Annotated in this window: 96 protein-coding genes, 1 tRNA gene and 5 pseudogenes (1 of these 102 only partly in view); 46 read left to right on the top strand and 56 right to left on the bottom strand. The window is 69.6% G+C overall.

Annotated elements, in window-relative coordinates:
* The first annotated feature begins 84 nt into the window (after positions 1-84).
* Entirely contained in the window at positions 85-3,483 is a 3,399-nt protein-coding gene (locus tag AC0VY3_RS03840) for a S41 family peptidase (RefSeq protein ID WP_475548933.1), read from the top strand.
* Between the two features lie 163 nt (positions 3,484-3,646).
* On the opposite strand, the gene AC0VY3_RS03835 is transcribed toward AC0VY3_RS03840, so the two are convergent.
* From AC0VY3_RS03835 to AC0VY3_RS03820, 4 genes are all read right to left on the bottom strand, one after another.
* Complete coding sequence (locus AC0VY3_RS03835) at positions 3,647-3,841, bottom strand: hypothetical protein (protein WP_103511322.1); 195 nt, start codon at positions 3,839-3,841, stop codon at positions 3,647-3,649.
* 110 nt (positions 3,842-3,951) lie between these two features.
* Positions 3,952-4,845: an SDR family oxidoreductase gene (locus AC0VY3_RS03830; RefSeq protein ID WP_103511321.1), complete on the bottom strand. Its 894-nt coding sequence runs from the start codon at positions 4,843-4,845 to the stop codon at positions 3,952-3,954.
* Positions 4,842-5,795 (bottom strand): alpha/beta fold hydrolase, encoded by a 954-nt coding sequence (locus AC0VY3_RS03825; RefSeq protein WP_103511320.1) that lies wholly within the window; start codon positions 5,793-5,795, stop codon positions 4,842-4,844. The genes AC0VY3_RS03830 and AC0VY3_RS03825 overlap by 4 nt, the downstream gene beginning before the upstream one ends.
* Positions 5,792-7,393: a flavin-containing monooxygenase gene (locus AC0VY3_RS03820; protein WP_103511319.1), complete on the bottom strand. Its 1,602-nt coding sequence runs from the start codon at positions 7,391-7,393 to the stop codon at positions 5,792-5,794. The genes AC0VY3_RS03825 and AC0VY3_RS03820 overlap by 4 nt, the downstream gene beginning before the upstream one ends.
* A 168-nt stretch (positions 7,394-7,561) precedes the next feature.
* Between AC0VY3_RS03820 and AC0VY3_RS03815 the strand changes: the two genes are divergently transcribed.
* Positions 7,562-8,203, top strand: a complete 642-nt coding sequence (locus tag AC0VY3_RS03815) for a MerR family transcriptional regulator (protein ID WP_030078478.1) — start codon at positions 7,562-7,564, stop codon at positions 8,201-8,203.
* Positions 8,204-8,257: 54 nt separating this feature from the next.
* On the opposite strand, the gene AC0VY3_RS03810 is transcribed toward AC0VY3_RS03815, so the two are convergent.
* Positions 8,258-9,073 (bottom strand): exodeoxyribonuclease III, encoded by an 816-nt coding sequence (locus AC0VY3_RS03810; RefSeq protein WP_475548932.1) that lies wholly within the window; start codon positions 9,071-9,073, stop codon positions 8,258-8,260.
* Between the two features lie 50 nt (positions 9,074-9,123).
* On the opposite strand from AC0VY3_RS03810, the gene AC0VY3_RS03805 reads away from it, so the two are divergent.
* Positions 9,124-9,618, top strand: coding sequence for a GNAT family N-acetyltransferase (locus AC0VY3_RS03805; protein WP_103511317.1), 495 nt, complete (start codon positions 9,124-9,126; stop codon positions 9,616-9,618).
* Positions 9,619-9,679: 61 nt separating this feature from the next.
* Here the strand turns inward: AC0VY3_RS03805 and AC0VY3_RS03800 are convergent, their stop codons facing one another.
* From AC0VY3_RS03800 to AC0VY3_RS03790, 3 genes are all read right to left on the bottom strand, one after another.
* A complete protein-coding gene (locus tag AC0VY3_RS03800; RefSeq protein WP_475548931.1) occupies positions 9,680-10,465 on the bottom strand; it encodes an SAM-dependent methyltransferase in 786 nt (261 codons plus the stop codon).
* A 103-nt stretch (positions 10,466-10,568) separates the two neighbouring features.
* Positions 10,569-11,051, bottom strand: coding sequence for a GNAT family N-acetyltransferase (locus tag AC0VY3_RS03795; protein WP_475548930.1), 483 nt, complete (start codon positions 11,049-11,051; stop codon positions 10,569-10,571).
* A gap of 45 nt (positions 11,052-11,096) precedes the next feature.
* Entirely contained in the window at positions 11,097-12,644 is a 1,548-nt protein-coding gene (locus AC0VY3_RS03790) for a sigma-70 family RNA polymerase sigma factor (protein WP_475548929.1), read from the bottom strand.
* 138 nt (positions 12,645-12,782) lie between these two features.
* On the opposite strand from AC0VY3_RS03790, the gene AC0VY3_RS03785 reads away from it, so the two are divergent.
* A complete protein-coding gene (locus AC0VY3_RS03785; protein WP_475548928.1) occupies positions 12,783-13,901 on the top strand; it encodes a helix-turn-helix domain-containing protein in 1,119 nt (372 codons plus the stop codon).
* 58 nt (positions 13,902-13,959) lie between these two features.
* On the opposite strand, the gene AC0VY3_RS03780 is transcribed toward AC0VY3_RS03785, so the two are convergent.
* The 4 genes from AC0VY3_RS03780 to AC0VY3_RS03765 form a co-directional block, all read right to left on the bottom strand.
* Complete coding sequence (locus tag AC0VY3_RS03780) at positions 13,960-15,180, bottom strand: S1 family peptidase (protein ID WP_475548927.1); 1,221 nt, start codon at positions 15,178-15,180, stop codon at positions 13,960-13,962.
* Positions 15,181-15,765: 585 nt separating this feature from the next.
* Positions 15,766-17,004 (bottom strand): ornithine--oxo-acid transaminase, encoded by a 1,239-nt coding sequence (gene rocD, locus AC0VY3_RS03775; RefSeq protein WP_475548926.1) that lies wholly within the window; start codon positions 17,002-17,004, stop codon positions 15,766-15,768.
* Positions 17,004-17,804, bottom strand: a complete 801-nt coding sequence (gene ddaH / locus AC0VY3_RS03770) for a dimethylargininase (RefSeq protein WP_475551633.1) — start codon at positions 17,802-17,804, stop codon at positions 17,004-17,006. The genes rocD and ddaH overlap by 1 nt, the downstream gene beginning before the upstream one ends.
* A 173-nt stretch (positions 17,805-17,977) precedes the next feature.
* A complete protein-coding gene (locus AC0VY3_RS03765; RefSeq protein WP_475548925.1) occupies positions 17,978-18,508 on the bottom strand; it encodes an Lrp/AsnC family transcriptional regulator in 531 nt (176 codons plus the stop codon).
* 242 nt (positions 18,509-18,750) lie between these two features.
* Here AC0VY3_RS03765 and AC0VY3_RS03760 point away from each other — a divergent pair, with 242 nt between their 5' ends.
* Together AC0VY3_RS03760 and AC0VY3_RS03755 are read left to right on the top strand one after the other, a co-directional pair.
* Complete coding sequence (locus AC0VY3_RS03760) at positions 18,751-19,818, top strand: M23 family metallopeptidase (RefSeq protein WP_475548924.1); 1,068 nt, start codon at positions 18,751-18,753, stop codon at positions 19,816-19,818.
* Positions 19,819-19,850: 32 nt separating this feature from the next.
* Positions 19,851-20,273, top strand: a pseudogene (locus AC0VY3_RS03755) (SulP family inorganic anion transporter); the annotation flags it as partial.
* 70 nt (positions 20,274-20,343) lie between these two features.
* Here the strand turns inward: AC0VY3_RS03755 and trxB are convergent.
* On the bottom strand, positions 20,344-21,306 hold the full coding sequence (gene trxB, locus AC0VY3_RS03750) for a thioredoxin-disulfide reductase (protein WP_475548923.1): 963 nt from the start codon (positions 21,304-21,306) through the stop codon (positions 20,344-20,346).
* Entirely contained in the window at positions 21,303-21,725 is a 423-nt protein-coding gene (locus tag AC0VY3_RS03745; protein WP_103511306.1) for an arsenate reductase ArsC, read from the bottom strand. The genes trxB and AC0VY3_RS03745 overlap by 4 nt, the downstream gene beginning before the upstream one ends.
* Before the next feature lie 90 nt (positions 21,726-21,815).
* Between AC0VY3_RS03745 and AC0VY3_RS03740 the strand changes: the two genes are divergently transcribed.
* The 4 genes from AC0VY3_RS03740 to AC0VY3_RS03725 all read left to right on the top strand — a co-directional run bounded on the left by AC0VY3_RS03740 (position 21,816) and on the right by AC0VY3_RS03725 (position 25,704).
* On the top strand, positions 21,816-22,124 hold the full coding sequence (locus tag AC0VY3_RS03740) for an ArsR/SmtB family transcription factor (RefSeq protein ID WP_023416076.1): 309 nt from the start codon (positions 21,816-21,818) through the stop codon (positions 22,122-22,124).
* A complete protein-coding gene (gene arsB / locus AC0VY3_RS03735; RefSeq protein ID WP_475548922.1) occupies positions 22,121-23,209 on the top strand; it encodes an ACR3 family arsenite efflux transporter in 1,089 nt (362 codons plus the stop codon). Before AC0VY3_RS03740 ends, arsB begins: the two co-directional genes overlap by 4 nt.
* A 75-nt stretch (positions 23,210-23,284) precedes the next feature.
* Positions 23,285-24,346, top strand: coding sequence for an ArsO family NAD(P)H-dependent flavin-containing monooxygenase (locus AC0VY3_RS03730; RefSeq protein ID WP_475551632.1), 1,062 nt, complete (start codon positions 23,285-23,287; stop codon positions 24,344-24,346).
* An 80-nt stretch (positions 24,347-24,426) separates the two neighbouring features.
* The gene (locus tag AC0VY3_RS03725) at positions 24,427-25,704 is read left to right on the top strand and encodes an APC family permease (RefSeq protein ID WP_475548921.1); all 1,278 of its coding nucleotides are present in this window, start codon (positions 24,427-24,429) and stop codon (positions 25,702-25,704) included.
* 28 nt (positions 25,705-25,732) lie between these two features.
* Here AC0VY3_RS03725 and AC0VY3_RS03720 read toward each other — a convergent pair whose 3' ends face one another.
* A complete protein-coding gene (locus tag AC0VY3_RS03720) occupies positions 25,733-26,041 on the bottom strand; it encodes an Rv3488 family transcriptional regulator (protein ID WP_103511303.1) in 309 nt (102 codons plus the stop codon).
* A gap of 69 nt (positions 26,042-26,110) precedes the next feature.
* Here AC0VY3_RS03720 and AC0VY3_RS03715 point away from each other — a divergent pair, with 69 nt between their 5' ends.
* Complete coding sequence (locus tag AC0VY3_RS03715; RefSeq protein WP_475548920.1) at positions 26,111-26,446, top strand: ArsR/SmtB family transcription factor; 336 nt, start codon at positions 26,111-26,113, stop codon at positions 26,444-26,446.
* Positions 26,447-26,473: 27 nt separating this feature from the next.
* On the opposite strand, the gene AC0VY3_RS03710 is transcribed toward AC0VY3_RS03715, so the two are convergent.
* Positions 26,474-26,839, bottom strand: a complete 366-nt coding sequence (locus tag AC0VY3_RS03710) for an ArsR/SmtB family transcription factor (RefSeq protein WP_103511302.1) — start codon at positions 26,837-26,839, stop codon at positions 26,474-26,476.
* A gap of 145 nt (positions 26,840-26,984) precedes the next feature.
* Here AC0VY3_RS03710 and AC0VY3_RS03705 point away from each other — a divergent pair, with 145 nt between their 5' ends.
* Together AC0VY3_RS03705 and AC0VY3_RS03700 are read left to right on the top strand one after the other, a co-directional pair.
* Positions 26,985-28,337 carry an FAD-dependent oxidoreductase gene (locus tag AC0VY3_RS03705; RefSeq protein ID WP_475548919.1) on the top strand — a complete coding sequence of 451 codons (1,353 nt, stop codon included), beginning with the start codon at positions 26,985-26,987 and terminating at the stop codon, positions 28,335-28,337.
* A gap of 5 nt (positions 28,338-28,342) precedes the next feature.
* Entirely contained in the window at positions 28,343-29,575 is a 1,233-nt protein-coding gene (locus AC0VY3_RS03700) for an MFS transporter (protein ID WP_475548918.1), read from the top strand.
* A 35-nt stretch (positions 29,576-29,610) separates the two neighbouring features.
* Here the strand turns inward: AC0VY3_RS03700 and AC0VY3_RS03695 are convergent, their stop codons facing one another.
* From AC0VY3_RS03695 to AC0VY3_RS03685, 3 genes and pseudogenes are all read right to left on the bottom strand, one after another.
* The gene (locus tag AC0VY3_RS03695) at positions 29,611-30,549 is read right to left on the bottom strand and encodes a sigma-70 family RNA polymerase sigma factor (RefSeq protein ID WP_475548917.1); all 939 of its coding nucleotides are present in this window, start codon (positions 30,547-30,549) and stop codon (positions 29,611-29,613) included.
* A 28-nt stretch (positions 30,550-30,577) separates the two neighbouring features.
* Positions 30,578-31,480, bottom strand: a pseudogene (locus tag AC0VY3_RS03690) (NAD(P)/FAD-dependent oxidoreductase); the annotation flags it as partial.
* Between the two features lie 209 nt (positions 31,481-31,689).
* Entirely contained in the window at positions 31,690-32,073 is a 384-nt protein-coding gene (locus tag AC0VY3_RS03685) for an ArsR/SmtB family transcription factor (protein WP_103511358.1), read from the bottom strand.
* A 96-nt stretch (positions 32,074-32,169) separates the two neighbouring features.
* On the opposite strand from AC0VY3_RS03685, the gene AC0VY3_RS03680 reads away from it, so the two are divergent.
* Positions 32,170-34,149 (top strand): heavy metal translocating P-type ATPase, encoded by a 1,980-nt coding sequence (locus tag AC0VY3_RS03680; RefSeq protein ID WP_475548916.1) that lies wholly within the window; start codon positions 32,170-32,172, stop codon positions 34,147-34,149.
* 52 nt (positions 34,150-34,201) lie between these two features.
* Here the strand turns inward: AC0VY3_RS03680 and AC0VY3_RS03675 are convergent, their stop codons facing one another.
* On the bottom strand, positions 34,202-34,744 hold the full coding sequence (locus tag AC0VY3_RS03675) for a GbsR/MarR family transcriptional regulator (RefSeq protein WP_103511297.1): 543 nt from the start codon (positions 34,742-34,744) through the stop codon (positions 34,202-34,204).
* 122 nt (positions 34,745-34,866) lie between these two features.
* Here AC0VY3_RS03675 and AC0VY3_RS03670 point away from each other — a divergent pair, with 122 nt between their 5' ends.
* Both AC0VY3_RS03670 and AC0VY3_RS03665 read left to right on the top strand, forming a co-directional pair.
* Positions 34,867-35,856, top strand: coding sequence for an ABC transporter ATP-binding protein (locus tag AC0VY3_RS03670; protein WP_258047314.1), 990 nt, complete (start codon positions 34,867-34,869; stop codon positions 35,854-35,856).
* Positions 35,853-37,505 carry an ABC transporter permease gene (locus AC0VY3_RS03665; RefSeq protein ID WP_475548915.1) on the top strand — a complete coding sequence of 551 codons (1,653 nt, stop codon included), beginning with the start codon at positions 35,853-35,855 and terminating at the stop codon, positions 37,503-37,505. The genes AC0VY3_RS03670 and AC0VY3_RS03665 overlap by 4 nt, the downstream gene beginning before the upstream one ends.
* A gap of 151 nt (positions 37,506-37,656) precedes the next feature.
* Here AC0VY3_RS03665 and AC0VY3_RS03660 read toward each other — a convergent pair whose 3' ends face one another.
* The 5 genes from AC0VY3_RS03660 to AC0VY3_RS03640 all read right to left on the bottom strand — a co-directional run bounded on the left by AC0VY3_RS03660 (position 37,657) and on the right by AC0VY3_RS03640 (position 43,368).
* Positions 37,657-39,186, bottom strand: a complete 1,530-nt coding sequence (locus AC0VY3_RS03660) for an alanine/glycine:cation symporter family protein (RefSeq protein WP_103511295.1) — start codon at positions 39,184-39,186, stop codon at positions 37,657-37,659.
* 340 nt (positions 39,187-39,526) lie between these two features.
* Entirely contained in the window at positions 39,527-40,402 is an 876-nt protein-coding gene (locus tag AC0VY3_RS03655) for an alpha/beta fold hydrolase (protein ID WP_103511294.1), read from the bottom strand.
* 45 nt (positions 40,403-40,447) lie between these two features.
* Positions 40,448-41,485, bottom strand: a complete 1,038-nt coding sequence (locus tag AC0VY3_RS03650) for a PucR family transcriptional regulator (protein ID WP_103511293.1) — start codon at positions 41,483-41,485, stop codon at positions 40,448-40,450.
* A 74-nt stretch (positions 41,486-41,559) separates the two neighbouring features.
* Positions 41,560-41,895, bottom strand: a complete 336-nt coding sequence (locus tag AC0VY3_RS03645; RefSeq protein WP_374935516.1) for an STAS domain-containing protein — start codon at positions 41,893-41,895, stop codon at positions 41,560-41,562.
* Positions 41,896-42,465: 570 nt separating this feature from the next.
* Positions 42,466-43,368: a hypothetical protein gene (locus tag AC0VY3_RS03640; protein ID WP_475548914.1), complete on the bottom strand. Its 903-nt coding sequence runs from the start codon at positions 43,366-43,368 to the stop codon at positions 42,466-42,468.
* Between the two features lie 33 nt (positions 43,369-43,401).
* Between AC0VY3_RS03640 and AC0VY3_RS03635 the strand changes: the two genes are divergently transcribed.
* Together AC0VY3_RS03635 and AC0VY3_RS03630 are read left to right on the top strand one after the other, a co-directional pair.
* Positions 43,402-43,686 (top strand): hypothetical protein, encoded by a 285-nt coding sequence (locus AC0VY3_RS03635; RefSeq protein WP_475548913.1) that lies wholly within the window; start codon positions 43,402-43,404, stop codon positions 43,684-43,686.
* Positions 43,687-44,129: 443 nt separating this feature from the next.
* Complete coding sequence (locus tag AC0VY3_RS03630; protein ID WP_475548912.1) at positions 44,130-44,672, top strand: hypothetical protein; 543 nt, start codon at positions 44,130-44,132, stop codon at positions 44,670-44,672.
* 35 nt (positions 44,673-44,707) lie between these two features.
* On the opposite strand, the gene AC0VY3_RS03625 is transcribed toward AC0VY3_RS03630, so the two are convergent.
* The 7 genes from AC0VY3_RS03625 to galU form a co-directional block, all read right to left on the bottom strand.
* Positions 44,708-44,781 (bottom strand) — tRNA-Ala (locus AC0VY3_RS03625).
* A gap of 104 nt (positions 44,782-44,885) precedes the next feature.
* A complete protein-coding gene (locus AC0VY3_RS03620) occupies positions 44,886-46,112 on the bottom strand; it encodes a gephyrin-like molybdotransferase receptor GlpR (protein ID WP_181011015.1) in 1,227 nt (408 codons plus the stop codon).
* Between the two features lie 177 nt (positions 46,113-46,289).
* Positions 46,290-46,910 (bottom strand): GNAT family N-acetyltransferase, encoded by a 621-nt coding sequence (locus tag AC0VY3_RS03615; protein WP_103511289.1) that lies wholly within the window; start codon positions 46,908-46,910, stop codon positions 46,290-46,292.
* 17 nt (positions 46,911-46,927) lie between these two features.
* The gene (locus AC0VY3_RS03610; RefSeq protein ID WP_308462579.1) at positions 46,928-47,371 is read right to left on the bottom strand and encodes a MogA/MoaB family molybdenum cofactor biosynthesis protein; all 444 of its coding nucleotides are present in this window, start codon (positions 47,369-47,371) and stop codon (positions 46,928-46,930) included.
* A 212-nt stretch (positions 47,372-47,583) separates the two neighbouring features.
* A complete protein-coding gene (gene moaC / locus AC0VY3_RS03605) occupies positions 47,584-48,093 on the bottom strand; it encodes a cyclic pyranopterin monophosphate synthase MoaC (RefSeq protein WP_475548911.1) in 510 nt (169 codons plus the stop codon).
* A 99-nt stretch (positions 48,094-48,192) separates the two neighbouring features.
* Positions 48,193-49,503, bottom strand: a complete 1,311-nt coding sequence (glp, locus tag AC0VY3_RS03600; RefSeq protein ID WP_218526069.1) for a molybdotransferase-like divisome protein Glp — start codon at positions 49,501-49,503, stop codon at positions 48,193-48,195.
* Positions 49,504-49,507: 4 nt separating this feature from the next.
* The gene (gene galU / locus AC0VY3_RS03595; protein WP_103511285.1) at positions 49,508-50,410 is read right to left on the bottom strand and encodes a UTP--glucose-1-phosphate uridylyltransferase GalU; all 903 of its coding nucleotides are present in this window, start codon (positions 50,408-50,410) and stop codon (positions 49,508-49,510) included.
* Between the two features lie 93 nt (positions 50,411-50,503).
* Between galU and AC0VY3_RS03590 the strand changes: the two genes are divergently transcribed.
* The gene (locus tag AC0VY3_RS03590; RefSeq protein WP_103511284.1) at positions 50,504-51,109 is read left to right on the top strand and encodes a 5-formyltetrahydrofolate cyclo-ligase; all 606 of its coding nucleotides are present in this window, start codon (positions 50,504-50,506) and stop codon (positions 51,107-51,109) included.
* Between the two features lie 102 nt (positions 51,110-51,211).
* Here AC0VY3_RS03590 and AC0VY3_RS03585 read toward each other — a convergent pair whose 3' ends face one another.
* Positions 51,212-53,956, bottom strand: coding sequence for a penicillin acylase family protein (locus AC0VY3_RS03585; protein ID WP_103511283.1), 2,745 nt, complete (start codon positions 53,954-53,956; stop codon positions 51,212-51,214).
* A 277-nt stretch (positions 53,957-54,233) separates the two neighbouring features.
* Between AC0VY3_RS03585 and AC0VY3_RS03580 the strand changes: the two genes are divergently transcribed.
* The 6 genes from AC0VY3_RS03580 to AC0VY3_RS03555 all read left to right on the top strand — a co-directional run bounded on the left by AC0VY3_RS03580 (position 54,234) and on the right by AC0VY3_RS03555 (position 60,236).
* Positions 54,234-55,811, top strand: a complete 1,578-nt coding sequence (locus tag AC0VY3_RS03580) for a potassium/proton antiporter (RefSeq protein ID WP_374935514.1) — start codon at positions 54,234-54,236, stop codon at positions 55,809-55,811.
* Between the two features lie 300 nt (positions 55,812-56,111).
* Entirely contained in the window at positions 56,112-57,392 is a 1,281-nt protein-coding gene (locus AC0VY3_RS03575) for an MFS transporter (RefSeq protein WP_103511281.1), read from the top strand.
* Between the two features lie 66 nt (positions 57,393-57,458).
* Positions 57,459-57,809: an FmdB family zinc ribbon protein gene (locus AC0VY3_RS03570; RefSeq protein ID WP_030078544.1), complete on the top strand. Its 351-nt coding sequence runs from the start codon at positions 57,459-57,461 to the stop codon at positions 57,807-57,809.
* A 101-nt stretch (positions 57,810-57,910) separates the two neighbouring features.
* Positions 57,911-58,795 carry an S-methyl-5'-thioadenosine phosphorylase gene (locus tag AC0VY3_RS03565; protein WP_475548910.1) on the top strand — a complete coding sequence of 295 codons (885 nt, stop codon included), beginning with the start codon at positions 57,911-57,913 and terminating at the stop codon, positions 58,793-58,795.
* Positions 58,796-58,995: 200 nt separating this feature from the next.
* Positions 58,996-59,589, top strand: coding sequence for a hypothetical protein (locus AC0VY3_RS03560; RefSeq protein WP_475548909.1), 594 nt, complete (start codon positions 58,996-58,998; stop codon positions 59,587-59,589).
* Positions 59,590-59,702: 113 nt separating this feature from the next.
* The gene (locus tag AC0VY3_RS03555; protein WP_103508172.1) at positions 59,703-60,236 is read left to right on the top strand and encodes a large conductance mechanosensitive channel protein MscL; all 534 of its coding nucleotides are present in this window, start codon (positions 59,703-59,705) and stop codon (positions 60,234-60,236) included.
* Positions 60,237-60,252: 16 nt separating this feature from the next.
* On the opposite strand, the gene AC0VY3_RS03550 is transcribed toward AC0VY3_RS03555, so the two are convergent.
* From AC0VY3_RS03550 to AC0VY3_RS03540, 3 genes are all read right to left on the bottom strand, one after another.
* Positions 60,253-60,471, bottom strand: a complete 219-nt coding sequence (locus AC0VY3_RS03550; RefSeq protein WP_103508173.1) for a hypothetical protein — start codon at positions 60,469-60,471, stop codon at positions 60,253-60,255.
* A gap of 61 nt (positions 60,472-60,532) precedes the next feature.
* Entirely contained in the window at positions 60,533-60,928 is a 396-nt protein-coding gene (locus AC0VY3_RS03545) for a hypothetical protein (RefSeq protein WP_103508174.1), read from the bottom strand.
* 158 nt (positions 60,929-61,086) lie between these two features.
* Positions 61,087-62,028 (bottom strand): MFS transporter, encoded by a 942-nt coding sequence (locus AC0VY3_RS03540; RefSeq protein WP_475551631.1) that lies wholly within the window; start codon positions 62,026-62,028, stop codon positions 61,087-61,089.
* A 385-nt stretch (positions 62,029-62,413) separates the two neighbouring features.
* On the opposite strand from AC0VY3_RS03540, the gene AC0VY3_RS03535 reads away from it, so the two are divergent.
* Together AC0VY3_RS03535 and AC0VY3_RS03530 are read left to right on the top strand one after the other, a co-directional pair.
* Positions 62,414-63,496, top strand: coding sequence for a P1 family peptidase (locus AC0VY3_RS03535; RefSeq protein WP_475548908.1), 1,083 nt, complete (start codon positions 62,414-62,416; stop codon positions 63,494-63,496).
* Between the two features lie 231 nt (positions 63,497-63,727).
* Positions 63,728-64,483, top strand: a complete 756-nt coding sequence (locus AC0VY3_RS03530) for a DUF6227 family protein (protein ID WP_103508190.1) — start codon at positions 63,728-63,730, stop codon at positions 64,481-64,483.
* A gap of 64 nt (positions 64,484-64,547) precedes the next feature.
* Here the strand turns inward: AC0VY3_RS03530 and AC0VY3_RS03525 are convergent, their stop codons facing one another.
* Positions 64,548-66,089, bottom strand: a complete 1,542-nt coding sequence (locus AC0VY3_RS03525) for an MFS transporter (protein ID WP_103508193.1) — start codon at positions 66,087-66,089, stop codon at positions 64,548-64,550.
* A gap of 61 nt (positions 66,090-66,150) precedes the next feature.
* Here AC0VY3_RS03525 and AC0VY3_RS03520 point away from each other — a divergent pair, with 61 nt between their 5' ends.
* A complete protein-coding gene (locus AC0VY3_RS03520; protein ID WP_475548907.1) occupies positions 66,151-67,200 on the top strand; it encodes a helix-turn-helix transcriptional regulator in 1,050 nt (349 codons plus the stop codon).
* Positions 67,201-67,311: 111 nt separating this feature from the next.
* On the opposite strand, the gene AC0VY3_RS03515 is transcribed toward AC0VY3_RS03520, so the two are convergent.
* The gene (locus AC0VY3_RS03515) at positions 67,312-68,313 is read right to left on the bottom strand and encodes a sigma-70 family RNA polymerase sigma factor (RefSeq protein WP_103508188.1); all 1,002 of its coding nucleotides are present in this window, start codon (positions 68,311-68,313) and stop codon (positions 67,312-67,314) included.
* A 560-nt stretch (positions 68,314-68,873) separates the two neighbouring features.
* Between AC0VY3_RS03515 and AC0VY3_RS03510 the strand changes: the two genes are divergently transcribed.
* Complete coding sequence (locus AC0VY3_RS03510) at positions 68,874-69,899, top strand: questin oxidase family protein (protein ID WP_475548906.1); 1,026 nt, start codon at positions 68,874-68,876, stop codon at positions 69,897-69,899.
* Positions 69,900-69,935: 36 nt separating this feature from the next.
* Here the strand turns inward: AC0VY3_RS03510 and AC0VY3_RS03505 are convergent, their stop codons facing one another.
* On the bottom strand, positions 69,936-70,718 hold the full coding sequence (locus AC0VY3_RS03505) for a dioxygenase family protein (RefSeq protein ID WP_103508191.1): 783 nt from the start codon (positions 70,716-70,718) through the stop codon (positions 69,936-69,938).
* A gap of 265 nt (positions 70,719-70,983) precedes the next feature.
* Here AC0VY3_RS03505 and AC0VY3_RS03500 point away from each other — a divergent pair, with 265 nt between their 5' ends.
* On the top strand, positions 70,984-71,496 hold the full coding sequence (locus AC0VY3_RS03500; protein WP_103508187.1) for a MarR family winged helix-turn-helix transcriptional regulator: 513 nt from the start codon (positions 70,984-70,986) through the stop codon (positions 71,494-71,496).
* A gap of 79 nt (positions 71,497-71,575) precedes the next feature.
* On the opposite strand, the gene AC0VY3_RS03495 is transcribed toward AC0VY3_RS03500, so the two are convergent.
* Together AC0VY3_RS03495 and AC0VY3_RS03490 are read right to left on the bottom strand one after the other, a co-directional pair.
* The gene (locus tag AC0VY3_RS03495) at positions 71,576-73,120 is read right to left on the bottom strand and encodes an MFS transporter (protein ID WP_242742560.1); all 1,545 of its coding nucleotides are present in this window, start codon (positions 73,118-73,120) and stop codon (positions 71,576-71,578) included.
* Positions 73,121-73,288: 168 nt separating this feature from the next.
* Positions 73,289-73,948, bottom strand: coding sequence for a TetR/AcrR family transcriptional regulator (locus AC0VY3_RS03490; RefSeq protein ID WP_103508185.1), 660 nt, complete (start codon positions 73,946-73,948; stop codon positions 73,289-73,291).
* Positions 73,949-74,213: 265 nt separating this feature from the next.
* On the opposite strand from AC0VY3_RS03490, the gene AC0VY3_RS03485 reads away from it, so the two are divergent.
* The gene (locus AC0VY3_RS03485) at positions 74,214-75,491 is read left to right on the top strand and encodes a M6 family metalloprotease domain-containing protein (protein WP_475548905.1); all 1,278 of its coding nucleotides are present in this window, start codon (positions 74,214-74,216) and stop codon (positions 75,489-75,491) included.
* On the opposite strand, the gene AC0VY3_RS03480 is transcribed toward AC0VY3_RS03485, so the two are convergent.
* Together AC0VY3_RS03480 and AC0VY3_RS03475 are read right to left on the bottom strand one after the other, a co-directional pair.
* Entirely contained in the window at positions 75,478-77,226 is a 1,749-nt protein-coding gene (locus AC0VY3_RS03480) for a class I adenylate-forming enzyme family protein (RefSeq protein WP_475548904.1), read from the bottom strand. The genes AC0VY3_RS03485 and AC0VY3_RS03480 overlap by 14 nt on opposite strands.
* Positions 77,227-77,402: 176 nt before the next feature.
* Positions 77,403-77,504: pseudogene (locus AC0VY3_RS03475) on the bottom strand (short-chain dehydrogenase); the annotation flags it as partial.
* A 69-nt stretch (positions 77,505-77,573) separates the two neighbouring features.
* Between AC0VY3_RS03475 and AC0VY3_RS03470 the strand changes: the two are divergent.
* Together AC0VY3_RS03470 and AC0VY3_RS03465 are read left to right on the top strand one after the other, a co-directional pair.
* Positions 77,574-77,962, top strand: a pseudogene (locus AC0VY3_RS03470) (acyl-CoA-like ligand-binding transcription factor); the annotation flags it as partial.
* A gap of 956 nt (positions 77,963-78,918) precedes the next feature.
* Positions 78,919-79,041 (top strand): annotated as a pseudogene (locus AC0VY3_RS03465) (transposase); the annotation flags it as partial.
* Here the strand turns inward: AC0VY3_RS03465 and AC0VY3_RS03460 are convergent.
* Positions 79,035-79,841 carry a transposase gene (locus AC0VY3_RS03460; RefSeq protein ID WP_475548903.1) on the bottom strand — a complete coding sequence of 269 codons (807 nt, stop codon included), beginning with the start codon at positions 79,839-79,841 and terminating at the stop codon, positions 79,035-79,037. The pseudogene AC0VY3_RS03465 and the gene AC0VY3_RS03460 overlap by 7 nt on opposite strands.
* A 301-nt stretch (positions 79,842-80,142) precedes the next feature.
* Here AC0VY3_RS03460 and AC0VY3_RS03455 point away from each other — a divergent pair, with 301 nt between their 5' ends.
* Positions 80,143-80,778: a hypothetical protein gene (locus tag AC0VY3_RS03455; protein ID WP_475548902.1), complete on the top strand. Its 636-nt coding sequence runs from the start codon at positions 80,143-80,145 to the stop codon at positions 80,776-80,778.
* On the opposite strand, the gene AC0VY3_RS03450 is transcribed toward AC0VY3_RS03455, so the two are convergent.
* Both AC0VY3_RS03450 and AC0VY3_RS03445 read right to left on the bottom strand, forming a co-directional pair.
* Positions 80,751-81,206 (bottom strand): PH domain-containing protein, encoded by a 456-nt coding sequence (locus AC0VY3_RS03450; RefSeq protein ID WP_107471576.1) that lies wholly within the window; start codon positions 81,204-81,206, stop codon positions 80,751-80,753. The two genes, AC0VY3_RS03455 and AC0VY3_RS03450, sit on opposite strands and share 28 nt — an antisense overlap.
* Positions 81,207-81,239: 33 nt before the next feature.
* A complete protein-coding gene (locus AC0VY3_RS03445) occupies positions 81,240-87,557 on the bottom strand; it encodes an RHS repeat domain-containing protein (protein WP_475548901.1) in 6,318 nt (2,105 codons plus the stop codon).
* Between the two features lie 423 nt (positions 87,558-87,980).
* Between AC0VY3_RS03445 and AC0VY3_RS03440 the strand changes: the two genes are divergently transcribed.
* From AC0VY3_RS03440 to AC0VY3_RS03420, 5 genes are all read left to right on the top strand, one after another.
* Positions 87,981-91,064, top strand: coding sequence for an FG-GAP-like repeat-containing protein (locus AC0VY3_RS03440; protein WP_475548900.1), 3,084 nt, complete (start codon positions 87,981-87,983; stop codon positions 91,062-91,064).
* 121 nt (positions 91,065-91,185) lie between these two features.
* Positions 91,186-91,953 (top strand): transposase family protein, encoded by a 768-nt coding sequence (locus AC0VY3_RS03435; protein ID WP_475548899.1) that lies wholly within the window; start codon positions 91,186-91,188, stop codon positions 91,951-91,953.
* A 282-nt stretch (positions 91,954-92,235) separates the two neighbouring features.
* Positions 92,236-93,375, top strand: coding sequence for an ABC-three component system protein (locus AC0VY3_RS03430; protein WP_475548898.1), 1,140 nt, complete (start codon positions 92,236-92,238; stop codon positions 93,373-93,375).
* On the top strand, positions 93,372-93,848 hold the full coding sequence (locus AC0VY3_RS03425) for a three component ABC system middle component (protein WP_475548897.1): 477 nt from the start codon (positions 93,372-93,374) through the stop codon (positions 93,846-93,848). Before AC0VY3_RS03430 ends, AC0VY3_RS03425 begins: the two co-directional genes overlap by 4 nt.
* The gene (locus AC0VY3_RS03420; protein WP_475548896.1) at positions 93,845-95,791 is read left to right on the top strand and encodes a DUF3732 domain-containing protein; all 1,947 of its coding nucleotides are present in this window, start codon (positions 93,845-93,847) and stop codon (positions 95,789-95,791) included. Before AC0VY3_RS03425 ends, AC0VY3_RS03420 begins: the two co-directional genes overlap by 4 nt.
* Before the next feature lie 276 nt (positions 95,792-96,067).
* Here AC0VY3_RS03420 and AC0VY3_RS03415 read toward each other — a convergent pair whose 3' ends face one another.
* A complete protein-coding gene (locus tag AC0VY3_RS03415; protein ID WP_475551630.1) occupies positions 96,068-96,790 on the bottom strand; it encodes an HNH endonuclease family protein in 723 nt (240 codons plus the stop codon).
* Between the two features lie 643 nt (positions 96,791-97,433).
* On the opposite strand from AC0VY3_RS03415, the gene AC0VY3_RS03410 reads away from it, so the two are divergent.
* The 3 genes from AC0VY3_RS03410 (at position 97,434) to AC0VY3_RS03400 (ending at position 99,876) form a co-directional block, all read left to right on the top strand.
* Positions 97,434-97,898: a hypothetical protein gene (locus tag AC0VY3_RS03410; protein ID WP_475548895.1), complete on the top strand. Its 465-nt coding sequence runs from the start codon at positions 97,434-97,436 to the stop codon at positions 97,896-97,898.
* Positions 97,899-98,226: 328 nt separating this feature from the next.
* Positions 98,227-98,730: a hypothetical protein gene (locus tag AC0VY3_RS03405; protein WP_475548894.1), complete on the top strand. Its 504-nt coding sequence runs from the start codon at positions 98,227-98,229 to the stop codon at positions 98,728-98,730.
* Between the two features lie 30 nt (positions 98,731-98,760).
* Entirely contained in the window at positions 98,761-99,876 is a 1,116-nt protein-coding gene (locus AC0VY3_RS03400) for a helix-turn-helix domain-containing protein (protein ID WP_475548893.1), read from the top strand.
* A gap of 18 nt (positions 99,877-99,894) precedes the next feature.
* Here the strand turns inward: AC0VY3_RS03400 and AC0VY3_RS03395 are convergent, their stop codons facing one another.
* Entirely contained in the window at positions 99,895-100,374 is a 480-nt protein-coding gene (locus tag AC0VY3_RS03395) for an ATP-binding protein (RefSeq protein ID WP_475551629.1), read from the bottom strand.
* Between the two features lie 242 nt (positions 100,375-100,616).
* Here AC0VY3_RS03395 and AC0VY3_RS03390 point away from each other — a divergent pair, with 242 nt between their 5' ends.
* Together AC0VY3_RS03390 and AC0VY3_RS03385 are read left to right on the top strand one after the other, a co-directional pair.
* Positions 100,617-100,877 carry a DUF397 domain-containing protein gene (locus AC0VY3_RS03390; protein ID WP_366391201.1) on the top strand — a complete coding sequence of 87 codons (261 nt, stop codon included), beginning with the start codon at positions 100,617-100,619 and terminating at the stop codon, positions 100,875-100,877.
* An 89-nt stretch (positions 100,878-100,966) separates the two neighbouring features.
* A complete protein-coding gene (locus AC0VY3_RS03385) occupies positions 100,967-101,911 on the top strand; it encodes a helix-turn-helix domain-containing protein (protein WP_475548892.1) in 945 nt (314 codons plus the stop codon).
* On the opposite strand, the gene AC0VY3_RS03380 is transcribed toward AC0VY3_RS03385, so the two are convergent.
* From AC0VY3_RS03380 to AC0VY3_RS03360, 5 genes are all read right to left on the bottom strand, one after another.
* Positions 101,854-102,606, bottom strand: a complete 753-nt coding sequence (locus AC0VY3_RS03380) for an SAM-dependent methyltransferase (RefSeq protein ID WP_475548891.1) — start codon at positions 102,604-102,606, stop codon at positions 101,854-101,856. The two genes, AC0VY3_RS03385 and AC0VY3_RS03380, sit on opposite strands and share 58 nt — an antisense overlap.
* 262 nt (positions 102,607-102,868) lie before the next feature.
* Positions 102,869-103,249: a sigma factor-like helix-turn-helix DNA-binding protein gene (locus AC0VY3_RS03375; RefSeq protein ID WP_475548890.1), complete on the bottom strand. Its 381-nt coding sequence runs from the start codon at positions 103,247-103,249 to the stop codon at positions 102,869-102,871.
* 86 nt (positions 103,250-103,335) lie between these two features.
* Entirely contained in the window at positions 103,336-104,247 is a 912-nt protein-coding gene (locus AC0VY3_RS03370) for a helix-turn-helix domain-containing protein (RefSeq protein WP_475548889.1), read from the bottom strand.
* Between the two features lie 327 nt (positions 104,248-104,574).
* A complete protein-coding gene (locus tag AC0VY3_RS03365) occupies positions 104,575-104,748 on the bottom strand; it encodes a hypothetical protein (protein WP_475548888.1) in 174 nt (57 codons plus the stop codon).
* A 792-nt stretch (positions 104,749-105,540) separates the two neighbouring features.
* Positions 105,541-106,821, bottom strand: coding sequence for a hypothetical protein (locus tag AC0VY3_RS03360; RefSeq protein WP_475548887.1), 1,281 nt, complete (start codon positions 106,819-106,821; stop codon positions 105,541-105,543).
* 156 nt (positions 106,822-106,977) lie between these two features.
* Between AC0VY3_RS03360 and AC0VY3_RS03355 the strand changes: the two genes are divergently transcribed.
* Positions 106,978-107,871, top strand: coding sequence for a PIN domain-containing protein (locus AC0VY3_RS03355; protein WP_475548886.1), 894 nt, complete (start codon positions 106,978-106,980; stop codon positions 107,869-107,871).
* A gap of 259 nt (positions 107,872-108,130) precedes the next feature.
* Here AC0VY3_RS03355 and AC0VY3_RS03350 read toward each other — a convergent pair whose 3' ends face one another.
* The 3 genes from AC0VY3_RS03350 to AC0VY3_RS03340 all read right to left on the bottom strand — a co-directional run bounded on the left by AC0VY3_RS03350 (position 108,131) and on the right by AC0VY3_RS03340 (position 112,513).
* On the bottom strand, positions 108,131-110,062 hold the full coding sequence (locus tag AC0VY3_RS03350; protein ID WP_475548885.1) for a UvrD-helicase domain-containing protein: 1,932 nt from the start codon (positions 110,060-110,062) through the stop codon (positions 108,131-108,133).
* Positions 110,059-112,050, bottom strand: coding sequence for an ATP-dependent nuclease (locus AC0VY3_RS03345; protein ID WP_475548884.1), 1,992 nt, complete (start codon positions 112,048-112,050; stop codon positions 110,059-110,061). The genes AC0VY3_RS03350 and AC0VY3_RS03345 overlap by 4 nt, the downstream gene beginning before the upstream one ends.
* Before the next feature lie 244 nt (positions 112,051-112,294).
* The gene (locus AC0VY3_RS03340) at positions 112,295-112,513 is read right to left on the bottom strand and encodes a hypothetical protein (protein ID WP_475548883.1); all 219 of its coding nucleotides are present in this window, start codon (positions 112,511-112,513) and stop codon (positions 112,295-112,297) included.
* Between the two features lie 1,474 nt (positions 112,514-113,987).
* Here AC0VY3_RS03340 and AC0VY3_RS03335 point away from each other — a divergent pair.
* A protein-coding gene (locus AC0VY3_RS03335; protein WP_475548882.1) for a hypothetical protein crosses the window boundary here: on the top strand, positions 113,988-114,548 show its 5' portion. 111 nt of this gene lie beyond the right edge of the window; 561 of the gene's 672 nt are visible here — the first part of the coding sequence; it begins with the start codon at positions 113,988-113,990; its stop codon lies off the right edge, out of view.

Here is a 114,548-nt window from a genome sequence, read left to right as displayed (position 1 = left end):
CCACCGCTCAGCGAAACGAAATCGTTTCGCTTGTGTCGTGCGCCACAAGTTGCCCCGGACTCCGCGCACCGAAAACATTGGGGGGTGAGTGACGACGTCGCGTATCTCCGTTTCCCGCACCTCCACCAGGACTTGCTGTGCTTCGCGGCCGAGGACGACCTCTGGGTCGCACCCCTCGCCCCCGCCGGGCACCGCCCGGGACGGGCCTGGCGGGTGACCGTCGACCGGACCCGGGTCAGCCATCCGCGCTTCTCGCCCGACGGCACCTCCATCGCCTACACGACCTGGCGCACGCTGGACCCCGAGATCCACCTCGCCCCGGTGGACGGCGGGCCGGCCCGCCGGCTCACCCACTGGGGCTCGACCGACGCCCGGGTCTGCGGCTGGAGCCCCGATCCGGGCGAGGCCTGCCAGATCCTCGCCGTGTCCTCGCACAACCAGCCGTTCTCCTACTTCTCCTGGGCCTACAGCGTCCCCACCGACGGAAGCCCCGGCGGCCGGCTCCCCTGGGGCCCGGTCTCCGACATCGCGGTCGCCGACATCGACGGCGAGCGCCGCACCCTGCTCCTCACCGGCACGCCCCCGCACGAACCGGCCGCCTGGAAGCGCTACCGGGGCGGGGCCATGGGCCGCCTGTGGCTGCACGGCGAACGTCTGCTCCCGGACATCGACGGCCACCTCGCCAACCCGATGTTCGTCGGCCGCCGCATCGCGTTCCTCTCCGACCACGAGGGCGTCGGCAACCTCTACTCCTGCCTGATGGACGGCACCGACCTGCGCCGCCACACCGACCACGACGCGTTCTACGCCCGTAACGCCTCCAGCGACGGCCGCCGGGTGATCTACCAGTGCGCCGGCGACCTCTGGCTGGTCGAGGACCTGGAGGCGCCCGACGCCACCCCGCGCAAGCTGGAGGTACGCCTCGGAGGGCCGCGCACCGGCCGGCGCGTCCACCAAGTGCCCGCCGCCAGCAACGTCGACTCGCTCTCCGTCGACGAGACGGGCCGGGCCAGCGCCGTCACCGTACGCGGCAGCCTCTACTGGCTCACCCACCGCGACGGCCCCGCCCGCACCATCGCCGACACCCCGGGCGTACGGGTGCGGCTGCCGGAGATGCTCGGCAGCGGCGGACAGGTCGCGTACGTCACCGACGCCGACGGGCCGGACGCGGTCGAGATCGCCTATCTGCCGCGCGCCAGCGGCGACCGCCCGCCGCGCAGGCTGGCCACCGGGCAGCTGGGCCGGGTCCAGGAGATGATCTCCGACCCGGACGGCGAACGCCTCGCCATCGCATCGAACGACGGCCGCCTGCTGCTCCTGGACACGGCGGAGCCCGAGGCGGAGACGGCGGGGCCCCTGGAAACCGTGGAGAAGCCCCCCAGCGGCTCGACCCGGGCCGACCTCCACGCGGCCACGGGCGCGGCGACCCCGGACAGCGCGGCGCCGGTGGACGAGCACCCGGGCCTCACCGAGCTGATCCGCTCCGTCAACGGCCCGGTCCGCGACCTCGCCTTCTCCCCCGACGGCGACTGGCTGACCTGGTCGCACCCGGGCGTCGGCCGGGCGCTGCGGCAGATCAAGCTGGCCCGGATCTCCGGCCCCGGCGCCCCGGTGATCGTCGATGTCACCAACGGCCGCTTCGAGGACGAGAACCCGGTCTTCACGGAGGACGGCCGCTATCTGGCCTTCCTGTCCTGGCGCGGCTTCGACCCGGTGTACGACGTCCACACCGGCGACCTGTCCTTCCCGCTCGGCTGCCGCCCGTATCTGGTCCCGCTCTCCTCGGCGACGCCCTCGCCCTTCGCGCTCTCCCCCGACGGGCGCCCGGCGGCGGGGGGCCTGGACCCGATAGACGTTCCGGAAGCAGGAGCTACGGGCGAGGGCTCCACGGTCATGGTGGAGTTCGAGGGCCTGGAGAGCCGGGTGACGCCGTTCCCGGTCTCCGCCTCCAAGTACTCGGCGCTCGCCCCCGTGAGCGGCGGCGGCCTGGTCTGGCTGCGCTGGCCGATCTCGGGCGCACTGGGCGAGACCTTCGCGAACCCGGCCGACATGTCGGGGCGGCCCACCCTGGAGCACTTCAACATCGCGAAGGCCCGGAAGACCGAACTGGTCGACCACCTGGACTGGTTCGCGGTCAGCGGCGACGCGACCCGCCTCGTCGTGATGGACGACGGCGAACTGCGCGCCGTACCGGCGACCGAGCCGGGCGACACCGACTCCACGGTCTATCTGGACCTGCGCCGCATCCTGCACGAGGTCGACCCGGGGGCGGAGTGGCGGCAGGCGTACGGCGAGGCGGGCCGGATCATCCGCTCCTACTTCTGGGAGCCGGACATGTGCGGCATCGACTGGGACGGCGTCCTGGACCAGTACCGCCCGCTCGTCCAACGGGTCGCCTCACCCGACGAGTTCGCGGATCTGCTGCGCGAGGTGCTGGGCGAGCTGGGCACCTCGCACGCGTACGTCTCCCCCGCCCGCCGCAACGAGGGCCCGCCGCACTACCAGCGCGCGATCGGCCTGCTCGGCGCCAACCTGGTCTGCCGGGACGGCGCTTGGGTCGTCCAGCGCATCCTGCCCGGCGACTCCTCGGACTCCAAGGCCCGCTCCCCGCTGGCCGGCACGGGCATCCGCGAGGGCGCGGTCCTGACCCACGTCGACGGCCGCCCGGTGGACCCGGTGACGGGCCCGTACCCCTTGCTGACGGCGGCGGGCGGCACAACCGTCGAGCTGACCTTCTCCCCGGCGGGCGGCGGCCCCTCCCGCCGGGTGGCGATCATGCCCCTGATCGACGAACGCCCGCTCCGCTACCAGGACTGGGTGGCCAAACGCCGTGACGTCGTACGGGAGTTGAGCGGCGGCAAGTGCGGCTACCTGCACATCCCGGACATGGGCGGCTCCGGCTGGGCCCAGTTCAACCGCGACCTGCGCCTGGAGGTCTCCCGTCCGGCCCTGATCGTGGACGTCCGGGGCAACGCGGGCGGCCACATCAGCGAACTGGTCGTGGAGAAGCTCACCCGCACGATCCTCGGCTGGGACCTCACCCGCAACGCCCAGGCGGTGAGCTACGCCTCCAACGCGCCGCGCGGCCCGGTCGTCGCCCTGGCCGACGAGGCGACGTCCTCCGACGGCGACATGATCACCGCCGCGTTCCGGCTGCTGAAACTGGGCCCGGTGGTGGGCCAGCGCACCTGGGGCGGCGTGGTCGGCATGACCGGCCGCCACCGGCTGGGCGACGGCACGGTGATCACGGTCCCGATGAACGCGGCCTGGTTCGACACCTACGGCTGGTCGGTGGAGAACCACGGCGTCGAACCGGACGTGGAGGCCCTGCGCACCCCGCTGGACTGGGCGGAAGGCCGCTACGCGGTCCTGGACGACGCGGTCCGCCTGGCCCTGGACCTCCTGGCCGCCCACCCGGCGGCGACCCCACCGTCGTACGACACGGCCCCGGACCTGCGAAGGCCGCCACTGCCGCCGCGGTAGCCCCCGGGGCTCCGCCCCGGACCCCGCTCCTCAGGGCATCTTTCGGCCCCTCCGGCGCTTGAGGACAAAGAAGGAGGCGCCCCCGGTCACCCGGGTGCGCCTCCTGACGTAACGCGTACGCACGCGCGAACCGCAGCGCGTACGCGTCACACCTCAACGACCGTCAACGGTCAAAACGCTCGCGCGCCTGGTCCGCCGCGTCCTGGGCACGGTCCTTCATGCCCGAGGAGGAGTCCGACCGCTGGTCGCGGGCCTGCTCGCCGCGCTCCTTGGCCTGGTCCTTGCCCTCGCCGGCCTTCTGCTTGGCCTGGTCGGCGAGCTCCTGCGCCTTGTCCTTGAACTGGTCTGCGATACCCATGCTGTTCACTCCTGTGGGATGCGTGGGGTACGTATGGGATGGCCCCCTGCGGGGCCGTGCCCAGCGTTACACGACCCGACATCTCACGCATTTCGGACCGCTACCCATCGTCACCCACGGTCCGCGCGCTCCGCTCGTGCGTCCTGGTCCGCCGCTCCCCCGGCGCCCACCAAGCCCTTGGAGACCGTGTGGAGGCGCGGTTCGAAGCGCCGCATCTCGCGCTGTCCGCCGATCGCGATCACGGAGGGCAGATAGCCGCGGACCGACTGCATGCCGCGCAGCCACCACTGGGCGTACACATGCGGGGAGCGGCGCGCGATGCCGTCGACGATGCGGTCGACGGCCGGGCCGAGCGGGTACGTACGGTTCATCGGCCACGGCAGCCGCTGGCGCAGCTCACGCATCACGTCGTCCTGGTCCGCGCCGCGCACCATGTCGGTGTCGGTCCAGGAGAGATAGCCGACGCCGACCTTGACGCCCTTGTAGCCGACCTCGGCGCGCAGGCTGTGCGCGAAGGCCTCGACGCCCGACTTGGACGCGCAGTACGCGGTCATCATCGGGGCCGGGGTGATCGCGGCCAGCGACGCTATCTGGAGGAAGTAGCCGCGGCTCTCCATCAGCACCGGCAGGAAGGCCCGGCCGGTGACCGCGCCGCCGATGAGGTTGACCTCGATGACCCGCCGCCAGGCGTCCGGGTCGGAGTCGACGAACGGGCCGCCCGAGGCGACGCCCGCGTTGGCGACGACCACGTCGACCTTGCCGAAGCGTTCCTTCACCTCCTGTGCCACCTGGGACATCGCCGCGTGGTCGGTGACGTCGGCGAACCAGTGGTCGCTCTCGCCGTGCAGCCGCTCGGAGACCTGCTTCAGCTCGTCCGCCTCCAGGCCGACCAGGGCGAGCGTCGCTCCGCGCGCGGAGAGCTTGCGGGCCAGCAGCTCGCCCACGCCCCGGGCCGCGCCGGTGACGACGACGACCTGGCCCTCCAGATTCCGCCTGCTGCTCATGCGACATCCTCCCTCTCCGCCGTGGCGGCCGTGCCCGTGGCGGCCGCCCCCGTGGCGACGTACCGGGTGACCAGCTCCCTGATCTTCGCCGTGACGGCCTCCGGGGCCTCCACCGGCGTCATGTGACCCATGCCGGCCAGCTCGGTCAGGCCGAGGCCGACCGGCAGCGCGTCGGCGATGGTCCGGGCGTGGACCGGCGGGGTCAGCCGGTCGTCCGTCCCGGCGATCACCGCGGTCGGCACCCGCAGCTCGCGTACGCCCGCCGCGAGGTCCAGTTCGGCGAGCACATGACCCCACCCCACCCTCGCGCGGCGCGGGCAGGCGTGCACGATGCGGGCGCAGGCGTCGACCCGGTCCGGAGCCGAACCCCGGCCCATCGTCGCGTACTTGAGGATCTTCTTCGAGACCGGGGTGACCGGGCCGAGCGGTGCCTTCGCGCCCAGTACGGCGGTGGTGAGCCGGGTGCGCAGCGCGCCCGCGCGCAGCGGCAGGACGCGCGCCTCGGCGGTCAGCCGCGTACTGCCGGTGGAGCAGAGCAGAACGGCGGCGGCGTGCTCGCGCAGCCCGGGGCGGGCGGCGGCGGCCATCAGCGTCATCCCGCCCATGGAGTGCCCGGCGAGCACCGCCTTGCGGCCCGGGGCGAGCGTCCCGGCCAGGACCGCTTCGAGGTCGTCGGCCAGCGCGTTCGTGCTGTAGCCGCCGGGGCCCGGTTCGGGGGTGAGACCGTGGCCGCGCTGGTCGTAGGCGATGACCCGGTGGTCGGCGGCCAGTTCGCGTATCTGGGCGTCCCAGAAGCGGGTGTTGCAGGTCCAGCCGTGGGCCAGGACCACCGCCGGGGCGCCCTCGGGGCCGTGCAGTTCGACGTGTATCCGCGAGCCGTCGGCCGACTGTACGGTCAACTCGGCGGCGGGCACCGGAGGTACGGCGTCGCGGTGCAGGAGGCGGCTCATCGCGTGGCCTCCTCGGCGACGGGACCGGCTTCCGGCGCGGCGGCGGTCACGGCCTCGCGGTCGGTGCGGCCGGGCTGTTCGGGTACGCGCCCGGATCCGGCGGCCCGCTGTGCTCCGCCCGCCGTGCCGGCCCGGATGACGTCGTACTCCGCGAGGTCCACCGAACGCGTCTGCCGCCGGAACTCGCCCGTCGTGCCCGGCCACACCGTGGTGTTGCGGCCCGACTCGTCGAGGTACCAGCTGGTGCAGCCGCCGGTGTTCCACACCGTGCGCTTCATCCGCTGCTGGACCTTGTCGTTCCACGCGGTGACGGAGGCGGACCGGGCGCCGAGCGCGGCGCGGCCGCCGAGGACGTTCAACTGCCGCAGATAGTCGGCCATGTAGTTCAGCTGGGACTCGATCATCAGGATCATCGAGGAGTTCCCGAGGCCCGTGTTGGGGCCGATGATCGTCATCCAGTTGGGGAACCCGGCGGCGGTCGCGCCGCGCAGCGAGTTCATCCCGTCCTTCCAGGACTCGGCGAGCGTGATGCCCTCCTCGCCGACGACCCGCTCCGCGATCGGCATGTCCGTCACATGGAAGCCGGTGCCGAAGATGATCGCGTCGACCTCCGCCTCGGTGCCGTCGGCGGCGACCACCGTGGAGCCGCGTATCTCGCTGAGACCGGAGGCGACCACGTCCACGTTGGGCTGGGCGAGCGCCGGGTAGTACGTGCTGGAGAGCAGGATCCGCTTGCAGCCGATGCGGTAGTCCGGCGTCAGCTTGGCCCGCAGGGCCGGGTCCTTGATCGCCCGCGCCATGTTGGACTTGGCTATCTTCTCCACCAGGCCGAGCTGGTCGGGGTGCTTGGTGAAGGCGCTGACCTGCAGCTCCCGTATGCCCCACAGCAGTCCGCGGCGCGCGGTGCCGGTGACGGGGACCGCCCGGTGGAGGGCGCGCTCGGCCTTGCTGATGGTGCGGTCCATGCGCGGCATGACCCAGGGCGGGGTGCGCTGGAAGAGCGTGAGCTTCGCGGTCTTCGGCTGTATCGCCGGGACGATCTGGATGGCGGAGGCGCCCGTTCCGACCATCGCGACGCGCTTGCCGGCCAGGTCGTAGTCGTGGTCCCAGCGCGCGGAGTGGAAGACCTTGCCGGGGAAGGAGTCGAGCCCGGGCATGTCGGGCATCTTGGGGTCGGAGAGCGGCCCGGTGGCGGAGATGACGACATCCGCGTGGAGCGTGGCGCCGCCCGCGGACTCGATCACCCAGTACAGGTTCTCCTTGTCCCAGCTCATCAGCTTCACCTCGTGGTTCAGCCGGATGTGCGGGCGGAGCCCGAAGGTGTCGGCGACGCGCTCCAGGTAGGCGCGGATGTGCTCCTGCCCGGAGAAGGTGCGCGGCCAGTCGGGGTTGGGGGCGAAGGAGAAGGAGTAGAGGTGGGACGGTACGTCGCAGGCGCAGCCGGGATAGCTGTTGTCGCGCCAGGTGCCGCCCACCGAGTCGGCCCGCTCCAGGACGACGAAATCGGTGATGCCTTCGCGGCGCAGCCGGACGGCGGCCCCCAGGCCCCCGAATCCGGTTCCGATCACCGCCACACGTACATGCTCCTGCTGGGCCATGCTGCCGCCTCCCGCGGTACGTCACACGACTCTGCCAGCAATCACTGGCATTGTTCGGAGGGTAGAGCAGGACCGTACTGATGGGTAGGGGGCGGACCGAGGAAAGTTACCGGCGGTACAACATAGGGTGCCTCTGTGGCTGAAGGACGCGAGCACCGCGAATACCGCATGGAGGAGCTGGCCAAGGAGGCCGGCATCACCGTGCGGACCCTGCGTTTCTACCGGGAGCGCGGGCTGATCCCACCGCCTCGCCGCGAGGGCCGCATCGCCTGGTACGACGACCACCACCTGGCCCGGCTGCGGACCATCGCGGGCCTGCTGGAGCGCGGCCACACCCTCAACGGCATCGCCGACCTGGCCGCCACCTTCGAGAGCGGCCGCGATGTCGCCGAGGTGCTGGGCCTGGGCGAGCCGACCGAGGAGACCCCGGTCCGCCTGACCCCGGAACAGCTCGCGGACTACTTCGAGGGCGAGGTCACGCCGGAGAACCTCGCCACCGCGCTGGACCTGGGCTATCTCGCCACCGACGGCGACGAGATCGTGCACATCAGCCGTCGCCTCCTGGAGGTGTCGGCCGAGCTCGTACGGGAAGGGGTGCCGCTGTCCACGGTGCTCTCCTCGGGCCGCCGCGTCCGCGAGCACGCGGACGCGCTCGCCGAAATCTTCGTACGCGTACTGCATGCCCACGCCGCCGAGACCGAACCGGCCCAACTGCGGCCGCTGGCCCGTGCGGTGGTGGACGCGGAGCTGTCGATGGCCCTGGACCGGAGGCTGCGCCGCGAGGACGGCACACAGCCCCCGAAGGCGTAACAGCCCCCGTCCCGCAGGGCTATCGCCCGTCCCGCAGGGCCAGGGCGACGGGGTCTACCGCTCGTAGACGACCGTCACCGGTGCGTGGTCGCTCCAGCGCCCGCCGTGCGTGGCGGCCCGCTCGACCCAGGCCTTCACCGCGCGCCCGGCCAGCCCCGGGGTCGCCATCTGGTAGTCGATCCGCCAGCCGCTGTCGTTGTCGAAGGCCCGCCCGCGGTACGACCACCAGCTGTACGGCCCCTCGACGTCCGGGTGCAGCCGGCGCACGACGTCGACGTACGCGGCCTCCTCCAGGACGCGGGTGAGCCAGGCACGCTCCTCGGGGAGGAAGCCGGAGCTCTTGCGGTTGGCCTTCCAGTTCTTCAGGTCGGCCTCCTGGTGGGCGATGTTCCAGTCACCGCAGACCACGACCTCACGGCCCCCCGCCGCCGCCCGGCTCTTCAGACCCTGGAGGTAGGGCAGGAAGGCCGCCATGAAGCGCTCCTTCTCGTCCTGGCGCTCGGTGCCGACCTCGCCGGAGGGCAGATACAGGCTCGCGACGGTGACACCGGGGAGGTCGATCTCCGCATACCGGCCGCTCGTGTCGAACTCCTCGGCGCCGGGCGCCCCGAAGCCGCCGAAGCCGATCTGGACCCGCTCGGGGGCCTGCCGCGAGTAGAGCGAGACGCCGGCGCGACCCTTGGCAGCGGCGGGCGCGTGGACGGTGTGCCACCCTTCGGGGGTGCCCACCCCTTCGGGCAGCTGGGCGAGCTCGGCCCGCACTTCCTGGAGGCAGATCACATCGGCGTCGGTCTCCGCCAGCCACTCGACGAAGCCCTTCTTGGCGGCGGCGCGGAGCCCATTAACATTCACGGAGGTCACTGTGAGCATCCCGAAACAGTACCCACCCCACCCCTACGCATAGATGTACGATACATAGCATGCTTATTCATAATCGGCCTTTCGACCACCCCGACGCCGTCAAACTCAACGACCAGGTGCAGCTCGAATACGCCGAGCGCTACGGCGACGAGGGCGATGTCACACCGCTCGACCCGTCGATGTTCGTACCGCCGCACGGCCTGTATCTGCTCGCCTACGACGAGCAGGAACGCCCGGTGGCGACCGGCGGCTGGCGGACCCAGAACCGCAACGCCGACGGCTACGAGGACGGCGACGCCGAGATCAAGCGGATGTTCGTGATCCCCGAGGGCCGCGGCCGGGGCCTGGCCAGGCGGATGCTGGCCGCCCTGGAAAAGGACGCCCGGGCCGCGGGCCGGACCAGGATGGTCCTGGAGACCGGCGACCAGCAGCCCGAGGCCGTCGCGCTGTACACCTCGTGCGGCTACACCGTCTGCGATGTGAAGTTCGGCCACTACCGGGAGTACGACAGCAGCATCTGCATGGCCAAGCCGCTCCAGCAGCCCGGAGCGTGATCCTTCGCCCCGGGGATACCGAGCTCCGGGGCGGGGGCCGGCACACCTGCGCGACCCTCGGTCAGCGCACCCGTGCGACCCCCACGTAGAACCCACTGCGCTCCTGGGCGGGCGCGGGCTGCTCCTGGTACCACTCGGCGGCGGGCACCAGACCCGGTGCGACCAGCTCCAGCCCCTCGAAGAACGGCTCGACCTCCGCGCGGGTCCGCATCCGCAGGGCGATGGCCCCCTTCCGGTACGCCTTCTCCGTCTCCTCCCGCAGCTCCGGGTGCTGGTCGGCCGTGCCGTGCGACAGCACGAGGAAGCTGCCCGGGGCCAGCGCGCCGACGAGCGTCCGCGTGATGCCGTGCGGATCCTCCTCGTCCCGCAGGAAGTGCATCAGCGCGATCAGCGACAAGGCGATCGGCCGGTCGAAGTCCAGCGCCTTCCTCGCCTGTTCGAGGATCGCCTCCGGCTCGCGCACATCCGCGTGCAGATAGTCCGTCGCCCCCTCGGGGCTGCTGACCAGCAGCGCCTCCGCGTGCCGCAGGACGATGGGGTCGTTGTCCGCGTAGACGATCCGGGCCGTCGGAGTGATCCGCTGGACGATCTGGTGGAGATTGGGGGCGGTCGGTATCCCGGTGCCCACATCCAGGAACTGGTCCACCCCCTGCCGCGCCAGCCAGGCGGCGGACCGGTGCATGAAGGCCCGGTTCCGCGCGGCGTTGGCCCTCGCCTCGGCGGGCAGCTTCTCCCCGACCTCCTGGTCGACCGCGTAGTTGTCCTTGCCGCCGAGCAGCCAGTCGTAGACCCGCGCCGGATGGGGCTTGCTCGTGTCGATCGGGTCGCTCTGCGGGGCGGACGTCACAGAAGCCACTCCTCCGTACGGAACCGGGGCCGGGACCTCCGCCGGCACCCCGGAAAGCGTACGCCGCCCTACGGTCAAGTAACCACCCGGGCAGGGCCGTTGGTCACGTGCCCCCGCCGCCCAGCACCAGGAGGACGTGCTCGTTCTCCCCGTGCTTCACCGTGCCGGTCGCCACGAAGCCGCACTTCTCCAGCAGGCGCACCGATCCGGTGTTCCCGACAGCGGGGTCCGCGTACAACGGGCGGGCCGTCTCCCGCTCCAGGAACGCGGTCAGCGCCTCGGTGCCGATGCCCCGGCCCCAGTACGGACGGCCGAGCCAATAGCCGATGAAGCGCCGGTCCTCCTCCCACCAGGCCACGATGTTCCCTGCCGGCTCGCCGTCCACGACGACCGTCTGCACGAGGTTCGTGGGGTCGCCCAGCACCCGCGTCTTCCAGTGCGCCATGAACGCGTCCCGCTCCCGGGGAGGGAACCGCGATCTGCGGACCGCCTCCGGGTCGTGCTCGTACGCGAGAAACGCCTCCAGGTCCGCTTCCACGACGTCCCTGAGCCGCACACCGTTCGCCTTGTTCGCCCTGTTCCCCATGCCGACCGAGTCTGGCACCCGCCACTGACAGTCGGCCCCGGCCGCTCACCTCGGAGTGGCCAGCACCTGGGTCCAGTAGGGGCCGCGCGGGGAGTCGGCGATGCCCACACCCACGTGGACGAAGTCGCAGTTGAAGATGTCGTCGTCGCGGCCGGGGCTGTTGCGCCACTCCTCGACCACCGCCGCCGGATCGCTCATCCCGGTCGCGATGGTCTCGCCCACGGCCGACCAGTCGTAGCCCGTGGCGCCGACCCGGTCGCCCGCGCCCCGACCCGAGGAGTCGGTGTGGCCGAAGTAGTTCTGTGCGGCCATGTCCTCGGAGTGCCGCCGGGCGACCTCGGTCAGCCGGGGGTCGGTCTCCAGCTCCGGGCAGCCGTTCGCGGCGCGCAGGGTGTTGACCCGGGTGACCACACCGGTGTCCGGGCCGGGGCGCGACTTGCTGGGCGCGGGCGACGCGGAGGGTGAGGGGGTGGCGGGCGGCCGGGAGGCGGCAACGGTCCGGCTCGGCGACGGCGAAGGCGTCGGCGAGACCGTGGAGGGCGAGGGCAGCGGCTCGGCGGGGGCGTCCGCGGGCGGCGGGGGTGCGGGGCTGTGGATGACGCCGCCGCCCCGGGCTTCGGGCGGGGCGGGGGCGGAGGGCCAGATCAGTACGGCGAGGGCGGCCACGGCGGCCGCCCCGGCTATCAGCCCCGCCGCCTTCCCGACCGAGAACGCGGCCGACGCGGAAGGGGCGGTCGCGGAAGGGGCGGCGGCCGACGAGGTCATGGCGGACGCGGTGGCCGGCGCGGCGGACGAGGCCGAGGCCGAGGAGGCAAAGGCCGCCGCCGACTGCCCACTGTCGTAGAGCGGCACCACGAGGGCGAGCCCGGAAAGCAGGCCCTCCGGCGGAACCAGCTCCCTACTGCCGTCGGAGCAGGAGGCACAGCCGCGTACATGACGGGCGATCCGCTTGCGCCACAGCGGCGTCGGCGTACCGTCCCAGTCGCCCAGCAGGTCCTCCAGGGCCGGGCAGCGGGGGTCGGCGGCCACGGCCCGGACGACCGTGCGGCCGACGTCGAGCTGGTTCTTCACCCGCTGGACGCGTACGGCGGCGTGCTGCGGGGAAAGGCCGAGCGCCTCGGCGAGCTCGGACCGGGTGAGGTCACCGGTCGTCTCCAGCCACCACAGCGACAGCACATCGCGTTCGGCGTCGTCCAGCCAGCGGGTCGCCTCGGCCGTCTCGCGCCGCTGCCCGGAGAGTTCGAGGCGCAGGATCGTCAGGTCGACGAAGTCGGCGGCGGGGTCCGCGGGGTCGTTGGTCTCCTCCAGCGGGGCGGGACGGTGGCCGAGACCGGACCATCGGGTGCGGACCTGGTTCATGGCGATGGCGACGAGCCAGGAGCGGAAGCGGGCAGGGTCGCGCAGCGAGGGCAGTCCGGACAGCGCCCGGAGCATGGTCTCCTGCACGACGTCGTCCACGTCCGGATGGCCGTTGAGGGCGCGCCCGACGACGTTGTAGACCAGAGGAAGGTACTGGGCGGCCAGCCGTTCCCCGGCGGCCCGGTCGCCGTTCCTCGCCGCGATGACCAGAGCGGTGCTGTCCACGCCGTTCACGCCCTTCGTTCGGTTCGCCGCCGGATGTGGGACAGGTCACCCCTGAGGGATTTGTTATCCGCCACCCGTCCGGTGGTCCACCAGTATGCGGGGGCCTGTCGGCCGTCCCGCCGAGAGAGTGCCGGAAACGGGAGGGCCATGTCGAGCAGAACGGACACCGACGAGACGCGCGCAGCCGAAGCGCGGGGCACCGGTACGTGCCTCGGCGCGGCGCGGACCACCGAGGTGGATGTCACCGAGGCGCATGTCACCGCGGCACGGACGGGCGAGGCCATCACCACCTCGGCCCTGCACGCGGCGGCGACCGGCGCCGACACCTTCCCCGGCGTCCTGCGGGAGGCCCTGAACCGCCGCGGACTGTCCCTGGAGCGGGTGAGCGAGCGGCTCAGGGTGCGCGGCATCACCATCAGCCAGGCGACCCTCAGCAGCTGGCAGCGCGGCCGCAGCCAGCCCGAACGGGCCCGGTCCCTGCGGGCGGTCGAGGTGCTGGAGGAGATCCTGGAGCTGCCCGCCGGAGCCCTGCGCTCGCTGCTCGGACCGCGCCGCCCGCGCGGCCGGACCACCCCGCCCGACGCGGAGGGGGCGGCGCTGCAGATCCTCGGTGAGGACTCGGTGGTGGAGAAGGCGCTCGGCGCGCGCTTCCGTCACTTCAACCAGGAGACCAGCTCGCTGATGGTCCACGACATCGTCAGGGTCGGCGAGACCGGCACGCTGAGCGGGATCTCCACCACGAACGTGCTGCGGGCCAGCCGGGCGGGGGCGGACCGGGCGATCTTCGTGCTCAGCTTCGACGACGAGGCGGCCGAGCCCGTCGACATCAGGGTCACCTGCGGACGCCTCGTCGAAGCCACGTATCTGAAAGGGCTCACATCCCTGGTGCTGGAAATCCACTTCGGCCGGGAACTGGCCAAGCTGGACACGGCGGTGGTGAGTTACGCGGTCGATGTGAGCCCGTCCGACACTCCGGCCACCCACTACGAGCGCTGGTCGCGCACGAACCTCCACGAATACCTCCAGCAGGTCTTCTTCCATCCGGCCGCCCTGCCGACGGACTGCCACCGCTACGTCCGGGAGAAGGTCGGCGACCCGCCGCGCGGCCGGCGGCGTATCCCGCTGAGCGACGCGCACAACGTCCATGTGCTCACCTCCCGGTGCAAGCCCGGTGTCCACGGAGTGGCGTGGGACTACGGAAATGGAACGGGCGGAACGGAAACAGGCGGAACGGAAACAAGTGGAACGGGAGACCGCCCAGGATGAGTGGACGGTCTCCCGCGTCTGGGGGGGCCTTGAAGGGTCGGTCGGTGTCTGTCGTGGACTACTTGGTGTTGAGCGTCAGCCCGTAGTACGCGAGGGCGTCGTCGAGCGGCTGGAAGTAGGACGAGCCGGGCGAGTTGACCTGGCCGTTGCAGCGCTGGTTGCTGGGACCGCCGGACGTCATGCCCTGGGCCTGGTCACCGGAGATGTACGCGCCTCCGCTGTCCCCGCCCTGGGTGCAGACGCTGGAGCTGGCCAGGCCGGTCACGACGGTGTCCGGGCCGCCGTTCTGGTCGGTGTAGGTGACGCTGACGTTGTACGAGCCGACCTTGCCGCAGGTCCACCGGGTGGTCTGGCCGGACTTGCAGAGCGCCGCGCCGGAGGGGGCCCGCTTGCTGCCCTTGACCGGGACGGTGCCGGCCCTGCCGTACGTGGTGACGTCGAGGCCGATCGAGTTGCCGGAGTCGACGGCGGCGATGCCCATGTCCACGCTGCGGGTGCCCAGCGCGAAGCGGGTGTGGGTGCCCTTGGCGAACCGGGTGCCGTTGTAGGCCAGTTCGGGCAGGTCCTCGATGCAGTGCCCGGCGGTGACGAGCACCTGCTTGCCGTTACGGTCCTTGGCGCCGTAGCCGACGGAGCAGAGGTAGCCGTTGAAGGTCATCCGGCTGCCGGGCGGAACGACGGCCTGGGTCTCCAGCTTCTCCTGCCCCTTGACCACGCGTACGGCGTCGCCGTTGCTCTTCGCGGCCTTGAGGAAGCTACGGGTGGCGGCGTCGGAGTCACCGTTGACCTCGACGGTCACGGTGTCCGAAGCGAGGTCGACGGACCACGCGGACACCCCGGCCGGGGCGCTCTTGAGCGCCTTGGCGTCGAGCTCGGCCTTGATGCGGTCGAGCTTGCTCTCACCGCGCTCGGGAACCCGGGCCTTGAGGCCCGCGGCGCGGACCTCATCGGCCGCCTCCGCGTCGGCGGCGTTGACGACCAGCGAACCGTCGGCGGTGAAGAAGGCCCCGAGCGTGTCGACCCGGTCCTTCCGCAGCTCCGCGAACCGGTCCTGCTGCTGGGCCTCGCGGTCCAGCCGCTGCACTGCGGCCTTCTCGCTGACGCCGAGGGTGGTGGCGAGCGCCCTGACCATCTCCGGCTGGTACGCCGGGGCCGAGGGAGCCGAGGAATCCGACGTCGAACCGGCGTAGGCCCCTGTGGCGACTCCGGCCGACAGAAGGGCGCCGATCGAGGCGGCCACGATGTATCTGCGCGCGTTCTTCTTCCTGCTGTGCTTCACGCGATTCCTTCCGCTACGCAGGCGAGCGTCCAGACAATGGGGGGGGTGGCCACACCGCGCCTGGGGAAGCGCGATGTGTTCCATGGACACTGCCCGGCGGCGATGACATGTTCCTGTCGCCGCGCCTCGAACTCTGGCGCAGCCGGAACTGCCGCGACAAGAAGTGGCGGTGGGGCTCTTTTCTACAGAACTGGCCGAGAACTGTAGAGAGATCAGCGAAAAGCGCTGGTGCGGACCTTTTGGGCCGGGCATTTCGCCCGCGTCGGAGTCCGATCCGAACACCTTTTACCGACAGTGGAGTTGCCTTCCGAACAAGGAGGGGCGCAGCCGTGAACGCAGGCCGAAGAACCGTACCGATGTGGACGGGACCGGCGGTCGCCGTGCTCGCCGGAGCAGCCCCCCCCCTCAGCCGGGAGCGGGCCGATCAGGCAGCCGGGGTGATCTCCGCCATGCCGTACTGGACCCCGCGCGCGGGGTCCTGGCTCGACGACCGGTTCGCGGGCAAGGCCGCCCCCACCAGCTGTGTCCGCATTCCCGCGGGCAGCTCGCTGGAGCCCGTGAAGCCGACCGTCACGAACGCGCGGGCTACGACAGCACCTTCGTCAAGGCCGTGAGCGCCGACCCGAGTTCCTCCTCGGTGATGGTCAGCGGAGGCGCCAGCCGTACCGTCGAGCCGTGGGTGTCCTTGACCAGCACCCCTTCGGCGAGGAGCCGCTCGCTGATCTCCCTGCCCGTGCCGATCGCGGGGTCGATGTCCACGCCCGCCCACAGTCCGCGGGCCCGGTAGCCCGTGACGCCCGCGCCGACGAGGGCGGCCAGACCCCGGTCCAGTACCTCGCCCAGCTCGGCGGCCCGCCGTTGGAAGTCACCGGTGGCCAGCAGGTCGAGGACCGCCGAACCGATCGCCGCCGACAGCGGGTTGCCGCCGAACGTCGAGCCGTGTTCACCGGGACCGAGCACGGAGAGCACATCACGGCGGGCCACCACGGCGGAGACCGGGACGATGCCACCGCCCAGGGCCTTGCCCAGGAGCAGCATGTCCGGGACCACGCCCTCATGGTCGACGGCCAGCGTGCGGCCCGTGCGCCCCAGGCCCGACTGGATCTCGTCGGCGATGAAGAGGCACCCCGCGCGCCGGGTCAGTTCACGGACCCCGGTGAGATAGCCGTCGTCGGGGATGACGACCCCGGCCTCGCCCTGGACGGGCTCGATCAGCACGGCCGCCGTCGTCTCGTCCACGGCGGATTCCAGGGCGGCGAGGTCGTTGTACGGGACGATCCGGAAGCCCGGGGTGAAGGGCCCGAAGCCGGCGCGGGCCGTCGCGTCCGTCGAGAAGCTCACGATCGTCGTGGTCCGGCCGTGGAAGTTGCCGTCGGCGACGACGATCGTCGCCCGGTCCGGTGCGACGCCCTTGACCTCGTACGCCCACTTGCGGGCGACCTTGACCGCGCTCTCCACGGCCTCGGCGCCGGTGTTCATCGGCAGCACCATGTCGAGGCCGGTCAGCGCGGCCAGGCGCTCGGCGAAACCCGCCAGCCGGTCGTGGTGGAAGGCGCGTGAGGTGAGGGTGAGTTCGTCGAGCTGGCGGTGCGCGGCCTCGATGAGGGCGGGGTGGCGGTGGCCGAAGTTGAGAGCGGAGTAGCCCGCCAGCATGTCGAGGTAGCGACGGCCCTCGACGTCCTCGACCCAGCTGCCATCCGCGCGGGCGACGACCACGGGCAGCGGGTGGTAGTTGTGGGCGAGCACCGGGGCCTCGGCCCGGATCAGCTGCTCCGACGAGCGCGTCTCGGAGGCGGCGGAGGAAGGGGTGACGGTGTCGGTCATCAGCGGATCTCCTGGGTGCAGCACTTGATGCCCCCGCCGGCCTTGCGGAACTCCGAAAGGTCGACGGGAACGGGGACATGGCCACGGTGGGCGAGCTCATCGATCAGGCCGTGGGCCTGCGGTGCGACGAAGACGTGACGGCCGTCGGAGAGGGAGTTGAGGCCGAACGCCAGGGCGTCCTCCTCCGTGGCGATCACCGCGTCCGGGTAGAGACGCCGCAGGACCTCGCGGCTGGCCGCGGAGAACGCCGCCGGGTAGTACGCGATGTTCCCCGCGTCCGTCCCGCCGCCCCCGTCCGGCTCCCCGCCGAGGTGGAACAGAGCCGTGTCCAGGTGGTAGAAGCGCGGATCCACCAGGTCGAGGCCGATCACGGGCCTGCCGAAGAACTCCTGCACCTCGCGGTGCGCGGAACTGTGCGTACGGAAGCCCGTTCCCGCCAGTACGTACCGCCCGGCCGGGACCAGGTCCCCCTCGCCCTCGCAGACCGACCGGGAGGGGTGTACCTCGTACCCGGCTTCCTTGAACCACTGCGCGTACGCCGCCGCCTCCGGCTGCCGCTCGGGCGCGTGGAAGGACGAGCCGAAGACCTTGCCGTCCATGACGAGAGCCGCGTTCGCCGCGAACACCATGTCGGGCAGACCGGCGACCGGGGCGATCGTCTCGACGGTGTGGCCATGACCCCGGTAGGCCTCGACCAGGGTCAGCCACTGGTCACGGGCGAGCGGGAGATCGACCGGGGTGCCGGTGTCCATCCACGGGTTGATGGCGTAGCGCACCTCGAAATGGCGGGGCTCGCACATCAGATAGCGCCTGAGGTTCGGGCCATGGTCCAGCGGGCCACGTTCTGCGGGCACGGTTCTCCTCCGCCTTCTCCGGTGACGATGGGGATGCCCTCACCGTAGAAAGCGGCCTGTACGCCCGACAAGAACGAAGAGCTGCATGTATACGCAGGAATGCTGCGCAGATGCATCACTCAGAGCAGGTTCAGTGCGTCACCGTCGTCGCCCGGGCCCTCCCCGGTGCCCGGCGCGGGCTCGCTGGCTCCCGCCTCCGGGCTGTCCGGCAGCAGGTGGGACAGCACCATGTAGCTGATGGTCTTGCGGATGAAGGGCTCGCTGCGGATCCGCTCCAGCACCTCCTCGAAGTGCTCCACATCGGTGGCCCTGATGTGGAGCAGGGCGTCGGCGGCCCCGGTCACCGTCATGGCCGCCGCGATCTCCGGGTATTTGCGCGCCACCTCCGCCAGGCGTCTGGGCGGTGCCGCGCCGTCGCAGTACACCTCGATGTACGCCTCGGTGCGCCAGCCGAGCGAGGCCGGGCGGACGGTCGCCCGGAACCCTGTGATCACCCCTGTGGCGCGCAGCCGGTCGACCCGGCGTTTGACGGCGGTGGCCGACAGCCCGATGGCCGTGCCGATCTCGGCGAAGCTCGCCCGGGCGTTCGCGATCAGGGTCGCGACGATCTTCCGGTCGAGCTCGTCGAACGGCGTGGGCTTCGTGGCCATGGGGTGTGACCTTCTCCTCGTGCCGCCCCGGGAAGGGGCCGCCTTCCTCCCCATCCTGCCGGGGAGCCCCGGCAGGCGATGGCGGCGGCCCGGCTCCGCCGTCATCGGGCCGACAAATGACGGCACTCCTGCCTGGTTGACGCGCGTTGACAAGGAGCACCAAACTCGATCAGGTCCATGACAACTACCTGACTGACGACAGGGGATTTCCCGTGCTGCCGAGACCGAATGTGTCCGCGTACATGAGAACCGCCGTCACCACCCTCGCTGCCACCGCCCTCGCCGTCACCGGACTGCTCGCCGCCGCACCCGCCGCTCCGGCGGACTCCTCGGCCGGCGCCGGGCACCCGTCCGCCGGGGTGGCCGTGAAGATGCCGGCCGCCGTCGCCGACCGTCTTGGCGCCGAACGCCGGGCGCTGCTGGACGCCGTCTCCGCGGACGTCCTCTCGCGGTCCCACGACGCCAGGGAACTCGCGCCGAGTAACGCCGTCGGCAAACTCGCCGACGAGGGCCGCAAGGTGGTCGTCGACGTCCGCGACGTCTCGGGCGACTGGGCCCGCGGCGTCGCCTACGTCGAGGCGTCGCGCACGCGGCACGGTGCGCCGGAGGGCTGGCTCTACATCGCCCACCGCAAGGACGGGCGGTGGGTCCCGGGCCTTGAGGGCGACCCCGAGTTCGCCGACCACGTGGCCCGCTCCCCGCTGGTCGGCACGGCGGAGCGGCGGACGATGACGGCCTACGCCGAACGCAAGGTGACCCCGGACGCCCAGGCCTCGCCCGCCGGAGCCCTGGCCAACACCAACGGGCTGCTGCTGCCCTGGATGCCCGACTACTACATGACGCTGACCGGCGGCCCCCACGCACATGACGGTGCGACCGGCTACTGGAGCTCCCTCGACTTCGCCGGCGGCAACGCCAGTGGTCTGGTGCGCTCGTCGCGTGAGGGTACGGCCACCTCGATGTGCGGCGCGGGCGGCGGCTGGACCCGGGTGATCCACCCCGGCGGCTTCTCCACGGACTACTACCACCTGCACAACACGACCTACTACAACGGGACGTCGATCGCGCGCAGCGCCCTGCTCGGCAGCATCGGCACCGACACCTGCGCCGGCGGTTCCGCGACCGGCGCCCACGTGCACTGGTCCCTGCGCACGTACGACGCCGACTACAACGGCCAGTACACCTGGCTGAACGGCCGCACGATCGGCGGCTGGGCGTGGTGGAACGGATCCCTCCAGTACTCCGGCTGCGGCACCCGTCTCGGCGTCACGGCCTGCCCCGGTACGGCGATCTACAACCGCACCGGCTGACGCCCGGGGTACCGCTCGCGGGTGACGGACCGGTGGGCAGGACGTCACGGTTCATCCCACGGCCGGTGATGGTCGGCTTCGTGAACGCGCTCGCCATCCTGATCTTCGTGGACCAGGTACCCGAGAGGACGGATGCGCCCTGGTCCGTCCATCCGCCGATCATCGGCGGCCTGGCGCGCATGGTGCTCTTCCCGAAGATCACCACGGTGATCCAGGCCCCGCTCGTCTCGATCGCCATCCGCACCGTGATCACCATCGGCGCGGCCATCGTGGTACCGACCGTGGGCGACAAGGGCGATCTGCCGTCGCCCTGCCGGTGCCTGCCCGGCCTGCCTGTGCCCGGCCTGCCTGTGCCGGGCCTGCCGGACGTTCCGTTCACCCTCGACACGCTGACGACGATCGCCCCGTACGCGTTCGCGATGGCGCTGGTCGGCCTGATGGAGGCGCTGATGACGGGCTGCGCCGGGTCCGGGACATGCTCGACCCCGAGGCGCCCTGAGCGCCGGGGCCGGGCACACCCCTGCGTCAGTTCGCCACCAGGGCGGGGGCCTTGTCGGCAAGGGCGGCCAGGTAGCGCTCGGCGTCGAGTCCGGCCGCCGCGCCGGTTCCGGCGGCGGTGATGGCCTGGCGGTAGGTGTGATCGACGACGTCGCCGGCAGCGAAGACGCCGGGGAGCTTCGTACGGGTGGAGGGGGGCTCCACCACGATGTAGCCCTCGGCGTCCAGGTCGAGCCGGCCGGTGAAGAGGTCGGTGCGGGGGTCGTGGCCGATGGCGATGAACAGGCCTGTGGCCGCCAGTTCGCGGATCGCGCCTGTCAGCGTGTCGCGCAGGACCACTCCGCCGAGCATGCCGTTCTCCTCCTTGATCTCGACGATCTCGCTGTCGAACGCGAAGGAGATCTTGTCGTCGGCGAAGGCCCGGTTCCGCATGACCTGCGAGGCGCGCAGGGTGGAGCGGCGGTGGACGACGGTGACGGAGCGGGCGAAGCGGGTGAGGAAGGTGGCCTCTTCCATGGCGGTGTCGCCGCCGCCGACCACGACGATGTCGCGGTCGCGGAAGAAGAAGCCGTCGCAGGTCGCGCACCAGGAGACGCCACGGCCGGACAGCTCCTCCTCGTTCGGGAGGCCGAGCTTGCGGTAGCCGGATCCGGTCGCGATGATCACGGCCTTGGCTCGGTGGACGGTGCCCTCGGAGTCGGTGAGCTCCTTGATCTCGCCGGTGAGGTCGACGGAGACGATGTCGTCGTCGACCATCTCGGCGCCGAACTTCTCGGCCTGAGCCCGCATGTTCTCCATGAGGGCCGTGCCGTCGACGCCGCCCGGGAAGCCAGGGAAGTTCTCGACCTCGGTCGTCGTGGTCAGCGAGCCGCCCACGAAGATCGAGCTGCCGAACAGCAAGGGCTTCAGCTGGGCGCGGGCGGCGTAGAGGGCGGCGGTGTATCCGGCGGGGCCGGATCCGATGATGACGACCTCCCGGATCTCATTCATGCGGTCCGCTCCGGGTTCGCCGGGGCGACCTCCTCGATCAGGTTCTCGACGAGCTTCCTGATCTCGTCGCGGATCGGGCGTACGGCCTCGACGCCCTGGCCCGCCGGGTCCTCCAGCGTCCAGTCGAGGTAACGCTTGCCGGGGAAGACGGGGCAGGTGTCGCCGCAGCCCATGGTGATGCAGACGTCCGACTCCTTGACCGCGTCGACGGTGAGGATCTTCGGGGTCTCGGCGGAGATGTCGATGCCGACCTCGGCCATCGCCTCGACGGCGGCCGGGTTCACCGCGTCACCGGGGTCGGACCCGGCGGAACGGACCTCGACACGATCCCCGGCCAGGTGCGACAGCCACGCGGCGGCCATCTGGGAGCGGCCGGCGTTGTGGACGCAGACGAACAGGACAGAGGGCTTCTCGGACATGACAGTCTCTCTTGTCTCACGGCGAAATCAGGCACGAATGACTTCAGCGCCCGATGGTGTCAGCCACCACTGATGTGAGAGTATCAGTCCATGATGACGTCAGTCGACACTGAACTGATCCGGGTGCTGGGCGACCCCCTGCGTCTGCAGATCGTGACCCTGCTCGCCCGCGAGACCCTGTGCACCACCCACCTCGTCGAGGAGACCGGCGCCCGGCAGACCAATCTCTCCAACCATCTGAGAGTGCTGCGCGAGGCCGGAGTCGTGGAGACCGAGCCCTGCGGCCGCTTCACCTACTACAAGCTCCGTCCGGACGTCATCGCCCAGCTCGCCGGTCAGTTCGCCGATCTGGCCGAATCCGCCCGTACCGCTGCCGAGAACAAGAGGGCCTGTCCGTGACCCCCACTCAAGCGCCCGCGACCACCGAGGAGCCCTCGGTCGTCGCGAAGCTTTCGACGCTCGACCGCTTCCTCGCCGTCTGGATTCTCCTCGCCATGGGACTGGGGCTGGGTCTGGGCCGGTTGATCCCCGGGCTGAACGACGCGCTGGCCAAGGTCGAGATCGGCGGCATCTCGCTCCCGATCGCCGCGGGCCTGCTGATCATGATGTACCCGGTCCTGGCCAAGGTCCGCTACGACAAGCTCGACGCCGTCACCGGCGACCGCAAGCTGATGGCGTCCTCCCTGGTCGTCAACTGGGTCCTCGGCCCGGCGCTCATGTTCGCGCTGGCCTGGATCTTCCTGCCGGACCTGCCCGAGTACCGCACCGGCCTGATCATCGTGGGCCTGGCCCGCTGCATCGCCATGGTCATCATCTGGAACGACCTCGCCTGCGGCGACCGCGAAGCCGCAGCCGTCCTCGTCGCCCTGAACTCCGTCTTCCAGGTCATCGCCTTCGGCGTCCTGGGCTGGTTCTACCTCGGCCTGCTGCCCGGGTGGCTCGGCCTCGGCGACGGGGAGCAGCTCGACATCTCCATGTGGAAGATCGCGCTGAACGTCGTCATCTTCCTCGGCGTGCCCCTGCTCGCCGGATTCCTCACCCGCCGCATCGGCGAGAAGAAGATGGGCCGCGAGTCCTACGAGACGACGTTCCTGCCGAAGATCGGCCCCTGGGCCCTCTACGGCCTGCTCTTCACGATCGTCATCCTCTTCGCCCTCCAGGGGAAGACCATCACCTCGCAGCCGCTGGACGTCGTACGGATCGCGGTGCCGCTGCTCGTCTACTTCGCGGTGATGTGGTTCGGCACATTCCTGCTCGGCAAGGCGATCGGCCTGAACTACGACCGCACCGCCACCCTCGCCTTCACGGCCGCCGGCAACAACTTCGAGCTCGCCATCGCGGTCGCCATCGCCACCTTCGGCGTCACCTCCGGCCAGGCCCTCTCCGGTGTCGTCGGCCCGCTGATCGAGGTCCCGGTGCTGGTGGCGCTGGTGTACGTCTCGCTCGCCTGGCGCAAGAAGTTCACACCGTCGCAGATCAAGTAGCCGGTCGTACAGCAGGATTCGGCTGCCCCGCCCCACCGGCGGGGCAGCCGCGCGAGGGAAGGAGATGGCCCCGTGGTGAGCAGACATGTCGACGTGGCCGTCATCGGCAGCGGTCAGGCCGGACTCGCCGCCGGCTACCACCTGCGCCGCCGCGGCCTGGACTTCGTCGTCCTGGACGCCCAGGCCTCGCCCGGCGGCGCCTGGCAGCACGCGTGGGACTCGCTCCACCTGTTCTCCCCCGCCGCCTACTCCTCTCTTCCCGGCCGTGTCATGCCGGGGCAGCCGGGAGAGACGTACCCGGACGCACGGCACGTGGTCGGCTACCTGACCGACTACGAGCAGCGCTACGACCTCCCCGTCCTCCGCCCCGTCCGGGTGGAGGCGGTCCACCGCGACGGCGACCGTCTGCGTATCGAGGCCGACGCCGGAACCTGGCGGGCGCGTGCGGTCATCAGCGCCACCGGAACGTGGTGGCGCCCCTTCCTCCCCGCGGTTCCCGGGCGTTTCGCATTCGAGGGCGTCCAGCTGCACACCGCCGGGTACCGCCGCCCGGCCGATCTCGCCGGACAGAAGGTCGTGGTCGTCGGCGGCGGCAACTCCGGGGCGCAGATCGCCGCCGACCTCGTGGGCACCACCGAACTCACCTGGGTCACCCAGCGGCCGGCCCGGTTCCTGGCCGACTCCGTCGACGGCCGTGCCCTCTTCGACCACGCCACCGCGCGCCGCCGCGCCCTCGACGAAGGCCGCGCCGACACGGGAGGCGTCGCCTCGCTCGGCGACATCGTCGCCGTGCCGCCCGTACGCGAGGCGCGTGACGCCGGATTCCTCAAGGCCCAGCCGATGTTCCGCCGACTCACCGCGACCGGCGTCGAATGGGCCGACGGCACCCGCGCCGAGGCCGACACGATCATCTGGTGCACCGGCTTCCGCCCCGCGCTGTCCCATCTCGCGCCGCTCGGTCTGCGGGGGCCGCGCGGGCACATCCCCACCGCGGGCACCCGGGCACTCGGGGAGCCGCGCCTCCACCTGCTCGGCTACGGCGACTGGACCGGACCGGCCTCAGCGACCCTGATCGGCGTCGGCCGTCCCGCACGCGACGCCGCCGCAGCCATCGTGGAACTGCTCGGGCTCCCTTGATCCACCGCCCCGCGGCTCATATATCGTCCTCCGATATCGTATTCCGTAATGGCCGTGCCCGAGCCACCGAGGAGTGAGCCATGAGCAGGCGACCGATCCCCGACGGCGTACCGGACGAGTTGCGAAGGCGGCTCGGCGTGCCCGACGCCGTGGTGATCGGTCTGGGATCGATGATCGGCGCGGGGATCTTCGTCGCTCCGGCGCCGGCCGCGCAGGCCGCTGGTTCCGGACTGCTGATCGGCCTCGCGGTCGCCGGGGTGGTGGCGTACTGCAACGCCACCTCCTCCGCCCGGCTCGCCGCCCGCTATCCGGCCTCGGGCGGCACGTATGTCTACGGCCGCGAGCGGCTCGGTGATTTCTGGGGGTACCTGGCGGGCTGGGGATTCGTGGTCGGCAAGACCGCCTCCTGCGCGGCCATGGCGCTCGCCGTCGGCTCGTACGTGTGGCCGGGACAGGCGCACGCGGTGGCGGTCGCCGCGGTGGTGGCGCTGACCGCGGTCAACTACGCCGGAGTACAGAAGTCCGCCTGGCTGACCCGGGCCATCGTCGCGGTGGTCCTGGCGGTGCTCGCCGCTGTGGTGGTCGCTTCCTTCACCTCCGGCGAGACGGATGCCGCTCGTCTCGACGTCGGTCCGGACGCCGATCTCCGCGGTGTGCTCCAAGCGGCGGGGCTGCTGTTCTTCGCGTTCGCCGGGTACGCCCGCATCGCCACTCTGGGCGAGGAGGTCCGTGACCCCGCACGCACCATCCCCCGCGCCATCCCGATCGCGCTGGGCATCACCCTGGCCGTCTACGCCCTCGTCGCCGTCTGCGTCCTCATGGTGCTGGGCCCGCAGCAACTGGCGGACGCCACCGCACCGTTGTCGGACGCCGCGCGGGCCGCGGGCGCCGACCGGCTGGTCCCCGTCGTCCGCACGGGCGCGGCGGTCGCGGCGCTCGGCTCGCTGCTGGCGCTGATCCTCGGCGTTTCCCGTACGGCCCTGGCGATGGCCCGCGACCGGCACCTGCCGCACGTCCTGGCGGCCGTACATCCCCGCCACAAGGTGCCGCACCGGGCCGAGTTGGCGGTCGGCGTCGTGGTGGCGGTCCTCGCCGCGACGACGGACGTGCGCGGGGCGATCGGGTTCTCCTCCTTCGGCGTGCTCGCCTACTACGCCGTCGCCAACGCCTCCGCGTGGACGCTGACCCCGGCCGAGGGGCGCCCGCACCGCCTCGTCCCGGTGATCGGGCTGACCGGCTGCCTGGTCCTGGCCTTCTCCCTGCCGGTCTCCTCGGTGCTCACCGGGGCCGCGGTACTGGCCGTGGGCGCCGCGGCCTACGGCATCCGGCGGTTCACCGCAGGCCATCGGAAGCCGTAGGCGCTCCGTACGCCGGCCTGTGCTGCGTTCAGCTCACGCTGTCGTCGCCGAGAACTTCGCGAGCCAGCTCCCTGAGCGCTCTGCGGTCCTCCGCGAGCGCTGCCCTCCCGGCTTCGGTCGCCCGGTAGACCCGCCTCGTGCGGCCGTCGACCACCTGCTGCTCGGAGGCCAGCAGTCCGTCGGCCTCCAGCCGGTGCAGCGTCGGGTACAGCGTGCCGGGGCTGATCCGGTAACCGTGGCGGGCCAGTTCCTCGGTCATCCACGCACCGTGGATCTCCCCCTCGGCCGCGTGGTGCAGGATGTGCAGCCGCATCGCACCCCGCTGGAACTCCCGCACTCCGCCCACCTCCACGCCCGAGGGGCAGTGACGCAACCGATATCGGCCTGCGATTCTACGTCGCCGGTGGTGGACTCCCGCCCGGCCCAAGCCTCTTTCCGCCGTCTTCGCGCCGAGGGTGGCGGCCGGGAGTTCGCCGCGCCGGCGGTCGTCGCAGCGACGGGCGGCCACGGCGCACCCTTCGTTCCCGGCATTCCAGGGAGAGGGGAGATCGCCGAGCCGTGCGCCCTGAGGCCGTCGACCGCGTCGGAGCATCTGAGCCTGCTGCGCCGCGGCGGGCCGGCCCTCTCCCGCAAGGAGGGCAAGCAGGTGTACCACCGGGCCGACGGCGCCACCATGGCCGTCCGCCTCGAAGCGCTCGGGGAGTACCTCGCGCGCTGCTGCCCGCCCGGCCACGGAGACTGACCGCGGCGCCCCCGCGGTCCCGCCCGGTCAGCCGGGACTGCCGAGGAGAGCCGCCATTCCGGCGATCACCGACGGCTCCACCCTGTAGTAGACCCACGTACCGCGCCGCTCGGAGGCCAGCAGACCGGCCTCGCGCAGCTTCCTGAGGTGGTGGGAGACGGTCGGCTGGGAGACGCCGACGTCGGCGATGTCGCACACGCACGCCTCCCCGTCCGGGTGCGAGGCGACCTTGGAGAACAGGCGCAGCCGCACCGGGTCGGCCAAGGCCTTGAACATCGCGGCCATCTTCTCCGCGTCCGCCTGCGAGAGCTCGGCCGAGGTGAGTGGCGGACAGCACGGCTCCACCTGCCCGACGGGCGTCACCGGCAGCTCCACCATCCGTGAATTCGACATACGTCTATGTTGACACTCGTCGATGCAAGTGGCAAGCTCCAGACATGGAGAGATATCGACAGTCATCAAATCAAGGGCGGTCGTGGCCGGTCCGCGCCGATCGCATGCCGCTATCCGCCACCCCGTTCTGAGGAGACCACCCGCCATGAACGAACAGCAGCTTCCCGTCGTCGTCATCGGCGCCGGCCCGGTCGGCCTCGCAGCCGCCGCCCACCTCACCGCGCGCGGTATCGACACCACAGTCCTGGAGGCCGGGACCGCGGCCGGCGCCGCGGTGCGCGCGTGGGGTCACGTACGCCTGTTCTCCACCTGGTCCGAACTGGTCGATCCCGCCGCCGCGAAGCTCCTGGCGCCCACCGGCTGGGCCGCCCCCGACGGCGCGACCTACCCCTCCGGGGCGGACTGGGCCGAGAAGTACCTCCAGCCGCTCGCCGACGCCCTGGACGACAAGGTCCGGTACGACGCCACCGTGACCGGCGTGTCCCGACTCGGCCGGGACCGCGTCGTGGACGCCGACCGCGAGCGGCAGCCCTTCACCGTCCACGTGCGCCACACCGACGGCTCCGAGGAACGCCTCACCGCCCGCGCGGTCATCGACGCGTCCGGCACCTGGTCCACCCCCGGTCCCATCGGCGGCGACGGTCTCCCCGCGATCGGCGAGAAGGCGTCGGCCGACCGGATCTCCTACCGGATCCCCGACCTCAAGGACCCGGCCGTCCGCTCCCGGTACGCCGGCAGGCGTACCGCCGTCATCGGCTCCGGGGCCTCCGCCTTCACCGCCCTGGCCTCACTGGCCGGCCTCGCCCGACAGGAGAAGGGCACCCACGCGGTGTGGGTGCTGCGCCGGGGGATCTCGGGCTCGACCTTCGGCGGCGGCACCGCCGACCAACTGCCCGCCCGCGGGGCCCTCGGCCTGGCCGCGAAGGCCGCCGTCGACGAGGGGTACGCCGACGCGGTCACCGGCTTCCGCGCCGAGGCGATCGAGAGGGCGGGCGACCAGGTGGTCCTGGTCGCCGAGGACGGCCGCCGCCTCGACCCCGTGGACGAGGTCATCGTGCTCACCGGCCTGCGCCCGGACCTGTCCTTCGTCTCCGAACTCCGCCTCGGCCTCGACGAGCGCCTCCAGGCCCCCAGTGAACTCGCCCCTCTCATCGACCCGAACCAGCACTCCTGCGGCACGGTCTACCCGCACGGAGTCAAGGAGCTCTCCCACCCGGAGAAGGACGTCCACCTCGTCGGCATGAAGTCCTACGGCCGAGCACCCACCTTCCTGGCCATGACCGGCTACGAACAGGTCCGCTCCGTCGCAGCGGCCATCGCCGGCGACCGGGAAGCCGCCGAGCGGGTCGAACTCACGCTGCCCGAGACCGGCGTCTGCGGCGGGGCCGGCCTCTTCGACGAGCCCGAGGCGAACCAGACCGGGAGCGGCGGCTGCTGCGCCGCCCCCACCACGGTGACCATCGGTATTGGAGCCCCCGCTTCCTCCGGCGGCTGCTGACCGCGGTGCCCGACGCCAAGGCCCCGGTGGTCGCGACCGGAACGGGGGTCCGGTCGCGACCACGCGCGGTGCTGCCTGCTCTCTGCGCCACACAGATCACCAGCTGGGGGATCGTCTACTACGCCTTCCCCGTCCTGCTCTCCCGCATCACCGCCGACACCGGCTGGTCCACGAGCGCCACAACAGCAGCCTTCTCCCTGGCCCTGCTCGTCTCGGCGGTGGCCGGCATCCCCATCGGCAGAGTGCTGGACCGCCGAGGCCCTCACCTCGTGATGACCGGCGGATCGGTCCTCGCGGTCCTGGCGGTCCTCGCGGTGGCCGCGGCTCCGAACCTCCCGGTCTTCGTCGCCGCCTGGGCAACGGCGGGCGTCGCCATGGCCGCCACCTTCTACCAGCCGGCCTTCGCCGCGCTCACCCGCTGGTGGGGCCCCGACCGCATCCGCGCCCTGACCGTCCTCACCCTGGCCGGCGGCCTCGCGAGCACGGTCTTCGCACCACTCACCGCCGCGCTGGCCCAACACCTGAGCTGGCGCTCGACCTACGCCGTTCTCGCCGTGATCCTCGCCCTCACCACCATTCCGGCCCACGCCCTCGCCCTGCGCGCGCCCTGGCCACCGGCACCGCCCGCGCCACCGGCAACAGGCAACGGCACCACCGTGACCCGCAGCCGCCCCTTCGTCGTCCTGGCCGTCGCCTTCACCCTCTCCGGTTTCTCGATGTACGCGGTCGTCATCGGGCTCGTCCCCCTTCTTCAGGAACGCGGCGCGAGCACCACCGCCGCAGCCTGGGCCCTGGGCCTCGGCGGCGCCGGTCAGACCCTCGGCCGCACCCTCTACGCGGGTCTCGCCTCCAGGACGTCGGTCACCGCGCGCACCACCGTCCTGATCGCCCTCGGCGGAGCGACCACAGCCGCACTGGCCCTCACCCCCGGGCCGATCCCGCTCCTCGTCCTGCTTGCGGTCCTCGCAGGCGTTGTCCGCGGCAACCTCACCCTCCTGCAGGCCACCGCCGTCACCGACCGCTGGGGCACCACGCACTACGGAAGGCTCTCCGCACTCCTCACCGCTCCCGCCACCCTCGCCGCCGCCCTCGCCCCCTGGGCCGGGGCCGCCCTCGCCGGTCCGCTCGGCGGCTACGACCGCCTCTTCCTCGCACTGGCGGGAAGCTCGCTGGTAGCGGCTGTCCTTGCCCGGAGCACGCGTACGCGTGGAGGTGCGGTACTCCCCGAACAGCGCTGAGGCGCACCGTCACGTGATCGCGGCAAGGACACCGGTCACCACTGATCGATGACCGGGGCGTCGGGTTCGTGTTGCCGCCACATCCCGGTGAGGCGGGTAAGCCGTTCGGCGGCGGCGAATCCGTGCAGCGCCGCCACCTTCCCGTCGCTGATCTCGAACACCACAGCGCCCACGATCCGGTCCTCGAGCACGGCGAGCACGGCGGGCCGGCCATTGACCTGCCCGATGCGGATCGTGGGCGAGCCGCCGGCCAGGCGGCGCTTCGCGGGAGTGGGTTTGAAGGCGGTCCGCATCAGGGCCGCGATGCGCGCCGGGCTCTCGTAGTGCCACAGCTTCCCGGTGAGTCCCGCACCGTCGGAGATCACGGTGGCGTCATCGGTGAGCAGCGCCACGAGGCGATCCGTACGACCGGAGGACGCGGCGGCGAGAAACTCTTCGAGGACCTTGCGCGCGGATGCCGGGGTGACCTCACCGCCGCCGCGGCGCGCGCCTGCGACCCGGCGGCGGGCCCGGTGGGCGTGCTGCTGGCTCGCGGACTCCGAGATGTCGAGCATCCCGGCGATCTCGGAGTGGCGGTAGGAGAAAACCTCGCGCAGGACGTAGACGGCCCGTTCGACCGGCGAGAGTCGCTCCATCAGGGTCAGGACGGCGAGCGACACCGACTCGCGCTGCTCGAAGGTGTCGGCCGGACCGAGCATCGGGTCGCCGTCGAGAAGCGGCTCGGGCATCCAGGCGCCGGCCGCGCGTTCACGGCGTACCGGTGCCGAGCGGAGCCGGTCCAGGCACAGGTTGGTGACGACCTTGGCCAGCCACGCCTCCGGCACCTCGATCCGCTCCCGGTCGGCAGCGTGCCACCGCAGGTACGCGTCCTGTACGACGTCCTCGGCATCGGCTGCCGAGCCGAGGAGACGGTACGCGAGCGAGGCCAGCCGGGCCCGGTCGGCCTCGAAGCGGTCAGCTGCGGTGCTGTCCATGGAGACGCCCCTATCCGGCGGCCCTCTCGGACGCGGTGGCTACGACCGTGGTGCCGGTGGTCGTCGCGGCGGGCAGACGAAGCTTGCGCTTCGGCATGCCGAAGGTCGGGTGCGAGACGCCCCACAGGACCGAACGCATGGTGTCGTCGACGACGATCCGTCCGTCCTCGGTGACTTCGAGACCGGCGGCGGACGCGATGGGGTCGACGGCGAACCCGGCCGTCCACACGGTCGCCTCGGCCGGGAGGGAGGTGCCGTCCGCACCGACCGCGTACGCCGCCCCGACGGCTTCGATGCCGGTGTGCTCGTGAACGGTGACACCCAGCCTGTCGAAGGCCTCGCGCAGGTGGAGCCGAGCCCCCGGGGAGAGCCAGGCTCCCAGCTCACCACGGGCGGCGAGCGCGACGGAAAGACCGGGACGCGACTCGGCGATCTCGGTGGCGGTCTCGATGCCGGTCAGCCCTTCACCGACGACCAGTACGGTCCCGGACCCGCCCCGGCCGTCGAGGCGGTCGAGTCGGTCGCGCAGCCGCAGCGCCGACGGCCGTCCCGCGACGTCGAAGGCATGCTCGGCCACACCGGGAACACCGTGGTCGGCGACCCGGCTGCCGAGCGTGTACAGGAGCGTGTCGTACCCGAGCTCGCCGTCCCCGTCCTCGCCCGTCACGGAGACGATCCTGCGCTCCGGGTCCACTGCGGTGACCCGCGCCACGCGCAGCCGTACCCCGGTGCCCGCGAACAGGTCGGTCAGACGGCGGGGCGTGATGTCCCGGCCCGCCGCGAGTTGGTGCAGGCGCATCCGCTCGACGAAGACAGGCTCGGCGTTGACGACCGTGACCTCGGTGTCGGCAGGTGAGAGACGTCGGGCGAGGCTCCCGGCGGCGAAGGCTCCGGCATAGCCGGCACCGAGGACGAGGATGCGGTGCTTCATGGTGTGGCTCCTTGTCTGAATCGCTTACCCCTTGAGCGGGACAGCGCCGCGATTCCTGACAGGAGCCGGATGTGAGGTGGGTCACCGAAGGCGTGCGGAGGGCCCACCGCAGACGCTTCGGTCGCCCCTCTGCGGCACAGCGCCGGCCGAGAACGATCGGCAGGAGGTCACGGTGACCCTGTTCTTGAGGGCCTGGGACGGCGGCACACCTATCCGCGGACAGAAGCCTGCGACATCCCGGAATGGTCGTGCAGGCCGAGCCGCAGGTGCTCCACGTGGAAGAGCGCCTGCTCCAGGAGCTCGGCGACGTGGTCGTCGTAGAGCGAGTAGATGATGGAGCGGCCGTGACGCTCGCCGGTGACCAGTCCGAGGTTGCGCAGCAGCCGCAGCTGGTGCGAGCAGGCGGACGCCTCCATGCCTACGGCCTCCGCGAGGTCACCGACCGAGCACGGGCCCTCCTGGAGGCGGGCCAGGATGTACAGGCGGGACGGGGTGGCCAGAGCCTGGAGGGTCGCGGCGACGTCGGAGGCTCCCGCCGCGTCGAGTCGTTCACGCGCGGTGGTGTCGCTCCTGCCGTCGGCTCCGTGCCCCATGGATCCCATCCTAACGACTACACCTGAACACCTCTTCATATGTTCCTGTACGGTGGAGTGCGTCGCCGTCCCCCACCCGTGAAGGGTCGCTCCGCCATGCCTTCCCTCCTTCAGCACCCCGAGCAGGTGACCGCGGCCGCTCCGGCAGAGATCCCCCGTCGCCGTACACGCGCGTTCGCCCTTTCGGAGACCCGATGGGCGGTGACCGCACTGGCACTGTTCCTGATGGCGCTGCCGATCCAGCTGGCCGGCGCCTCCGCGTGGGTGTGGGGCCCCCTGTACGGCGTCGTCTATGTCACCGGTGGCTGGGAGCCGGCCCGGGAGGGCTTGCGGGCGCTGCGGGAGAAGACCCTGGACGTGGACCTGTTGATGATCGTCGCCGCGATCGGCGCGGCCTCGATCGGGCAGGTGATGGACGGTGCCCTGCTGATCGTCATCTTCGCCACCTCCGGCGCCCTGGAGGCGTTGGCGACAGCGCGGACCCAGGACGCGGTCCGCGGCCTGCTCGACCTGGCCCCCGCGACGGCCACCCTGGTACTCGACGACGGGAGCGGGAAGACCGTCGCCACCAGAGACCTGGTGGTCGGGAACACCATTCTGGTTCGCCCCGGCGAACGGGTCGGAGCCGATGGCCGGGTGACCTACGGGGCGAGTGAGGTCGACCAGGCCACCATCACCGGCGAGCCGCTGCCCGTGGCGAAGGAAGCGGGGGACGAGGTGTTCGCCGGCACGCTCAACGGCACCGGCGCTCTGCGGGTCAGGGTCGAGCGCGACGCCTCCGACTCCGTCATCGCTCGGATCGTCACCATGGTCGAGGAAGCCTCCGAGACCAAGGCCCCGACCCAGCTCTTCATCGAGAAGGTCGAGCAGAGATACAGCCTCGGCATGGTCGTCGCTACTCTGGCCGTCTTCCTGATCCCCCTGGCCTTCGGCGCCGACCTCGCCGGCTCACTGCTGCGCGCGATGACCTTCATGATCGTCGCCTCGCCGTGCGCGGTCGTTCTCGCGACAATGCCGCCCCTCCTGTCGGCGATGGCCAACGCCGGACGCCACGGCGTCCTGATCAAGTCCGCCGTCGTCATGGAACGCCTGGGCCAGGTGAACCTGGTCGCGCTCGACAAGACCGGGACCCTCACCGAAGGCACCCCGCGTGTCACCGAGATCCGGCCTCTGCCCGGATCGGGTCTGGACGAGGACGCCCTGCTGGCGATGGCGGCCGGGGCGGAGCACCCCAGCGAGCACCCGCTCGCCCGCGCCGTGGTCGACGCCGCCCGCACCCGCGGCCTGACCGTGCCGGACACGCGGGACTTCACCTCTGCTCCCGGCACCGGCATCACCGCCACCGTCGACGGGCACACCGTCGCGGTAGGCGCGCCCGCCCGCCTCCTGAGCGGGACCGGGGCCGCCTGCGCCAAGGCCGCGGCCCTGGCCGAAACCCTGGAAAGCGACGGCCGCACCGCCGTTCTCGTCCAGCGTGACGGCACACCCGTCGGCGTCCTGGGAATCGCCGACCGGCTGCGCCCCGACGCGACCGCCACGGTCGCCGCCCTCACCGCCCTGACCGGCAGTGCGCCGATGCTGCTGACCGGTGACAACCCGCGGGCCGCCGCCCGTGTGGCCGAAGAGGTCGGCATCAGCGACGTCCGAGCCTCGCTGCTGCCCAGGGACAAGGTCACCGCCGTCCAGGAAGAGACGCGTACCGGCCGCAAGGTGCTGGTCATCGGCGACGGTGTCAACGATGCCCCGGCACTCGCCGCCGCCCACACCGGCATCGCCATGGGACGGGCGGGTTCCGACCTCGCCCTGGAAACAGCCGACGCCGTCATCGTCCGGGACGAACTCGCCACCGTTCCCGCAGCGGTGAACCTGTCGAGGGCCGCCCGGCGCCTGGTGGCGCAGAACCTGGTGATCGCAGGCGTGTTCATCTCCGTCCTGGTCATCTGGGACCTGGCCGGGCACCTGCCCCTGCCGCTCGGCGTCCTCGGCCACGAAGGCTCCACCGTCATCGTCGGCCTCAACGGCCTGCGCCTGCTGCGCGAAGGCGCCTGGAACCGCGCCGCCACGGGCCGGCGGTGAGCGCTGGAGCGGGCACGGACAGCGGTCACCCCTCCGGGGCGAGGTCACGCGGTCAGCGGCCGCGATGCTGGGCTCGGTGCGTCTCCCAGCGCTCCATCAGCGACCCCAACTCCTTCTCCAGGAACTGGAAGAACTCCAGCGTGTCGTTGATCCTGCGCCCCTGAGGGGTTTCGAGCCCGAAGTGGCTCACACCCTCCCTCAACGTCGCCTGCCAGCTCCTCAGCATGGCGTCGCGCTCCGTCAGAGCGCTGTACCACTGATCACCCTGCACGCGGTAGCGCTCACGCCGCGAACCCGGCTGCCTCTCACGGCTGACCATGTCGACCTGCGCGAGATAGCGGACGGCTCCCGATACGGCCGCCGGGCTGATCTTGAGCCGCTCGCCCAGTTCGGCGGAGGTCAGGTCCCCCCGCTCGGAGGAGAGCAACGCCGCGAAGACCCTGGCCGGCATGCGGGCCATCCCGGCTTCGACGAGCTGGGCGGCGAAGCGCTCGATGAACCGTGAGGCGGCGGCCTCCGCACCGGCGGCCCCGCCGACGAGGGCCTCCCCTCGGCCGCCGTCCGCACGGCCGTCTCCCCGCCGCCGCTCACTCATGACCTGACCCCAGTTCCTGTGATTCGGCGCCCCGACACACCCGACGCCCCCGGCAGCCTATCGAGCGATTCATACGGTTCCTTAACTTCACGAACTTCTGAAGAAAGCGTACGTTCGGCCTCATGAAGAAGGCAATCACTGTCGCCGGGCTCCACAAGTCGTTCGGCCGGACACACGCCCTCGACGGCCTGGACCTCTCCGTCGACGCCGGCGAGGTCCACGGCTTCCTCGGCCCCAACGGTGCGGGCAAGTCCACCACCATCCGCGTCCTTCTCGGGTTGCTGCGCGGCGACTCCGGCTCCGCTCAACTCCTGGGCAAGGACCCGTGGAAGGACGCCGTCGAACTGCACCGGCGGCTCGCCTACGTACCGGGCGACGTCGAACTGTGGCCGGGCCTCACCGGCGGGGAGGCCATCGACCTGCTCTCCAAGCTGCGCGGCGGCCTCGACCGGCAGCGGCGCGACGAGCTCGTCGAACGGTTCGACCTGGACCCGACCAAAAAGGGCCGTGCCTACTCCAAGGGCAACCGGCAGAAGGTCGCCATCGTCGCCGCGCTCGCCTCCGACGCCGAACTGCTCCTCCTCGACGAGCCCACCGCGGGACTCGACCCGCTCATGGAGGTCGTCTTCCAGGACGTCATCCTTCAGGCGAAGGCCGCAGGCAGGACCGTGCTGCTCTCCAGCCACATCCTGGCCCAGGTCGAAAAGCTCTGCGACCGCGTCAGCATCATCCGTCAGGGCCGCAACGTGCAGTCGGGCACATTGAGCGAGATGCGCCACCTGACGCGCACGGCAGTGGAGGCCGAGACCCAGCGCCCGGCCACCGGACTCGACGCCCTGCCCGGCGTCCACGGGGTCCGGGTGAAGGACCACCGGGTGAGCTTCGCCGTCGACGGAGCACACCTCGACGCCGCCATCCGCAGACTCGGCGAGTTCGGCATCCGCAGTCTGATCAGCCATCCGCCGACGCTGGAGGAGCTGATGCTGCGCCACTACGGCGACGAGCTCGCCGTCAACGGAGGCCAGAGGCACACCGAAGACTCCGCCGAATCGGGGGACACGGTCTCCGGCACGGTCACTCCGGCCCTCGGCGGCGACGAGGCGGACCGATGACCACCACCGCAGCAGCCCTCCGGGCCCGCACCGCACCCGGCCCGGGTCCAGGCGCTTTCGCGGGTACCGCGGCCCTCATCCGGTTCGCCCTGCGCAGGGACCGTGTTCGCCTCCCGGTCTGGCTGCTCGCGCTCGTCCTGGGCACGCTCGCCACAGCGAGCGAATACGCGACCCTGTACGCCACCGCCGAGAAGCGGGCCGCGGTCGCCGCCACCATGGACAGTCCCGCCGCGCTCGCCATGACCGGCCCGCGCCACTACCTCTCCGACTACGACGTCGGCGCGATGCTCGGTCATCAGATGCTGGGCTTCATGGCCGTCCTGGTCGGCCTGATGAGCGTCCTGATCGTCACCCGGCACACGCGGAACGAGGAGGAGACCGGCCGGGCCGAGCTGGTGCGCTCCACCGTCGTCGGGCACCATGCCCAGCTGGCCTCCGCGCTGACGGTCGCCGCCGTTGCCAACATCGCCCTCGCCGTCCTCGTGGCCCTGGCCCTCGTCTCGACGCGCATCGCCGGCATCGGCACCGGCGAAGCTCTGCTGTACGGGCTCACGCACACCGTGATCGGCCTGGTCTTCGCCGGCGTCGCCGCCGTCACCGCGCAGGTGACCGCCCACGCGCGCGGCGCCTCCGGAATGGCGCTCGCACTCATCGGTGTCGCCTATGTGCTGCGCGCCTCCGGCGATGTCGGCAACGACGCCCTGTCCTGGCTCAGCCCGATCGGCTGGATCCAGCGCACCTACGTCTTCGTCGACAACCGCTGGTGGCCCCTGCTGCTCTGCCTGGCGACAGCCGCGCTCACCGCCGCCGCCGGCTTCGTGCTGAGCACCCGGCGTGATGTCGGCGCCGGCCTGCGCGCTGCCCGGCTCGGCCGCCGTACCGCGTCCGCAGCCCTCACCCGGCCCTTCGGCTTCGCCCTGCGGCTGCACCGGGCAACCCTGCTGGGCTTCGGCACCGGACTCCTCCTGATGGGCGTCATGTACGGCTCCATCCTCGGCGACGCCGCCGACATGGTGAAGGACGTCGACCAGATCCAGGAGGCGCTGGCGGAGATCGGCGGCAGCTCCGTCGCCGAGTCGTTCGCGTCGATGGTGATGGTCGTCGTCGCGGTCGTCGCCGCCGTGTACGTGGTGATGGCCTCACTGCGACCGCGAGCCGAGGAGAGCGCCGGCCGCGCCGAACCGCTGTTGGCCACCGGTCTCTCACGCCGCCGCTGGCTGGGCAGCCATATCGCCGTCGCACTGGCCGGCGGTACGGCGCTGCTGCTCGCGGCCGGACTGGGCTTCGGTCTCGCGGGCGCCGCGTCCACCGGGGACACCGCCCTCGTGGGGGAACTGCTCGGGGCCGCCGCTGCGTACGCGCCTGCGCTGTGGGTGACGGCGGGTGTGGCCGTCGTGCTCTTCGGCTGGTGCCCCCGCGCCGCGTCGGCGGCCTGGGTCGTGCCCGTGTACGCGTTCCTCGTCGGGTACCTCGGCGCGATTCTCCGCTTCCCCGACTGGATGAACAACCTTTCGCCCTTCGGCCACGTTCCCCGCCTTCCGGCCGCCCAGCTGAGCTGGCCCCCCGTGCTCGTCCTCACCGCCGTCGCGGCCGGACTGGTCCTGTTGGGGCTGGAGGGCTTTCGCCGCCGGGATCTGGAGACGAAGTGACGGACGGGTGACCGGACCTGCCGCCAGGGAGCGGCCTCGCTCGTCCGGTTGGCACACGCCGTCTGTCGGGTCCCTCATCCGGTACCACGAGCCCCGGCCCGCACCCTGGGAATCGCAGGGGCGGGCCGGGGCTCGTGGGTGGGGCGGGCGGTCAGGCGCCCGTCTTCACCGTTTCGTCCTCGTCGCGAGCGTCCGGGCCCGCTTCGCGGCTTCGGACGTACGTCAGGAACTTGTCCAGTTCGCGCTTGACGACGGGGGCGAGGAGGTAGAGGCCGATGATGTTGATGACGGCCAGGGTGAACAGCACCGCGTCGGCGAGGTCGATGAGGGTCTGCAGGGTGAGCAGCGACCCGGCGACGGCGAACAGGGTGTAGAGGGACTTGTAGACGGTCTCGCTGGTGCGGCTGCGGCCGAAGAGGTGCGTCCAGGCCTTGAGACCGTAGTAGCCCCAGGTGAGCACGGTGGAGAACGCGAAGAGGATCACCGCGACGGTCAGCACGTACGGGAACCAGGGCAGCACCGTCTCGAACGCGTCCGAGGTGATCGTCACGCCGCCGATGGACTCACCGTCGCGGGCCTCGCCCCAGCTGGCGGGGTTGGCGATGACGATGGTCAGCGCGGTCATGGTGCAGACGACGACCGTGTCGATGAACGGCTCCAGCAGGGCGACCAGGCCCTCGCTGGCGGGGTGCTTGGTCTTCACCGCGGAGTGGGCGATCGGCGCTGAACCGAGACCGGCCTCGTTGGAGAACGCGGCCCGCTTGAACCCGATGATCAGTGCACCGAGCACACCACCCGCGACACCTTCGGGGTTGAACGCGCCCTCGATGATCGTGCCGATCGCGGCCGGTACGGCGGTCACGTTGACCAGGATGACCACGAGACAGGCGACGATGTAGAGACCGGCCATCGCGGGGATGAGCCGGCTGGTGACCTGGGCGATGGAGCGGATGCCGCCGAGGAGCACGATGCCGACGAGCGCGGCGACGAGGATGCCGAAGAAGAGCGCACCGCCGGAGGAGCCCATCATCCCGTCCTCGCCGCCGGTGACGGAGACGAGCTGGGCGTAGGACTGGTTGACCTGGAAGAGGTTGCCGCCGAAGAGCCCGAAGAAGAGGATCATGATCGAGGCGAGGACGGCGAGGACCTTGCCGAGGCTCTTGCCGTTCTTTCCGAAGCGTTCGGCAAGCCCCTTGGGCAGGTAGTGCATCGGTCCGCCGGAGACGGTGCCGTCGGCGTGGACCTCGCGGTACTTCACACCGAGGGTGACCTCGACGAACTTGGTGGCCATGCCGAGGAGACCGCAGAGGATCATCCAGAACGTGGCTCCGGCGCCACCGATGGAGACGGCGACGGCGACACCGGCGATGTTGCCCAGGCCGACCGTGCCGGAGACGGCGGCGGTGAGCGCCTGGAAGTGGTTGACCTCGCCCGCCGAGTCCTTGTCGTCGTACTTGCCGCGCACCACGTCGATGGCGAGCCGGAATTTACGCACTTGTACGAACCCGAACCAGCCGGTGAAGACGAGTCCGGCCACCACGAGCCAGGTGACGATGAGCGGAACTTCCGCCCCGGCGATGGTGACGGAGTAGAAGACGATGTCGCCCAGCCACTTGGCTATGGGCTCGAAGAACCCGCTGACGGCTTCGTCGATGTTCTCGGTGATGGAGTCGAGTGACACGTTGGCTACCTCGATGACGCGGGAGCGGCGGACTTGGGGGTGCCTTCGCCGGTCGGTGTGCGATGGGGGGATGAGCGAACGACGCTGTCCGAATGGCGATACCGCGTGCCGCACGGGCGGACTACGACGGTGATCGCCCTGGCCTGCTGCCGGATGGAGCCCGGCACTCCGCTGCGACGGTGGTCCCGCCCGCGAAGTTGGGCATTTGTACCACGCCGTTTACCGATCCTTTAGTGGCGCAGGTCACATTCGGGCAGGCTGTGGGTGAAGATGCTGGACGAGTGACTTCATTGTTATGCGGACAGATAGATACGTTTACCGGACATCTACTGTCGGCACATCACTGCGCCGTACGAGCCCTGCAGAATTCCTCCACCACCTTGCAGACCTCTAGCGGCTCCTCGTCCAGGATCAGGTGTCCCGCACCGTCGACCACCCTGAGCCCCGACCCCAACCGGCGCCGCACGGCCGGACCCAGGGCTCTCGGAGGCAGGAAGACGTCGAACCGTCCCGTAGCGACCAGCAACGGGGCGGCACGGGGGCGTTCCAGCAGGTCGGGCGGCAGCGGCAGCGGGGCGAGGCTGGTGCGGCAGCAGCGGGCGACCAGATCCATCCACGCGCTCAGGTGCCCGGGGACCACGCGCCCCGGGGCGGACATATGACGCAGCAACTCCTCCGCTCGCGGCACCGAGGGGCGCAGGAGCCAGGGGACGGTGGCCGCCAGCAGGGGGACGGGGGTCCGCAGGCGCATGACGCCGGCGCTGGAGAGCAGGACCCGACCGGCGACGAGAGGAGAGTCGCAGGCGAGCGCCACCGCACCACCCAGGGAATGCCCCACCACCACGGCCGGCTGCCGCACCAGAAGGGCCAGAACCTCATTCAGCCACTTCCCGTACCAGGCCGTGCGCCCTAGGCGGGGTCTCCGACCCGAGCTGAGCCCCGGCTGCCCGGGCAGGTCCAGGATCACCACACGGTGTCTGCGGGCCAGCTCTTCGGCGACGGCCAGACAGGAGGCCGCGTTCATGTTCGTACCCGGCAGCAGAACGACGGCCGGAGCTCCGTCCCGCGGCTCGGGGCCCACGGTCACGACGCTGGTGAGGCCGGCCGATGTCGCCACCTCTCGGCGGACATGGGCCACGTGCCACCCGTCGATCCGGCTCAGACACCAGCGCCGAACCTCCTGCTGCGCCACGGCGTTTCTGTAGACAGAGGGCATGTACCCGTCCTTCGTGATCGGCGCCGGCGGATGAGCGGCTGCAGGTCAGGCCTTCTGGTCGGGCCAGTTGAGGATGCGGGCTCCGATGACAGCGGTCTGCAGGGCGTATCGGTGCCGGGGGTTGGCCGGGTCGGATCCGGTGAGCTCGTGGATGCGCTCCAGCCGGTAGGTGAGTGCGCGGACGCTCAGGGAGAGGCTCCGGGCCGCGTGCGTGGTGACGCATCCCGCGTCGAAGTAGGCGGTGAGGGTGTCCAGATGGGACTGCGGGCCGTTGCGGCTCCTGAGCAGCGGACCCAGTGTGGTGCGGACGAGGTCGGCCATGGCTTGCCGGTCCCGGGTCAGTACGGGATACACGAGAAGGTCGGCGGCGTGCAGCACCGGGTCGTCGAGTTCCAGCCGGACCGCGAGATCCAGGGCCCGGAGGGCCTCCTCGTAGGAATGGACCACGCCGCCCGCACCCGGGTGCGGCCGTCCGATGGCGGCCCGTCCACCGTCGGTCGCGGCGTGGGCCTGTTTGGCGAAGTGGATGAGAACATCGCGCTGGTCGCCGGGGGCGATGCAGATCATCCGGCCGTCCTTCGTGGTGAGCAGGACGTCGCGGTCACCGAAGCGCGCGTTCACGGCCCGCTCCACGAGGCGGGGCACGGCCTCGCCCTCGATGTAGGGGTCGGGACCTTCGGCGACGGCGACGGCGTGGGCATGGGAGAGTCGCAGCCCGAACTGCTCCGCCCGCTCCACCAGGCGCCCCAGGTCGCCACGCCCGTACAGCAGGTCGTCGATGAACTCGCGGCGCCGTGACTCCTCCTGCCGGAAGGCGAGTTGCTGGGCTCTTTCGTAGCCCTCGCAGAGTGCCTCGACGGCGGTCTGCACCGTGGCGAGCACACGGTCGGCGCCCGCAGTCCCGGCGGGCCAGGCGATACGGGCCCGTGCGAGGTGGTGCACGACCAGGGCGCGCAGCGTGATGCCGTCGTCGGCCGCTTGTTCCCCGAAGACCCGGAGTCGTTCCAACGTGGCCTCGTCGGGCCCCTGCCCTGTCGCCGCAGCGGAGGCCAGCAAGGTTTCGTATCCGGTGTACGTCTGCATCCGGTCGTCCTGTCTCAGGGTTCCACCTGCACTGCCTCAAGAGCGCCAGTGCCTTCAGGTATCGACGCTCCGGCTCAGGTGGTGCGGTCGTCGGCGTAGGTGACGAGCTCGTCGACTCCGGCCCGGCGGAGGGCCTCGCGAGCTTCGGAGGATGCTCCGCTGATCAGGGTCAGGACGCCGCGGTGCCGAGCGGCATGGACAGCTGTTCCCACGACCCGTGCACCGTCGGTGGTCAGGACAGTGGTGTCGCTCAGGTCGATGCAGAGCCGCTCGGTCTGCGGACGGAGCACGGCGGCCACTCTGTCGGCGGTGTCCGCCGTGATCGCCCCGCGTAAGCGGTACCGGGCCGTGGACAGCGGAACGGCACGCTCACGACCGCTACGAGGAGGCCGCAGGCTCGCCAAGGCCATGCGGAGACCTACCGCCGCGGCAAGCAGACACGGCAGGCGGAGGAGGTCGTCCTGGAGGACCGTTCCCGCCCCCAGAGCCAGAACTGTGGGAATCAACCAGAGCACGGCGACCTGCCGCCGATCCGCGAACGGCTTCACCGGCAACCGACGCACCGAGTCCTCCTCCCGGACAACAGATCCGGGATTCCCGTGCAGTGGTCCAGTCGTTCGTACACGGCGGGCAGCCCTCCGAGGGTCGCGGCGGACGGAGGAACGGCTTCCCCCGTCGCCGACCAGACTTCCCGGCACACCAGCGCCCGTGACGACGCGTTGCGCACATACTAGTAGCGAGCTCCCACGGACAACATAGTGCGACAACCAGCAGCCTGCGCAGCCACGTCGAAGGACTCGACGGCCGCGCCGAGAACGTCGACACGTTTCCGCACCCCGCGAGAAACGGCAGAACCGAGGCCGCGTCGCTCAGACCCTCCTCAGCGCCATTCAGTTCATGGTCGAGAACCTGAGGACCGTCGAGTCCTTCCTGCGCGACCAGCGCCTGCCCACTGATCGCTTCCCAAGTTGATGGGCTGCTCAGCAGTCGTAGCGATGCGTGTACGGCATGTCCGGACACTCGGGGCAGCCGAAGAGGTACACGCCGCCGAGGTCGCCCATGTCCATCCCGTGGCCGATGGTGTCGACGAACGTGTGGTCGGCCTTGGTCCGCCGGCTGGAGACCGAGCTATCGGGTTCCTGTTCGTCGAGCGGGAACCAGCGCCCTTCGATCGGTTCCGAGGCGGTGATGCTGAGAAGGTGGTCCATGCGCCGGCCGCAGCGGCAGTTCGGCCAGTCGGGCTGCTGAAGCCAACCCGGGTACCCTCCGACCTTGCTCTGGACGGTGGTGGCCATCTCGTAGTACGAGAAGCCGAACGCATCCTCGATCTCTCCGAACCGTTGGCTCAGGGCCTGGGCAAGGTCTCCCGGCAGATCCCTGTTCGGGTACTCCACCACGCGCGTTGGCGTCACCGTGCAGGGCCGGGGCACGAATTCCTCTTCGTACTCATACGGCGCCGGCGGGTTCGGCACCATCCCTCCCGCCGCGACTGTCCGCTCGCTGCGCCAATACACCTTCGGCAGCGCAGCCCCGACCTCGTCATCGTGGATCAAGGGGCACCACACGACCTGCAGCACGTCCATGCCTGCCGGGAACGGCAGCTCAGGCACATCCCGTGCATAGAGCTGCACGACCGGCACCATCGCCACCGCCTCAGGCCCGACCACCTCGGTGGGTGTCCTCAGCGGCTTCCAGTGCCCTGGCTCGGTACACAGCGGCCACGGCTCATCGGCCGGCCACAGCAGCGGCCCGCCGATGGAACTGGAACGCACGCCCGGTTCACCGCTTCGCGGGTAGAGCAGGGTCGTTTCCCGCCCGAGACCGACGAGTTCCGGTATCAGTGATTCCACCTCGAACGGCGCTGCGCGGATGCGGTGGGGCATGGTGCATTCCTTCTCGGTGATCAGGTGCGACGGTTGGAGTCCAGCCACTCGTCGCTGTTCCACATGACCGGCATGGCGCCGACGGGCTCGAACCGGATCTGCGGATCGTTGCTCTGGACCAGGCAGATCAGACGGCCCAACGACTGCCTCGGCGACGTGGCCTGCTACGGCGGCTACGACGATGCCTCCGAGGGCGCCGGACTGGTCCTCGTCCTCACCGACTACGACCGGTTCGCGACGACCTGCCCCAGGGCGGCGCAGTTCGTCCTGGACATCATCGCCGGCCAGGCCCGGCAGGCGGCCGTACTGCACCGGTAGGCGTCGAGGAGACGGAAGAACTCCTCGACGGGAGTTGAGCCGTCGGGGGTGTTGCGCTCGATCTCGGCTGCCCAGGTCAGAGAGCTGTCGATGCCGTGACATTCGCGGAGCCAGCGGCTGAAGTCGTCTTCGGGCCAGAAAGCCCAGGGTTCGTCGACGCTGTGCACGCCGAGTGCGACCCGGTAGCCGGTGAGCATGGAGTGAGCCGCCGGGCAGCCACATGCCGGGCCGGAGACGGATCTGGTCCAGGAAGTCGTACACATCCGTGCAGTCCTGCCAGTGCTTGGCGGTGGGCCCCGGGACGTCCTCGGTCGGCATGTTCCGACCCTACGGTGCGAACGGGTGCTGTCGTCGGTCGGAGGGGTCACCTTCTGCGATCTTGCCAGGGCGGGGGCTTGGAGTGCCATCAGGCCCCGAGGTGAGCGAGTGGAGGTGGGGCCGGTATGACGTCACTGTTCGAGCGTCCGGATCAGGAAGAGGCGGTCGTCCGGGTCGAGTTGGCCACGCTGCGCGAGAAGATCACTGTGGCAGAGGAGCGGCTGGCTCACCTGACGATCACGCGGGAGACGCTGTTGTCCCCGGTCGTCGAGGAGTATGCCAACCGGAACGATGACGTCACGCAAAAGCCGCCAGGCGCCCCCGCGGACGAACCGGCGGCGAACGGCCCTGCCCACGATTCCCCGTCCGCCGATGCAGAAGTACCTTCCAGCGGTGCCTCGTCTGCCGGACCGTTGGAGTGGGAAGAGGCACGAGAGCGGATGCCAGTACTGCCGGCGGGGGCAGGTCGGGCGATGAAGGTGCGGGACACCACCCCGATCCCCGCCTGGCACGATCCGCCCCAGGAACGACGTGGATCGGCCTCCGTCGAACTCGCCGCCGCCTGGCACTGCTGCGGAGGATCCGAACCCGTTCGGACAAAACGTCGAAACCGACCCCGGAAACGCCAAGATCCCGCCCGATCAATCAGATCGGACGGGATCTCGTGAACTCTTCCTGAGCTGACTCAAGAACAGTCGCGTTGTGGACCTGTGGGGATTTGAACCCCAGACCCCCTCGATGCGAACGAGGTGCGCTACCAGACTGCGCCACAGGCCCTTGCGACGTGTGAAACTCTAGCACCCTCACGGGGGTGCTTGGAAATCCGTTCCTCCGCTGGTCAGCGGTGTCGGGTTTCCCGGGCTCCCGGGGCCCCCGCCGCCTCACTCATTGGCCGCACGCGGCCGGTCCTCGTCGTCGTACTGGTCGAAGAGCGGGGTCCGGCCACGGTCGCGGTTGCGGCGGGACTGGTTGGTGCGCTGGCGCGGGGCCGGGTCGACCGCGGGGGCCGTCGGGTGCGACGTGCCGGTCTGGGTGGGCTCGGCGGTGCTGGAGCGGGCCGCGCTCCAGGTCTCCGGGTCGCCGACCTCCACGCCGCCCGTGGCCCGGGGGGCGACGGGCGCGGTGACATAGGTGGGCAGCGGTACGGGAACGGGCTCCCAGCTGTCGCCCTGGGCGCGGCCGCGCTCACGCTGCTGGTCCACCCACTCCGCGTGGTCCGTCTGCTCGACGAGGGCGCGCCGGCCGGCCTCCTGGGGGGAGACCGTGGGGGTGGGCTCCGGCTCCGCGTGGTGCGCTTCGGAGTCGTCGTCCGGCTCCGCGGGGGCGGGGATCGCGGGCTGGTTCCGACGCGGGCGGTTCTCGCGCAGGCGCCGGGCCGCGTCCTCGGCCCGGCGGCGGTCCATCGTGAAGGCGAACCGTCGGCGCTCCTGGGCGCGCAGATGCACGATGTACGTGCTCAGCAGCACGGCCGGTACCGCCGGCGCCCACAGGAAGCCGAGGCCGCCGACCGCCGCGACGACCGCGCCTGCGGTGAAGGCCAGGAAGAGGACGACGGTGGTCCGCCTGCGCCGGGCCAGGACCTGGGAGCGCTGGGCGCGCCGGGCCCGCTCGGCGTCGGCCGCGCCGGAGCGGGGCCGCCGCTGGGCGGGGGGCGCGTGTTCCGCGGGGCGCTCACCGGACCGGCGTTCGTTCTGCTGACGGTCCGGCGGCTGATGCCCCGCCCGACGGTCGTGCGCCGAACGGTCGTGCGCCGGGCGGTCGGAGGCCTGGTGGTCCGGGGTGCGCTCGGGCGCGTGCGCCGGGTCACTCAGTCTGGCTTCCGTGTGCGCCGGAGGCGCGGCAAAGGCCCGGACGTCCACGGATTCCATACGGTCCGTTTCCCGGTCCGGGTCGACGTCGGGCGCCGCCTCCTCGGTGGTGCGCTCCCGCAGCTCCTTGGCGTACCGGCGCTCCATCGCCGCCCGTCCGGACAGCAGCCGGATGGCGGTGCTGAAGCGCTCCGTCGGACGGGCCTCGTTGAGCTCGTCCTGCCTGCGGAGCCACATCGGCACCAAGTAGGCGGCCCAGGCCCCGACGATGACTGCGTAGATGAGGCCGCTGCTGCTCACGCTCACACCGTAGAGGGGTTTGCGCGCAAGGATCCGCCAATTGGCCCGGTGTGTCGCACGATCCGGCTGATATCACGGACTTTTTTTGTGATTGTTCGGATCAACAGCCACCGAAAGCCCGACCCAATGCGGTCACCCGGCGGTCATGCCGCGATCAAATTCGAACATCTATTTTATTTATTCGGACGGTCCGGGGCTTCTCGGTGTCGCCGGGCGCGACCGGCGCCAGCGCCGGAGCATCCCCTCGGGCACTTCCTCGGCGGTGAGGGCGAAGATCAGATGGTCGCGCCAGGCCCCGTCGATGTGGAGATAGCGCGGGCGCACGCCCTCCGAACGGAATCCGAGTTTCTCCACCACTCTGCGGCTGGGCCCGTTCTCCGGGCGAATGCAGACCTCGATGCGATGCAGGCCCACGGTACGGAAGCAGTGGTCCATGGCGAGCGCCACGGCCGTCGGCATGACCCCGCGCCCGGCGACGCTCCGGTCGACCCAGTAACCGATGTGTCCGGAGCACATCGAGCCCCAGGTGATCCCCGCGACCGTGAGCTGGCCGACCAGCCGGCCCTCGTACTCGATGGCGAACGGAAGCATCCGCCCGGCGTTCGCCTCGGCGCGCAGATGACGGACCATCTGCCGGTACGTGGGGCGCCGCGCCATCGGGCCGCCGGGGGCGGGCGGCGGGACGGTGGCCTCCCAGGGGCGCAGCCAGTCGCGGTTGCGCCGGTTGACCTCGCGCCAGACCCGCTGGTCGCGCATCTTTATCGGGCGCAGGACGATCTCGCCGTCGGTCAGCGTCACCGGCCAGGTCGCGATGTTCAGCTCGGGCTCCCCGGTCGGGGGTGATCGCCGCCGCGGAGCTGGTCGACGGCGTGCACCAGAAGCCTGCCGAGGACGGCGAGCCCGTCCCTCACCCCACCGGCGGAGCCGGGGAGGTTGACGATCAGGGTGCGGGCGGCGACGCCCGCGAGGCCCCGGGAGAGGGCGGCGGTCGGGACCTTGGCGAGTCCCTCGGCCCGGATCGCCTCCGGGATGCCGGGGATCTCGTGGTCGAGGACGCGGCGGGTGGCCTCGGGGGTGGCGTCGGTGGGCGAGATGCCCGTACCGCCGGTGGTGACGATCACGTCGTAACCGGCGGCGACGCCCGCGCGCAGGGCCGCCTCGACCGGGTCGCCGTCGGGGACGACCTGCGGTCCTTCGACCGTGAAGCCGAGGCCGGTCAGCGCGTCGGCGATCAGGGGGCCGCCCCTGTCCGCGTACACCCCGGCGGAGGCCCGGTTGGAGGCGGTGACGACGAGCGCGCGGTACGGGGCGCGCGGCGCGGCTCCGGAGGCCCCGGACTCGGACCCGGATGCCCGCGCGTGCCCCTCGTGGCCGGAGGCTCCATGCCCGGGCGGCTGCCGGTGGCCGTGGTCGGAGGACCCGCGCTCGGGTACCCGCCCCTCGTGGCCGGAGGCGGCCGGCTCGGGCGGCGTCACGCGTCCGGTCCCGACGGTCCCTCCGGCGCGGTGCGCCGGTAGTCGCCGGACTTGCCGCCCGACTTCGCCTCGACCCGTACGTCGGTGATGACCGCGCTCTTGTCGACCGCCTTGATCATGTCGACGACGGTCAGCGCCGCCACCGACACCGCCGTCAGGGCCTCCATCTCGACGCCCGTGCGGTCCGTCGTCCTCACGGTGGCCGTGATCTCCACCGCGTCGTCGGCCACGCTGAGGTCGACCTTCACACCGGAGACGGCCAGCGGATGGCAGAGCGGGATCAGGTCCGGGGTGCGCTTGGCCCCCATGATCCCGGCGATCCGGGCGGTGGCGAGGGCATCGCCCTTGGGGACGCCCTCGCTGCGCAGCAGCTCGATCACGCGTGGCGCGACGAGCACCCGGCCGGACGCGCGGGCGACGCGGGTCGTGACGTCCTTCGCCGACACGTCGACCATGCGGGCCGCGCCCGCCTCGTCGATGTGCGTCAGCCTGTTCTGCGTACTCAACTCACTCCGCCTAGCGGTAGGGGCACCGATGGGCCTCGGGCCCGGAGGGGGTCCCCCGGAAGGCACGGCGGCAGATACCGTACCGCCACCGGGCGGCGGTCAGCGGAGCAGGATCACGTCCGTCTCCGTGCCGGGTTCGACCGAGGTGACGTCCTCGGGCACCACGATCAGCGCGTCGGCCTGGGCCAGCGCCGCGATCAGATGCGATCCGGAACCGCCGACCGGAGTGACCGTGCCCGCCTCCGCGTCGTAACGGCCGCGCAGGAACTGGCGGCGGCCTTCCGGCGAGGTGAGCGCCTTGTCGGCGCGCAGCTCGGCGCGGGCCGTGGGGCGGTGCACATCGGTGAGGCCCATCAGGGCGCGGATGGCGGGGCGGACGAACAACTCGAAGGAGACGTAGCTGGAGACCGGGTTGCCCGGCAGGGCCAGCAGCGGCGTGTGGTCCGGGCCGATCGAGCCGAAGCCCTGCGGCTTGCCCGGCTGCATGGCGAGCTTACGGAACTCGATCCCGCTGCCCGGCTCGTCCTCGTCGCCGACGGAGGACAGCGCCTCCTTGACGACGTCGTACGCACCGACGCTGACGCCGCCCGTGGTGACGACGATGTCCGCGCGGATCAGCTGGTCCTCGATCGTGGCGCGCAGCGTCTCGGCGTCGTCGGCGACCGCGCCGACCCGGTAGGCGATGGCTCCGGCGTCCCGGGCCGCGGCCGTCAGCGCGAAGCTGTTGGAGTCGTAGATCTGGCCGCCCGTCAGCGTCTCGCCGGGCTGGATCAGTTCGCTGCCGGTGGACAGGACGACGACGCGGGGGCGGGGCCGTACGACCACGGTGGAGCAGCCGATCGCCGCGAGCAGCCCGATCTGCGGCGGGCCGACGACCGAGCCGGCGGCCAGCGCCAGATCGCCCGGCTTGACGTCGCTGCCTCGCTCGCGCACATGGGCGCCGGCGACGACCGGCCGGTGCACCCTGACCTCGCCGGTGGCGCCCTCCGGCGCGTCGGCGTGGGCGCGCATCCCCTCGGCCGGGCCCTCGCCCGTACCGCCGTCCGTCCATTCGACCGGGACGACGGCCTCCGCACCGGCGGGCAGCGGGGCGCCCGTCATGATGCGGGCGGCCTGTCCCGGTCCTACGACCTGGTCGTCGGCGAGCCCCGCGCTGCCCGCGGCGACGTCGCCGATGACGGTGAGGACCGCGGGGAACTCCTCGCTGGCGCCCTCGACATCGGCGATCCGGACCGCGTAACCGTCCATGGAGCTGTTGTCGAACGGCGGCAGGGCCACCTCAACGACGACGTCCTTGACGAGCACACAGCCCTGGGCGTCCGGCAGCTGCAGCTCGATGGGCTCCAGCGGCCGCACCGCGGCGAGGATGTCGTCCAGGTGTTCGTCGACCGACCAGATCGTGCTGCTCACGGGGTTACATCTCCTCAGCGACGTACTTGCGCAGCCAGGTCCGGAAGTCCGGCCCCAGGTCTTCACGTTCGCACGCCAGTCTGACAATGGCGCGCAGATAGTCGCTGCGGTCGCCGGTGTCATAGCGGCGGCCCTTGAAGACGACGCCGTGCACGGGGCCGCCGATCTTCTCGTCGGCCGCGAGGAGCTGGAGCGCGTCGGTGAGCTGGATCTCGCCACCGCGGCCCGGCTCGGTGTGTCGCAGTATGTCGAAGACCGCGGGGTCCAGGACGTACCGGCCGATGATGGCGAGGTTGCTGGGGGCGTCGGCCGGGTCCGGTTTCTCGACCAGGTCGGTGATGCGGACCACGTCGCTGTCGACGGTGGCGTCCGCGGCGGCGCAGCCGTAGAGGTGGACCTGCGAGGGGTCGACCTCCATCAGCGCGATGACACTGCCGCCCTCACGCTCCTGGACCTCGACCATCCGGGCCAGCAGCGCGTCGCGCGGGTCGATCAGGTCGTCGCCGAGCAGCACCGCGAAGGGCTGGTCGCCCACGTGCGGGGCGGCGCACAGCACGGCGTGTCCGAGGCCTCGGGGGTCGCCCTGCCGGACGTAGTGCATGGTGGCGAGGTCGCTGGACTCCTGGACCTTGGCGAGGCGTTCGGCGTCGCCCTTGCGGGTGAGCGCGGACTCCAGCTCGTAGTTGCGGTCGAAGTGGTCCTCAAGGGGACGCTTGTTGCGACCGGTGATCATCAGTACGTCGGAGAGTCCCGCGGCCACGGCCTCCTCGACGACATACTGGATGGCCGGCTTGTCGACGACAGGCAGCATCTCCTTCGGAGTGGCCTTCGTGGCGGGCAGGAACCGGGTGCCGAGACCTGCTGCCGGGATGACGGCCTTGCTGATCCTGGAGGGCGACTGAGTCATGTGCCGACCTTAACGGCTGCACACGGCCGGAAGCTGATATTCCGGTTAACTTCGTCCTTAAATATGCCCATACGAGAATCGTGCGAGTCTCTATTGAACACCGACAAGTCCGGCAAGGCGTCCGCGAAGAGCTCACTGCGGCGCGAACTGCTCGCCGCACGGGCCCTTCTGACGAAGGAGGACGCGGTCCGGGCCGCCGCGGTTCTCGCCGCCGCCGCCCTGGGACTCCCCGAACTGGCTGACGCCCGTACGGTCGCCGCGTATGTCTCCGTGGGTCGCGAGCCGGCCACCCGTGCGCTTCTGGAAGCGCTGCGCGGGCGTGGCGTGCGGGTGCTGCTGCCGGTGCTCCTGCCCGACAACGATCTGGACTGGGCGGCCTACGAGGGCCCGGAGCACCTGCTGCCGGCCGGGCGGGGGCTCCTGGAGCCGGACGGCCCGCGCCTGGGCCCCGACGCCGTCCTGGACGCCGACACCGTGCTGCTGCCCGGCCTGGCGGTGGACGGGGCCGGGATGCGGCTGGGGCGGGGCGGCGGCAGTTACGACCGGGTGCTGGCCCGGCTGACGGCCGCCGGGGCGCACCCGGCGCTCGTCGTGCTCCTGTACGACGACGAGGTGGTCGCGCGCGTCCCCTCGGAGCCGCACGACCACCCCGTGGACGCCGTGGTCACACCGGCCGGGGCGCGGCGCTTCGCATCCTGAACCCCTCACCGGCGCCTGAACCCCTGAGACGGGGAAAGCCCCTGTGGGCTCACGAGTGAGCTCAGCTCACAGGGGCTTTCTGACGGGTGCTCCTGGCGATTCCTACGGTTTCAGCGTCAGCGTGTCGACGGTGGACGCGTCGACCGCTTCCGTCCCGAAGGACCAGTCGAGCAGTTCCCCGTCGACCCACTTGTCGGTCTGGTCGGTGTAGTGCGCGTTGAACGCGTGCCCGGAGGCCCCGCTGAGGTTGATCCAGCGGGACTTGTCCCAGTCCCCCACGTTGACGACCATCCGCATCGACGGCACCCAGACGACCTCGTAGCCGCTCGCCGCGTTCCAGCCGGTGGCGTTGACCGCCGCTTCGCCGCCGCCGAGGTTCCAGGGGCCGCGGTTGAGGGCCCGCTGGAGCAGGCCGGGGCCTTCGGTGCCGAGCGTCTGGTTCTTCAGCGTCAGGCGGTGCAGCCGGCCCCAGCTCCAGGTGGAGATGTTCTTGCCGAGCTTGGCCGTCAGCTCCCAGCGCGCGTCCTCCATCGCCCGGGCGAAGAGGTCGTCCCGGCTCTCCAGGGCGTCCTCACGGCCCCGGGCGGGGGCCTTCCACCACTCGTTGTCCGGGTCGTCCATGATGTCGCGGACCACCTGGAACCAGCGGTCGCCGCCGTCCGGCTGCGCGGTGTCGCCGTCGCGCTGGCCGCACTCGCGGACGAGCTTCTTCTGCTGGTCCACCGGGCCGCTGTTCTTGGCCGGAGGCACATTGAGGCAGTCGCCCTCGACCCGCATCTCCTTGGGGAGCTTGTTGCCGAAGGCGAGCTTCAGGATGTTGCGCCAGACGCCGTTGAAGTACGCGGCGGCGGCCGAGTCGGGCTCCTGGGTGTAGTCCCAGCCGTCCAGCAGCTTCTGGGCCTCGCGGACGCTCGGGTCGGAGATGTTGATCTTCTTCAGCTCGGGCACCAGGAGCGCGGCGATCTCGCTGAAGTTGTCCATCTGCATCTTCTGCATGTCATCGGTCGACACCTTCTCGCCGCCCTTGATCTTCTGGGCGAGGAGGTCGTTGATCCGCTGGCTGCGGGCACCGTAGCCCCAGTCCTTGGTCAGGAGGTGGGGGTACTTCTTCTCGTCGATGACGGCCTGGTTGGCGGTGACGATGTAGCCGCGGTCCGGGTTGTACTCGTAGGGCAGCTCGTCGAAGGGGATGTAGCCCTTCCACGCGTACTTCGGGTCCCAGCCCGGGGCCGGGGCCGTGCCGTCGTAGCCCTCGGAGCGGACCGGGATCTTGCCGGGCGCCTGGTAGCCGATGTTGCCCTCGACGTCGGCGTAGATGAGGTTCTGCGAGGGGACCTCGAAGTACTCGGCGGCCTTCCGGAAGGTGTCGAAGTCCTTGGCCCGGTTGAGCGCGAAGACCGCGTCCATGGACTTGCCGGGCTCCAGCGCGGTCCACTTCAGCGCCACCGCGTAGCCGTCGGCCCGGTCGGGTGCGGCATTGCTCACGGGCGCCTTCTGGCCGACCTTGTCCAGTTCCTTGCTGCGGTCGGAGACCAGGGGGCCGTTGTTCGTCTCGCGGACGGTGATCGTCCGGTCCCTGCCGCCGGCGACCTTGATGGTCTCCTCGCGGGTCTTGAACGGCTTGGTCTCGCCGTCGTACAGATAGCCGTCGCCGGAGACCTTCTCCAGGAAGAGGTCGGTGACGTCGGCGCCCAGGTTGGTGAGGCCCCAGGTGATGTCCTGGTTGTGGCCGATGATCACACCGGGCATGCCGGAGAACGTGTAGCCGGCCGTGTCGTACTGGCAGGTCTTGGAAAGCTCCCGGCAGTGCAGCCCCATCTGGTACCAGAGGGAGGGCAGCATCGGCGCGAGGTGCGGGTCGTTCGCGAGCAGCGCCTTGCCGGACGTCGTGTGCTTGCCGTCGACGACCCAGGAGTTCGAGCCGATGCCGTTGCCGTTGGGGCCGAGCAGCGCCGGGATCTCGTCGAGGGTGTCGGAGAGGGCGGAGAGCTGTGTGTTCAGGCCCTCGGTGGCGCCCTCGGGGGTCGTGGAGCCGATGTTGTCCGACGGGGTCGCCTCGGGGTCGAACTTGCCCGTGACCGGGGAGATCGCGCCCTGCTCGACGATCGGCCTGTTCTTCTTGTACGGGTAGCCGGGGTACAGGTCCTCGATCTGGTCCTTGTCGAGGCGGCTGTTCAGCAGCGAACGGTCGATCTCGTCCTGCATGTTGCCGCGCAGGTCCCAGGCCATCGCCTTGAGCCAGGCCACCGAGTCGACCGGGGTCCACTCGCCGGGCTTGTAGTCGTTGGTGAAGCCCAGCGCCGCGTACTCGACCGAGATGTCCCGGCCTTCCTTGCCCTTCAGATACGCGTTGACGCCCTCCGCGTACGACTGGAGGTTCTTCTTGGTGCTCTCGTCGAGGACCTCGTCGTACTCCTTCTGCGCCACCTGCCGCCAGCCGAGCGTCCGCAGGAAGGAATCGGTCTCCACCTGGCCGGAACCGAACATCTCGGAGAGCCGGCCGGACGTCATGTGCCGCCGGACGTCCATCTCCCAGAAGCGGTCCTGGGCCTGGACGAAGCCCTGGGCGCGGAAGAGGTCGGCGTCGGAGTCCGCGTAGATCTGCGGAATCCCGTAGGAGTCACGTTTGACCTCGACGTCGCCGCTGAGGCCCTCGAGCGTCATCGAGCCGGTGGTCTGCGGGTACGAGGCCCGCACGGTGGACACGGACCAGTACGCCCCGTACCCGACACCCGCGACGAGCGCCAGCACCAGGACGAGCACGATCAGGCGGGCGCGTCGCCCCTTCTTCCTGCCGGGCTTCTTCGCGTCGGAAGGGCCGGAAGAGGCGGTTGTGTTGGCGGGCATCGCTGTCCTTCGAGGGGCAGGGTGGTCCTGGGAGTGCAGGAGCAACCATAGGCGCAGCGGAGAAGCCACTCGGACGCGGTATAGGGATGCATCCATTTGCGTCTTCCTCGCACGAACACTCGAAGCCGTCAAGGAATCGTAAACGATTAGGTAAGGTAACGAAGTAACTGGCTGCCGGAGGACGATCCGGCAGGCGCACGCAGGGAAGGAACGGACCCTGACTGTCCACGCGCTCAACGAACTCCTGCTCGTCTGCTCGCTCGTCCTGCTCGTCGCCGTGGCGGCGGTACGGATCTCCTCGCGCAGCGGGCTCCCCAGCCTGCTCCTGTATCTCGGCATCGGGATCGCCCTGGGCCAGGACGGCATCTTCGACGTCAAGTTCGACAACGCCGAGCTGACGCAGGTGATCGGCTACGCCGCCCTGGTCGTCATCCTGGCCGAGGGCGGGCTCGGAGCGAAGTGGAAAGAGGTCCGCCCCGTCCTGCCCGCCGCCGCGGTGGTCTCGACCGTCGGCGTCGCCATCAGCGTGGGCATCACCGCCTCGGCCGCGCACTATCTCGTCGGCCTCGACTGGCGCCAGGCCCTGATCATCGGCGCGGTCGTCTCCTCCACGGATGCCGCGGCCGTCTTCTCCGTCCTGCGCAAAGTGCCGTTGCCACCCCGGATCACCGGTGTCCTGGAGGCCGAGTCCGGCTTCAACGACGCTCCCGTCGTCATCATGGTCGTCGCGCTCTCCGCGGTCGGACCGGTCGAGCACTGGTACGTCCTGGTCGGCGAGATCGCCATGGAGCTGGTCATCGGCGCCGCGATCGGCATCACCGTGGGCTGGCTGGGCTCCCTGGGGCTGCGGCACGTGGCGCTGCCCGCCTCCGGCCTCTACCCGATCGCCGTGATGGCCATCGCCGTCTCCGCGTACGCCGCGGGCGCCATGGCCCACGGCAGCGGGTTCCTCGCCGTCTACCTGGCCGCGATGATCCTCGGCAACTCCAAGCTGCCGCACTGGCCCGCCACCCGCGGTTTCGCCGACGGGCTCGGCTGGCTGGCCCAGATCGGCATGTTCGTGCTGCTCGGCCTCCTCGTCTCCCCGCACGACCTGGTCGACGACTTCTGGCCCGCCGTCGTCGTGGGCCTGGTGCTGACCATGGTGGCCCGACCGCTGTCCGTCTTCCTCAGCCTCGCGCCGTTCCGGATCCCGGCCCGCGAGAAGGTCCTCATGTCCTGGGCCGGACTGCGCGGGGCCGTGCCCATCGTCCTGGCGACCATCCCGATGGTGTCCGGCGTGGCAGGCAGTACGAGAATCTTCAACATCGTCTTCGTCCTGGTCATCGTCTACACGCTGATCCAGGGCCCGACGCTGCCCTGGGTCGCGAACAAGCTGAACATCGCCGACGATCCGGCCGAGGCCGACGACCTGGGCATCGAGTCGGCCCCGCTGGAACGGCTGCGCGGCCACCTGCTGTCGGTCGCCATCCCCGCGAAGTCGAAGATGCACGGCGTTGAGGTCGACGAGCTCCGCCTCCCGGCCGGCGCCGCGGTCACGCTGGTGGTCCGGGAGAACAAGAGCTTCGTGCCGTCGCCGGCGACGGTGCTGCGGCGCGGGGACGAGTTGCTGGTGGTGGCCACCGATCCGGTGCGCGACCGGGCGGAGGACCGCCTGCGAGCGGTCGCCGAGGGCGGCAAGCTGGCCGGCTGGCTGGGCACGGGCGGACCGCCCGCTTCCGGCACGCCCGGCACAACGGGCCCCCAGGGCGGATCCGCCATTCCACAGGCCATGAAGCTGGCCAAGAAGCTCGGCGGGGCCGGCGCGAGTGCCCACGCCGGTGCCAACGGAAGCGGCGCGAAGACGCGCCCCTGAGAAGGCGTCGCAGATCACAGGCTGAAACGGGAGCCCTGTCCGCAGATCACAGGCGCACAGGGATTTCTACCTGTACCATGAAGGCAAACCTGATCGACCAACTCTGTCTGAAGCAGAGCTGGCGCGACCGTATGGCGGTCGTGGTGTCTCTTCGCCCGGCGTTTCTTCGCCGCTTGCAGCGAGTCGCCCGGCATCTACCGCAGTTCCGCGCGAAGAGGACAGCTCTCGGCCGCTTCCGTCCGGCTTGCCCCACAAGGGCGCCGGGAAGCAGGGCTACCAGGCGGCAGAAAGGCAAGGACCGTGGCAACCACGGTCTCCGACCGCCCCGGATACGGGCAACTGCTGCGCACCCCCGGTGCGTGGACCTTCCTCCTCCCGGGCTTCGCCGCACGGCAGCCCTTCGCGATGCTGACCATCGGCATCGTCCTCCTCGTGCAGCACACGACCGGCTCGTACGGCAGCGCGGGCGCCGTCGCGGCGGTCTCCGGCGTCTCCATGGCGCTGTTCGCCCCGCAGAGCGGCAAACTCGCCGACCGCTTCGGCCAGCGTTCCGTCCTGCTGCCCGGGGTTCTCCTCCACGCCGTCTCGGTGAGCGCCCTGACCGTCCTGGCGCTGGCCGACGCGCCCCTGTGGGCGCTGTTCGCCGCCGCCGTGCCGACCGGCGCCTCGATCCCGCAGATCGGCCCCATGGTGCGGGCCCGCTGGGCGGCGCTCCTGGGGGCGACCCCCGACCGGCCCGCCTCCCCGCTGATGTCCACCGCCGCCGCGTTCGAGTCGGTGACGGACGAGTTCACGTTCGTCCTGGGCCCGGTGATCGCGACCGCGCTGTGCACCGGCGTGCACCCGGCGGCCGGCCTGATCACGGAAGCCGCCCTGACTCTGGTCGGCGGCCTGCTCTTCGCCGCGCAGCGCGCCACCCAGCCCGCCCCTCGCAACGCGGCCACCGCGGCCGAACCGCACGCCTCGGCGCTCTCCGTACCGGGCGTGCGCGTCCTGGCCATCACCTTCCTGGGCATCGGTGCGGTCTTCGGCGGCATGCAGGTTTCGCTGACCGCGTTCTCGGAGGAGATCGGCCACCCCGGCGTCAACGGTGTCCTCTACGGCATCTTCGCCGCGGGAAACATGCTGGCCGGCATCGCCTGCGGCGCCATCGCCTGGAAGAGCAGCCCGCGCCGCCGGCTGATCGTCGGGTACGTGGCGCTGACCCTGACCGCGTCCGGCCTGTGGGCCGTCCACTCGGTTCCGCTGCTGGCCGGGCTCGGCCTGCTGGTCGGCCTCTGCATCGCCCCGGCGCTGATCAGCGGCTACACCCTGGTCGAGTCGCTGGTGCCCGCCACCGCCCGTACCGAGGCCTTCACCTGGCTGACGGGCGCGGTGGCGCTCGGACAGGCCGCGGCCGTGACCGTGGCGGGGCAACTCGCCGACGCCCATGGTGCGAGCACCGGATTCCTGGTGCCCCTGGCCGGGACCGCGCTGGCTCTGGTGACCCTGCTGGCCCTGCGCTCACGGCTGACCCCCCGGTCCTCGGGACTCACCGTGGCACGTGGGATCGGTCACCGCGAGCCGGTCACGGTGGACTGATTCAACGGAATACGTCAGTATGGAGCGTCGTTAGCACTCATTGAGTGAGAGTGCCAGGAGGAGCAAGTGCCGACCTATCAGTACCAGTGCACCGAGTGCGGCGAGGGCCTCGAGGCGGTGCAGAAGTTCACCGATGATGCCCTGACCGTGTGCCCGAGCTGCGACGGACGCCTCAAGAAGGTGTTCTCCGCGGTCGGCATCGTCTTCAAGGGTTCCGGCTTCTACCGGAACGACAGCCGTGGCTCCTCGTCGAGCAGCACGCCGGCGTCGACGACCTCGAAGTCGTCCGACTCCGCGTCGTCCTCGTCGTCGGGTTCGGACACGAAGGCGAGCGCATCGGCGTCGTCCTCTTCGTCCGGCTCCTCCTCGTCGTCGGCCTCCGCGCCGGCCTCGTCGAGCGGTACGTCGGCCGCCTGAGCCCGCGTACGCCCCATCTGCTTTCCCCGGACCCCGCCGAGACCACTCGGCGGGGTCCGGGCGTCCGCCCCGGGAAACGCTCCTCCGGATACGGTGACCGCATGGCGAACGCACATACGGAAACGGGCTCCGGTACGGGTACGGCAGGTACCGAGGGTTCCGCGGAGATCGGTGTCATCGGCGGCTCGGGCTTCTACTCCTTCCTGGAGGACGTCACCGAGGTCTCCGTGGACACCCCTTACGGAAAGCCGAGCGATTCGGTCTTCCTCGGTGAGCTCGGCGGGCGGCGAGTGGCCTTCCTGCCCCGCCACGGACGCGGCCACCATCTGCCGCCGCACCGCATCAACTACCGGGCCAACCTGTGGGCGCTGCGCTCCGTCGGGGTCCGGCAGGTGCTCGGGCCGTGCGCGGTGGGCGGGCTGCGGCCGGAGTTCGGGCCGGGCACCCTGCTCGTTCCCGACCAGCTGGTGGACCGCACCAAGACCCGCGTACAGACCTATTACGACGGTGAGCCCCGGGCCGACGGGACCGTACCGAACGTCGCCCACCTGGGCTTCGCCGACCCGTACTGCCCCGAGGGCCGGAAGGCCGCGCTGGCGGCGGCCCGCGGACGCGACTGGGAGCCGGTGGACGGCGGCACCCTGGTGGTCGTCGAGGGGCCCCGCTTCTCGACCCGCGCGGAATCGCGCTGGCACGCGGCGATGGGCTGGTCCGTCGTGGGCATGACCGGGCACCCCGAGGCGGTCCTGGCCCGGGAGCTGGGTCTCTGCTACACCACGATGACCCTGGTGACCGACCTGGACGCGGGGGCCGAGGCGGGCGAGGGCGTCTCGCACGAGGAGGTGCTCCAGGTGTTCGCGGCCAATGTGGACCGGCTGCGCTCGGTGCTGTTCGACGCGGTGGCCGGGCTGCCGGAGAACGAGAGCCGCAACTGCACCTGCGCCCACGCGCTGGACGGGATCGACACGGGGATCGCGCTGCCGTAGCCGGCAGCAGGGCGGGACTCACCGGGTCACAGGGCAGGCCTCACCGGATCAGGTGACGGAGTTGTCCACAGTGCGGGGACCGTCCACAGGCCGCAGCGGGATCTGCTGGAACCGTGGAAAGTGAGGGGAGTTCGGCCGGGTCGAACCGGTCCGGACTCCCCTTTCCCGTGCGCTCGTCCGCCCTGATCCCAGGTGGTGCCATGTCCACGTCCACGTCCTCACCCTTGTCCTCCTCCTCGCCCCTGCCCACCTCTTCTTTCCCCGCGCCGGTGCCCGCGCCCAGCGGGGTGGGGCCGTTCGGGCCCCTGCGGGTGCGGGGCGGTGGCGCACACCGGCTGCGGCGGATGCTGCGCCGCCAACGACGTGCGGCGGCTGCCGGGCTCGCGCTGGCGGGCGCCGCGCTGGCCACCACGGGCCTGAGCAGCGCCGACGGAGGGGCTGCCGCCACGCCGGACGCTCCGCCGGGGGCCGGCCGGTCGTCCGGGCGGCTGGTCTCCGCGCCGGTCCGGATCGCGGATCCGGAGACCGTACGGCTGCTACGGCCGGGAGACCGGGTCGATGTGATCGCGATCGGCGCTGCGGGCGACGACGGCGCGCGCGTGGTGGCCCGAGGGGCGCGCGTGGCGAGGGTGCCGCATGCGGCTGCCGGACCGGGCGGCCATGCCGCGGGCGGTGGCGGTGAAGCGGGGACCGGGGCGCTGGTGGTGTTGTCCGTGGAGCGGTCGACGGCCACGACGCTGCTCGGCGCGGGCGCTTCGGGGCGACTGGCCGTGGCGGTGTCGGATGCGAACTGACGCCCTCTCACGTCACCCGTGGGAATGAGCGGATTGGACAGTGTCGCCTTCACCCGCCTTAGGTGGCGGAGCAGTTCGCTCCCCCGACCGCACACGCGAAAGAAGGCTCACCTGTGAGCGAGAAGAAGGTCAGTCTGCTGGAGGGCTTCAAAGCCTTCCTGACGCGCGGCAATGTGATCGACCTCGCGGTGGCTGTCGTCATCGGCGCAGCGTTCACCAACATCGTGAACGCGGTCGTCAAGGGCGTCATCAACCCCCTGGTCGGTGCGTTCGGCACCCAGGACCTGGACAACTACAGCTCCTGCCTCCAGGGCCCGTGCACGACGGATCCGAAGACCGGGGAGATGGACGGGATCGAGATCCTGTGGGGCTCGGTGCTCAGCGCCACCCTCAGCTTCCTGATCACCGCTGCTGTCGTGTACTTCCTGATGGTGCTGCCCATGGCCAAGTATCTGGCCCGGCGGGCGGCGATGCAGGCCGCCAAGGAGGGCGTGCAGGAGACGATGGAGGTGAGCGAGCTGGAGGTGCTGAAGGAGATCCGCGACGCGCTCCTCGCCCAGCGCACCGGTGGCGCGCCCGGTCGGCTCGGGCCGGACTCGGGCGAGGGCCCCGGTGGGGGTGCCACGGGCCCGGTCGAGGACCGGTAGCCCTCCGGGCAACCGCTCAGATGTGGTGGGGCGGCTTCTCGTCCAGGAAGCGCGCGAGGTCCGCGGCGCTGCCGCCGGTGAGAGGCCGCTCGCCCCACCCCTGGTCCGTATCGTCCGCGGACTGCCGGTCCAGCGGATCGTCGAAGATCAGAACCGGCTTGGGCTTCGGTTCCTGCTGCGGCTGCTCCTGCGGCTGCTTCGCATCACGCGGTCGGGGGGCGGGGGCGGCACTCATGTCTCCAGGGTACGGCGGCTCGCCACGAGGTGTGAGCCGCCGTGGAGCCGGACGTCGGGCTTCAGCGGTCCTTCGGATCGAGCAGCCACAGGCCGAGCACGACCAGGAACGACAGACCGAGGAAGCCTGCCCCCCACCAGGCCGTGCCGGTCTTGCCCTCCATCCACTCGTCGATCAGGATCGTCAGCCCCCAGAGCTGGCCGATGACGACGGTCATGGCCAGGGTGAGGCGGGCGGTGAGCTTCGAGGAGCGCTCGGGGTCCTGGTCGGTGCCCGCGCCGGGGCCCGGGCCGGTGTGCCGGATGCGGGGGTCCCCGTATCCGCTGGTGGGGCGGATCTGCGGGTAACGCTCGTGGACGGGACGGTTCAGCTCGGGGTCCGCGCTGCCCGGGTGGTAGGTGGGGTAGTGGCTGCCCGGGGGCGGCAGCGGCTGCTCGGGGTGCGGGGTGTCGCTCATGCCCGCCCGCCCGGGTTGTTCACATCGGTGGACACCGCGCCGGTCGCCCGGCCGGGGGATGCCGCCGGCGTCCCGGAAGGCGCGGGTGCCGGGCGGGGCGAGCGATGGGTCCAGGGGGATGAAGGTGCGGCGGTCGGCGGCAGCTCGCGGATCCGCGGTCACTTGAAGCCCTTCTTCACGTGGGAGAGGTAAGCGCTGCCGCGCAGCACCCGCTTGCAGCGCGGGCAGTACTCGGCCCAGGCGTCGAAGTCGAGCCGGAGGTCGCGCATGGTGCCGCGCAGGTTCTCCACGTAGGGCCCGGTGTCGATGGGTTCCTCGCAGCGGCGGCAGGCGAACACCTCGTCGTCCTTGCGGCCGGTGTACTTGAACAGCTGCATGCCGACCGCGGCCGGGCGCTGGACGATGTGGAAGAACTCGCCGAACGGGATGTAGATGAGGGTGAAGACCACCGACACCATGTGCAGGATCGCCAGGAACTGGTAGCCGCCGCCGCGCAGGAAGACCGAGGAGAAGGTGAGCAGCAGGCCCGTCACGGAGATGACGATGAGCGCGATCAACGGCACCAGGTCGTAGGCGAAGCGCTGGCCGATGATGGCGCCGCGATCCTTCATCCGGCGCCACAGGAAGTACGAGGCACCGGGGATGACGAGGACGGCGGCGATGTCCAGGCCGTGGAACATCAGCCAGCCGAGAAGGTTGAGGGAGTCGAAGCCGAGGATCTTGAAGCCCCAGACCCGCATCTCGTAGCCGGGGCCCGAGCCGCTGCCGGAGGTGAAGGTGAACCAGCTCCAGGTGAGCGGGAAGGTGATCAGAGCGGCGAGGATGCAGCCCCAGAAGATCAGCTGGTGGGCGGCCCAGCGGGCGTCGGAGCAGGCGCCGAGGAACTTCTGGAAGCCGAGACAGGTGGCGATCGTCTTCGGCAGGGCGGTGGGCGCCCGGCGGAAGTTGTCCGGCGAGAAGAAGCTGCGCCAGCCCTGTTTGAAGAGGCGTCGGGCGCCGGGGGCGGAGATCCACACGGTGTACCGGTAGGTGACGCCGAAGGCGAGGAAGACCGTGGCCACGGCATAGGGAAGGAGGGCCGAGTCGAAGGTGCGGAGCATCCGGCTGCCGAGCACGATCGCGAGGATCAGCAGGGCGGAGACCGCCGCTCCGACGAGCGTGGCGCGGGTGGTGACGGACCGGGGGCCGATCGCGGCGGGGGCGTGGCCGCAGCGCCGTCGGGGGCGTGGGGCTCGGCTGCTGCGCTGGCTTCTGAGGGCTCGGTCACCCGGCCACCGTAGGACCGTTTGGGCCGATGGAAACCGTATTAGGGGATGAGGGGGCGAGCGGGTCGCCCGGACAGTCGCAAGGGTCGCCTTGCCCGGTCCGGGTCCGGGCACCCTGCTCGCGCGCGGCCTTGCGCACCGCTCCCGGCCCGCCGGTACGTTCGAGGCGCATCGGCCCGCGCTCCCCCGCGGGCCCCGATCCCGACCGGAGGAGCCGCACATGACCCGCGAGGACAGGACCCCCGCCCTCCCGCCCCTGCTGGACGCGCTGACCGATGTGGCCGGGATCCGCGTCGGCCACGCCGAGGCCGCCGGAGCGAACGCGTTGAGCGGTACGACCGTCGTCCTGGCGCCCGAGGGAGGGGCCGTGGCCGCCGTGGACGTACGGGGCGGCGGGCCGGGTACGCGGGAGACGGACGCGCTGGATCCGCGGAATCTGGTGCAGCGGGTCGACGCCGTCGTCCTCACGGGCGGCAGTGCGTACGGGCTGGACGCCGCGTCCGGGGTGATGGCCTGGCTGGAGGAGCAGGGCCGGGGCGTCCGGGTCGGCGCGGGCCCCACGCAGGTGGTCCCGGTCGTTCCGGCCGCCGCCCTCTTCGACCTCGGCCGGGGCGGCGACTGGCGGGCCCGGCCCGACGCGTCGACCGGCCGCGCGGCGGTGGAGGCCGCGGCCGCCACGGGTCCCGGGGAGCCGGTCGCCGAGGGCGGCGTGGGCGCGGGTACCGGCGCGGTGGCCGGGCAGCTGAAGGGCGGCATCGGTACGGCGAGCACCCGCCTCGCCTCCGGGGTCACGGTGGCCGCCCTCGTCGCGGTGAACGCGGCGGGCTCGGTGGTCGACCCCCGGACCGGGGTGCTGTTCGGGGAGTACGGGGCCGGGGAGCCGCCGGCACATCCTCCGGCCGAGGTCCACGCGGCGGCGGAGCGGCGTCTGGCGCGGGAGCGGGAAGCGGCGGAGGAGGCAGGGGGCGGGGTTCCGCCGTTCAACACGACGATCGCGGTCGTCGCCACGGATGCGGACCTGACCCGGGCGCAGGCCCAGAAGCTGGCGGGCACCGCGCACGACGGCCTGGCACGCGCGGTGCGCCCGGTGCATCTGCTGACCGACGGGGACACCGTGTTCACCCTCGCCACCGGGCGGGTGCCGGTGCCGTCGGGCGATCCGGTCGCCGTCAACGAGATCCTGGCGGCGGGCGCCGACGTCCTGGCGCGGGCCATCGTGAAGGCGGTGCGCGCGGCCCGGAGCACCGAGGTGCCGGGCGGCAGGCTTCTCTCGTACACGGAGCTGTACGGCGGCCGGGCCTGACGAGAACGACAGGATCCGAGGGGGCGCGCGGTGTGAGCGAGGGGCGTGCGGGCGACCGACTCGCCCTCTGCGCACGGGAGTTCACCCCAAGCGCCCGAAATGCACCACGAACACGCGGGGAACTTTCTGCGTGCGCCCCACGTTTTTACCAACCCCGGTCACGATGTCGGACCCAGGGACTACGTTAAGCACGCATCAAGTAACACGCGGCGACGGCCTGGAGACACCACCTTGAGCGATCCGTACGAGACAACCGAGCACCACCTCGACCGACTCCTGCGACGCGCCCTCAACTCCTTCGACCTTCCCGACAGTACGGTCGACCGGCTCGGCACCGCGCTCGCCCACAGCAGTTCGCTGCACTCGTCGCACCACAGTGCCGTACTGCACCGCGAGACCTACCGCCACACGTATCTCCTCGCCGACGGCTCCGCCCTGACGCTGTGGGAGCTGGTGCACAGCGGAGGGCGGGACGTGCGGGCCCCGCGCCGGCACGAGCTGTACGACGAGGAGGGCGACGCCCGTATCGCGGCGTCCCGGCTGGCCGGAAGCCTCTCCGACTCCCCGGTCTTCGGCGACGAGGGGACGCAGGAGGCGCAGGGCGATCTGGAGATGCTGACGGTCCTGATGTCCGCCCCGCCGGCCCCGCTCCCCCGGACGTACGCGCCGGACAACTCCGCGGACCACGCCCGCCGGGTGCTGCGCCGCGCGGAGAACGCCGACCGGCCGGGCGAGCAGAAGGCGCGGCTGCTCCGGTCCGCCTTCGCCCACCACATCACCCAGATCTTCGGGCGGCAGTGCCACGTCGACGGCCGGACGGCCGGATTCACCCTCTACGAGCACGCGTTCCTGCTGCTGGACGGCAGCGAGACCAGCCTGTGGGAGGTCGAGCACACGGCGACGCCCGACGGCCGCCACATGTGCGAGGTGTACGAGGACGAGGACACCGCCCGTACGGCCATGGAGAGCCGCACCCGGATCTGCTGAACCGGATCTCTCGCCCCGGATCTGCTGAACCGGATCTCTCGCCCGGATCCGCCGCGCGCAGCGGTCAGTTCGGGTCGCCCTCCACGTGGGCGCGCGGGCGGGCGGGCAGGGCGAACATCACCAGGAAGATCACCGCGAGCACCCCGGCCACCCACCACAGCGACTGCTGGAAGGCGTCGACGAACGCCGGGCCGACCGCCTGCGGGGCCGACAGGTCGCCGATCGCGCCGTAGAAGACGACGGACACCAGGCCGAGGCCGAGCGCCGTCCCCATCTGCTGCACGGTGTTGATCAGCCCGGACGCCGAACCGGCGTGCTCCTTGGGCACGTCGGAGAGCACCGCGTCGGTCAGCGGAGCCACGATCAGACCCATCCCCGCGCCCATGACCACCAGCGGGACGGCCATCTGCCAGGACGTGATGGCCATGCCGTAGTGCTCGCTCTCCCAGAGGTAGATCAGCAGCCCGGCGATCATGAGAAGCGCACCGGCCTGGAGGACCTTGCGGCCGAAGCGGGGCACCAGCTTCTGCACGGAGATCCCGGCGGCCACCGAGACGGCGACGGAGAACGGGATGCCCGTCGTACCGGCGCGCAGCACGCTCCAGCCGAGCCCCATCTGCATGTACATGGTCCACACCAGGAAGAAGATGCCGAGGCCGACGCCGAAGGTCAGCTGCACGGCGATGCCCGCGGCGAAGCTCTTGACCCGGAACAGGGACATCTCGATCAGCGGCGAGCCGTTGGCCAGCGTCTTCTGCCGCTGGTTCAGGGCCAGCGCCCCGAAGACGAACAGACTGCCCACCATCGACAGATGGCCCCAGAGCGGCCAGCCCAGCTCATGTCCCCGGGTGAGGGGGTAGATGAGCATCAGCATCGCCAGGGTGATCAGGGCGACGCCGAGAAGGTCGAGGCGGACCGCCTTCGGAGCCTTGGACTCGGTGATGAACTTCGCACCGAGGAGCAGACCGGCGATGCCGACGGGCAGATTGATCAGGAAGATCGGCCGCCAGCCGAGCCCGAAGAGGTCCCACTCGGTGAGCAGCGCGCCCAGCAGCGGGCCGGAGACCGCGCCGAGCCCGACGATCGCGCCGAACAGTCCGAAGACCTTGCCGCGCTCGTGGGCCGGGAAGGTGGCGTGCACGATCGAGAGGACCTGCGGCACCATCAGGGCCGCCGTGGCGCCCTGGAGGATGCGGGCGGCGACCAGTATCTCGGGGGTGCCCGCGAGACCGCAGAGAGCGGAGGCGAGCGTGAATCCGCCGATGCCGATGAGGAAGAGCCGCTTGCGCCCGTAGATGTCGCCGAGCCGGCCGCCCGTGATCAGCCCGGCCGCGAACGCGAGGGCGTAGCCGGCGGTGATCCACTGGATCGCGGAGACCGATGCCTCGGTCTCGCGCTGGATGCTGGGGATGGCGATGTTGACGATCGTGACGTCGACCAGGTCCATGAAGGCCGCGGTCATCACGATGGCGAGCGCGAACCAGCGACGCCGGTCCGCCGGGGCGGACCCGGGTGCGACCGGCGTCTTCACCGGTGCCGGCGGTACGGGCGGGGTGGGCGGTGCGAGGTGCGACGCCGTGGGAGGCGGGGGTGCGGAAGAAGGCATGGGAAGAACGTAGGCGGCCATTAGGTCAGACCATGACCTGATGGTCCGGCACCCTGAAGCCATGTCCGATACCCCCGCACGACTGCTGAAACTGCTGTCGCTCCTCCAGACCCCGCGCGAGTGGCCGGGCGGTGAGCTGGCCGAGCGGCTCGACGTCAGCCCGCGCACGATCCGCCGCGATGTCGACCGGCTGCGCGACCTGGGCTACCCGGTCGAGGCCTCGCGCGGCTCGGTGGGCGGCTACCGCCTGGTGGCGGGCGCCGCCATGCCGCCCCTGCTGCTGGACGACGAGGAGGCGGTGGCCATCGCGGTGGGGCTGCGGGCCGGGGCCGGGCACGCGATCGAGGGCGTCGACGAGGCCTCCGTACGGGCGTTGGCGAAGTTGGAGCAGGTGCTTCCCTCGCGGCTGCGGCACCGGGTCTCCGCGCTCCAGAACGCCACCGTGCCGCTGACCCGGGGCGACGGTTCGACCATCGACCCGCGGACCCTGACGACGCTGGCTTCGGCGGCCACCGGGCGGGAGCGGCTGAGGTTCGCGTACCGCAGCGGCGACGGCACCCGGACGAAGCGGCAGGTCGAGCCGTACCGGCTGGTGAGCACCGGGCAGCGCTGGTACCTGGTGGCGTACGACCTGGGCCGGGAGGACTGGCGTACGTTCCGGGTGGACCGGGTCGGTGAGCCGTACGCGACCGGGGCCCGGTTCGTCCCGAGACCGCTGCCCGTGGAGGGCGCGGCGAGTGATGCGGGCAGTGGGGACGCGGCGAGGTTCCTGGCCCGGTCGATGCGGCGGATGAAGCCGGAGCTGTGCCTCGATGTGTGGTTCGGCGGGCCGGCCGAGTTCGTGGCGGCGCGGCTGCCCGCGCACCTCGGGGCGCCGGAGCCGGACGGGGAGGGCGGCTGCCGGCTGCGGACCTCGTGCACCGATTCGCTGGAGTGGGTGGCGCTGCGGCTGGCGTTGGTGGACTGCGAGTTCTCCGTGAAGGAGCCGCCGGAGCTGGTGGCGTACCTGGAGGGTCTCGGGGCCCGGCTGACCCGCGCCGCCCGGCCCGGGGGCCGGCACCGGGCTTCCGGCCCGGAACAAGGACCGGAACAGGGCCCGGAACAGGGATGAGCCCCGACGCCGGGGGGGGGTGGGCGCCGGGGCTCAGCTCAGGGACCGGCGAAAAACCGGTCGGTCAGCCGGTGCGAACCGGCTTGATGGGGAGATTACGGGGTTATTGGCTCACGCCGCAGCGTCAAAGCCCGTGTCGTGAGCCATTCTCTTCAATTCGAGCAGTGCGTGCTTCTCTATCTGGCGGATCCGCTCCCGGGTGAGGCCGTGCTGCTTGCCCACTTCGGTCAGGGTCCGCTCACGCCCGTCCTCGATGCCGTACCGCATCTTGATGATCGAGGCGGTCCTGTTGTCGAGCTTGCCGATCAGGTCCTCCAGCTCCTCGCTGCGGAGCAGGGTCATCACCGACTGCTCGGGCGAGACGGCGGAGGTGTCCTCCAGCAGGTCGCCGAACTGAGTGTCGCCGTCGTCGTCGACGGACATGTTCAGGCTGACCGGGTCGCGGGCCCAGTCCAGGACGTTGCCGACGCGCTCGGCGTTGGAGTCGAGCTCGGCGGCGATCTCCGCGTGCTCCGGGTCGCGCCCGTGCTCGCGGTTGAACTCGCGCTGCACCCGGCGGATCCGGCCGAGCTCCTCCACCAGGTGGACGGGGAGCCGGATCGTGCGCGACTGGTCGGCGATCGAGCGGGTGATGGCCTGCCGGATCCACCACGTCGCGTACGTGGAGAACTTGAAGCCCTTGGCGTAGTCGAACTTCTCCACCGCGCGGACCAGGCCCGCGTTGCCCTCCTGGATCAGGTCGAGCAGAGGGAGCCCCGCGCGCGGGTAGCGGCGGGCCACGGCGACGACGAGCCGGAGGTTGGAACGGATGAATATGTCCTTGGCGCGCTCGCCCTCGGCGACCAGCGCCTCCAGCTCCTCACGCTTCGCGTCACCGGCGGCACTCTCCACCTCGCCGTCGAGGATCTGCTGGGCGTAGACGCCCGCCTCGATGGTCTGGGAGAGGTCGACTTCCTTGGCGGCGTCGAGCAGCGGTGTGCGGGCGATCTCGTCCAGGTACATGCCGACCAGGTCGCGGTCGGCGATTTCCCCGCCCCCGGCGCGAACACTGCTTGCCCTGCCGGTCCCACCGGTGGTGGTGGACGTACGACGGGCGACGGCACGGGTTGCCATGCGTGCTCCCTTGCTGAGTAGGTCGCGACACCCTTTCGGGTGCCCTGCATCCGATGGAAACAACGACTGGAATCCGGACAGAATTCCCATGCTGCACATTCATTTTCGTGATCATGCAGTACCCTGTCCGCCGCCGACCGGCGGATGCAGCTTCCGGCTTTCGCCGGACGCGCAGGTCAGAACCGGTTCCGGAGACGATCGGGCCGCTTTCCGGCTCTCCGGCCGGATACCCGGAATCAGTACGCCCATGAGACCGCGCTCACCTTCACGCCCGCTTCTCCCCCGACCGGCCGGCCCGGGTCCGGACCCGGGTCCAGGAGGGCCGCGCTCCCGCCGTGAAAGACGTGCCGGGCGCCGTTCGGGTTGCTCAGGACGTCCGCGGTGCGCCGGGCGGGCCCGGTCCTAGGACCTCCGACCGAGCCGGCCGACCACCGCGGCCGGTCGGTCCGGGACCGCAGCCCGATCCGCCCCGGCCGGGGCACGCCTAGCGTGATCGACACGAGCTGCACGGACTGCACGGACTTCACGAGCTGCACTGACACCACGGGAGCGTGATCGGCATGGACGACACCACGGGCACCCTCGACGAGGCACTGGAGCGCATCCACGTCTCGGGGCCGGAGCGCGACGGCTGGCTCAGCAATCACGCGCCGATGGCCGTGGAGGCCCTGGTGCGGCACGGTCAGGCGTCGGCCGTGCACCGCTGGCTGGACCGTTACGGCCCGAAGCTGGAGGAGATGCCGGTCACCGGCGCCCCGGTGACCGCCCGGAACTGGCACGAGGCGCTGGGCGACCCACGCCGCGTCGCCGACTGGACGGCGTACTTCGAGCGGGAGACGGCCCAGGCACCGTGGCGTGACGTGCTCGCCGCGTGGTGGCCCCGGCTGCTGCCGGGCATCGCGGCGGGCGCCACCCACCCGGTGATCCGGGTGGGCCACTCCGTACGGACCCTGCTGACCGGCGAGGAGACCGCCCCGCGCGTCCGGGAGCTGGCCCACGCGCTCGGCTACTGGGCCGCCCGGCACCAGCCGCTGCCCGCCCTGACCGCGCTCGGCCCGGCCCCGAGCGCGTCCGCGGCGCTGGAGCTGGTGCAGCTGGTGCCCGACCAGAGCGGCGGCATCCGGGAACGGTTCGCGCAGTTGACCGGGTTTCCGGAGTGGCCGGCCCAGGAGCCCGCCTCCGCCGAGGCGGCGCGGTCCGCGTTGCGGGAGCTGGTCCGGTCCTCGACGCACCGGTACGCGACCCACGCGCACGGCTCTCCGATCATGCTGGTCCACGCGGCGACCGCGCCCAACGCGGTCCTCCGCACCCTGCCGGCCCTGCCCGGCGAGCTGTGGGCGCCGAGCCTGCGGGCCGCCTGGGCGGCGAGCGCGGCGGTCACCGCCGCCTACGCACCCCGGGAGGCGGCCCCCGTACCGGCGCCGGCCGGAGCCGCTCCGGACGCCGGGGAGCTGTTCGCCCGGGCTGCGGCGCACGGCGACGACCACACCATCAAGTTCACCGACACAGCACTGGACGTGGGCGACGCGCTCGCGTTCTCCGCCGCCCGGCGCGCGATCGAGCTGAACCCGCCGGTGTTCGGCTGAACCCACCGTGCCCCGGGGCGGCGAAGCCCGTACCTCTCAGCCGAACTGCACCGAGCGCTTCGCCAGCCCCATCCAGAACCCGTCGATGACGCTCCGCCCCCGGTCCAGCTCGTCCTCGGCCGCGCCCAGCGTCACGAACAGCGGTGCGAAGTGCTCGGTGCGCGGGTGGGCCAGCTTCCCGGCCGGGGACGTGTGCTCGAAGTCGAGCAGCGCGTCGATGTCCTGGGCCCGCAGCGCCCGGTCGCCCCAGTCGTCGAACTCCGCCGACCAGCCGGGCACCCCGCCGCCCTGGTGCCGCAGGGCGGCCAGGTTGTGGGTGAAGAAGCCGCTGCCGACGATCAGCACGCCCTCGTCGCGCAGAGGGGCGAGCTTGCGCCCGATCTCCATCAGCTTCTGCGGGTCGAGCGTCGGCATGGAGATCTGAAGTACGGGGATGTCGGCGTCCGGGAACATCTCCACCAGCGGTACGTACGCCCCGTGGTCCAGGCCGCGGTCCGGGATGTCCTGGACCGGCGTACCGGCGCCGCGCAGCAGCTTGCGGACGCTGTCGGCGAGCTGCGGCGCGCCGGGGGCCCCGTACCGCACCGCGTAGTAGTGCTCGGGGAAGCCCCAGAAGTCGTACACGAGCGGCACCGGCTCGGTGGCGCCCAGCGCGAGCGGCGCCTCCTCCCAGTGGGCGGAGACCATCAGGATCGCCCGCGGGCGGGGCAGCCCCGCGGACCAGGCGGCGAGTTCGCCGGGCCAGACGGGATCGTCGGCCAGCGGCGGTGCGCCGTGCGAGAGGTAGAGGGCGGGCATCCGCTCCGCGGTGGCTGTCATGGCACTCCCCATCCACTGGACGCGGAACCCGGGGCACCGGGCACCGCGTTGGATGCACAGGGCACTGGTTCCGGTCACGAACTCGTCCGAGCAGGAGTTTCCCGAGGTCATCCGGGGGATCGTTGTTCAGGGGCCCTGCGGAACCCCGGCGGATCCACGCAGGATCCCTTTCGGGAACCTCCTCGGCAGGACTCTTGAATCTTCAAGTTCCTACCTTCGGAGACCTTAGCCCTATCTAGTTAAACTTTCAAGAAAAGGTCGTACAGTGGAGTACATGACCACGGCACCCACCGGCGCGCCGCGCTGGCTCACCGACGAGGAGCAGCACGCCTGGCGCGCTTATCTGCATGCCACCACGCTGCTGGAGGATCACCTCGACCGCCAGTTGCAGCGCGACGCCGGCATGCCGCACATCTACTACGGACTGCTCGTCCAGCTCTCGCAGGCACCGCGCCGCCGGATGCGGATGACGGAGCTGGCCCGGAACGCGAAGATCACCCGTTCCCGGCTCTCGCACGCCATCGCCCGGCTGGAGAAGAACGGCTGGGTGCGCCGCGAGGACTGCCCCTCCGACAAGCGCGGCCAGAACGCGGTGCTCACCGACGACGGCTACGAGATGCTCCGCCGTTCGGCGCCGGGCCATGTCGAAGCCGTACGGCAGGCGATGTTCGACCGGCTCACTCCCGAGCAGGTGAGCAGCCTCGGGGAGATCATGCGGGTGCTCGCGACCGGCCTGGAGCCGGAGGGCGCGGACGCGGACCTGCCCTGGCTCCGCTGAGCGATCGCTGAGCGGAACCAGGGCAGGAAGCCAGGGCGGGGAGCCCGGGCAAGGGCGGGGAGGGGCGGGGCGGTCGCCGTCAGTGGGCGACGACCGGGATCTTGAACTCCTCCTCGGCGCCCGCGTCGAACGCGCCGTCCGTCCCGCCGCCCGTCCCCGTTCCGGGGCGGCCGGTGTTGATGAGGGTCATCGCGATGGCGGCCGCGGCGACGAGGATGCCGACCGCCCACCAGATAGCGGCGGCGAAACCGCTGACCATGGCCTGGAGCTCCAGGAGCTGCGGGTCCGTGGCGCGGGCCGCGTGGTCGGCGACGTACGCGGTGGTGGCACTCGCGGCGATGGTGTTCAGCAGAGCGGTGCCGATGGCGCCGCCGACCTGCTGCGAGGTGTTGACCATCGCGGAGGCCACGCCCGCGTCACGCGGCTCGATGCCGTGCGTGGCCAGGGACATCGCCGGCATGAACGCCGTACCCATACCGAGGCCGAGCAGCAGCATGCCGGGCAGGATGACGGCCGTGTAGCTGGTGTTCAGGTCCAGCTGGGTCAGCAGCAGCATGCCGACCGCGGCGACCAGGAATCCTGGGCCCATCAGCAGACGCGGCGGGACCCGGGTCATCAGCCGGGTGCCGATCTGGGTGGAGCCGGTGATCATGCCCACGATCATCGGCATGAACGCGAAACCGGTCCTGACCGGGGAGTAGCCCTTCACGACCTGGAGGTAGTAGGTCAGGAAGAGGAACAGCCCGAACATCGCGATGATGGCGAGACCCAGCGAGAGGTAGACCCCGCCGCGGTTGCGCTCGGTGAGGACGCGCAGCGGCAGCAGCGGCGACTTCACGCGCGCCTCGGTGACCACGAAGGCCAGCAGCAGCACGGCGGCGGCGATGAACATGGAGACGGTCAGCGCGTCCGACCAGCCGGCCGACTCGGCGCGGGTGAAGCCGTACACCAGGGCGACCAGGCCGAGCGTGGAGAGCACGACGCCGGGGATGTCCAGCGGTGCGCGGTTGCGGGCGCCGGAGGGCTCGCGGATGACGAAGTACGCGCCCGCGGCGGCGACGATGGCGAACGGGATGTTGACGAAGAAGGTCCAGCGCCAGTTGAGGTACTCGGTGAGGAAGCCGCCGAGGATCAGCCCGACCGCGCCACCGCCACCGGCGATGGCCCCGTAGATACCGAAGGCCTTGGCCCGCTCCCTGGCATCGGTGAACATCACGGCGAGCAGGGACAGGGCGGCCGGGGCGAGCAGGGCGCCGAAGACACCCTGGAGAGCCCGGGAGCCGAACATCATCGCCTCGTTCTGGGCCGCGCCGCCGAGCGCGGAGGCCAGGGCGAAGCCGATCAGACCGACGACGAAGGTGCGCTTACGGCCCCAGAGGTCGGCGATCCGGCCGCCGAAGAGGAGCAGCCCGCCGAAGGCGAGGGCGTAGGCGGTGATGACCCACTGCTTGTTGCCGTCGGAGATGCCGAGGTCGGTCTGGGCGGAGGGCAGCGCGATGTTCACGATGGTCGCGTCGAGGACGACCATCAGCTGGGCGAGCGCGATGAAGGCGAGGGCTTTCCAGCGGCTCGGATCGGGAAGGGCGGCGTCTGCCGCTCGGGACGGACCGGCTGTTTTTGGCATGGGTGTAGCCACCTAAGGACGTGCGAGGGCGCCGAGGCGTCGCGAAGTGGTCGTCAGCGGTACGTACCGGTGTACGCGCGACGGATGAAGTGGGATGTGACGGAGGGGAACGACTACGTGTACGGCGGCGGTGACATGCCGCCCGGAAGGCTCAGGTCGATGCGGGCGTCAGGGGCGCCGCAGGTCCTCCAAGGTCGCCGCCGATCCGGGCAGCTCCGAGCGGGCCGGGGTCTCCAGGCCGTCCAGGAACAACTGCAGGTGGCGGTGGGTGAACCGGTCGATTCCCTGGCAGGCGATGCCGGGGAGCGGCCGGGTGAGCTGGGAGAGGGCGACGAGTACGTCACCGACGGCGATGTCGGTACGCAGCCGCCCCGCGGACATGGCGCGCGCCACGAGCCCTTCGACGGCCTCTTCGAGACGCCGGCGCTCGGCGAGCAGTTCGGGGTGGTCCTTGTCGAAGACGCCGGAGAGCATCGGGCACAGCGCGCCGATCCGTTCGTCGGCGGCCGCGTGCACGAAGCGGCTGAGCGCGGCGAACGGGTCGGACTCCGCGGCGACGGCCTCTTCGGCCCTCAGGGTGGTGCGGGAGGTGACCGCGAGGACGACCTCATGGGTGAGGGCGGCCCGGTCGGGGAAGTTCCGGTAGAGCGTGGCGTTGCCGACGCCCGCCCGGCGTGCGACGTCGTCCAGCGCCACGTCCGGGCCGAACTCGACGAACAGCTCGCGTGCGGCCGCGACGATCCGCTCGCGGTTGCGCAGCGCGTCGGCCCGCGGGCGGACCGTGCGGCACTGTGCGGCCGGTGCGGCGTTCTCGGCGACGGTCTCCACGACGATGCCGTTCCTTCCCTCTGTGTAGCCGGTCGACCCCCACCCGTAACCGGGGACCGTTTCCCCGTTTAGCGGGGACACGTAGGTAAACGGGGAGAGGATCCCCGCTTATTTCCCAGCCTGCTGTGACCTGAGTCACATCACCTCGGCGGGAAAACCCACCGATCGGCGCACCCAGCGAGCGGCCCCGGACCACCCGGCACAGGCTGATCGCCAGAGCGCAGTCAGGGGTCGGCCGACTGCCGCGGACCCCGAAGGCGCCTCTATGCAGCAGCCCCGCCACCGGATACGCAGACACCGCCGCCCGGTCGCCCTGGCCGGAGCGACCGCGCTGGTCATAGCGGCCATGGCCTCGGCCAGCACCACCCTGCCGACCACCGGCCGCGCCTCGGCGGGCCCGGCGGCCACCGCCCAGGACTCCGCGCTCGCCCCGTGCCGGATCTCCGCCACCATGGGCGTACAGATGTCCGAGGGCCTGCCGACCCCTCCCGGCTACGCCCGGTCGACCGGCGAGGTCAGGGCGCTCAACCTGATGATCGACTTCCCGGACGCGGAGGGCACGGAACCCGCGACGGACCGGTACGCGGAATTCTTCCCGCAGACCTCCGACTGGTTCAGGACCAGCTCCTACGGCCGGCTCGTCTACCGGCCCGAGGCCCCCGTCAAGGACTGGCTGCGGATGCCGATGGCGTTCACGGAGTACGGGATAGAGCGCGGATCACCGTTCGAGCCGGGCTACCGCCAGCTGGTGAAGGACATCGTGGCGGCCGCCGACCCCCGGGTCGACTTCTCACAGTACGACCTGGTCAACATCCTGGTCAGCCCGAACGCCGGCCCCTCCGCGCTGGACACCGTGCTCTCGGTGACCTTCTCCGGCAACGACGAGGCCCCGGAGGCGGACGGCGTACCGCTCGCCAACGCCTCGTTCGTCTACAGCCGCCAGGACGACGGGTCGGGGTCGTACGCCGAGACCGGCTACCGCGTCCTGCCGCACGAGAACGGCCATGTCTTCGGGCTGCCCGACCTCTACACGATGGAGGGCGGCGGTTCCGTCGGGCACTGGGACATCATGTCCGAGGACTGGGGCGCCAACAACGACTTCCTGGCCTGGCACAAGTGGAAGCTCGGCTGGCTCGACAACGAGCAGATCAGCTGCGCCTCGCAGTCCGGCGTCAGCGAGCACACGCTCGGCCCGCTGGCCACCGAGGGCGGCACCAAGCTCGCCTTCGTCCCGCTGAGCGCCCAGTCCGGCTACGCCGTGGAGGTCCGTACGGCCGGGGGCAACGACGAGGCGGTCTGCCGGCCCGGGGTGCTGATCTACAAGGTCAGCTCGGACGTGGACACCGGCCAGGGCCCGGTCTCCGTCGCCGACGCCACGGAGGACAGCGGCGGCTGCACCCGGCGCCCCAACGTGCACGCGGAACTGTCGGACGCGCCGTTCCGCCCCGGCCAGACGTTCACCGACCGGGCCAACGGCGTACGGATATCCGTGCTGGACGAGAACGACGACGGGAACTACCGGGTACGGGTCACGCGCCCGTGAGGGGCGCGGCCGCCTCCAGCAGGACCCGGAGCCGGTGCTTGAGGAGCTTCCCGGCGGCGTTGCGCGGGAGCGGCTCCTCGGTGAAGAGCACCCGCGCGGGCACCTTGAAGGCGGCGAGCCTCCCACCGACGTGCTCGCGCAGGGCCCCGGCGGTGACCACGGCTCCGGCGCGCAGCCGGACCACGGCCGCCACCTCCTCCCCCAGCACCGGGTGCGGGACGCCGAGGACGGCGGCGTCGGCCACGTCGGGGTGGTCGTGCAGGACGCCCTCGACCTCGACGCAGTACACGTTCTCGCCGCCCCGGATCACCACGTCCTTGATCCGGTCGACGACGGAGATCCGCCCCTCGCTCCGTACGGCGAGGTCTCCGGTACGGAACCAGCCGCCGTCGGCGAAGGCCTCCTCGGTCGCCGCCCGGTCGCGCCAGTAGCCGCGGAACAGGGACTGGCCGCGCAGCTGCAGCTCACCCGGCTCCCCGTCGGGCAGCTCATCGCCCGAGGGCCCGGCGATCCGCACTTCCGTGACCGGGGTGGGCCGTCCCGCGCCGCCGGGCTCCGCGCGGTACTCGTCGCCGAAGTGCGCGAGGACCCCGCCGCCGGTCTCGGTGAGGCCGTAGCCGCTGCGGGGCTCGACGCGGGTTCCGTAGCGGGCGGTGAGACGGGCGACCAGGGAAGGCGGCGGCGCGGCTCCCCCGGTGCTGAACAGGCCGAGGCCCCCCAGGGCGTCTCCGTCGCCCGCCCGCTCCGCGGCCTCCAGCAGCTGGAGCCCGGTGGCGGGGACGCCGGAGAAGTGCGTGACGCGGTGCGTACGGATCAGCCGCAGCGCCTCGTCCGCGTCCCACTTGTGCATCAGGACGAGGGCGCCGCCGGCCGCCATCGCGGCGTAGAAGCCGGTGAACGCGGCGACATGGAAGAACGGGAACGTCATCAGCGAGACCGGCGCGGGCCCCTGCCCCGGGATGACGCCGCGCGCCCGTGCGGAGGCCGCCGCGTGGTAACGGGGGTTGAGCGCAGCCCCGGCCTGGGCGAACTGGGTGGCGACCGCCCCCTTGGGGCGGCCGGTGGTGCCGGAGGTGTAGAGGATGGTGGCGTCGTCCTCGGGCCGGGGCTCCACGTCGGGCGGCGCGGCCAGCGGATCGGCCGCGGGGAACTCCTCGTACCGCTCGACGCGCAGGCCCTCCGCCGTCCGCCCCGCACCGTGGAAGAGGACGAGCCGCGTCCCGGTCCGCCGGGCCCAGCCGGCGACCCGCCCCAGCCGCTCCCCGTCCACGAGGAGCACCCCGGGCTCACAGTCGTCGAGGGCGTGGCGGAACTCCTCCTCGGCCCACCAGGCGTTGAGCGGTACGGCGACGAGACCGGCCAACTGGGCGGCCCAGAAGGCGATCTGCCACTCGGGATGGTTCCGCATCGCGATCACGGCCCGGTCGCCGGAGCGCAGCCCGTACCGCTCCCGCAGACGTACGGCGAGGGCGGAGGCGGCCGCGAAGAACTCCCCGTAGCTGTACGTCCGTTCCCCCGCGATCAGGAACGGCGCGTCCCCGTAGGCCCAGGTGGTCTCGACGAACTCCCGCAGCGTACGGGGCCCGTCGGCGTACTCCGGCGTCCCCCGCTCGCCGATGACCACGGCGAAGGGCGCGCCGGGCGCGGTGAGGGCGGCCTCGATACGCGCGGCACGCCGGGCGAGCTCAGCAGCCTCGGCTGCTCCGGGGTCCGGGGACGGGACGGTGTGCGGCACGGACGGCCTCTCTCGCGCTGACGCTGGTGCTGATACCGGTGCTGGTGCTGATACCAGTGCTTGCTGACACGCGAGACGCTATGCGGGCGGAGGCGAAGCGCCAAGGCCGGCAGCTCTTGGGGCATCCCTTTTCGGGTCACTCAGGCGGCGGCCGGGAACCCGAACCGCACGGAGGTCAGCTCTGTGGAGGTGTGGCCGGGGTGGGCGAGAAGACTGCGCACCGGGCTGCCGGCCGCGGTCGGCCGCTGGTGGAGCTGCCGGCCGAACACCGCGTTGGACCGGTGAGCGCGGGGACGCCCCTTGCCCTCGTCCCGCACCGCGAGGATCACGTGCGCGCCCTTCAGAAGGGGTTCGACACCGTACTGGCGGCCCGCCCCGCCGAGGAACCCCCGTCGGTCGCGCTCCGCCACACCATCCGGGTCTCCATAGACGCCTGCGCCGGCCACGCCGACCAGGCCCTGCGCGTGGTCCAGCTGATCCTCGGCACCCCTCCCTGCTCGCCCGGTTCCTGGAACGTCAGGCGCAGTGGCGCGACGAGCTCGCGGCGGAAGTGGCCGACCGACTGGACCTGGCCACCAAGACCGACCTCTATCCGCAACTGGCCGCCGGGATGGCCCTGGCCGCCTTCGGCACCGTGCTCCAGCGATGGAGCGACAGCGACGGCGCCGAGGACCCCGCGACACTGACCGACCGGGCCTTCGCGATCATCGCCCCGGCCCTGGACACCGCCGCGTAGCCCTGCCCTCACGACGGCGGGACAACCCACGACCCCGGATACGGGCCGATCGCCACCCGCTACACTGGCCGCGGTGACCTGATCTCAGGGCCCGGTCACCGCGCTGTCGGCAGGACTCTCCGGATGTGTCGCGTCCCGCAAGGACCGATCACCCGGCACACCTTCCGGCAGATCCCCGCCTTCGGGGGATCTGTCTAAAATCCCAAAACCGCAGGTCACGGGCGCGGGCTTCGGAGCCCCAAAACGTCTTTTCCCGATCTCAAAACACCCCAGAGCCCGTCTCGCTGTACAGGCACCGCGCACCTGAGGTCGGCGCACAAGACTCCCCAGAACGCTGGCCGCTGCTGATGTAGCGCAGCTGCCCCAGACGCCACACGGGCAGAGCGAACCTCGACGTTTTCAAGCACGATGCAGCTGTGCCACGGGCCGCCCAGAAGCTGCGCCAGACCGTAGGTAGGGCGTGGCCTCGGGTCACCCCCTACAGCCATTCGCTGAAGCATGCGTATCCCCGAGGGCTGAGATCTCGACCTGGCCGGATGCGCCCCTCCAGCAGCCGGCCCGGGCCTCCCCCTCCCGGGGGCGATGTCCCTGCCGCCATCGACTGCGCGGGGCCCCTCCCCCTTTTGTGGTCAAGGAAACGGCAACCGCCCTGTCCGTGACAGGTCTGAACCAGGCCACGCAGAGCCTTAAGTAGCTGTTGTCGTTCCGACCTTGAGGGGTGGGCATCGAACGGGAGTCTCGATCGGGTGATCGCGGCCGGCCGTGGGCATGAAGGCAGGGCCTCTTGGTAGCTCGGGGTTGCGAAGCCAACCGAGATCCAGGAAACCCTGTTGCCGCAGTTGTACGTGCTCACGCCGGTGGAGTTCAACTCGGCTGCTCCGTCGTGTGATTGCGTCGCCCACCGGTTCGGGAATGCGGCCGACCATCCGGAGCGTGTTCGGCGGTATCCCTCGGACATGACGGACGCGGAGTGGGCCGTGGTCCGGCCACTCCTGCCGGTGCCGGGCTGGATGCGAGGCCGGGGCGGGCAGCCGGAGGCGTACTGCCACCGGGCGATACTGGACGCGATCCGCTATCTGGTGGACAACGGGATCAAGTGGCGGGCGGTGCCGGCCGACTTCCCGCCATGGGACCGCGTGGCCTTGGCGATTGACGTTATGCGGTTGGGGCTGCAGCGGGACCTGCGGAAGATGCGCCAGGACTTCAGGCGGGCGACACCGCGTTCGACGGGTGCGCGTGCTGCGTCCAGAGCTCGGTTGCGGGTCTTCTCGGTGGTGGTGAGTTCCCGTAGGGGTCTGTGTTTGATGCCCGTGGTCAGCCACGGGCCGGCACCCTGGTAGGCCTGGTAGGCCTGGTAGGCGAGATCGGCCACGATCGGCGCTTCCTGGCGCTCGTAGATCCGGATGATCCGACGGGTGCGGGCGGCGGTCAGGTCGTGGGTGCGGCCCGGCAGGGCGGGCGAGAGCCACAGCAGCCGGCCGTCGGGATCGGTGAGGACCTGTACGTTCACGCCGTGGCGTCGGTGCTTGTGGGAGTAGTCCGCCCGGCCGTCGCCGACCCGGTCGCATTCGGCGAGCGTCCCGTCGAGCAGGACAAAGTCGGGGTCGTGCTCACGCAGCGTCTTCAGCAGGCCCGGTGCACGGGCGGCGAGCAGGTCCACGACCGCGGTGGTGTAGGCATGCGCGGTGGACTCGCTGATCCCGAACGCGGCAGCGATCTTCGCCAGAGTGGTGTGTTCGCGCAGGTACACCAGTGCCACCATCGCGCGCTGTGATGGGCGGAGCTTGCAGCGCCAGTTGCCCTCACGGGTGACGATCAGCATGGTCACCCATTCCACGAGTGCGTGCGGCAGGTCGAGTGCGGCAGGATGGATGACCAACGAGGCCCCCGAGCAGAGTGATTGAGACGTCAGACATCTCGATCAACAGCTCGGGGGCCACGCTCGTTGCGCTTCACGACCCGTCACCCGATCGGTGGCCAACTCGAAGAGGCTCAGTGTGCAGGAGTGAGTCCTGGACCCGTGTCCTGGAACTGCGCGCATTCCGAACGGTGTTGGATGCGCTAGTTCCCCGCGTTCTCGTTGTCTCTGTCCGGCAGCGCGCATCGTGTGCATGCCCCGTGAGAGGGCGGTGGCGGGGTTCCTCACGCCCCCGGGCGCCCGTTCCGGCCTGGACGGTCCGATGCCCGGCATCATCGCTCCGGTGATGCTGGGGCGGTGTCGTCCGTCGCCTGATCGGGTGTCCGAGAGTGCGTCTGCCGATGGCGACCGAAGCGGCGTCATGGCGAGTCATGTGACGGTTTTTGCTGGTGAGAGGCTTGCGCCAGTGCTGGTCGCCCCACATCGCTGTGTATGCCGGATCCACCGCGACGATCGCGAGGCCGTGTTCGGCGCCCATGGAGACGATGCGGGCCTTGAGCTTGCTTGTGGGCATGCCGGAGATGAGCCGGCGGAAGCGCTTCTCGCGGGTCTTCTCCGCGGTGAAGTCCAGGTTCTCGATGCCGATCGCCCTCGCGCCGGTCTGCTTGGTCCAGTGCAGGAGCCGGGTGAGGGCGTGCAGGATCTGGGCATCGCAGTGTTCAGCGCTGCGCGGACAGGTCGTGGGCCGACCGGCGGCCCCACCAGGGACGGGATGATCCCGGGCAACCGTACTAACCTCGACGTCTCAGTTGGGGCTGCTGGGTTACTGGGCGAAGCTCAGGAGCGCTTCGCGCGGTCGTCCACCGACCGGTCAGGGACCCTCTCGAATCTCGTGCACGCCTTTCGTGCTGCCAACCTGCGCTTCACGCATCACCCTGTGGACTGCCGCCAGTACTGACACAGCAAGACATACTTTGCTTCGAATTTGGGATCATAGCGACTGCTCGTGAATGCGCCTGGAATGGTCAGGGGTCGCCCGCTCATACGCGTGAGGCGTAGATCCCACCATGAACTGCTTCGAGCCGTATGGTGACGCTTCTCGATGTTGGTGACATCGCCCCATGGGATCGATCTTTTCCCAAGGAATCCATTGAATACGACGATGCCATCACGAGTGAGCAAGGATCGACCATATCCCCTGTTGATGACGTAGGCCATCGAGATAATCCACGCGCAGAGGATCGAAAAGACCCACCAGAACGGGCTGGAATCCGTGGAAAGAGTCACTGCGAGCGCGACGCCAGCACAAACGGCCGTCAGGTAGCTGCCCGCCCTCCAGTTCTTGCGCCGCTCTGCCGCATCCAGGGAAATCCAGGCTTCATTCATAGTTGACTCCTCGGCGAGTGGGATATCCGGGATTCACTGTCGACGATTCAAACTGTTTCCACCAATGGTGGCAATGCCAGTCATTGCGATCGACGCCCCATCGCTAAGCCGGGAAATTCCTGTGTGGGCGCCCGATATTGCCGCGTATACCAATTGCTCACGAAAAGGCATTCCTGGTGTATTTGAGGCCTGGAAAGCTGACTTGGCGGCCCTGGCGGCCCCGACGGCGGTGCCTGCCCCTACGAGGCTCAGTGCGCCCAAGGCGCAGCTTCCCCACTGCTTCGACACGCACGCATCCACTGTTGTGGCACCCGCTATGGCGAATCCCGCGACCATCGCCGCTGTGGCCACCCAGCCCACCGGACTGAGCATGGCGACTACTCCGAGCCCGACTCCGACCCAGCCCAGTGCCGTGCTGTTTTCCTGGATGAAGTTATGGGCCGCCGAGACCACCTTTCCTCCGGTGGAGTTCCAGGCGCTCTTCCAGAAGCCCTCGTCTTTCTGGTTGCGCTTTTGCTGGGCTTTGGAAGCCGCTCTTCCCTTCCGCATTTCCTCTGCTGCGGCAGCTCGCGCATATTCTTCCTGAGCGGCATAAGTGGTCTGGCCGTACGAGTTGTGGCCGAGGTGCCCATAGGAGTTGTAGCGACCCCTGGAGGGGTCTGCCTTGATGCGCTTCTTGCTTCCCGGTGTCCAGGGGACGTAGGAGCCCGAGTTGCCGGGACTGCCCGGGTTGCCGCCCGAGACCGCCGAGTTGATCTTCTTGGGCTTGTTCGGGACTCCGCCCTTGCCGCAGGTGATCGACTTCCCGCACTCCTCCAACGCCTCACCCGAAGGGTCGGAGAACGTGACGGGGTTGTTGTTGCCGTAGACATATGGGTTGAGCTGCGTCGGGTCGTCCTTGATCAAGAGCGGGTCCACCGACAGGAAGCGGCCCAGGGACGGGTCGTATTCGCGGGCACCGAGGTGGGTGTAGCCGGTGGGGTCGGTGGTGCCGCCGACGAAGCCTCGGTCACCGGGCCAGGAGGTGCTGCCGGTGGTGGAGCGCTGGCCGCCGAAGGGGAGTTGTTTGCGTCGGGTGACGGCCTGGGTCGCGCCCATGGTGATGGCGATCATCGCAGTGCCCTGATGGTCGCCGAAGAGGAACGAGAACCCGCCGCTGGTGCGGACCGCGACCGTTTCGCCGCCGTGCGTGTAGTAGCGGGTGGCGGTCTTCGCGCCGGTCGAGGTGACGTTCAGTTCGTTGCCGCCGGGCAGGTACGCGGTCGTGGAGCCGTCGGCGTTCTTCGCGAGCATGCGGTTGCCGGCCGAGTCGTAGACGTATTCGGTGGTCTTGCCGTCCTCGACGATCTTGGCGAGGTGGCCCTCCACGTCCCAGGTCAGATCCTGGTCGCGTGCGCCACCGGTGCGCTTGGTGATGTTGCCGGCGTCGTCGTAGGTGAAGGACTCCGTCGTGCCGTCTTCCGCCCCACCGGTCGTGGTGACCGAGCGCAGTGCGTGCGGGCGGGTGTCTGTGGCCTTGCCCGCGGTGTGGGTGCGGGTGATGTCCGTGTCGCCGCCGGTGGCGTGCTGGACCTCCTTCGTACGGTTGCTGGCGTCATCGTAGGTGTAGGAGTGCCAGTACGAGTCCGGGCCGCCGACGGTGCCTGCCGAAGGTGCCCCCGCGCAGTTGTCCGCGGGTGCCTTGGCCGTCCATGCCTCGGTCATCCGACGCAGTGCGTCCAGGGCGAAGCACTGGGTGTCGGTGACCGCCGATTCGTCCTGCCCGGACGTGCTGGAGATCCGGGTGGTGTTGCCCGCCAGGTCGTAGCCGTAGCGGGTGTCCTCCACGCGGAGCGCGACGTCGCCGTCGACCGTGGACCGGGTGAGCCGGCCGGTGTGCTCGTCGAACTCCTGGGTGCGGTACACCTTCTGGCCAAGGTGCCCGTACTCGGCACGGACCTGACGGCCGTACACGTCGTAGCGGGTGTCATTGACCAGGACCACTCCGCCCGACGTGGTCTTGAGTGGCAGGTTCCCCTGGCCGAAGACCGTGGTCTGGCGTTCGGAGGGCAGTCCCGCCAGGGCGGGGTGCATCACCCATTCCTGGGCTCCGGTGTACTGGTTGTATCCGAACTTCCACGTATAGGTCCCGGCAGCCGCCCCATCCGGCACTGTCGTAGTGGAGGACGTGGGCTGCCCGAGGTTGGTGTAGCCGTCGACCGTCGTGGTGTATGCCTTGCCGTCCACGTAGCGAGTATCCGACGAGGGCAGCCCTTTGGCCACCGTGTCGTAGGACCAGGCCGCACGCACCGTCGAGCCCTGCTTCAGCTCCTTCTGCCGACTCAGCTCGTCGTAGACCGTGGTGAGCTCGACGCCCCGGGCGTCCGTGGTCTTCACTGGACGGTCGGCGTTGTCGTACGTGGTCTTGGCGGTCCCCTTGTCCGGGTCGTTCGCCTCGATCTGGCGGCCACGCGCGTCGAACTTCCAGGTCCAGGCAATTTTGGCCGGGTCGGTCATCTTCGCCAGCCGACCGTGCTTGTCGTACTCGTAGGAGGTGACCAGGAACTTGGTCCGCGCCGCGTCCGTGTAGTCGTGTGACTCGGTTTTGCGGCCGAGTGCGTCCACGATCGTCGTCGTGGCGGTGCCTCCCTTCGGCGGGATGACCGTAGTGCGGTCGCCCGCGTACTGGGTCAGCGTGCGCTTGGTCTCGTCACCGAACTTCAGCGAGATGACCTCTGTGGCACGGTCCGCACCGTCGTACTTCGTCTCGGTGCCCGCCGGTACCTTGGAGTCGTCTCCGCCGACGAGGGTGGTCGAGGCCGCACCGTTCGCGAAGTAGGAGTCGTAGGTCTTCCAGACCTGCCCGCGGGTGTCGTAGCGGGTCTCGGAGACGACCCGGTTGCCCGCTGAGCCGATTGCCGCGGTCTGGGTCTGCCGCGGGCGCAGCAGGCCGTCATAGAAGGCGTACGAAGTGTCGTATTGGCCGAGGTAGTTGAGGACCTTGCTGGTGACCACGTTCGGCTGGGTGGCGGAGACGCGGTAGGCGAACTCGGCTGAGGGCTGCGTCGGATGGTCGCCCTTGGGCCAGGCCGGGCCCCAGCCCTTGGTGGTCCGGCCGAGCGCGTCGTACTCCAGGTCCATGCGCTTGCCGTTCGCGTCCACCGTCGCCGTGGTCAGCCCGCGGCGCGGGTCGGTGACCACCTTCGTGGTGTGGCCGAGGGCGTTCGTGGAGACCGTCTCCGTCGGTGCCTGGCCGGTGGCCGGGTTGTACGTGACTGTCTTCTTCGCTCCGGCCGCGTCCGTCACTTCGGTCTCACGGCCGTAGCTGTCGTACGCTGCCTTGCTGACCGTGAGGAAGCCGGTGCCCGCGCCGTCGTTCTCGTCGCTGCGGGTCACATCCCCCTTCGTGGGGGCGGCTCCCAGAGTGGTTGAGCCGTCGTAGTACGTGCGTTGGGTCGAGATTAGGTCGGCCGGCAGAGAGGTCGTCGTCCCGCACGTCTTGGCGACCGTCTTCGTCTCGGCAACCGCATGGAGGATGTTGACGCCGGTGTTACGGGCGTACGAGATGGTGGTGCACTTCTCGTCGCCGGTCTTGGCCGTATCGCCCGTCTCGGACTCGGAGGTGACCATGCCGTAGGAGTCGAACTGCCGTGACAGTTCGGTGCGGCGGAGGCTGCCGCCTGTGATCGTGGTGCGTGTCTGGTCCTTCTGTGTGCCGGTCCGGTACGCGTACACGGTCGGCAGGCTGTCCGCCGAGCGGGAGTGCGTCGCGGTGGCCGCCGAGCGCCACGGGGTGTAGGTGGTGGCGGAGATGAGTGGTCCGCCGGAGCCGTTGTATGTGGCTTCCTCGCGGGTCATTCCGCCGAAGGCCTCGCGGTCGGTGGCCTCGTTGCCCTCGCCGTCGGCGACCTTCGCCCCGTCGATGCCTCGGAAGTAGCGGGACTCGTTCAGCGTCTGCGTGCCCTCGGCAGGATCGCCCGTCCGCACCTGGACCCGTTCGTACCCCTTGCGGGAGCCGTACGTACGGTGCTTGGCCTTGGTGAACTCGTCGTCCTCCTTGGTCCAGGCGAGCCCGCCGAGGTAGGAGTAGTCGGTCCGCTTGACCGGTGCGCCGGAGGTGTCGTCCGACTCCAGGACCTGCGTGACCACATACGAGTGGAACCAGTCCTGATACGGCTCGTAGCCCTCCACCGGTGCGTCCGGCGGCGACCACATCACCGGATAGCAGCGCTTCGTGTTCGACGCCGCGCTCGGCAGACTGCTCTTCGAGCACTCCTGAGCCGAGTAGGTGACCCCGATCGAGCCACCCGACTCGGTGGCGATCCTGTGGACGCGGTACCGGTTGTACGCGGGTACCGCATCGACCGCGCCCGCGACCCGGTTGGGCAGCTGCACGCCGTAGAACCTGGTTTTCGGCAGGATGATCGCGGTCCCGGCGCTGTGCCCGGTCCGGGTGATCTCGGACAGCCACAGCGGCGGATCGGTGCCGTCCCCGGTGGAGGGGAAGCTGTGCTCCAGACTCCAGGAGTCGACCTTCTGGTAGGCGCCGGCGTTCCACACCGAGGTGGACACGCTCTTCAACAGCTTCCTGGTGAAGTACGAGGGCGACGAACCCGACTCGCATTTGTCACCCGACTTGCAGATCTGGTCGAACGGAACATCCGGCCACTTCTTGGCGTTCGCCGCAGTGAGCTTGTCCTCCTTGCAGTCGAACGACTCGGTGGCCAGGCACCGTTCGGCGACGGTGAAGTCCACCTTCGCGGCGGGACGGCCGTAGAAGTTCGACGATTGCAGCCCGTACTCGATGCGCTTCAGGTACCCACCGCGGGTGTACGGAGTGAGAGTCCCCTTGTAGTTGGCGTCGATCGCGCGTTGGTAGGAGTTGGCCTCTTTGGCCCAGTAGTACGTCATGGCGTTGCCGTGCGGGTCGATCACGGCGTCGAGGTTCCAGCGCCAGGCCTGCTGGCACCAGGAGTCCTTGAACGCACTCGCGTGGCAGGGTTCGCCGGACTGGTTGCCGAACACCGGTACGGTCCAGACCGAGTTGGTCTCGTCCTTGCCCGCTGCCCAGCCGTTGGGCCGGTTGTAGCCGAAGTAGTAGGCGGTGCCGTCCGGTGCGGTCACCTTCCAGTACTCGTTGTCGTTGTCGCCGTTGGCGCGCGCGGAGTTCTTCAGCAGCTCCACTCGCGTACCGTCGTCGGACTTCTTCCTCCATACACCGGTGGTGTCGTCCTTGACGAGCTCGCTGGACGAACCGCCGAGCGACAGCGTGGCGTTGTCCTTCTTCCAGCACTGGTCGCCGACTTTGTGCGACGGGTTGTTCCCGCCGGTCTTGTCGTCCTGGCAGGAGGTGTAGCGGCGCTCGATGGATCCGGGAGACAACGACCAGCCGTCACCGATCCAGTTGGCCTGGTTGTTCGTTGCCGCCGTACGGCCGTCGACGGCCTGCGAGGAGTAGGAGAGTCCGAGGTCGGGCGTGAGATCGCCCGGGACCGTGGGGGTCTCCATCTCGTAGGTCCAGGAGAATCCGCCGGAGGAGCCACCGGATTCCCACTTCCCCGACGGGGACAGCAAGGTGGCGGTGAAGTCGCCGTTCGCGCCGGAGGGGGCGGCGGTGACGGCGAGCAGCGTGGCGCCCTCGGCCACAGTGGCAGTGCCGGCCCGACCGGACCGGAAGGCCTGCCGCACGGGCTGACCGGCCTCGGCCGCGGACTCGTCGCTGATCTCGGTGGTGAGGTCGGCCGACAGCGTCTGGTTCTTGGCGTCGTTGTGCGAGGGGAGCGTCTTGCCGGGCATGCAGCCCTTGTCGCCCGGTGTGGTCAGCGCACAGGCGGGAACCTCGCGCAGCACCAGACGTGAAGCCCAGCCGCCGCCGTAGATCCCGGCGAAGGAGGAGTAGTCAAGGGTGAGGCCGAGCGTGCCCTTGCCCTCGTCCGCGCCGTGCCCCTGCACCGCGACGAGGATGCCGTCAACGCCCGCTGCCTGGGCGGTGCTTCGGTCGAGGACCTGGACCTGCGCCTGCTCCGGGGCAGCTGCTGCCTTGCGTGCGGCCCTGCCCTGCCTGACGTCGACCGGCAGCGATCCGGCCTTCGACCGGCTGCGTTCGCCTGCGTCCTCGGTCACCGGCACCGTGACGGCGCCTGCGGTGGGCCACATCGCCTTCGTGTCCGGCGTGAAGGGGTGCTTCGCCGTCTCGTCGGGCTTGTCCAGCTTCGTGCCCTTGATCTCGGAGACGGGCACCGGGTCCGGTCGCTGGAGCTTGCGCAGCTCCAGCTCCGCCGCGGCGGCGATCGGGCCGCCCAGCAGACCGGCCAGCAAATAGGCCACGAGGAGCAGAGCGACAACCCGTGCACGTCGGCCCAATGTTCTCACTGGATGACGAAACGATGGACGGCGTATCCCGGACAACGATCCCCCCACAGAATCCACACATCATGAAGCAGCGGCCGTGAACGTAACACCGGAAAGTGGCGGCGGGGTCTGCCCGGCAGGGGAGTTGACCATTCCGTTATTAGTCCAAGGTGTGGATATCGTCATTGGTCGGATTCGACCTGCTATTAGACCCGCGTTACCCTGCCGCCTTTTCGAGGAGGGTGCCATGACCTGCACATATGGAAAATCAGGGTAAAACGGATTAGCAGGTATCAATCTCCCACTCATGGATGTTGCGGAAACTTCCTGAAGCTGTACAACCGGTGCCTCATCTCAAGTGTCAGCCCATCAGTCACCCCATTGCCTTGAGGAGAAAATGTGACGAAAATGCGCCCGTGTAAATTCAGGGGGTCTGTTCCCTGGGTGCTGCCCACGGCTCTTTCCCTGGCTCTGCTCCTGATCGCGCCACTAGCCGGAACCCAGTCGGCGGCCGCCGACGAAAAGCCTGCCGAGCCCTCCTTCCAGGAGTACGCCCCGGAAGAGACCCGGGCGCTCGCGACGGCGGCCGACACCGGCGAACCGGTTGAGGTGCTGTCCCAGCGCACCGAGGTCTCGCAGACCTTCGCCAATCCCGACGGCCAGTTCACCGAGAACACCTACGCGATGCCGCAGTGGGTCCGTCAGGACAACAAGCTGGTGGAGATCGACACCGCCCTGGTGAAGAACGAGGACGGGACACTCTCGCCCGGGGCGACAGAGGTCGGCATCCGCTTCTCCGGCGGCGGCGACGGACCGCTCGCCACCGTCGTGCGGAACGGCCGCTCGATGTCCGTGGGTTGGCCCCGGCCACTCCCGAAGCCGGTGGTCGAGGCGGATTCCGTCACGTACCCGGAGGTCCTTGACGGCGTGGACCTGAAGCTCAAGGCGCACAACGGCGGCTACAACCAGGTCCTGGCCGTCAAGAACGCCGAGGCTGCGAAGAACCCGGAGCTGACCGAGCTCGACTTCGGCCTGGAAACCAAGGGGCTGAAGGTCGAAGTGGACGAGCACGGCAATGTCCGGGCCCTGGACCCCGCCGGGCAGGAGGTGTTCACTGCCCCCACGCCGCGCATGTGGGACAGTGGCGACCCGCCTGCCCAGGCGCCGGCGGCCCGTACCTCCGGCCGGGCGTCGACCCCGCCGCCCCCGCCCACCCCGGATGCGTTCGAGCCCGCATTCGGGGCCCGCGACGCCGCCATGGAGGTCAAGGTGGCGGACGACAGTCTGACGATCCTCCCGGACATGGAGCTGCTGAACGGCGAGAACACGCGGTACCCCGTCTACATCGACCCGGCCGTCCAGGGATCACGGCATTCCTGGGGCATCATGTACAAAAAGCACCCGAACTCGTCCTTCTTCAACGGGACCGGGTTCAACGGCGGTACCACCACAGCCCGCGCCGGATACGAGAACGTCACCAACGGTCTGGCGCGCTCCTACTTCCGCATGAACACCAAGAACCTCCAAAACAAGAACCGGGTCATCAGCTCCTCCCGCTTCCAGATCAAGAACACCTGGTCCTGGTCGTGCGAGAACCGCGGCATTCAGCTGTGGCACACCCAGTACCTCAAGTCCAGCCACACGTGGAACAATCAGCCTGGCAAGCTGTACACCCTGGACACCGTCAATGACTCCAAGGGATTCAGCAGCAGCAGCTGCCCTGCGGGGAACCTCGCCTTCGACACCACGCGCGCCGCAAAGGACTCCCAGGCCGGTACCTGGAACACCCTGACGCTCGCACTGGCAGCGTCGAGCGAGACAGACGTGTACGGCTGGAAGAAGTTCGACGCCAAGACTGCAGTCATGTCGACCACTTACAACACCCGCCCCGCCGTGCCCTCGGCGCTGGACACCATTCCCAGCACCAAGAACAGCAAGGGCTGTGGCGACGTGGCGCCCTACGGTCTCATCGGGAACACGGACATCTACCTGACTGCCAAGGGCAGCGACGGCGACGGCGGCACCGTGAAGGTGAAATTCCACCTCTGGCCCACCGGTCACCACCCCAACGACGACCCCAAGGGGGTCATGGTCATAGACGAAACCGTCACCGTCACCTCTGGTACGGTCGCCAAACTCAAGGTTGCCAAGACCAAGTTGACACCGCACATAGGCAAGGCGAACGGCAACTTCTCCTGGAAGGCGCAGGCGAACGACGGCTCCCTCTTCTCCGACTGGAACCCGAAACAGGGCGCGCCCGGGTGTCGTTTCGTGTTCGACCCCAACCGGCCCAGCTCGCCTCCTGGGGTCACCTCCACGCAGTTCCCCGACGGCAGTGACGGCTGGCCCGCGGTCACCGGAAAGGTGCGCACGGAGGGGACTTTCACCCTCTCCAACGGCGGAGTGGCGGACATCGCCTCGTACCAGTACTGGACCGACACGGACGGCACGCGCCGAACGGCCACCCCGGGCAGCGCGGGCGGCTCCGTGAACATCAAGCTCACCCCGACCGCTACAGGGGCCAACCAGCTGTACGTCGTCAGCCGTGACAAGGTCGGTAATTCCTCCGACACCGCGACCTACCTCTTCTACGCCAACGGTCCCACCACCCGGGACAAGGCCGGGGACATCAACGGCGACGGCAACGCCGACCTGTGGGCCATCGACAAGGACGGCAGTCTCCGCCGCTTCTACGGCAACGGCACCGGCTCGGTAGCCGAGGCGTCCTCTCCCGCGAGTGACTTCACGTGGAACGCGACCGCCATCACCCACCGCGGCGACTGGAACAACGACGCGTACGAGGACCTCATCGCACTCAGGCCGGACGGGACGGGCGGCACCCACCGGCTGTGGATGTACCCCAACAGCGGTTACGGGTTCGCCTGCACCGACTGCACGGCCCTGGTGCGGCAGGAGCTGACCGTCTACGATCCCGCCAACAACCACTGGAAGGACGGGGTCAAGCAGATCCTCGCCATCGGCGACGTCGACGGCGGCCTGGACGTGGACGGCGACGGAGTCGAGGACGTCGCGGGCCACCCGGACCTGCTCGTCAACGACGGCGAGTTCCTCTGGCTCTACTACGGCAATCCCGACTACCGGCTGGACAGCGACCGGGACCCCGTCCTTCTGGCCGGGCCCGACGACCCGATCGCCGAAAGCGCCTCCACGTTGAACGAGGTGACCCTGGCGGCCCCTGGCGACTACAACGGTGACGGGCGGGAGGACCTGCTCGTGCGCTACGACCGTCCGGACGTCGGAGGTCTCTACGTGTTCCACGGAAGGGAGACGGACGAGGGCTTCGACATCAGCCTCACCGACCGGACCGCCATCGGCAGTAACTGGAGCGTCAACACCGTGCCCCGCTTCACGGCGGCGCCCGATGCCAACAACAACGGGAAGTTCGACCTCTGGGCCACCACTCCCGGCAACGGACGCCTACGCTTCTTCTCCGACTACACCGCTAGCGGACACACCACCGTGTCCGGCGTCTCGGACGCGTTCCCCGGCTACCAGTCCATCGGCTGACTGATTGAGCCTCTTCGAGTTGGCCACCGATCGGGTGACGGGTCGTGAAGCGCAACGAGCGTGGCCCCCGAGCTGTTGATCGAGATGTCTGACGTCTCAATCACTCTGCTCGGGGGCCTCGTTGGTCATCCATCCTGCCGCACTCGACCTGCCGCACGCACTCGTGGAATGGGTGACCATGCTGATCGTCACCCGTGAGGGCAACTGGCGCTGCAAGCTCCGCCCATCACAGCGCGCGATGGTGGCACTGGTGTACCTGCGCGAACACACCACTCTGGCGAAGATCGCTGCCGCGTTCGGGATCAGCGAGTCCACCGCGCATGCCTACACCACCGCGGTCGTGGACCTGCTCGCCGCCCGTGCACCGGGCCTGCTGAAGACGCTGCGTGAGCACGACCCCGACTTTGTCCTGCTCGACGGGACGCTCGCCGAATGCGACCGGGTCGGCGACGGCCGGGCGGACTACTCCCACAAGCACCGACGCCACGGCGTGAACGTACAGGTCCTCACCGATCCCGACGGCCGGCTGCTGTGGCTCTCGCCCGCCCTGCCGGGCCGCACCCACGACCTGACCGCCGCCCGCACCCGTCGGATCATCCGGATCTACGAGCGCCAGGAAGCGCCGATCGTGGCCGATCTCGCCTACCAGGCCTACCAGGCCTACCAGGGTGCCGGCCCGTGGCTGACCACGGGCATCAAACACAGACCCCTACGGGAACTCACCACCACCGAGAAGACCCGCAACCGAGCTCTGGACGCAGCACGCGCACCCGTCGAACGCGGCGTCGCCCGCCTGAAGTCCTGGCGCATCTTCCGCAGGTCCCGCTGCAGCCCCAACCGCATAACGTCAATCGCCAAGGCCATCCTCACCCTGGAGCGGCAACGCTGAAGAAGCTCGGTGGGCGAGTTCGAGGGCGACGACGGCTGGCGCGCCAAAGACCTCCATGTGTCTGTTCCGACCAAGCCCCTGGCGTAACCTCCTCGCCGCTACGACCTACCGGTCCGGCAGGAAAGCGCATGCCTCGAGCCACCCCCTTTGCGGATCAGGTCTCTCGTGGAATGATCGCCGAACCGGTCTGGCTCTGGGGGTGGGATGGCAGACGGAGGTGAACAGTACGAGGCATCAGCGTCCGCTCTGGGTTACCTGTTCCAGTTCGCTAAAGCTCTGCACATGTGCATCGAGCAGTGGATGAATGCTGGCCCGGACTGGAGCATCGCGGTCGAAGCCGCCGACGATATCGAGCAGCACGTGGGCTCCATGACCGACCTTCTTCAGCTCAAGCAGCGTGCCGAGGGTGTGCGCTTGACCAACACCTCCAAGGATCTCTGGAAGACTCTCCGGATCTGGGCGGAAGCAGCTGCAGCAGGGCGGGTCGACCTGGACACCACGAATCTTTACCTGCTCACCACGGCAGAGCTCCCCGAGGGCAGCGTGGGGTTTCTTCTCCAGCACCACGCCACAGGGAATCGCGATGAGGGCCTGGCCCTGACGCTTCTCTGCGATGCGGCAAAGGCATCAAAGACCACCAGCACGGACCTGCGAAAGTCCTTCGCTGCCCTGACGGGGCTGGCCGAACCCCAGCAGGCCGCACTCCTCGCACGGATTCAGGTCGTCGGAGGTACTGAGGACATCTCCGATGTCCGCACCTCCATGCTGCGGTTGGCTGCGGTAGCCGCCGGTCACAGCGCAGCCCGGTCCTTCCTGAACAGGCTGGAGGGCTGGTTCTACGACCGTGTGATCGAGCAGATGCGGACACCCGGCGGCAGCCCGGTGACTGGTGTCGAGTTCGACGAGGTCTTCACCGGTCTGCAACGGCAGTTCCAGTACGACAACCTGCCGATCGACCGCGACATCATCGGCATGTCCGGCGACCTCGGGGAACAGGCGGACAAGGTCTTCGTTCAGCAGCTCGGACTGATCGGGGTCGGCTCCACACGGATCGGCTACGCAGTCCGGGACTATGTCCGCGCCTTTGCCCAGCGCTCTCGGTGGCTGAACGAAAGTCTTCTGCGCGCCGGCGAGATCGGTGAATACGAGCGGCGACTGGTGGAAGAATGGGAATCCCGCTTCGCGGTGATGGAAGAGGAGTTGGGCCCGGAGGCTACCGAGGAACAGATGAAGGCCGAGGCCAGGCTGATCTACCGGTGGGTCGACACCGAGGCCCGCTTCCAGATCCGTGATGGCTGTGACGAGGTATTCGTGACCAAGGGCTCCTACCACATGCTCGCCGACGAGCGCAGAGTCGGATGGCACCCGGACTTCGCCGCCCGGCTGATGCAGCTTCTCGAGCCTGCCGAGGCTCGCGGATGAACCTGAGCCGCGAGGAGCGCGCCCTGTACAACCCCGCCTTCACCGGGCTGCTCTGCACCCGCTCCGTCCAAGGGTACGCGCAGCAATTCAGCGGCGCCTGTCCCCTGCACCTAGCCGTGGTGGCCGGGATCATGGCCCTGCAGCCCTCGATCAGAGCAGAGCTTCCCCGCACGATGAAGTCCGGCTTGATGAAGTGGCTCGACACGCACGAGAGTGTCCGCATCGCGATGGCCAGGAACGCGCCCTCGTTGGCCGCCGTAGTGCGCCCCGGGGTGCTCTTTGCACTTCAGACCCGTGCGCTCAGCACGTCGGACGCAGGGCTCGTCTTGGCCGCCGGCCCCACGACGCTAGAGGTCACGGGGGCCACCGAACAGACCATCGCGGCCCAGAGGGCAGCCCTGTTCCTCGGGCGCTGGCTGCCCAGCACGGGCAGCCTCACCACTGTCCTGACCCTCCTCGGAGTCAAACCGTGACCTTCCAGATTCAAGCGGTCACCATCTACGGCAAGCAGCCTGGCCAGATGAACGTCGTCCCTTTCAAGACAGGGGCCCTGAACATCGTCACGGGCGACTCCCGGCGAGGCAAAAGTGCACTGCTGACGATCATTGACTACTGCCTTGCCAGCTCCGACTACCCGGTCAAAGCGGGCAAAGTCCGCGACTACGTCAGCACCTATGCCATCACCCTTTCCAAGCCCGGCCAGCAGCTCTTCGTCGCACGCCGCGCTCCGGAGGGCAAAGCCGTCAGCACCGTCATGTGCGTTCTCGCCCAAACCCCCGGGGCTCCTCCCCCCGTCCTCGAAGATCTCCGCTTCTCGACGCCTGGTGATGTCGCCCGCGGGCTCCTCAGCGACTTCTGCGGCATCGACAACACCGTCCGTGTTCCGGCCGTCGGCAAGAACACGCTCATCGCCCCTTCTGTGCGCCACGCTCTCTTCTTCTGCTTTCAGGCTCAGAACGAAGTCGCCAACCCCGACGTTCTCTTCCACTCTCAGGGCGAGGACTGGAAGCCGAACACCATCAGGGGAGTCATCCCGTACTTTCTCGGCGCGGTGGACCGCGACCAGGCGCTGCTTCAGAACAAGCTCCGCAATCTGCGGCGCGACTTGGCCGACAACGAAGCCATGATCGCCGTCTCCGCAGACCTCACCCCGGCCAGCGGCCAGGCTCAGGCGCTGCTGACCGAGGCAGTCGAAGCCGGCCTCCTGCCACCGCAGACCGGTGAGCTGACAGCGGACGTCGTCCTCCAGCGCCTGCGCAACGCCATGACCCATGGTTCCCCGGAGCCCGGTTTGGCGGACGACGATCCCTTCGCGGCCCTCAACTCCCGACGGGCCGAACTGCGTCGGCTGTTCGCACAGACCCGGGCCCAGATCGCTGACCTGAAGGTGGCGTTGGCCGAGAACAACGACTTCAACGACCAAGCCGTCGAGCAGCGTGCCCGCCTCACTTCCCTGGGGCTTCTGAACCGAGATGCAGAAGCTTCCGGCCAGGAGCGCTGCCCGGTCTGCGACAGCCATGTCCCCTCGGCCAACGACACCATCGCCGGCCTCATGCGAGACGTCGCCTACCTCGACGGCGATCTTCAGGCCATCGGCAGCGACACTCCCGCCATTCAGCGCCTGCTCGTCGGCCACGAAACCCGATTGCAAGAGCTCCGCTCCGAGCTGGCTCGCAACCAGGACCAGACCCGCGAACTCACCACCGCGATGCGTACCATCCAGCAGGAGCCGGACGATTTGCGTCGATCCGCCATCGTCCAGGGGCGCATCAGCCTCTACCTCGACACGGCTGCCCAGCATGCCGCAGCGCCGCGAGTTCTGGACCGCCGTGAGGGACTGCGCGAGCAGATTGCGGAGCTCGAGGAGCAGCTGAGCGGTAGCACTCAGGATGAGCGTCTCACCAGCTTCTTGTCGTTGATCAACCAGGAGATCAAAGAGAAGGCCGGGGCGCTCGACCTCGATTTCTCGGACTCACCCATCCGCCTCGACATCAACCGCCTGACGGTGATCGCCGACACTCTCGATGGCCCGGTGCAGCTCAAGAACATGGGTAGTGCTGAGAACCATCTCGGTTACCACGTCTCCACCCTTCTCAGCCTCCACGAGTGGTTCACCAGGCATAGCAGCCCTGTTCCCCGCGTGCTGATCCTCGACCAGCCTTCGCAGGTCTACTTCCCCGCTGAACCGACTGGCGAGGAAGACCTGCAGACCAACGACCGCATGCATCTGCTGAACATCTTCCAAGCCCTCCACCGCACACTGGAGCAGCTGGACGGCAGGATGCAGATCATCGTCATGGAGCACGCTGACCTTGACGATCCCGCCTTCAGCAACCACGTCGTCCAGCGCTGGCGCTACGGGAACGACTCAGCCCTCGTGCCTTCCTCATGGATGGCTCCCGAGAGCGGCTCCTGACAGCCGGTCGCCCAACGTAGCGCGCAGGCGCAAAGAGCCACACACCCCTTCTGCTGAGGAGGGCCTGTTGCGGTCCGTCGCCTACCGGGGCGCCGCGTTGAACTGCCGCCACTACACAAGGATTCAAGGCCAAAGGCGATCGGAAGACCGACGCCGACGGCGGGCGCCGAAGGTGGCGATACCGGCTGCGCCCGGCCGCATCAGAGCTGTTGCCCACGTACGCAGTCACATCCGGGCCCCCCTGGCCCGGGCCGTAGCAACGGATTGCGGCCGGGCCTACGGTGCGGGCTCGTAGACGACCGTTGTGCCGGCGCAGTCTTCCGCCAAACCGAGCAGCGCTTCGCGCTCTGCCTCGTCGGCGGCCAGGGCCCAGCGGAGCTTGGTAGCCACCCACTCGGCTGTGTACTGGCAGTGGTAGCCACCGGCCGGGGGCATCCACTGGGCCGGGTCCTTATCCGATTTGCTGCGGTTCGACTTGGCAGTGACCGCGATCAGCGTCAGGGGTGACGCCTGGTCGTTCGCGTACGCCTCGCGGCGCGAAGCGTCCCACGCGTACCCGCCGGAGTCGTGAACCTCAGCGAGAGGAACCAGGTGGTCCACATCCAGACCGCCAGCGGCGGTCACAATGACCTCGTCGTACGGGCTCAGCCATGAACCACCGGTGAGCTTGCACCCAGCCCCGACATCGGGCGCTTCGACGGCCTCGGAGAGGATGACTTCTCGGCGAGTGTCGCAGCCATCATCAGCGTTCACGCCGCGGTTCCAGTGCTTGTACAAGTCCCGCTTGTAACCTTCACGCTGTTCCACCGCGACCGGAATCCGGTCGATCGCCTCGAACAGCAGCAGCGGCGCGACCGCCCCGGGCCCACCGGCGAACGGTGGCTTCGACATGCGAGAGGTGACGGTCAGTTCGCTCCCAGGGGTCGTTGCCGCGGCGGGAAGCGTCCCGGCGAGCAGTGGCAGAGCAGCGAAGGCGAACGCGGGCAGGCCGCGCCTCATCAGGTTCTTGATCACGCCCCGTCTTGTACCCGCCTCACGTGCGCAGACGGAAGGCTCCCGGTGCGAACTTCACCCGCTCAGCCGCGCCGATTCACCGAAGAAACGATCACTACCCGGTCAGTGCCGATCAGCACCCAGAGCTTTCTGGCACGCCTGGGAGCAGGCGGCCCACTGGCCCCTTCCCGCTTGCTCCACTGGCCCTCGCTGGCAATTTGAAGTGTGAGCAGAGATGCAGGACAGCCAGCCCAACGCCTCAGGACATCCGAGTCAAGAGGGTGCGGCCGCGGGCTGGCTGTGATGCGGGGTTCGATCGCCGGGTGACCGCAGGCCATAGGGCCAGGGGTCCCGGAACGTTGCCAGTGAGCAGACGCCTCCGGGCTAGTCGGCGCTGCAACCTTCCCTGAACGACCGGGCGGTAGAGAGCGTGCGGATCCGGCAAGCCGATCGGCAGGCCAAGCGCCTGCCCGCGACCAGACGTGCCGCGAGGCCAGCGCCTGTGCAGCCTCATCCGTAGAGCAGCCCAGTCCCATGGTGCAACAGAACCGTAGGCGCGGGACAGCGAGCGACCCACTGCCACCAGGCACAACCAGACGCGACGCCACCCTCCCTCCTTGCTATTCCAATAGCAAGGAGGGAGGGTGGCGTGGTGACCATCCAGCACATCCCAGACGCACAACAGGACCGGCGGGCCCTCCTGCTGCTCGTCAACGACGACCGGCAGCTGCTGCTGTGCGGCAACTACTGCGGCACCTGGACCATCCCGTCGATCCAGACCGGAACGGGCGCAGAGCCCGCCGCTCAGGTACGGCACCACCTCGCCCACGCCTTCGGAATCAGCAATCCGCGGCTCGCAGCGGTCCGCGGCATCCACACCTCCGGCAGCGATCAAGCCTGGGAGTACGAACGGGTCACGGAGACCCACCTCCTGGTCTGCCGGATCACCAACGAGGACGCCCGCTCAGCGTGCGACCGCGAAGGTCGATACGCCCTATGGACGCTGGAGGACCTCCGCCACCGGCGAAGGCAGGTAACCCCTCAAGGCATGATCACGTTCCTGGCCGGCTTCCTGGAGGGTTGGCTGCCCGACGGCCGTCACACGCTCCACTGACTCATCCCCGGAAGGGCTTCGATCCGGTGCCGACACCCTCCGCGCACGGCAGATCAACCCCGCCCACGCACACCACAATTAATGGGGTCCGGCCCAAGGTGACAGAATAGAACTGGCGTGCGAGAATCGCCGGGGGTTTCAAGAATTCAACCTCGTATGAGGTAGGATTTTTGAAACTCATCTGTCTGGAGGGGACTTGCAGCACCTGGATCCGCGGCAGTGCGACGAGCGCTTAGCTGAGCTCGACTTCTCAATAGACGTCTTCCACCTGGCCTTGGGCCTGGCGGCGGAGGACGTGCGTGGCTGCACGGACATGGACGCTCCCTCCATGAGGGGAACGACGTTCTGGAGCCGCACCAACCGGTATCTGGCCGAGCAGCTGACGCCGCTGGGCTGGGAGTACACGACCAGAGACAGCATCCTCCGGACGATCCACCCGGATCGGACGCACGTGGTCACCGCGATCAGCGCGGCCGGCGGAGTCGGCGACCTCGACGCCAAGGTGAGGTCGAAGAACCCGAAGGGCCCGAAGATGGCCCGCGTGGTCGAGAACAACGGCCAGTTCGTCCTGATGACACCGGACGAGGTGCGCTGGGGGCAGGAGCTCGACGAGATGCCCACGTGGTGCCTGCTCTACAAGCGGGACGACAATGGCATCTCCGCGGAGCTGTCGCTGCCCGTGAAGATGAACGGTGCATACGTCGACGAGTGGATCGAGCGGATCCCGCTCGATCTTCCGGACCTGGCTGACCCCGGGGTCGACGTCGCGCTGCTGGACGACCCCGGTGACGGGGAAAGCCCGCAGGTCATGGTGGAGTACCTGGGAGGCTGACGTACGAGGCAAGACGGCGATGGAAGTGGGATGAGGTACGTGTTCACCCCGGAGCGGCTGCTCCTGGCGCGACAGCGGCGGCGGATGACGCTTGCGGCGCTGGCCAAGAAGTCAAGCATCTCGGCGCAGAGCATCACGGCGTTCGAGAACGGCCGCAAGCAGCCCTCGGAGGACAGCCTCGCTTCCCTCGCCGACGCGCTCCGCTACCCGCCGGCCTTCTTCTGCCGACCGGCGCCCGTGGAGCTGACGCCCGATGCCGTCAGCTTCCGGGCCCCGTCGAAGATGACGGCGCTCGAGCGGGACAGCGCACTGAGTTCGGGGGCGATCGCAGCCGAACTGAACATGTGGCTGGAGGAACGTTTCAAGCTGCCGGAACCGAGCCTCCCGACGTTCCCGCACCGCTCTCCCACCGAAGCGGCAGCCCAGGTCCGCGCCGCCTGGGGGCTGGGCGAGGCTCCGGTGGTGAACATGGTGCACCTGCTGGAGTCGAACGGGGTCCGGGTTTTCTCCCTCGCGCCCGACTGCCTGGACGCTGACGCGTTCTCCACCATCAAGGCCACGACCCCGTTCGTGTTCTTGAACACCCGCAAGACCGGGCAGCGAGGGCGCTTCGACGCGGCCCACGAGCTCGGGCATCTCGTTCTGCACTGCCAGCACCGCATCCCGCGCGGTCCGGCCGCCGAGGCCGAGGCGGACGAGTTCGCCTCGGCCTTCCTGATGCCGCAGGCCGGAATTCTCGCCCAGCAGCTCCACAACGCCTCCGTCGAGCGGATCCTGAGCGCCAAGCGGAAGTGGGGAGTGTCGGCCATGGCGCTGACCTACCGGTTGCGCAAGCTCGGTCTGCTGTCGGAGTGGCGGTACACACAGACGGCCAAGGAACTGTCCCGGCGTGGCTACCGGCGTGGGGAACCCGACGCCAAGGAGATGGCCCGGGAGTCGAGCCAGCTTCTCGCCAAGGTCTTCCAGGCTCTGCGTGGCCAGCGCATCTCCCCCCAGGATGTCGCCGCAGATCTGGACATCTCACCGGCGGAGCTGAACGAGTACGTCTTCGGGCTCGTTCCGGTGACCGCTGTCGTGGGCACCGGGGGCGGCGAAAGCGGCGCAGGACAGGCTGCGCGGCCGGCCCTGAGTCTCGTCCCCAGCTGACGGTCGCGTGAGGGCAGTTCACCAGGTGGTCGGCACTCTCGCCCAGACGGTCTTGGTGCCGCTCGGCGAGCGCGACCACCCCCATTGCGAGCTGAGCCGGCCCACCATGTGCAGACCGCGCCCGTCGCTGTCCAGAGGTGCGGTCGGACGCGGAAGCGGTGGCGCGGGACTGCTGTCGGTCACAGCGCAGATCACCGCCTCCTCCCTGCGCATCAGACCGAGCCATGCACGGCCCGGCTGCTGAGCGGGAACATCCGCGCGCAGCGCGTACTGGATGGCGTTGGCCGCGAGTTCCCAGGCCACGGTCACCACGGTTTCCCCGCCTGAGGCCGCGCCCCACTGGTCCATGACCGTGCGAGTGAACGCACGCACACTCACACCCGACTCCTCCTGGGCGCTCAGACTCTTCGCCGCGAACCCGGCAGCACTCACCCCCAGGGCAAGACCCCAGTCCAGGGGGTTTGAGAGAGCGAGGTTACCGATTTCGGGTGGGATCATTCCGGCCAGATCGGCGAGTTCCCCTCCGTCTAATTCGTGACTCTCAGTCATCAAGCCTGGTCCGCACGCCATCCGCCCCTCCACACAGGTGATCAATAGCTTCGGATCGCTGTCGGGTCACGTGGCTAGTATCCAGGCCTGCATCCCGCTCATGCAATTGCACCGGGAATTGCATGACGGAAGGAGGGGTGACGGCGGGAGACGGCCGGACGGTCATGGCCGAGAGGCAGGGAAGGCGAAACATGAGGGCGAACAACTACAGGGGAGAGAGCTTGTATCGCAACGGAATTGCCGCCGATTCACTCGAAGGCGTTACCTGGGTGAAGAGCCGGCACAGCGACCACCAGGGAAACTGCGTAGAATTGGCAGAGCTGCCGGGCGGCGCGGTCGCATTGCGCAACTCCCGCTACCCGCAAGGGCCGGCGCTGATCTATACACGCGCAGAGATCTCAGCTTTCGTGTCCGGCGCCAAGGACGACGAGTTCGCTTCGTTCACAGCCTGATAATTATCAGGACATAACGCTTTCCCGGCGCCACGGGGGGCTCCTGCATGGGACAATTCAGCTTCACACGTCCCGTTGCAGGAGTCCCGATGTCCGCATTCCAGAGCCCCGGCATCCCGTCTCTCGACCTCATGCTCTCCGACCCCGGGTCGAGTCCCACCGTGCTGCGGATCGCGATCGGTTCGCGCCTGCGGAAGTTGCGTGAGGCGGCCGGCTTTTCCCCGCTCGAAGCATCCGCGCATATTCGCTGCCATGATTCCAAGATCAGCAGGATGGAGTGCGGCAAGGTCCCTCTCAAGGTGCGTGACGTCCAGGACCTGCTCGAGTTGTACGGAGTGGACCCCATGGAGCGCGCGGCGTCAGCGGATCTCGTGGAGCTGTCCAACAGGTCGGGCTGGTGGGAGCGGTACAACAACGTGGTTCCGGAGTGGTTCGACAAGCTGATCGGGTTGCAGGAGGGTGCCTCGATCATCTGGACCTACGAGGTACTGCTGGTGCCGGGGCTGCTCCAGACGCCCGAGTACGCCTTCGCCGTAACCCAGAAGGGGTTCCCCCTCGCCGACCGCCTCGACATCGAGGCACGCGTGAACCTGCGGGTCGACAGGCAGAAGATCCTCAGCCGGCCGGACGGCCCTCGTCTGTGGGCGCTGATCGACGCCAGCGTCCTGGATCGTGAGATCGGGGGCCCTGAGGTCATGTACGGACAGATCAGCCACATGATCGACCTGATGGACCATCCGCGGATCACGCTGCAGATCGTGCCCGCCGACTTCGTCGTCGCCATAGGCATGCCGGTCACGCTGATCCGCTTTCCGCTGGACCTGCCCGACATCGTCTATCTGGAGAACTCCTTCGGCGCCAACTACCTGGACCGCGCCAAGGAGACCACGCACTTCCGGGCGCTGCTGGACCCGCTCGCCTCCAAGGCGCACAGCCCCGAGCAGACCCGGAGCCGGCTCGTCGCCGCTCTGGAGCGCTACCGGACGACCCGGCCCACACCGCCGTATTCGAGCAGTCCTGACGTCTCCGCATAGGAACGCCCCGTATCACGCGGCCACATCGACACGTCGCCGAGGCCGGGCTCGTCCAGCACAAGACCGCTGAAGAACCGGTCGACCTCAGCCGATGTGCGCACCTGGCCCCAGGCACCCGCGGTGGAACGGTTCATGACCCGCGCAACCCGCTCGCGCAGGCCGGCGTCCTCACTCACCCACTGACTGAGGACCAGGAAACTGCCGTCGGCCAGGTGGTCAAGCAAGTCGCGTACAGCGGCACCAGGCTGCTCGGCGTCCGGAACGCAGTGGAGCACCGAAGCCATCATGACCGCGACCGGCTGCCCGAAGTCGAGCAGTCCGGCCACACGCGGAGTGCCGATCAGAGCACCACCGTCGAGAAGGTCTCCCTGCACGACCGCGGTACGGCCGTCCTCATCCATCAGAGCCCGTCCATGGGCGACGACCATGGGGTCCCTGTCGACGTAGACGACCCGGCTGGCCGAGCTCGCCCGTTGCGCCACTTGATGCGTGTTGATCCAGGTCGGCAGTCCGCACCCGAAATCGAGGAACTGCCGCACGCCGTGGCGATCGGCAAGACGATCAACCGCCGCGAGAGAGAAGGCGCGTTGGGCCTCGATGACGGCTAAGGCGTCGGGGGCCACCTCAACCAGTTCCTCGCACGCCGCATGATCGGCCGGGTAACTGTCCTTGCCTGACAGGAAATAGTCATACATTCGGGCAACGCTGGCCACCGTGACATCGACTGTCCTGGCCAGCGGTCTCTGCCCGAGCCCCATTGCACAATCACCCACGTATCCCCGCTGTCGGCCTCGTCACCAGCGAGCATCCCACGCCGAATACCGGGATTGCAGGAAGACTGCTACACCATTCACACGAAGTTGGGCCCCTTGACCAGCAATATATGACTTAGGCATATGACTGAAGCATCCAGCTGGCACCACACCGGCTACAGCACACCGGCGTACGCCAGGGGGCTCACTGGGGATCGAGGAGATCGGACATTCCCTTCCTCAGCGCCACGGTGACCGCGGGCACCTCCAACCCCATCAGGTCAGCCGTCTCCTCGAGGCTGAGCGACATCCGGTAACGCAGCAGGAAGACATCCGCCTCCTGCCCTTCCAGCGCCCGGTGCACAGCGTCCGTCCCGCGGTCATCGCAAAACGGTGGCGAGTTCCTGGCAGCCGCCACTCGCATGGTGAGGATCCTCCAGGCCTCGGAGGCAGGCCGGTCGCTCATGATGATCCGCGGCCAGTCGTCCACCAGGGCACGGAGCACCGAGTCCACCACCGCCCGTGCAGCGACCGGCGCCAGGGATCTGGCTCTGGCGTACTGGATGTAGCGGCTCTCGTTGCGCATACAGAACGCCCTGTACCCAAGGAGGACGGAAGCTTGCGGGCCGCAGGCGGTGCACCGGCGTCGGCGCACCGGCCGGGCCGTCGTGTTCACCGCTCCTCCGTCGACGATGCCCCGTCGTCCTGCTGCCGCGCAGCCGGCACTGCCAGCTTCGGCGCGGGGTCGCAGGCTCCCAGGATGGTGCTGTACACCGCTTCCCACTGCGGGCGGATGTCGGCCGGATGCCCTCCCACCGCGGTGACGAAGCGACCCGTGGTCTCCCACGTGGGTACCTCGGTCCCGGCGAGAATCGCTTCCACCTCCTCCTGGACGAGTGCACCGTTGCTCTGCTCGCATACCTCCCCCGTACTGGGGCAGCCGGCAGCCAGATGAAGCCCCCGCAGAACACCGTTGAGCCTCGTCGCGGCGTCGATGAAGTCCTGCGGTGCCGGCGGAACACCCTGCGCCATCTCCCAGAGCACCCGCAGCACGAGCGGATCGCCCCCGAACGCTTCCACCAGCTGCCGCACCACCGGCCAGCTCGGGGTGCGGTCCACCGACAGGATCCGCGAGACGTAGGAGGGAGACAGCTCCGTGTTCTCGGCTACCTCCCGGATCATCAGCCCGGAGTCCTGGTGGAGCTGGGACAGGGCTGCCGCCAACTGCCGGGAAGCCCGCCCCACCCCTTCCCTCCCCTCCTTCGGCCGCACATCGGGTACCGAAGCCGGGGCCTGACGCGCAGCCGCACGCTCCACCGACCGCATCTGCAGGCGGCGCATCACCTGCGCCTCACCCCACCGCATCCGCGCCGTCGCCACACTGACCGCAGCACCGGCCGCCACTTCCTCCCAGCTCACGGCCCTCTGCCGCGCGTCACGCACCGCGGCGCTGACGTAGTAATCGGTCTCCTTCGCCAGGGAACGCGCGCGGCCGAGCAACTCACCCAGATCAGCCCGCCCGTACTCCGCCTCCAGCAGGTCGAACGCCAGGCTGTACAGCTCCTCGGCGATGGACCGCCCCATGGGCAGCGCGTTCTGAGGCGGGCGACGCCGACGGCCATCACGCTGCCGCTGCGCGCGGCGGCGGCAGGCGAGACTGCAGTACGCCCTGCGGCGCCCCCGTCCACCGTTCTGCGGGAACTGCATCGAGCACTCCCGGCACTCGGCGAACTCACCACTTGCATCCGTCACTTCGACACCCCGCTCTGCACAGTCTTTTCTTCCGGACCACAGCGACCGCTTCCAGCGAAACGAAGAGGAATTGGGCGCTCCGCACTGATCCGGCTCGCATACGACCACCGGGGCCGGCCGGCCCACCGCACAGCGGCGGGCCGGCCGGCAACCGATCGGTCAGGAAAGGCGAACGCGCTGGTAGCGGATGTAGGAGCCACGCGTAGCAGCGATGCCGAGCACCACGAGCACCATGCTCACCGGCGCTCCCCACATCCCGGTGACCAACAGCAACGGCAGGAGCACAAGGCCCACGAACAGCCCGGCCCGCAGAGTGACATCCCAGGCACTCACAGCCTGGGGCTCTGCCGCGAAACGGGGAGGAATGTTAGCGTCGGTGCCAACTGCGGGTAGGAAACTCCCCGCAGCATTGTTTCGGTCAATCACGATAGGTCCTCGGCTTTCGAGTCAAGGGCGATCTTCGACTGAACACACGAGGGGGCCCTTCCATGGTTGGTTGCCCTGCGGGGGCCCCACTCGCGTCACGGAACGCTACCCCCTCCTTGCTCCCCGTCGCCATTTGATGCGCTTCATTGCGCAAACACGGAGCAACGCGCGAAGACAAATTCCAGGCCGACAGCCACCTCGACACCGAGACCCGTTTCGAGAATCGATCAATATTGATCGGATGCTTTTGTTTTCGACATCACTTCCGATCGCCCCGACCTTCGCGCAATTGCACGAGGAACACCGCATGAGCTGCGACGATGTGACGCACATCTCGCCCCTTTGCCCGGTGAACTCCCCGTGCCGCCTGGCGCCCCATCCTCCGGCCGCTCGCGAGCTCCTCCATTTACGATATGTACGCATCTGCAAAGCCGCCGAGGATAGGAAGCTTCCTCTTCCTGCCCGACGGGTGCCGAAAGAACGGTGTGGTCGGGGTGCGTCTTCCTCCTGGAGGACGGGCGCCGCGACGGCTGCAGCTCACCCAGCGTCGGGCTGGGGTCCAGCCACCTGCAGGGATGCCGGCCGAGCCAATACGGCTGAGACGGCCACCGGGCGAGAGGGGAACGAGCTGGCCTCTGCACAGGGCGCGGCGGGAAGACCTCCGTAGAAGACGAGTTCGCGGGGGGGGCGAAGGCCCGATCAGAGCGGCAGCCGGGAAAAGGCTGCGGCAAGGGGGGTGCGTACGTCCGGGACGTGGAGCGGTTCGGTGTCGGCGCCGGCGCGACGCGCCGCCTCGAGCACGACGGTGATGTCGCCCTTGGCCAGGGTCTCCGCCGGGCAGCTCCTGCACTCTCCTTCGGGCCGGTGCCCGGGCGTGCCGTCGGTGACGGCGCGGACATGACTCATCGCGTCGAGCGGACGGTCGACGCGCACGGCGTGCCAGATACCCGCCTGCTCGGCGCGGGGACGGGCGGCCGCGATCGCAGGGTAAGAGGGTGCGTCGACCCGGCCGTCGAGGGAGCGCACCACCACGACCTGGTCCAGCTGGTCGCACAGGTCGGCGGAAGGGGGGTCCCGGTCCAGCCAGGCAAGCGCCTCATCGCGTGTACCCGGACCCCACATGTACTGAGCGGGGAACGCGGTCGTCGCTCTTCGGCTGTCGAACTCCATGAGCTTGGGATCGTCGTGCACGGCGCGGACCAGGATGTAGGTGAACTCGATGTCGTCGTAGGTCTCGTCGAGCCGGTCGGCCCGTCCCATGACCGTCCTGCCGGCGTCTGCTGACCAGCCGATGGCGACAACCGACCTCTCAACGGGTGCCGGATACAGACGTCCTCCGGGAGTCTGCTGACCCCACAGGTGATTGATGGTCTCCGCGAGGTCCGACAGGCTCCGGGCAGCGTCCACCGGGGTAGTCAGGTGGTAGGTGCCGTGCGCGACCATATTGCGCAGCTCCTGATGGGTGGGCTCAAGGCTGCGATTGCGCTGGCCCCGCAACAGCCCCTGCCTGCGCGCCCATTTCAACAGCCCGGCGAGCATGCCGCTGAATCGCGTCCAGTCCCCCGTAGGCTCCATGCGGATCTCGGGGCGACTGATCTTCCGCAGCCGCTCGAAGAACTCCGGGTAGTTCGATACCGGGATCCGGTGGACCCGCCCCCGGCTGTCGCGAACTTCGATATCCCTGCCCTGGTGGTAAACAGCGAAACGGTCGCGCAACGCCTGCTCCAACGCCAACCGGGTGCCGTCCTCGATGAGGGTGAACAGCTCGTAACAGAGCACCCCGTGAGTGAAAGCGGTACGCAGCTGCTCGAACCTCTGCCGCGTCGTGTCGGCGACATCGTCAGCAAGACGGAGTCCCGCTACCACCCGCTGCTGGAAATCAGCTGAGTCCTCGGCCAGCATCCTTCCCAGGCCGAGCGGCGTGAAGCGCAGAGTCCGCTCATCGACGGCCTGCAGTTCCTCAAGCGACTTGATCTCCATACGGCAAGGCTCCGTTCATCCTGGCACCGGCCAACCTGCCAGAGTACGCCCCCCATCCTCCTGGGCAAGGAAATTTGCATCTCCTGGCGGGCACGCGGCCGACGAAGTCCCTTCGAATCAGTTCCCCATTTCGGCCTGGTGCAGGAACATCGAGGCATGCCGAAGAAGCCCTCACCGCCCCCCTACGTCGACCAGCTGCTGTCCGAGCTGACCGACATCGAATCCGCCTACGCAAACCTCCTGAGCAACTCCCAGGTGCACGAACGGCAAATGGATCTGGGGGCGGTCCAGGTCTTCGGCCATCCATGGGCCTGGGCACCGAGCGCGGCCGAAGTCGAGGCAGGCAGGATGGAACTCCTGCAGCAAGTACGTGACTGGGCACCACGGTTCCGCCTTCTCTTTCCTCACCCCACACCAGCTGTGCAACGCGGCATGGACGACGGGATCCGCTTGCTGGAGGACTGGTTGGTCCGCGAGGGCCGGGTGAAGTACCGCGCGCCCCAGGACATCCCCGAGGCGGTGACGCAATTGAAGAATTCCGTGTTGGCGCTGCGTGAACTGGTACAGCTGCTGCCGCAGGACGACTGGGCGGTGCGTGTGGTTGTCGACACCAACTGCTTGGTCGATGACCCCGACGTCACCGTTTACCAGGACGCCGTTGGCAGCGAGCGCTACATAGTCCACCTCTTGCCCGTCGTGCTGCGCGAGATTGACGACCTCAAGCGCGGTCACAACCGCCCGGAGGTCCGGGAAGCTGCTAGAAGGGCCAACCGGAGGCTGAAAGCGATGCGGGACAACGGAGACGTCCGCACGGGTGCACGTATCGCGGGCGACGTCTACGTCGTCTTCGAGCACACCGAACCCCGCAGGGAAGGCCTCCCTCGCTGGTTGGACCTGGACGTCCCCGACGACCGCTTCATCGCCTCCGCGCTGCTGCTGCAATCCGCCCACCCTGGCTCCAGGCTGTACGCCGCGACCAGCGACATCAACCTGCAGACCAAACTCGCGGCGGTAGGCCTCCCCTACATCGAAGGCCCCGACGCCGTGTGAGCCGACGCCTGAGCATCTGCCACTGACGGGTGAGGTGAAGACGGAGCTAGGAGCTGTCCGGCCGATCATGCTGCTCGTTGGGGTGCTGGCGTGGCGAAGACCAGCGTGAGTAACGGAACGGACAGCATGCTCTGCCTGTGGGTGGAGCCGCGGGGAACCGATCACTGGATGCGCCCGGGTGAGGAGCTCACCGCTGTGACGCAGACAGCGCCCGAAGCGCCTCACACAGTGCCGGATGGGGAGCCTCACAGGCCTTTCCCTATCCCTGGTTTACTTCAGCCACTCCAGCCTCAGTAAGCATTGCGAAGAACGTCGAGATGGGACCGGTGCGCCCGGATCGATCCGAGGTGAAGACCAGCCTTTGCGCCGCCCTGGACAGACCCACGAAGAAGGTCGATGTCCCTTCGCGCGGATCGTTTCCGAGCGACCACCACTGCCTGCCATGAATACCGAGAAAGAACACGGTGTGATATTCGAGACCCTTGCTGCGGTGGGTGGTGAGCAAAACGACAGCATCAGCGGATTCGAATTCATCGAGCACCACGCCCCAGTCGTCTGCTCTCTCAAGCACCGTCTCAAGGCGCGCTTCGAATGCATCGGTGACGAGATCGAACTCCTCTCCAGGCGCAGAGGCCCTTACGTAGCGGCGCAGGGCCGCGCTGTCCACGAGATCGAGCACCTTTCCGACTGTGTCAGCCGCGGACGTGATCGACGGAGGGTGAGCCTGAAGCCAGGCACGCAGCCGCGTGGTCAGGTCGCTCAGATCGTCGCTGACACGCTGTTGGACTGTCTCGTGATCGGTTGCGCCGTGTAAACGCTCTAGAGTCGCCGACATCTCCTGCCACAATGCGGCGAGGCCACGAGGTCGGTGGGCCAGTCGGAGCAGCCCCACGAACAAGCGACTCGTCTCGCTCTTCAGTAGATCCTGGAGGGCCAGCTTCCCGACCCGCGCGTCGTCATTGCGGACCCGGATTCCGTGCGCAGCGAGGCGAGCCCGAAACAGCGGCTCGAAGTCTTTGACTTTCTGCCGTGCGATGAGCGCAAAGTCTGCCGGCGTACGGTCCGAGCCGGCGATGTCCCGGGCGATCCAGTCGGCGATGTACCGCGCCTCCCTTTCTTCTCCGGAGAACGTCCACAGCATGGCTGGCTCGTGCCCGGCCTCGGCAGTTGCTTTCGAGGTGGCCCGCACTGCGGCCGGGTCGAGTTTGCTGGCGATTACGTGCTGGAGTCCGACCAGGGCGTCGCTGGAACGGAAGTTCCACGCCAGCCTGTAAGTGGAGGCATTGAAGGTGCTGGTGAAACGCTGGACAGCTTCGGGCACAGCGCCGGCCCAGCCCATGATCCGCTGCTTGCTGTCCCCGACCGTGGTCACCGCAGTCTCCTCGCCGAAAACTGACGTGAGGAAAGAGAACTGCGCGCTGGTTGTGTCCTGGAATTCATCGACGAACACGATGGGGTAGGTCATTCGTAGGGCACGCCGAAGCTTCGGCACCGCACGGACCAGCAGCTCGGCAAGCCGATTGAGCATGACGAAGTCGACTTCCGCCCTTCCGGGCCGCAGGTAGCGGGCGCGCCACCACTCGCATACGGCATAGGAAGCAGGGTCGATATCATCGTCCGCCGGTAGGCTCTCGGGTAGGTTCCATCCCCCGACAATGTCTGAGACGAAGCGCCCTGACTGGAACCCTAGTTTCCCGTCCAGCGCCTGTGGGGCTGAGAAGGCGACGGAGTTGAGAAAAGCGTCTACTTCGGATTTGGGTGCGTCGCGGATGTCATACCCGTGGCTCATCCTCCAGTCCTGCGGAAGAGCAAGCGCGAATCGGTCCACCAGCCCCTTCGTGAAGGCGTCGAAGGTCATGGACGCGAATCGGCTGGCGTGCTCCGGAGCACGGGCAGCGACCCGGCGGCCGAGGTTGGCGGCCGCATCCCGCTTGAACGAGATCGCCAGAATGTGCTGTGGCCACGGGCACAGTCCGGTTTGCAGGAGATAGGAGGCGCGTTGAGCAAGGAACTCCGTCTTGCCCGCACCGGGGCCGGCCACGACCGCCACATTGCCAGTGTCCCGCAGAGCCGCCCACGCGGCTGGTTCCAGATCCTCGATTCCCGCCGGGCGCCAATCCTTAACCGAGATCAGGCTTGTTGGCAGCTGAGTTGGAGCGCCTCTTGCGACCCGGCGGTCGGAGGCACTCACAGTGAGATCTCCTTACGAATGTGCTCCACGAGCGCCACAAGCTCTTCCGGCGCGTTCAGTCGAAGCTCCTCGTCACTGAGGCGGCCGAGCGCGCTCAGGTGGGTACTCGGTTTCGAACGCGACAAGAACAGGTACCGGTACCAGCCCAGCCACTCGGTCCGTTCCTCATTCCAGTAGTCCGGCCTGGTTCCCTTTTCTCCCAGGACCGTGGTGGTGGGATCACTGGAATCCGGCCCGCGCTTGCCATGCTCGAGGTGTGTGTAGGCTCTCTCGAACGCGCACAACATGGCGTAGTCGAGGTCAAGCGGATCGGAGTAGAAGACGGCGAATTTTCTCAGGTGCTTCAGGATCAGCTTGATGTCCCGGAGGAGGAGGCTGTCGTGGATCTCGCTGACCTTGTCATATCCAGCAAGCCCTTCCAGAGGGGTGAGCCCGTTGTCCATGAGGCGGTTGCAGGCGTCACGAAGTCGCGCCGGTCCCGCGCCGACCTTGCCGTAGTCAAGGTCCAGCAAGGTGGCGTGGGGGATATCCAGGTCGCGGAGCAGCTTCCACATGTGGTTGGTGTGCCTGCCGTCGAGCGGCACCATCGCTACGAAGGACGGGTCCAGCTGTACACCGCGGGCCTGGGCGATCCTGGGGATGACTAGCTGTTCGGTGTCGCCTTCGCCGAGCACCACGAATTTGGCAAAGTACAGCTCCGGGTGGGCACGCACTGCCTCCCGAAGGTACTTGCCCGCCTCGGTAGTGTCGTCGGGGAGGGTGATCTCGCGGACGGATGCTGTCGCAGCGGCCGATCCTGTACGGAAGTATCGGACGTCCTCCGGACGGATACGGGGCATGACGCTAGCGGAGTGGCTGGAGAGAACCGTCTGGGTCGCTGTGGTGCCGCTCAGATCTTGCAGTTGGCCAACGATCCGCGAGAGGAAGAATGGCGAGAGGTTGTTCTCGGGTTCCTCGACTGCGATCAGGGTCAGGTGCGGCAGGTGGGCGGCCTGCAGGGTGAATTCGTCGCCGTGCCGGCCGGAGTAGACGGCGGCCTCGACGTCGATGGCCGCCGCCGCCAAGGCGAGGTGCAGGAGCGACCGCTGCCCGTCGCTCAGCATGCGGGCTGGCTTGGGCTGAGCGTTGTGGTCGGGCTCAAAGACAAGCTCGGAGTCGCGGACCAGCTGGTTGAAGTCGCCGTTGAGTAGGCGCAGTTTGGGGTTCGCATGCATTCCTGCGTCGTGCAGTTCCTGCCACCGGGCCGTCAGTGCGCCTTCGACCGCTTGGACCACGGGCTCCTCGGTGAACCCTTCGGCGAGTTCAGCGGCGTGACCGCTGACGAGATGACGCAGGCTCGTGGACCACTGCGCAGCTCGCCATAGTCGGCTGCGGAGAAAGGTCGTTACTTGGCGCACGCCGTCACGGGAGGCTGGGATGTAGATCATCTGGATACGGCTGCGCTCCGCAGGACTGAGCTGCACGTAGTCGTCCTCGCCGTACTCCTCGGCAAGGGTGTTGACGATCACGCGGGATTCGGTGATCGCCCCCTCCACGGTGCCGTCATCGACCCACTTGGCCCGGAGCGCTATTCGGACCTTCAGGTCGCCGTCCTCCTCGGCGGCCATGCGCCGGAAGAACTCCGGGACCGCTCGAGAGGTGCTGGACTGCTGCTGCTCCGCATCCTCTGCGACATCTCCACCGTCGTCTGCACCCGCTTCGCCGCTTTCCGCGCTGCCGTCGAGTTCAGGGAAGGCGAGCACTGCTTCGATCGTGAGCTCACGGCTGGCGGGCAGGACCGTCTCGCCGACGGGAACGTGGAAGTCGTCCACGCGTACGGACCGTTCCTGGCCGGATATCCCGAACAGCCGCAGTAGCGCCTCGCAGGCAGCGGTTTTGCCCGAACCGTTGGCTCCTATGAAGGCAGTCATGCCCCGGTCCAGGCGGACGGAAGTGCGCCCCGGTCCGAAGCACTTGAAGTTCTCCAGCACGAGATTCTCGATGAACATTCGTCACTTTCCGGTACAAGGACGTCATGAACTGCGACCGCGCACATGACGGTACCGAACCCGCGTGATTTCGGTGCCGTATCGATCGAAATCGGTGCCTGTCCGGTGAACCAGACCACCTGCCGCGCTCCAGGGAGCTGTACGACTCGCTGCTGGGCACCGCCTGGTGGAGCTGGAGCACTCCCCGCGTGGCTCGCTCACCGCTCCCGCCGACTTCACCTCCTTACGAGCCCGGCCGTCGGGCTTAAGTTTCCTGATGATCCGGGGCCGGAGCGGCGACCGGCACGATCAGCACGAGGTTGGGATCGCCGGTCGAGGCGGCAAAGACGCCCAGGGTGATCACGCGGGTCTCGCTGGTCACGAGCGGGAAGAGTCCGTCGAGCAGGGCTATGCCGAAGAGTGCGAGGTAGGCCCACGGGGTCGTGACGAGGCCCTCGACGGTCTGGAGGATGGCTTCGTTCATGGTTCCCCACCAAAGAGTGTGAGGTCGCGGGGGCGGCTGACGCCGGTCGCTGCGACGGGGACTGACACTGTCCGGCCGGCAGACCGCGGTGTGTTCGGCGGTTCGGGGGCTAACCGTCGCGCTTGCGCTGGCAGACCGGTGAGCAAGCTCGCCAGTCGGCACAGGGCCGCTGTCATGTACTGGCGCGTTTCGCCGATGGCGTCGATGGCGAATGCCCAGCCCTCGGCGTCACGCTGGTTGATCACTCGCTGGTGCGAGGTGGCTGGGTAGCTCATGGGCGATGCCGTCCTGTGCGGTGGTGGGAGGTGCCTGGCGGGTACCAAGGGGGCGAGTCTCCGCGATGCGGGGAAGGCGGTCCGCAGCGGCGGTTTGCAGGGGTTGTGCCACGCACGGCTGTCTCCGGTCGGTGATGCAGGAGGTGCTGCGCCCGCTGCGCTGCGGCACGGGCAGAGGCGAGCGATCAGGGTCGTGGCGCACATCGCGTAAGGGGCTTCCGCGGCAGGGCCGGTCGCGATGCTGGCCAAGGCCACCAGGCCCGCCTCGCCCAGTCGCAGCGTGCTTCTGCTCCAGGCCATCGGCGGAGCGGCCGCCCCGAGCCGTGGCGGGCACAGCAGGAACCGCGAGATGGGCAGGAGCGCGAGGCGGCCGTGGCCATCCGCGTGGTGGCGAGAACGCCAGGATGAGGTGTGTGCCGTCCATAGCCCTCAGGCAACGGGAGGACCGTTTGGCGCATGCGAGGCCCTTCGTGAAGCTTCGATGAAGTGCGTTCTCGAAGATCAGGCAGGCATGCTGGCCGCAGGCAGCGGTGAGGACGGCCAGGCTCTCAACCGGGCAGGCGGGCGGCTGACTGCGAGAGTGGTGTTCGGCAGCCGCAGGCCGGTCGGCCTTCCGCCGTTCCGCTTTCCTTGACCTTGATCACAGCGGGGATGCCGGGAGTTCCGAGCCCCCGAGGGTGGCGTGTCCCCGTGCGGCCGTGCCACGGGGGTGCGTGTTCCCTGCTCTGTCACCTGCGCTCCCTCGTGCCGCTCATATGGGTGAACGGAAGATTTACGAGGCTGTCGGCGGTCCACGCAGCGGTCGGGCAGAGCCCTCCGTGCCCTGTTCAGCATGCCGCTCGACCGAGGTGGGCACGGGCTGCTGTGGTGCGTAGGCTCCCACCGCAGCAGCACCGCAGCACACGGCGCCGGCTGGGCTGCTGATCCGGGTGTCATCCCGCCTGCAGCCCGGGAACGCTGGGGTTCTACCTCTCTCCTGAGTGGTGGTCAGCAGTCCTGCTGCGGCCGCATCTACGGCTCCCGCGGCAGGCCGTGCTGCAATCCTTAAGAGACGTTACGCCCGGTCAGAAGCGCTTCTGACAGGCTGCGTTGGTGCGGCAGGGGAGGCGGAGCCCGACACGCCGCGCGCTCCTGACACATGGGCCCAGCTGAGGTCAGCCCGCGCGCTCCTGTGCTGCTGAGGCCCTAAGGTGATCGCCATGCAGCCGACCGACGATGCCACCACCAACCCCAGCTTGGTCGTGACGGACATGGACTCCCTGATTCGCGAGTGCGACGCCGGCCTGGCTACCTACGACGCGGAACTTGTCCGCCTGGCTTCGGGAGTCGCCACGCTGCAATCGAAGATTGCTGACGTGCTCTGCACCAGGCAGAGCACGGAGGAGACCCGCGATGACGCGATCCGCGTCCGGGAAGACCTCTTGAGGGCAACACGGGCGGGGGTTGCCCTCAGAAGCGGTCAGCGCCGAGGAGGCTCCCAGGGCACGGACGCCCCCGAACCCGGCGCGGACGAAGTGGTCGACGACGCCGATGCGTCCGCGAGTTCTCCGCCGCCGTCACCGGATGCCCCTGTGACCGAGGGCACAGACCATGCGGAGGCGGCTGGGTCGCCGACGGGACCCGACGCTTCGACGCTCGGCCCGCGCACCGCTCAGGCGTTGCAGGTCATCGTGAGCGAGCCCGGACTGCGGTGGACACCGAAACTCCTCGCGGTCCAGCTGGAGGGCCAGGAGGCCGCAGCCGACCAGAAGGCACACAAT

It is taken from the genome of Streptomyces sp. iso_384 (assembly GCF_056172905.1).
Note: the sequence above shows the minus strand (reverse complement) of the source record. Positions and strands in the feature narration are given on the sequence as shown.

Coding starts and splice junctions, on each gene's coding strand:
- AC0VY3_RS03835 (WP_103511322.1), bottom strand. CDS start 3,841: ATGGGTATCGCAGACCAGTTCAAGGACAAGGCGCAGGAGCTCGCCGAC.
- AC0VY3_RS03830 (WP_103511321.1), bottom strand. CDS start 4,845: ATGAGCAGCAGGCGGAATCTGGAGGGCCAGGTCGTCGTCGTCACCGGC.
- AC0VY3_RS03825 (WP_103511320.1), bottom strand. CDS start 5,795: ATGAGCCGCCTCCTGCACCGCGACGCCGTACCTCCGGTGCCCGCCGCC.
- AC0VY3_RS03820 (WP_103511319.1), bottom strand. CDS start 7,393: ATGGCCCAGCAGGAGCATGTACGTGTGGCGGTGATCGGAACCGGATTC.
- AC0VY3_RS03815 (WP_030078478.1), top strand. CDS start 7,562: ATGGAGGAGCTGGCCAAGGAGGCCGGCATCACCGTGCGGACCCTGCGT.
- AC0VY3_RS03810 (WP_475548932.1), bottom strand. CDS start 9,073: ATGCTCACAGTGACCTCCGTGAATGTTAATGGGCTCCGCGCCGCCGCC.
- AC0VY3_RS03805 (WP_103511317.1), top strand. CDS start 9,124: ATGCTTATTCATAATCGGCCTTTCGACCACCCCGACGCCGTCAAACTC.
- AC0VY3_RS03795 (WP_475548930.1), bottom strand. CDS start 11,051: ATGGGGAACAGGGCGAACAAGGCGAACGGTGTGCGGCTCAGGGACGTC.
- AC0VY3_RS03785 (WP_475548928.1), top strand. CDS start 12,783: ATGTCGAGCAGAACGGACACCGACGAGACGCGCGCAGCCGAAGCGCGG.
- rocD (WP_475548926.1), bottom strand. CDS start 17,004: ATGACCGACACCGTCACCCCTTCCTCCGCCGCCTCCGAGACGCGCTCG.
- ddaH (WP_475551633.1), bottom strand. CDS start 17,804: ATGTGCGAGCCCCGCCATTTCGAGGTGCGCTACGCCATCAACCCGTGG.
- AC0VY3_RS03765 (WP_475548925.1), bottom strand. CDS start 18,508: ATGGCCACGAAGCCCACGCCGTTCGACGAGCTCGACCGGAAGATCGTC.
- AC0VY3_RS03760 (WP_475548924.1), top strand. CDS start 18,751: ATGAGAACCGCCGTCACCACCCTCGCTGCCACCGCCCTCGCCGTCACC.
- trxB (WP_475548923.1), bottom strand. CDS start 21,306: ATGAATGAGATCCGGGAGGTCGTCATCATCGGATCCGGCCCCGCCGGA.
- AC0VY3_RS03745 (WP_103511306.1), bottom strand. CDS start 21,725: ATGTCCGAGAAGCCCTCTGTCCTGTTCGTCTGCGTCCACAACGCCGGC.
- AC0VY3_RS03740 (WP_023416076.1), top strand. CDS start 21,816: ATGATGACGTCAGTCGACACTGAACTGATCCGGGTGCTGGGCGACCCC.
- AC0VY3_RS03725 (WP_475548921.1), top strand. CDS start 24,427: ATGAGCAGGCGACCGATCCCCGACGGCGTACCGGACGAGTTGCGAAGG.
- AC0VY3_RS03710 (WP_103511302.1), bottom strand. CDS start 26,839: ATGTCGAATTCACGGATGGTGGAGCTGCCGGTGACGCCCGTCGGGCAG.
- AC0VY3_RS03705 (WP_475548919.1), top strand. CDS start 26,985: ATGAACGAACAGCAGCTTCCCGTCGTCGTCATCGGCGCCGGCCCGGTC.
- AC0VY3_RS03695 (WP_475548917.1), bottom strand. CDS start 30,549: ATGGACAGCACCGCAGCTGACCGCTTCGAGGCCGACCGGGCCCGGCTG.
- AC0VY3_RS03685 (WP_103511358.1), bottom strand. CDS start 32,073: ATGGGGCACGGAGCCGACGGCAGGAGCGACACCACCGCGCGTGAACGA.
- AC0VY3_RS03680 (WP_475548916.1), top strand. CDS start 32,170: ATGCCTTCCCTCCTTCAGCACCCCGAGCAGGTGACCGCGGCCGCTCCG.
- AC0VY3_RS03675 (WP_103511297.1), bottom strand. CDS start 34,744: ATGAGTGAGCGGCGGCGGGGAGACGGCCGTGCGGACGGCGGCCGAGGG.
- AC0VY3_RS03670 (WP_258047314.1), top strand. CDS start 34,867: ATGAAGAAGGCAATCACTGTCGCCGGGCTCCACAAGTCGTTCGGCCGG.
- AC0VY3_RS03665 (WP_475548915.1), top strand. CDS start 35,853: ATGACCACCACCGCAGCAGCCCTCCGGGCCCGCACCGCACCCGGCCCG.
- AC0VY3_RS03655 (WP_103511294.1), bottom strand. CDS start 40,402: ATGCCCTCTGTCTACAGAAACGCCGTGGCGCAGCAGGAGGTTCGGCGC.
- AC0VY3_RS03650 (WP_103511293.1), bottom strand. CDS start 41,485: ATGCAGACGTACACCGGATACGAAACCTTGCTGGCCTCCGCTGCGGCG.
- AC0VY3_RS03645 (WP_374935516.1), bottom strand. CDS start 41,895: ATGGCCTTGGCGAGCCTGCGGCCTCCTCGTAGCGGTCGTGAGCGTGCC.
- AC0VY3_RS03640 (WP_475548914.1), bottom strand. CDS start 43,368: ATGCCCCACCGCATCCGCGCAGCGCCGTTCGAGGTGGAATCACTGATA.
- AC0VY3_RS03630 (WP_475548912.1), top strand. CDS start 44,130: ATGACGTCACTGTTCGAGCGTCCGGATCAGGAAGAGGCGGTCGTCCGG.
- galU (WP_103511285.1), bottom strand. CDS start 50,410: ATGACTCAGTCGCCCTCCAGGATCAGCAAGGCCGTCATCCCGGCAGCA.
- AC0VY3_RS03585 (WP_103511283.1), bottom strand. CDS start 53,956: ATGCCCGCCAACACAACCGCCTCTTCCGGCCCTTCCGACGCGAAGAAG.
- AC0VY3_RS03565 (WP_475548910.1), top strand. CDS start 57,911: ATGGCGAACGCACATACGGAAACGGGCTCCGGTACGGGTACGGCAGGT.
- AC0VY3_RS03560 (WP_475548909.1), top strand. CDS start 58,996: ATGTCCACGTCCACGTCCTCACCCTTGTCCTCCTCCTCGCCCCTGCCC.
- AC0VY3_RS03550 (WP_103508173.1), bottom strand. CDS start 60,471: ATGAGTGCCGCCCCCGCCCCCCGACCGCGTGATGCGAAGCAGCCGCAG.
- AC0VY3_RS03545 (WP_103508174.1), bottom strand. CDS start 60,928: ATGAGCGACACCCCGCACCCCGAGCAGCCGCTGCCGCCCCCGGGCAGC.
- AC0VY3_RS03540 (WP_475551631.1), bottom strand. CDS start 62,028: ATGCTCCGCACCTTCGACTCGGCCCTCCTTCCCTATGCCGTGGCCACG.
- AC0VY3_RS03535 (WP_475548908.1), top strand. CDS start 62,414: ATGACCCGCGAGGACAGGACCCCCGCCCTCCCGCCCCTGCTGGACGCG.
- AC0VY3_RS03525 (WP_103508193.1), bottom strand. CDS start 66,089: ATGCCTTCTTCCGCACCCCCGCCTCCCACGGCGTCGCACCTCGCACCG.
- AC0VY3_RS03520 (WP_475548907.1), top strand. CDS start 66,151: ATGTCCGATACCCCCGCACGACTGCTGAAACTGCTGTCGCTCCTCCAG.
- AC0VY3_RS03515 (WP_103508188.1), bottom strand. CDS start 68,313: ATGGCAACCCGTGCCGTCGCCCGTCGTACGTCCACCACCACCGGTGGG.
- AC0VY3_RS03510 (WP_475548906.1), top strand. CDS start 68,874: ATGGACGACACCACGGGCACCCTCGACGAGGCACTGGAGCGCATCCAC.
- AC0VY3_RS03505 (WP_103508191.1), bottom strand. CDS start 70,718: ATGACAGCCACCGCGGAGCGGATGCCCGCCCTCTACCTCTCGCACGGC.
- AC0VY3_RS03495 (WP_242742560.1), bottom strand. CDS start 73,120: ATGCCAAAAACAGCCGGTCCGTCCCGAGCGGCAGACGCCGCCCTTCCC.
- AC0VY3_RS03485 (WP_475548905.1), top strand. CDS start 74,214: ATGCAGCAGCCCCGCCACCGGATACGCAGACACCGCCGCCCGGTCGCC.
- AC0VY3_RS03455 (WP_475548902.1), top strand. CDS start 80,143: ATGCCCGGCATCATCGCTCCGGTGATGCTGGGGCGGTGTCGTCCGTCG.
- AC0VY3_RS03450 (WP_107471576.1), bottom strand. CDS start 81,206: ATGAATGAAGCCTGGATTTCCCTGGATGCGGCAGAGCGGCGCAAGAAC.
- AC0VY3_RS03430 (WP_475548898.1), top strand. CDS start 92,236: ATGTGCATCGAGCAGTGGATGAATGCTGGCCCGGACTGGAGCATCGCG.
- AC0VY3_RS03425 (WP_475548897.1), top strand. CDS start 93,372: ATGAACCTGAGCCGCGAGGAGCGCGCCCTGTACAACCCCGCCTTCACC.
- AC0VY3_RS03415 (WP_475551630.1), bottom strand. CDS start 96,790: ATGAGGCGCGGCCTGCCCGCGTTCGCCTTCGCTGCTCTGCCACTGCTC.
- AC0VY3_RS03405 (WP_475548894.1), top strand. CDS start 98,227: ATGAGGGGAACGACGTTCTGGAGCCGCACCAACCGGTATCTGGCCGAG.
- AC0VY3_RS03400 (WP_475548893.1), top strand. CDS start 98,761: ATGAGGTACGTGTTCACCCCGGAGCGGCTGCTCCTGGCGCGACAGCGG.
- AC0VY3_RS03395 (WP_475551629.1), bottom strand. CDS start 100,374: ATGATCCCACCCGAAATCGGTAACCTCGCTCTCTCAAACCCCCTGGAC.
- AC0VY3_RS03390 (WP_366391201.1), top strand. CDS start 100,617: ATGAGGGCGAACAACTACAGGGGAGAGAGCTTGTATCGCAACGGAATT.
- AC0VY3_RS03385 (WP_475548892.1), top strand. CDS start 100,967: ATGTCCGCATTCCAGAGCCCCGGCATCCCGTCTCTCGACCTCATGCTC.
- AC0VY3_RS03380 (WP_475548891.1), bottom strand. CDS start 102,606: ATGTATGACTATTTCCTGTCAGGCAAGGACAGTTACCCGGCCGATCAT.
- AC0VY3_RS03375 (WP_475548890.1), bottom strand. CDS start 103,249: ATGCGCAACGAGAGCCGCTACATCCAGTACGCCAGAGCCAGATCCCTG.
- AC0VY3_RS03370 (WP_475548889.1), bottom strand. CDS start 104,247: ATGGGGCGGTCCATCGCCGAGGAGCTGTACAGCCTGGCGTTCGACCTG.
- AC0VY3_RS03360 (WP_475548887.1), bottom strand. CDS start 106,821: ATGGAGATCAAGTCGCTTGAGGAACTGCAGGCCGTCGATGAGCGGACT.
- AC0VY3_RS03355 (WP_475548886.1), top strand. CDS start 106,978: ATGCCGAAGAAGCCCTCACCGCCCCCCTACGTCGACCAGCTGCTGTCC.
- AC0VY3_RS03345 (WP_475548884.1), bottom strand. CDS start 112,050: ATGTTCATCGAGAATCTCGTGCTGGAGAACTTCAAGTGCTTCGGACCG.
- AC0VY3_RS03340 (WP_475548883.1), bottom strand. CDS start 112,513: ATGAACGAAGCCATCCTCCAGACCGTCGAGGGCCTCGTCACGACCCCG.